At 28.4% G+C, this 115,343-nt stretch carries 109 protein-coding genes, 4 tRNA genes, 2 rRNA genes, 3 pseudogenes and 1 riboswitch (1 of these 119 running past the window's edge); of the genes and pseudogenes, 54 read left to right on the top strand and 64 right to left on the bottom strand.

Annotated elements, in window-relative coordinates; all coding sequences use genetic code 11:
* Window positions 1–40 carry the start of a hypothetical protein gene (locus AMN99_RS01120; RefSeq protein ID WP_075506017.1) on the bottom strand. The gene continues 383 nt to the left of window position 1, outside the view, so the window shows 40 of its 423 coding nt (coding positions 1–40); the start codon lies at window positions 38–40; its stop codon lies beyond the left edge, outside the window.
* A 76-nt stretch (window positions 41–116) separates the two neighbouring features.
* Here AMN99_RS01120 and AMN99_RS01115 point away from each other — a divergent pair, with 76 nt between their 5' ends.
* Window positions 117–911 carry an FkbM family methyltransferase gene (locus AMN99_RS01115; RefSeq protein WP_075506016.1) on the top strand — a complete coding sequence of 265 codons (795 nt, stop codon included), beginning with the start codon at window positions 117–119 and terminating at the stop codon, window positions 909–911.
* Here AMN99_RS01115 and AMN99_RS01110 read toward each other — a convergent pair.
* From AMN99_RS01110 to AMN99_RS01095, 4 genes are read right to left on the bottom strand one after another with little or no spacing between them, the layout of a single operon-like run.
* The gene (locus tag AMN99_RS01110) at window positions 901–1,752 is read right to left on the bottom strand and encodes a hypothetical protein (protein ID WP_075506015.1); all 852 of its coding nucleotides are present in this window, start codon (window positions 1,750–1,752) and stop codon (window positions 901–903) included. The genes AMN99_RS01115 and AMN99_RS01110 overlap by 11 nt on opposite strands.
* On the bottom strand, window positions 1,752–3,473 hold the full coding sequence (locus tag AMN99_RS01105) for an ABC transporter ATP-binding protein (RefSeq protein ID WP_075506014.1): 1,722 nt from the start codon (window positions 3,471–3,473) through the stop codon (window positions 1,752–1,754). Before AMN99_RS01105 ends, AMN99_RS01110 begins: the two co-directional genes overlap by 1 nt.
* Window positions 3,466–4,425, bottom strand: coding sequence for an NAD-dependent epimerase/dehydratase family protein (locus AMN99_RS01100; protein WP_075506013.1), 960 nt, complete (start codon window positions 4,423–4,425; stop codon window positions 3,466–3,468). The genes AMN99_RS01105 and AMN99_RS01100 overlap by 8 nt, the downstream gene beginning before the upstream one ends.
* On the bottom strand, window positions 4,422–5,414 hold the full coding sequence (locus AMN99_RS01095) for an MraY family glycosyltransferase (RefSeq protein WP_075506012.1): 993 nt from the start codon (window positions 5,412–5,414) through the stop codon (window positions 4,422–4,424). Before AMN99_RS01095 ends, AMN99_RS01100 begins: the two co-directional genes overlap by 4 nt.
* A gap of 97 nt (window positions 5,415–5,511) precedes the next feature.
* Between AMN99_RS01095 and AMN99_RS01090 the strand changes: the two genes are divergently transcribed.
* The 10 genes and pseudogenes from AMN99_RS01090 to AMN99_RS01045 all read left to right on the top strand — a co-directional run bounded on the left by AMN99_RS01090 (window position 5,512) and on the right by AMN99_RS01045 (window position 17,948).
* Window positions 5,512–6,474 carry an NAD-dependent epimerase/dehydratase family protein gene (locus AMN99_RS01090; protein WP_075506011.1) on the top strand — a complete coding sequence of 321 codons (963 nt, stop codon included), beginning with the start codon at window positions 5,512–5,514 and terminating at the stop codon, window positions 6,472–6,474.
* 5 nt (window positions 6,475–6,479) lie between these two features.
* Complete coding sequence (locus tag AMN99_RS01085; RefSeq protein ID WP_075506010.1) at window positions 6,480–7,637, top strand: glycosyltransferase family 4 protein; 1,158 nt, start codon at window positions 6,480–6,482, stop codon at window positions 7,635–7,637.
* An 11-nt stretch (window positions 7,638–7,648) separates the two neighbouring features.
* On the top strand, window positions 7,649–8,788 hold the full coding sequence (locus tag AMN99_RS01080; RefSeq protein ID WP_075506009.1) for a glycosyltransferase: 1,140 nt from the start codon (window positions 7,649–7,651) through the stop codon (window positions 8,786–8,788).
* Complete coding sequence (locus tag AMN99_RS01075; RefSeq protein ID WP_075506008.1) at window positions 8,785–9,558, top strand: glycosyltransferase family 2 protein; 774 nt, start codon at window positions 8,785–8,787, stop codon at window positions 9,556–9,558. Before AMN99_RS01080 ends, AMN99_RS01075 begins: the two co-directional genes overlap by 4 nt.
* Window positions 9,559–11,649, top strand: a complete 2,091-nt coding sequence (locus AMN99_RS01070) for a bi-domain-containing oxidoreductase (RefSeq protein ID WP_075506007.1) — start codon at window positions 9,559–9,561, stop codon at window positions 11,647–11,649. It begins immediately after the preceding gene.
* Window positions 11,636–13,210, top strand: a complete 1,575-nt coding sequence (locus AMN99_RS01065) for a heparinase II/III family protein (protein WP_143323901.1) — start codon at window positions 11,636–11,638, stop codon at window positions 13,208–13,210. The genes AMN99_RS01070 and AMN99_RS01065 overlap by 14 nt, the downstream gene beginning before the upstream one ends.
* An 89-nt stretch (window positions 13,211–13,299) precedes the next feature.
* A pseudogene (gene wecB, locus AMN99_RS05860) lies at window positions 13,300–14,308 on the top strand (non-hydrolyzing UDP-N-acetylglucosamine 2-epimerase).
* Window positions 14,298–15,503: a nucleotide sugar dehydrogenase gene (locus AMN99_RS01055; RefSeq protein ID WP_075506005.1), complete on the top strand. Its 1,206-nt coding sequence runs from the start codon at window positions 14,298–14,300 to the stop codon at window positions 15,501–15,503. The pseudogene wecB and the gene AMN99_RS01055 overlap by 11 nt, the downstream one beginning before the upstream one ends.
* Window positions 15,503–16,687, top strand: a complete 1,185-nt coding sequence (locus AMN99_RS01050; protein ID WP_075506004.1) for a glycosyltransferase family 4 protein — start codon at window positions 15,503–15,505, stop codon at window positions 16,685–16,687. The genes AMN99_RS01055 and AMN99_RS01050 overlap by 1 nt, the downstream gene beginning before the upstream one ends.
* A 346-nt stretch (window positions 16,688–17,033) precedes the next feature.
* Complete coding sequence (locus tag AMN99_RS01045; protein WP_179850419.1) at window positions 17,034–17,948, top strand: O-antigen ligase family protein; 915 nt, start codon at window positions 17,034–17,036, stop codon at window positions 17,946–17,948.
* Here AMN99_RS01045 and AMN99_RS01040 read toward each other — a convergent pair.
* Complete coding sequence (locus tag AMN99_RS01040; protein ID WP_075506002.1) at window positions 17,945–19,102, bottom strand: SGNH/GDSL hydrolase family protein; 1,158 nt, start codon at window positions 19,100–19,102, stop codon at window positions 17,945–17,947. The two genes, AMN99_RS01045 and AMN99_RS01040, sit on opposite strands and share 4 nt — an antisense overlap.
* A gap of 61 nt (window positions 19,103–19,163) precedes the next feature.
* Between AMN99_RS01040 and AMN99_RS05730 the strand changes: the two genes are divergently transcribed.
* The 5 genes from AMN99_RS05730 (at window position 19,164) to AMN99_RS01020 (ending at window position 23,106) form a co-directional block, all read left to right on the top strand.
* On the top strand, window positions 19,164–20,366 hold the full coding sequence (locus tag AMN99_RS05730) for an SGNH/GDSL hydrolase family protein (RefSeq protein WP_075506001.1): 1,203 nt from the start codon (window positions 19,164–19,166) through the stop codon (window positions 20,364–20,366).
* Window positions 20,366–20,746, top strand: a complete 381-nt coding sequence (locus AMN99_RS01030; protein WP_075506000.1) for a hypothetical protein — start codon at window positions 20,366–20,368, stop codon at window positions 20,744–20,746. Before AMN99_RS05730 ends, AMN99_RS01030 begins: the two co-directional genes overlap by 1 nt.
* A complete protein-coding gene (locus tag AMN99_RS05855; protein WP_256998083.1) occupies window positions 20,746–20,895 on the top strand; it encodes a DUF5989 family protein in 150 nt (49 codons plus the stop codon). Before AMN99_RS01030 ends, AMN99_RS05855 begins: the two co-directional genes overlap by 1 nt.
* A 2-nt stretch (window positions 20,896–20,897) precedes the next feature.
* Complete coding sequence (locus AMN99_RS01025; protein ID WP_075505999.1) at window positions 20,898–22,733, top strand: carbamoyltransferase family protein; 1,836 nt, start codon at window positions 20,898–20,900, stop codon at window positions 22,731–22,733.
* Window positions 22,734–22,887: 154 nt separating this feature from the next.
* The gene (locus AMN99_RS01020) at window positions 22,888–23,106 is read left to right on the top strand and encodes a hypothetical protein (RefSeq protein WP_075505998.1); all 219 of its coding nucleotides are present in this window, start codon (window positions 22,888–22,890) and stop codon (window positions 23,104–23,106) included.
* A 77-nt stretch (window positions 23,107–23,183) separates the two neighbouring features.
* Here AMN99_RS01020 and AMN99_RS01015 read toward each other — a convergent pair.
* The 4 genes from AMN99_RS01015 to AMN99_RS01000 form a co-directional block, all read right to left on the bottom strand.
* Window positions 23,184–25,936: ribosomal RNA gene (locus tag AMN99_RS01015) — 23S ribosomal RNA — on the bottom strand.
* Between the two features lie 132 nt (window positions 25,937–26,068).
* Window positions 26,069–26,144, bottom strand: a tRNA-Ala gene (locus AMN99_RS01010).
* 12 nt (window positions 26,145–26,156) lie between these two features.
* Window positions 26,157–26,233: transfer RNA gene (locus AMN99_RS01005), tRNA-Ile, on the bottom strand.
* Between the two features lie 98 nt (window positions 26,234–26,331).
* A 16S ribosomal RNA gene (locus tag AMN99_RS01000) occupies window positions 26,332–27,806 on the bottom strand.
* Together the 16S and 23S rRNA genes with 2 tRNA genes alongside form the textbook arrangement of a ribosomal RNA operon.
* Before the next feature lie 337 nt (window positions 27,807–28,143).
* On the opposite strand from AMN99_RS01000, the gene AMN99_RS00995 reads away from it, so the two are divergent.
* Complete coding sequence (locus AMN99_RS00995; protein WP_075505997.1) at window positions 28,144–29,436, top strand: M23 family metallopeptidase; 1,293 nt, start codon at window positions 28,144–28,146, stop codon at window positions 29,434–29,436.
* Here the strand turns inward: AMN99_RS00995 and AMN99_RS00990 are convergent.
* From AMN99_RS00990 to AMN99_RS00970, 5 genes are read right to left on the bottom strand one after another with little or no spacing between them, the layout of a single operon-like run.
* On the bottom strand, window positions 29,433–29,873 hold the full coding sequence (locus tag AMN99_RS00990; protein ID WP_075505996.1) for a DUF4167 domain-containing protein: 441 nt from the start codon (window positions 29,871–29,873) through the stop codon (window positions 29,433–29,435). The two genes, AMN99_RS00995 and AMN99_RS00990, sit on opposite strands and share 4 nt — an antisense overlap.
* 11 nt (window positions 29,874–29,884) lie before the next feature.
* On the bottom strand, window positions 29,885–30,727 hold the full coding sequence (gene prmC, locus AMN99_RS00985) for a peptide chain release factor N(5)-glutamine methyltransferase (protein ID WP_075505995.1): 843 nt from the start codon (window positions 30,725–30,727) through the stop codon (window positions 29,885–29,887).
* Window positions 30,728–31,801 (bottom strand): peptide chain release factor 1, encoded by a 1,074-nt coding sequence (prfA, locus tag AMN99_RS00980; protein ID WP_075505994.1) that lies wholly within the window; start codon window positions 31,799–31,801, stop codon window positions 30,728–30,730.
* The gene (ispG, locus tag AMN99_RS00975) at window positions 31,798–32,898 is read right to left on the bottom strand and encodes a flavodoxin-dependent (E)-4-hydroxy-3-methylbut-2-enyl-diphosphate synthase (protein ID WP_075505993.1); all 1,101 of its coding nucleotides are present in this window, start codon (window positions 32,896–32,898) and stop codon (window positions 31,798–31,800) included. Before ispG ends, prfA begins: the two co-directional genes overlap by 4 nt.
* Before the next feature lie 4 nt (window positions 32,899–32,902).
* Window positions 32,903–34,114 carry an aspartate kinase gene (locus tag AMN99_RS00970; protein ID WP_075505992.1) on the bottom strand — a complete coding sequence of 404 codons (1,212 nt, stop codon included), beginning with the start codon at window positions 34,112–34,114 and terminating at the stop codon, window positions 32,903–32,905.
* A 76-nt stretch (window positions 34,115–34,190) separates the two neighbouring features.
* Here AMN99_RS00970 and ubiG point away from each other — a divergent pair, with 76 nt between their 5' ends.
* On the top strand, window positions 34,191–34,913 hold the full coding sequence (gene ubiG, locus AMN99_RS00965; RefSeq protein WP_075505991.1) for a bifunctional 2-polyprenyl-6-hydroxyphenol methylase/3-demethylubiquinol 3-O-methyltransferase UbiG: 723 nt from the start codon (window positions 34,191–34,193) through the stop codon (window positions 34,911–34,913).
* Here the strand turns inward: ubiG and AMN99_RS00960 are convergent.
* The gene (locus AMN99_RS00960) at window positions 34,910–35,338 is read right to left on the bottom strand and encodes a DUF1178 family protein (RefSeq protein WP_075505990.1); all 429 of its coding nucleotides are present in this window, start codon (window positions 35,336–35,338) and stop codon (window positions 34,910–34,912) included. The two genes, ubiG and AMN99_RS00960, sit on opposite strands and share 4 nt — an antisense overlap.
* Before the next feature lie 39 nt (window positions 35,339–35,377).
* Window positions 35,378–36,680, bottom strand: a pseudogene (gene argJ, locus AMN99_RS00955) (bifunctional glutamate N-acetyltransferase/amino-acid acetyltransferase ArgJ).
* A 65-nt stretch (window positions 36,681–36,745) separates the two neighbouring features.
* On the opposite strand from argJ, the gene secA reads away from it, so the two are divergent.
* Window positions 36,746–39,280: a preprotein translocase subunit SecA gene (secA, locus tag AMN99_RS00950; protein WP_075505989.1), complete on the top strand. Its 2,535-nt coding sequence runs from the start codon at window positions 36,746–36,748 to the stop codon at window positions 39,278–39,280.
* Between the two features lie 3 nt (window positions 39,281–39,283).
* Here the strand turns inward: secA and AMN99_RS00945 are convergent, their stop codons facing one another.
* On the bottom strand, window positions 39,284–40,378 hold the full coding sequence (locus AMN99_RS00945; RefSeq protein ID WP_075505988.1) for an acetyl-CoA carboxylase carboxyltransferase subunit alpha: 1,095 nt from the start codon (window positions 40,376–40,378) through the stop codon (window positions 39,284–39,286).
* A 104-nt stretch (window positions 40,379–40,482) separates the two neighbouring features.
* A riboswitch (glycine riboswitch) is annotated at window positions 40,483–40,570 on the top strand.
* Window positions 40,571–40,649: 79 nt separating this feature from the next.
* Here AMN99_RS00945 and AMN99_RS00940 point away from each other — a divergent pair.
* Window positions 40,650–42,812 carry a malate synthase G gene (locus tag AMN99_RS00940; RefSeq protein WP_075505987.1) on the top strand — a complete coding sequence of 721 codons (2,163 nt, stop codon included), beginning with the start codon at window positions 40,650–40,652 and terminating at the stop codon, window positions 42,810–42,812.
* Here AMN99_RS00940 and recR read toward each other — a convergent pair.
* From recR to kdsB, 5 genes are all read right to left on the bottom strand, one after another.
* Entirely contained in the window at window positions 42,799–43,410 is a 612-nt protein-coding gene (recR, locus tag AMN99_RS00935; RefSeq protein ID WP_075505986.1) for a recombination mediator RecR, read from the bottom strand. The two genes, AMN99_RS00940 and recR, sit on opposite strands and share 14 nt — an antisense overlap.
* Window positions 43,411–43,413: 3 nt before the next feature.
* Window positions 43,414–43,731: a YbaB/EbfC family nucleoid-associated protein gene (locus AMN99_RS00930; protein WP_075505985.1), complete on the bottom strand. Its 318-nt coding sequence runs from the start codon at window positions 43,729–43,731 to the stop codon at window positions 43,414–43,416.
* Window positions 43,724–45,373, bottom strand: a complete 1,650-nt coding sequence (dnaX, locus tag AMN99_RS00925) for a DNA polymerase III subunit gamma/tau (RefSeq protein ID WP_075505984.1) — start codon at window positions 45,371–45,373, stop codon at window positions 43,724–43,726. The genes AMN99_RS00930 and dnaX overlap by 8 nt, the downstream gene beginning before the upstream one ends.
* Window positions 45,374–45,511: 138 nt before the next feature.
* Complete coding sequence (locus AMN99_RS00920; RefSeq protein WP_075505983.1) at window positions 45,512–46,348, bottom strand: prephenate dehydratase domain-containing protein; 837 nt, start codon at window positions 46,346–46,348, stop codon at window positions 45,512–45,514.
* A complete protein-coding gene (gene kdsB, locus AMN99_RS00915; RefSeq protein ID WP_075505982.1) occupies window positions 46,348–47,079 on the bottom strand; it encodes a 3-deoxy-manno-octulosonate cytidylyltransferase in 732 nt (243 codons plus the stop codon). The genes AMN99_RS00920 and kdsB overlap by 1 nt, the downstream gene beginning before the upstream one ends.
* Before the next feature lie 93 nt (window positions 47,080–47,172).
* Here kdsB and AMN99_RS00910 point away from each other — a divergent pair, with 93 nt between their 5' ends.
* A complete protein-coding gene (locus AMN99_RS00910) occupies window positions 47,173–47,712 on the top strand; it encodes a c-type cytochrome (RefSeq protein WP_075505981.1) in 540 nt (179 codons plus the stop codon).
* Here AMN99_RS00910 and argF read toward each other — a convergent pair.
* Both argF and AMN99_RS00900 read right to left on the bottom strand, forming a co-directional pair.
* On the bottom strand, window positions 47,704–48,633 hold the full coding sequence (gene argF / locus AMN99_RS00905; RefSeq protein WP_075505980.1) for an ornithine carbamoyltransferase: 930 nt from the start codon (window positions 48,631–48,633) through the stop codon (window positions 47,704–47,706). The two genes, AMN99_RS00910 and argF, sit on opposite strands and share 9 nt — an antisense overlap.
* 2 nt (window positions 48,634–48,635) lie before the next feature.
* Entirely contained in the window at window positions 48,636–49,802 is a 1,167-nt protein-coding gene (locus tag AMN99_RS00900; protein WP_075505979.1) for an aspartate aminotransferase family protein, read from the bottom strand.
* 170 nt (window positions 49,803–49,972) lie between these two features.
* Between AMN99_RS00900 and AMN99_RS00895 the strand changes: the two genes are divergently transcribed.
* Window positions 49,973–50,467 carry a GcrA family cell cycle regulator gene (locus AMN99_RS00895; protein ID WP_075505978.1) on the top strand — a complete coding sequence of 165 codons (495 nt, stop codon included), beginning with the start codon at window positions 49,973–49,975 and terminating at the stop codon, window positions 50,465–50,467.
* A 4-nt stretch (window positions 50,468–50,471) separates the two neighbouring features.
* Here AMN99_RS00895 and AMN99_RS00890 read toward each other — a convergent pair whose 3' ends face one another.
* Complete coding sequence (locus AMN99_RS00890; protein WP_075505977.1) at window positions 50,472–51,455, bottom strand: complex I NDUFA9 subunit family protein; 984 nt, start codon at window positions 51,453–51,455, stop codon at window positions 50,472–50,474.
* Between the two features lie 16 nt (window positions 51,456–51,471).
* On the opposite strand from AMN99_RS00890, the gene AMN99_RS00885 reads away from it, so the two are divergent.
* The 14 genes from AMN99_RS00885 to AMN99_RS00820 are packed head-to-tail and all read left to right on the top strand — an operon-like array spanning window position 51,472 to window position 63,869.
* Window positions 51,472–52,083 (top strand): ribonuclease D, encoded by a 612-nt coding sequence (locus tag AMN99_RS00885; protein WP_075505976.1) that lies wholly within the window; start codon window positions 51,472–51,474, stop codon window positions 52,081–52,083.
* On the top strand, window positions 52,083–53,051 hold the full coding sequence (locus tag AMN99_RS00880) for a KpsF/GutQ family sugar-phosphate isomerase (protein ID WP_075505975.1): 969 nt from the start codon (window positions 52,083–52,085) through the stop codon (window positions 53,049–53,051). Before AMN99_RS00885 ends, AMN99_RS00880 begins: the two co-directional genes overlap by 1 nt.
* Window positions 53,052–53,618: an LPS export ABC transporter periplasmic protein LptC gene (gene lptC / locus AMN99_RS00875; RefSeq protein WP_075505974.1), complete on the top strand. Its 567-nt coding sequence runs from the start codon at window positions 53,052–53,054 to the stop codon at window positions 53,616–53,618.
* Entirely contained in the window at window positions 53,605–54,381 is a 777-nt protein-coding gene (locus AMN99_RS00870) for an ATP-binding cassette domain-containing protein (protein ID WP_075505973.1), read from the top strand. The genes lptC and AMN99_RS00870 overlap by 14 nt, the downstream gene beginning before the upstream one ends.
* A gap of 9 nt (window positions 54,382–54,390) precedes the next feature.
* Complete coding sequence (gene aroA, locus AMN99_RS00865) at window positions 54,391–55,710, top strand: 3-phosphoshikimate 1-carboxyvinyltransferase (RefSeq protein ID WP_075505972.1); 1,320 nt, start codon at window positions 54,391–54,393, stop codon at window positions 55,708–55,710.
* A complete protein-coding gene (locus AMN99_RS00860; RefSeq protein WP_075505971.1) occupies window positions 55,707–56,363 on the top strand; it encodes a (d)CMP kinase in 657 nt (218 codons plus the stop codon). Before aroA ends, AMN99_RS00860 begins: the two co-directional genes overlap by 4 nt.
* On the top strand, window positions 56,363–58,090 hold the full coding sequence (locus AMN99_RS00855) for a S1 RNA-binding domain-containing protein (RefSeq protein WP_075505970.1): 1,728 nt from the start codon (window positions 56,363–56,365) through the stop codon (window positions 58,088–58,090). Before AMN99_RS00860 ends, AMN99_RS00855 begins: the two co-directional genes overlap by 1 nt.
* A 16-nt stretch (window positions 58,091–58,106) precedes the next feature.
* A complete protein-coding gene (locus tag AMN99_RS00850) occupies window positions 58,107–58,397 on the top strand; it encodes an HU family DNA-binding protein (protein ID WP_082255128.1) in 291 nt (96 codons plus the stop codon).
* The gene (gene pyrF / locus AMN99_RS00845; protein WP_075505969.1) at window positions 58,387–59,076 is read left to right on the top strand and encodes an orotidine-5'-phosphate decarboxylase; all 690 of its coding nucleotides are present in this window, start codon (window positions 58,387–58,389) and stop codon (window positions 59,074–59,076) included. The genes AMN99_RS00850 and pyrF overlap by 11 nt, the downstream gene beginning before the upstream one ends.
* Complete coding sequence (locus AMN99_RS00840) at window positions 59,076–59,705, top strand: phosphoribosylanthranilate isomerase (RefSeq protein ID WP_075505968.1); 630 nt, start codon at window positions 59,076–59,078, stop codon at window positions 59,703–59,705. Before pyrF ends, AMN99_RS00840 begins: the two co-directional genes overlap by 1 nt.
* Window positions 59,695–60,924 carry a tryptophan synthase subunit beta gene (gene trpB, locus AMN99_RS00835; protein WP_075506063.1) on the top strand — a complete coding sequence of 410 codons (1,230 nt, stop codon included), beginning with the start codon at window positions 59,695–59,697 and terminating at the stop codon, window positions 60,922–60,924. The genes AMN99_RS00840 and trpB overlap by 11 nt, the downstream gene beginning before the upstream one ends.
* Complete coding sequence (gene trpA, locus AMN99_RS00830) at window positions 60,924–61,724, top strand: tryptophan synthase subunit alpha (protein WP_075505967.1); 801 nt, start codon at window positions 60,924–60,926, stop codon at window positions 61,722–61,724. The genes trpB and trpA overlap by 1 nt, the downstream gene beginning before the upstream one ends.
* Window positions 61,721–62,650 (top strand): acetyl-CoA carboxylase carboxyltransferase subunit beta, encoded by a 930-nt coding sequence (locus AMN99_RS00825; RefSeq protein ID WP_075505966.1) that lies wholly within the window; start codon window positions 61,721–61,723, stop codon window positions 62,648–62,650. Before trpA ends, AMN99_RS00825 begins: the two co-directional genes overlap by 4 nt.
* Entirely contained in the window at window positions 62,604–63,869 is a 1,266-nt protein-coding gene (locus AMN99_RS00820) for a bifunctional folylpolyglutamate synthase/dihydrofolate synthase (RefSeq protein WP_075505965.1), read from the top strand. The genes AMN99_RS00825 and AMN99_RS00820 overlap by 47 nt, the downstream gene beginning before the upstream one ends.
* Here AMN99_RS00820 and AMN99_RS00815 read toward each other — a convergent pair.
* Genes AMN99_RS00815 through AMN99_RS00800 form a run of 4 tightly spaced genes read right to left on the bottom strand, consistent with a single transcriptional unit; the run spans window position 63,866 to window position 67,491 of the window.
* Window positions 63,866–64,183: a thioredoxin family protein gene (locus AMN99_RS00815; RefSeq protein WP_075505964.1), complete on the bottom strand. Its 318-nt coding sequence runs from the start codon at window positions 64,181–64,183 to the stop codon at window positions 63,866–63,868. The genes AMN99_RS00820 and AMN99_RS00815 overlap by 4 nt on opposite strands.
* A 34-nt stretch (window positions 64,184–64,217) precedes the next feature.
* Window positions 64,218–65,654 carry an exonuclease domain-containing protein gene (locus AMN99_RS00810; protein WP_075505963.1) on the bottom strand — a complete coding sequence of 479 codons (1,437 nt, stop codon included), beginning with the start codon at window positions 65,652–65,654 and terminating at the stop codon, window positions 64,218–64,220.
* A gap of 15 nt (window positions 65,655–65,669) precedes the next feature.
* A complete protein-coding gene (locus tag AMN99_RS00805; RefSeq protein WP_075506062.1) occupies window positions 65,670–66,356 on the bottom strand; it encodes a hypothetical protein in 687 nt (228 codons plus the stop codon).
* 37 nt (window positions 66,357–66,393) lie between these two features.
* Complete coding sequence (locus tag AMN99_RS00800) at window positions 66,394–67,491, bottom strand: DNA recombination protein RmuC (protein WP_075505962.1); 1,098 nt, start codon at window positions 67,489–67,491, stop codon at window positions 66,394–66,396.
* A gap of 31 nt (window positions 67,492–67,522) precedes the next feature.
* Between AMN99_RS00800 and AMN99_RS05845 the strand changes: the two genes are divergently transcribed.
* Window positions 67,523–67,654 carry a hypothetical protein gene (locus AMN99_RS05845; RefSeq protein ID WP_256998081.1) on the top strand — a complete coding sequence of 44 codons (132 nt, stop codon included), beginning with the start codon at window positions 67,523–67,525 and terminating at the stop codon, window positions 67,652–67,654.
* On the opposite strand, the gene hisG is transcribed toward AMN99_RS05845, so the two are convergent.
* The 13 genes from hisG to AMN99_RS00735 form a co-directional block, all read right to left on the bottom strand.
* Window positions 67,637–68,329, bottom strand: a complete 693-nt coding sequence (gene hisG / locus AMN99_RS00795; protein ID WP_082255127.1) for an ATP phosphoribosyltransferase — start codon at window positions 68,327–68,329, stop codon at window positions 67,637–67,639. The two genes, AMN99_RS05845 and hisG, sit on opposite strands and share 18 nt — an antisense overlap.
* Window positions 68,316–69,164 (bottom strand): sulfotransferase domain-containing protein, encoded by an 849-nt coding sequence (locus AMN99_RS00790; protein WP_075505960.1) that lies wholly within the window; start codon window positions 69,162–69,164, stop codon window positions 68,316–68,318. The genes hisG and AMN99_RS00790 overlap by 14 nt, the downstream gene beginning before the upstream one ends.
* A 1-nt stretch (window position 69,165) precedes the next feature.
* A complete protein-coding gene (locus AMN99_RS00785; RefSeq protein ID WP_075505959.1) occupies window positions 69,166–70,215 on the bottom strand; it encodes an ATP phosphoribosyltransferase regulatory subunit in 1,050 nt (349 codons plus the stop codon).
* Window positions 70,193–71,587, bottom strand: coding sequence for a histidine--tRNA ligase (hisS, locus tag AMN99_RS00780; RefSeq protein WP_075505958.1), 1,395 nt, complete (start codon window positions 71,585–71,587; stop codon window positions 70,193–70,195). Before hisS ends, AMN99_RS00785 begins: the two co-directional genes overlap by 23 nt.
* Before the next feature lie 312 nt (window positions 71,588–71,899).
* Window positions 71,900–72,112, bottom strand: coding sequence for a cold-shock protein (locus AMN99_RS00775; protein ID WP_075505957.1), 213 nt, complete (start codon window positions 72,110–72,112; stop codon window positions 71,900–71,902).
* Between the two features lie 81 nt (window positions 72,113–72,193).
* Window positions 72,194–72,268: transfer RNA gene (locus AMN99_RS00770), tRNA-Phe, on the bottom strand.
* A gap of 4 nt (window positions 72,269–72,272) precedes the next feature.
* Complete coding sequence (infA, locus tag AMN99_RS00765) at window positions 72,273–72,488, bottom strand: translation initiation factor IF-1 (protein ID WP_023854397.1); 216 nt, start codon at window positions 72,486–72,488, stop codon at window positions 72,273–72,275.
* A 2-nt stretch (window positions 72,489–72,490) separates the two neighbouring features.
* Window positions 72,491–73,774 (bottom strand): histidinol dehydrogenase, encoded by a 1,284-nt coding sequence (gene hisD / locus AMN99_RS00760; RefSeq protein WP_075505956.1) that lies wholly within the window; start codon window positions 73,772–73,774, stop codon window positions 72,491–72,493.
* A gap of 7 nt (window positions 73,775–73,781) precedes the next feature.
* Window positions 73,782–74,174, bottom strand: a complete 393-nt coding sequence (locus tag AMN99_RS00755) for a DUF2948 family protein (RefSeq protein WP_075505955.1) — start codon at window positions 74,172–74,174, stop codon at window positions 73,782–73,784.
* Complete coding sequence (murA, locus tag AMN99_RS00750) at window positions 74,171–75,433, bottom strand: UDP-N-acetylglucosamine 1-carboxyvinyltransferase (RefSeq protein WP_075505954.1); 1,263 nt, start codon at window positions 75,431–75,433, stop codon at window positions 74,171–74,173. The genes AMN99_RS00755 and murA overlap by 4 nt, the downstream gene beginning before the upstream one ends.
* Before the next feature lie 3 nt (window positions 75,434–75,436).
* Window positions 75,437–75,997 carry a dCTP deaminase gene (gene dcd, locus AMN99_RS00745; RefSeq protein ID WP_075505953.1) on the bottom strand — a complete coding sequence of 187 codons (561 nt, stop codon included), beginning with the start codon at window positions 75,995–75,997 and terminating at the stop codon, window positions 75,437–75,439.
* A gap of 97 nt (window positions 75,998–76,094) precedes the next feature.
* Entirely contained in the window at window positions 76,095–76,295 is a 201-nt protein-coding gene (locus AMN99_RS00740; RefSeq protein ID WP_075505952.1) for a hypothetical protein, read from the bottom strand.
* A gap of 173 nt (window positions 76,296–76,468) precedes the next feature.
* The gene (locus tag AMN99_RS00735) at window positions 76,469–77,191 is read right to left on the bottom strand and encodes a TVP38/TMEM64 family protein (protein WP_075505951.1); all 723 of its coding nucleotides are present in this window, start codon (window positions 77,189–77,191) and stop codon (window positions 76,469–76,471) included.
* A gap of 94 nt (window positions 77,192–77,285) precedes the next feature.
* Between AMN99_RS00735 and rpmH the strand changes: the two genes are divergently transcribed.
* From rpmH to AMN99_RS00685, 10 genes are read left to right on the top strand one after another with little or no spacing between them, the layout of a single operon-like run.
* Window positions 77,286–77,426 (top strand): 50S ribosomal protein L34, encoded by a 141-nt coding sequence (gene rpmH, locus AMN99_RS00730; RefSeq protein WP_023854404.1) that lies wholly within the window; start codon window positions 77,286–77,288, stop codon window positions 77,424–77,426.
* 4 nt (window positions 77,427–77,430) lie between these two features.
* Window positions 77,431–77,772: a ribonuclease P protein component gene (gene rnpA / locus AMN99_RS00725; RefSeq protein WP_075505950.1), complete on the top strand. Its 342-nt coding sequence runs from the start codon at window positions 77,431–77,433 to the stop codon at window positions 77,770–77,772.
* Window positions 77,772–78,020, top strand: coding sequence for a membrane protein insertion efficiency factor YidD (yidD, locus tag AMN99_RS00720; RefSeq protein ID WP_075505949.1), 249 nt, complete (start codon window positions 77,772–77,774; stop codon window positions 78,018–78,020). Before rnpA ends, yidD begins: the two co-directional genes overlap by 1 nt.
* 1 nt (window position 78,021) lies before the next feature.
* Window positions 78,022–79,698 (top strand): membrane protein insertase YidC, encoded by a 1,677-nt coding sequence (gene yidC / locus AMN99_RS00715; RefSeq protein WP_075505948.1) that lies wholly within the window; start codon window positions 78,022–78,024, stop codon window positions 79,696–79,698.
* On the top strand, window positions 79,698–80,564 hold the full coding sequence (gene argB, locus AMN99_RS00710; protein WP_075505947.1) for an acetylglutamate kinase: 867 nt from the start codon (window positions 79,698–79,700) through the stop codon (window positions 80,562–80,564). The genes yidC and argB overlap by 1 nt, the downstream gene beginning before the upstream one ends.
* A complete protein-coding gene (locus AMN99_RS00705) occupies window positions 80,561–81,232 on the top strand; it encodes a pyrimidine 5'-nucleotidase (RefSeq protein WP_075505946.1) in 672 nt (223 codons plus the stop codon). Before argB ends, AMN99_RS00705 begins: the two co-directional genes overlap by 4 nt.
* 4 nt (window positions 81,233–81,236) lie before the next feature.
* On the top strand, window positions 81,237–82,064 hold the full coding sequence (dapD, locus tag AMN99_RS00700; protein WP_075505945.1) for a 2,3,4,5-tetrahydropyridine-2,6-dicarboxylate N-succinyltransferase: 828 nt from the start codon (window positions 81,237–81,239) through the stop codon (window positions 82,062–82,064).
* A gap of 1 nt (window position 82,065) precedes the next feature.
* Entirely contained in the window at window positions 82,066–83,223 is a 1,158-nt protein-coding gene (gene dapE, locus AMN99_RS00695) for a succinyl-diaminopimelate desuccinylase (protein ID WP_075505944.1), read from the top strand.
* Window positions 83,220–84,149 (top strand): histone deacetylase family protein, encoded by a 930-nt coding sequence (locus AMN99_RS00690; protein WP_075505943.1) that lies wholly within the window; start codon window positions 83,220–83,222, stop codon window positions 84,147–84,149. The genes dapE and AMN99_RS00690 overlap by 4 nt, the downstream gene beginning before the upstream one ends.
* A gap of 31 nt (window positions 84,150–84,180) precedes the next feature.
* Window positions 84,181–84,672: an SET domain-containing protein gene (locus AMN99_RS00685; RefSeq protein WP_075505942.1), complete on the top strand. Its 492-nt coding sequence runs from the start codon at window positions 84,181–84,183 to the stop codon at window positions 84,670–84,672.
* On the opposite strand, the gene truA is transcribed toward AMN99_RS00685, so the two are convergent.
* The 5 genes from truA to AMN99_RS00660 are packed head-to-tail and all read right to left on the bottom strand — an operon-like array spanning window position 84,652 to window position 88,774.
* On the bottom strand, window positions 84,652–85,392 hold the full coding sequence (gene truA / locus AMN99_RS00680; protein ID WP_075505941.1) for a tRNA pseudouridine(38-40) synthase TruA: 741 nt from the start codon (window positions 85,390–85,392) through the stop codon (window positions 84,652–84,654). The genes AMN99_RS00685 and truA overlap by 21 nt on opposite strands.
* Window positions 85,393–86,313 (bottom strand): methionyl-tRNA formyltransferase, encoded by a 921-nt coding sequence (fmt, locus tag AMN99_RS00675; protein WP_075505940.1) that lies wholly within the window; start codon window positions 86,311–86,313, stop codon window positions 85,393–85,395.
* Between the two features lie 3 nt (window positions 86,314–86,316).
* Window positions 86,317–86,835, bottom strand: a complete 519-nt coding sequence (gene def / locus AMN99_RS00670) for a peptide deformylase (RefSeq protein ID WP_075505939.1) — start codon at window positions 86,833–86,835, stop codon at window positions 86,317–86,319.
* A 24-nt stretch (window positions 86,836–86,859) separates the two neighbouring features.
* Entirely contained in the window at window positions 86,860–88,617 is a 1,758-nt protein-coding gene (locus tag AMN99_RS00665; RefSeq protein ID WP_075505938.1) for a hypothetical protein, read from the bottom strand.
* Window positions 88,592–88,774 carry a hypothetical protein gene (locus tag AMN99_RS00660; protein ID WP_075505937.1) on the bottom strand — a complete coding sequence of 61 codons (183 nt, stop codon included), beginning with the start codon at window positions 88,772–88,774 and terminating at the stop codon, window positions 88,592–88,594. Before AMN99_RS00660 ends, AMN99_RS00665 begins: the two co-directional genes overlap by 26 nt.
* A 57-nt stretch (window positions 88,775–88,831) precedes the next feature.
* Between AMN99_RS00660 and AMN99_RS00655 the strand changes: the two genes are divergently transcribed.
* Together AMN99_RS00655 and aroB are read left to right on the top strand one after the other, a co-directional pair.
* On the top strand, window positions 88,832–89,344 hold the full coding sequence (locus tag AMN99_RS00655) for a shikimate kinase (protein WP_075505936.1): 513 nt from the start codon (window positions 88,832–88,834) through the stop codon (window positions 89,342–89,344).
* The gene (gene aroB / locus AMN99_RS00650) at window positions 89,331–90,434 is read left to right on the top strand and encodes a 3-dehydroquinate synthase (protein ID WP_075505935.1); all 1,104 of its coding nucleotides are present in this window, start codon (window positions 89,331–89,333) and stop codon (window positions 90,432–90,434) included. The genes AMN99_RS00655 and aroB overlap by 14 nt, the downstream gene beginning before the upstream one ends.
* On the opposite strand, the gene AMN99_RS00645 is transcribed toward aroB, so the two are convergent.
* Entirely contained in the window at window positions 90,426–90,686 is a 261-nt protein-coding gene (locus AMN99_RS00645) for a BolA family protein (RefSeq protein WP_075505934.1), read from the bottom strand. The two genes, aroB and AMN99_RS00645, sit on opposite strands and share 9 nt — an antisense overlap.
* Window positions 90,687–90,703: 17 nt before the next feature.
* Here AMN99_RS00645 and AMN99_RS00640 point away from each other — a divergent pair, with 17 nt between their 5' ends.
* Genes AMN99_RS00640 through AMN99_RS00630 form a run of 3 tightly spaced genes read left to right on the top strand, consistent with a single transcriptional unit; the run spans window position 90,704 to window position 93,995 of the window.
* The gene (locus AMN99_RS00640; RefSeq protein WP_075505933.1) at window positions 90,704–91,237 is read left to right on the top strand and encodes a J domain-containing protein; all 534 of its coding nucleotides are present in this window, start codon (window positions 90,704–90,706) and stop codon (window positions 91,235–91,237) included.
* A complete protein-coding gene (cobS, locus tag AMN99_RS00635; protein ID WP_075505932.1) occupies window positions 91,221–92,195 on the top strand; it encodes a cobaltochelatase subunit CobS in 975 nt (324 codons plus the stop codon). Before AMN99_RS00640 ends, cobS begins: the two co-directional genes overlap by 17 nt.
* Complete coding sequence (locus AMN99_RS00630; RefSeq protein ID WP_075505931.1) at window positions 92,196–93,995, top strand: cobaltochelatase CobT-related protein; 1,800 nt, start codon at window positions 92,196–92,198, stop codon at window positions 93,993–93,995. It abuts the gene before it with no gap.
* Here the strand turns inward: AMN99_RS00630 and AMN99_RS00625 are convergent.
* The 12 genes and pseudogenes from AMN99_RS00625 to AMN99_RS00575 form a co-directional block, all read right to left on the bottom strand.
* Complete coding sequence (locus AMN99_RS00625; RefSeq protein ID WP_075505930.1) at window positions 93,992–95,272, bottom strand: ActS/PrrB/RegB family redox-sensitive histidine kinase; 1,281 nt, start codon at window positions 95,270–95,272, stop codon at window positions 93,992–93,994. The genes AMN99_RS00630 and AMN99_RS00625 overlap by 4 nt on opposite strands.
* A gap of 2 nt (window positions 95,273–95,274) precedes the next feature.
* The gene (locus tag AMN99_RS00620) at window positions 95,275–97,338 is read right to left on the bottom strand and encodes a DNA gyrase subunit B (RefSeq protein WP_075505929.1); all 2,064 of its coding nucleotides are present in this window, start codon (window positions 97,336–97,338) and stop codon (window positions 95,275–95,277) included.
* Between the two features lie 114 nt (window positions 97,339–97,452).
* A tRNA-Ser gene (locus AMN99_RS00615) sits at window positions 97,453–97,542 on the bottom strand.
* 2 nt (window positions 97,543–97,544) lie between these two features.
* Window positions 97,545–99,353, bottom strand: coding sequence for a translation elongation factor 4 (gene lepA / locus AMN99_RS00610; RefSeq protein WP_075505928.1), 1,809 nt, complete (start codon window positions 99,351–99,353; stop codon window positions 97,545–97,547).
* A gap of 5 nt (window positions 99,354–99,358) precedes the next feature.
* Window positions 99,359–101,767 (bottom strand): phenylalanine--tRNA ligase subunit beta, encoded by a 2,409-nt coding sequence (gene pheT, locus AMN99_RS00605; protein ID WP_075505927.1) that lies wholly within the window; start codon window positions 101,765–101,767, stop codon window positions 99,359–99,361.
* Window positions 101,764–102,831, bottom strand: a complete 1,068-nt coding sequence (gene pheS / locus AMN99_RS00600) for a phenylalanine--tRNA ligase subunit alpha (protein WP_075505926.1) — start codon at window positions 102,829–102,831, stop codon at window positions 101,764–101,766. The genes pheT and pheS overlap by 4 nt, the downstream gene beginning before the upstream one ends.
* Before the next feature lie 40 nt (window positions 102,832–102,871).
* Window positions 102,872–103,229, bottom strand: a pseudogene (gene rplT / locus AMN99_RS00595) (50S ribosomal protein L20).
* 2 nt (window positions 103,230–103,231) lie between these two features.
* Window positions 103,232–103,438, bottom strand: a complete 207-nt coding sequence (gene rpmI / locus AMN99_RS00590; protein ID WP_023854436.1) for a 50S ribosomal protein L35 — start codon at window positions 103,436–103,438, stop codon at window positions 103,232–103,234.
* A 53-nt stretch (window positions 103,439–103,491) separates the two neighbouring features.
* The gene (infC, locus tag AMN99_RS00585; protein ID WP_075505925.1) at window positions 103,492–104,037 is read right to left on the bottom strand and encodes a translation initiation factor IF-3; all 546 of its coding nucleotides are present in this window, start codon (window positions 104,035–104,037) and stop codon (window positions 103,492–103,494) included.
* A complete protein-coding gene (gene thrS / locus AMN99_RS00580; RefSeq protein ID WP_075505924.1) occupies window positions 104,038–105,954 on the bottom strand; it encodes a threonine--tRNA ligase in 1,917 nt (638 codons plus the stop codon).
* Entirely contained in the window at window positions 105,955–106,332 is a 378-nt protein-coding gene (locus tag AMN99_RS05840) for a glycosyltransferase (protein WP_256998080.1), read from the bottom strand.
* A 1-nt stretch (window position 106,333) separates the two neighbouring features.
* Window positions 106,334–107,110: a glycosyltransferase gene (locus AMN99_RS00575; RefSeq protein ID WP_256998079.1), complete on the bottom strand. Its 777-nt coding sequence runs from the start codon at window positions 107,108–107,110 to the stop codon at window positions 106,334–106,336.
* Window positions 107,111–107,152: 42 nt separating this feature from the next.
* Here AMN99_RS00575 and AMN99_RS00570 point away from each other — a divergent pair, with 42 nt between their 5' ends.
* Complete coding sequence (locus AMN99_RS00570; protein WP_075505923.1) at window positions 107,153–107,899, top strand: alpha/beta hydrolase; 747 nt, start codon at window positions 107,153–107,155, stop codon at window positions 107,897–107,899.
* Here the strand turns inward: AMN99_RS00570 and gltB are convergent.
* Together gltB and AMN99_RS00560 are read right to left on the bottom strand one after the other, a co-directional pair.
* Window positions 107,892–112,397: a glutamate synthase large subunit gene (gene gltB / locus AMN99_RS00565; RefSeq protein ID WP_075505922.1), complete on the bottom strand. Its 4,506-nt coding sequence runs from the start codon at window positions 112,395–112,397 to the stop codon at window positions 107,892–107,894. The two genes, AMN99_RS00570 and gltB, sit on opposite strands and share 8 nt — an antisense overlap.
* Window positions 112,397–113,836 (bottom strand): NAD(P)-dependent oxidoreductase, encoded by a 1,440-nt coding sequence (locus AMN99_RS00560; protein ID WP_075506061.1) that lies wholly within the window; start codon window positions 113,834–113,836, stop codon window positions 112,397–112,399. Before AMN99_RS00560 ends, gltB begins: the two co-directional genes overlap by 1 nt.
* A gap of 182 nt (window positions 113,837–114,018) precedes the next feature.
* Between AMN99_RS00560 and AMN99_RS00555 the strand changes: the two genes are divergently transcribed.
* Entirely contained in the window at window positions 114,019–114,783 is a 765-nt protein-coding gene (locus AMN99_RS00555) for an undecaprenyl-diphosphate phosphatase (RefSeq protein ID WP_075505921.1), read from the top strand.
* Here the strand turns inward: AMN99_RS00555 and AMN99_RS00550 are convergent.
* A partial coding sequence (locus tag AMN99_RS00550) for a DMT family transporter (RefSeq protein WP_082255126.1) occupies window positions 114,780–115,343 on the bottom strand: 564 nt, incomplete at its 5' end. The two genes, AMN99_RS00555 and AMN99_RS00550, sit on opposite strands and share 4 nt — an antisense overlap.

Genomic DNA, 115,343 nt, shown 5'->3' with positions numbered 1-115,343 from the left:
CATCTTTTTTAATAATGATAGGAGATTTTAATCTGGACATATATTTTTAATTAGCATAGTTCTAAATAATTACTAGATATAATATATTAAATATTAATAACTATTAATTTTTTAAAATGATCTCTCGGGTTTTACATTTTTTAAAAAATCTAACAAATTGTATTAATTCGGTTGGATTAAAAAACACAATTAAAATTTTTTTTAAAGTAAAAAATTCTCGAAGAGGCATAACTCAAATCACTCTGAATGATTATGAATTTTTAATACGCAATAAGATAGACATAGGAGCAAGTTATAATTTTTACAAAAAACAATTTATTATTAAAAATGAACTTGAAAACCCTGTAGAATATATAATAGATGCTGGAGCAAACATAGGTCAACAAACAATAAGGTTTATCAATTCTTATAAAAGTCTAAAAAAAATTATAGCAGTGGAATTGGATTCTAAAACATTTGAATATTTAAAAAAGAATACAAAAAACTTAAAAAAAATAAGCTTAGTAAATAAAGCACTATCAAATTCAAACATGGAAAGATTTTATTTACCATCCAATAATAGTGAGATGAGTAAAATCACTAATGAAAAAAATGGGCAAAAAATTGAATCCATCACCATAAATGAAATTATTAAAAAATATGATCTTCCAAGAATAGATCTTCTTAAACTAAATATAGAGGGAGAAGAGCCCAAGCTTTTTGACGATGATATTAGCTGGTTATCTATTACTAATTGTATTGCATTTAATAATGCTAACTTAAGTTGCTTTAGTCAAGAAATGCTAAAAAAGATTTTTGCATATGGAAATTATAAAGTTTTTAATTTGGGTCAGTTCATTGTACTGATTAAATCAGATTTAAGTTGGACGGCAAAATACGAATATTCAGATTTTAAATCGTTTAGGTATTAAAATTAAAAATACTTACAATAAGTTTATTTAAAAAAGGCATATTTTTTTCCCACTTATTGTCATACTTTATTTTGTCATTTCTAAATTTCATCTCATTACCACTTATGGCATGATTAAATTTTGATCTAAAGTTTTTAATTTCATGAGAGTTTATTTTTTTTAATTCTAAGTTTTTTAAAATATTATTAACTACTTTAGTTGGTGTCTTAGCTAATTCTTCATATGAAATTTCAATAAATTTTTTAGAATAAATTTTACATACTGATCTAATTATATAATTTTCGATTAGATATTTTATTGATAGTCTTATTATTTTATAAAGATTATTCTGATTTTTCTTTGACATACTATAAACAAATGCTTGTGGTTTTTTTTTTATATGAATTGGATAAACTTCAAATTTGTTTGAACATAAGAAATAATAAAGCCTATACGGATCTTTTGACGAATCAACAATCATTTTTTTTGAAGGCGATATATTTGAATAAATTTTCCTAAATAATATTAAGTTCTGATTAATATAAAAATTTGTATTAATTTTTTTTTTAAAAAAAATTTTATAAAGAAAAAAAAATCTTAAAACTTTTCCACTTCCTGATTTTTTTCTAAAATAATTTACTTCACTTAAATTAATCCTCCCACTTTTCAAAACTTTTTGCCAAAACTTGCACAATGAAATTTTTCTTTTACATCCACAAATACCATTTTTTTTTAGTTCATTTGGTAATTCTTGCAACTCCCCTACCGTAAATATATTTTTGTGAAGATTTAGCAACATCTGAAGTAATGTAGAACCAGACCTTCCATTGGAAGCAATATAAATTACTTTTAATTTACTCATTAACCATTATTTACTTTAATTAAATTTTTATTTTCAATTTTAAAAATCTGATTACAAAGTTTGAGGTTTTGCTCTCTGTGCGAAATTATAATAATTGTAATTCCTTTGTTGCTCATTTTTTCAATTGACTTGAAAAGTTTTGACTCGGTTTCATAGTCTAATGCACTTGTTGCTTCATCAAAAACTAAAAAATTTCTATTATGATAAATTGCTCTTGCTATAATCAATCTTTGTTTCTGACCTCCTGAAACCTTTGATCCTCTCTCACCAATTACACTGTATATTTTTTCCGGAAGTTGATTTACAAAATCTAAGGATTCGGATAGCCTTAAACTTTCATTTAATCTTTTTTTATCATGATCTGAATAATCATATTTTCCAAGTGTTATATTATTCAGGATAGTATCATCTAATATATCTAGGTTTTGTGACACGTAACAAAAATTTTTTAAAACACTCTCATTTTCATTAAGCTTAATACCATCAACATAAATATTTCCTTTTTGAGGATATTTAAAACCCATGACAATGTCTGCTAATGTACTTTTGCCAGTCCCAGTTTTGCCAATGATTCCAATACAATCTGATTTTTTAATTTTTAAATTCACATTTTCTAAAATAAAGTTTTTAGAATTTTTATATTTGTAAAATAAATTTTTAAATTCTATAGAGTAATTAATTTCTAAATATTTTTTTTTCTCTTCTTTGCCAAGATTAATTTGATTATAAACTACATCACAGACTGGTGAGTTATAACGAATTTGCATAAAGCTTGTTATTACTTTGTTAAAAGATGGTATCAACCTAAATGTTGCAACAGCATAAAGTGAGGAAATTGAAATTATTTCCATTGTTGACTTATTTTTTATAGTTAAGATAACTAAAAAAATTGATAAACCTAGAACTGCTAAAAACTCTATCCAAATTCTTGGGGACCTGCCGATAAGCATTTCTTTAAAAGCTACAGTTGTAAATTTTTTTACCTGTTTAGAGTAGAGTTCAACAAAAAATTTTTGAATGAATAATAGTTTTATTTCTTTAAATAGCATAAATCCATGATTTAAATTCTTCAATCTTTTAGACTCAGCCTCTTGTCGTTTTTTTCCTAAATGGAAAACATATTTTCTCGATAAGATAAATAACAATGAGCTGGTTGATCCCAAGAAAATAAAAATACTTAAAAATCCTGCTGGTTCATATACAAAAAGAACTATGCATATTCCTACTATTATCATTAAATCAATTAAAAATTCTAATGAGTGGTTAATAAAACCTATAGAAAATCTTTCAGTTTCACTCGTAACATTTCTTATCAATTCTGAACTATTATTTTGATAAAAAAAATTAATATTTTGATTTAAATAAATATCAAAAATTTTAGATGAAAGGTTAGATATTAAATCATATATAAATCTACCTTTAAACCAATAAAAAAATTGAACAAACAAGCTTTTAAATAAAAATATTAATGAAAAAACTGAAACAGCATACAATATTAATTGTTCTGATTTAATTAATTCTATTTCAAAATATTTTTTAATAATTGAAAAAAAATAATTATCTGAATTTGTTTCTGTTATGAAGTTTATTAATGGAATTATCATAGATAAACTCAATACCTCTAAGCATAAATTTAAAATTGTTAAAAAAAATAATATAATTAACAAATTTCTTTCATTTGAATTTAATATGCTTAAAGCCTTCTTAAATCTATTAATCATTGATTTTATAGTAATCTTTGAACCAAATTAAAAAAGATTTCATACCATTGTTCAAATTAATTTTTGGTTTGAATGAAATAATTTTTTGGGTTTTTTTACTATCATTTAATGTGAGTTTATTATCTGCTTTAACTTTAGGTTTTTTTAACACTTTAAATTTTGATGTGTAATTTTTACTTATAATATTTATCAATTCAGAAATTTTATAATTTTCATCAATACCTACATTAAATACTTCATTGAACTTTTTTTTAGTTTTAAAATTATTAAAAAGTCTATAAATTATTGATATTGCATCATCAATATATGTAAAAGATCTTTTTATATTTCCATTACCATTTAAAAATATTTTTTTATTTTTTAAAATATCAAGACAAAATCTATAATATGCCATGTCTTCTCTTCCATAGGGACCATAAATAGAAAAAAATCTCAAACCAATTGAATTAATTCCATATTCTCTATAATATAAATTTGCAGTTTTTTCATTTAATTGTTTTGATAGTGCATAATTTGAATTTAGGTTATCTGCTGAATATTTTTCATTAAATCCTTTTTTTAACTCTCCGTAGACAGAACTTGAAGACGCATAATATAAATTTTTTATGTTATTATATCTCAAGAACTCTAAAATGTTGTTAAATGAAATTATATTACTCTTTATACACTGATTTACATGCGTCATTGACTTTCTTACACCAGGTTGAGCTGCTAAATGAAAAACATAGTTAATATTTGAAATTTTTTTTTTACAAATATTTTTTTTTGAAAGGTCTAGGTTTAAAAATTTGTATGTTTTAGATTTTTTTAAAATTTTATTTCTATTAATTTGAATTTTTTTACTTTTTGAATTTAAAAAATCTATTCCTATAACATTATAACCTTTATTTAAAAAGAATTTAGATAAATGAAATCCAATAAAACCTGCAGAACCTGTAATTAAAATTTTCATTTTTTTACCAAATAATTACAAAAGAAAAATAAAAAGATAGTTAATATAATACACAAAAAATAATTTATTGAAAAAAACTTTATAATTAAAACTGGAAAAAAACAAATTGATAAATAAAAAAAGTTTGCATTAAAAGTTCCAAATTTTTTATATAAATTATGATGAAAATGATTTTTATCCTTCAGTAGGATTTTTCCATGAGTATATAGTCGAATAATAAAAAGCCTCAACATATCGATAGTCGGTATAAGAAAGATAATAATGTAATTTTCAAACGGAAAATTCCCATCAAATTCAACGTTATAATTTAAGCATATATATAAACACAAAATTGTAACCAAACTATTTCCCGAGCTTCCTAAGAAAAAATAGTTTTTAGAATTAAAAATAATCATAATAACTAGCGGAAGAATAATCAGTAGTAAGTAATTATCTAATATATATTTATTCGATAATAATATTAAAGATATAAATACAAATATTGAAAAAAGTTTCAATAAACAATTTATTCCATCAACTAAATTTAATGCATTCTGCAGTAGAATGATTATTAAAGACATTAAAATTAAAAATAGAAATCCAAGATTTATTTTTTTATCTAAAGAAATTAAGTAAATTTCTTCGAAAAAGAAGGTTGGATGAGTAATTAAAAAAAAAATAATTACTGAAAATAACAATAAGAATATTCGAGTAATTGCAAATAAATTATTTCTATCGTCAAAAAAACCAATTAAAAAAAAAATATTAGAAATAAATACTAGTCCTACAAATTCTCTTAGGTAAAGGTTATTTGCTAAATACTCAAAATAAAAAAAAGATAATACAGGAAAAATTAGAATTATGCCACCAGTTAAAGGAACAGTCTTTTTATGCACAGAAGTTTTTTTGGGTTTGTCATTTATCAAAAAAAAATTTGCAATTTTTTTTGAATTTATGATTAAATAAAAAACAATAACTATGTTTATAAAAGATAAAAATATAATATTCATTCAGATAAAGTTTCCAAAATTGTTTATTAATTAATATATATATAAAAAAAATATTAAATAAGTAATTTAACATAATTAAAAATATATTAACAATTTTATGAAAAAAATTTTAATTACCGGTATATCTGGTTATATTGGTCAATGTTTAAATTTATATTTAAGTAAAAAGTATAAAATAGTTGGAATTGATAAAAAAAAAATAAAATTAAAAAATTTTTATCTTTGCGATCTCTTAAATAAGAAAAAATTAAAAAAAATTTTTGAAAAAGAAAAGCCTGATATTGTAATACATTTGGCTGCTTTAGCTGTTATTGACGAAACAAAAAAATATTCAGACTTTTATAATAATAATTTCCTCGTTACAAAAAATATAATTGAGATGATGAAAATTACTAAAACTAAAAAAATTATTTTTGCAAGTACAGCTGCTATTTTTAAAAAAAAAAAGGGCAATATAAGAGAAAATGATATTAAAAAACCAATCTCAAATTATGCAAAAACGAAATTTTTGTGTGAAAAAATTTTAAATAAAAGTGGACTTGATGTACTTTCATTTAGATTTTTTAATGTTTGCTCAAGTATGTATAAGTTTGGTTGTGGAGAAATACACAAACCTGAAACACATTTAATACCAAGCGTAGTATATAAAGCTTTAAATAATCAAGATGTTCATATTTTTGGGCAAGATTTTAATACAAAAGATGGAACAGCAGTTAGAGATTATTTTCATGTTTTAGATTTATGTGAAGCATTAAAAAAAGGAGTATCTTATATATATGGAATTAAAGGTTTTCATACATTTAATATAGGGTCAGGAAGAAGTACAACTGTATTAGAAATAATTAGTTTTATAAAAAAAAATTATAATAAAAATCTTAAAATTATTAAAATTAAAAGAAGATCTGGTGATGTTGATAGATTGGTTTGTAATATTAATAATGCAAAGAAAAAATTGAAATGGAAACCAAAATTTTCTCATATGAAAAAAATTATATCTGATGAAGTAAATTGGGTTAAATTTTTAAATAAAAAAGGAATCAAAAGAATTTTTAAAAAATAAACTTAATGAAATTTATTATAGCATCTTCTGGTAAATATCACCATTTCAGCTTAGCAAAAAGTTTATTTAAGACAAATAATCTAAAAAAGATATTTACAGGTTATCCATGGTTTAAAGTTAAAAAAGAAAAACTACCCAAGGAATATGTTTTTTGTATTGGTTTTTTCGAAATAATTATTTTTATTATTAAAAAAATTTCATTTAATAAAGCAGGATTTTTATACAAAAAATTTATTAAATTAAAAAAAATAGTATCTGATAAAATTTTTTTAAGTAGAATAAAAAAAATTAAAAATTTTGATTATTTTCTATGTTTGTCTGGTGATGGATTAAGTTCGGCTAAATATATTAAAAGTTTAAATAAAACTTACATATGTGAGAGAAGCTCATCTCATATTTTATACCAAGAAAAAATTTTAAATGATGAATATAAAAAACTTGGTTTTGAGAGAAAAACCAATAACTGGATTATAGAAAGAGAACTTAAAGAATATGAGTTGGCAGATTTAATTTTAGTTCCATCCAATTTTGTAAAAAAAACATTTGAAGATTATGGCTTAGACAATAAGGTTTGTGTTATTAATTTTGGAGCAAATACTGACGAATTTCAAAAATTGAATATTAAAAAAAATGATGATGATGAGTTTAATATTCTCTTTGTAGGGCAACTTTCAATAAGAAAAGGTCTTCATTATTTAACAAAATCATTTAAAGATTTCGACCACTCCAAAAAGAAATTACATATAGTTGGATCAAGAACTCCTGAAACAAATCTAATTGAAAAATTTTTATACAAAGAAAACACAATATTTTATGGTAATCGTCCAAAAAATGAGATTTGCCAAATCATGAATAAAGTTGATGTGTTTGTGCTACCAAGCTTAGAGGAAGGAATGGCAAATGTAATTCTTGAGGCAACAGCTTGTGGTTTGCCAATTATTTTAACTGAAAATTCTGGTGGCGCAGAGTTAATCGAGAAACTAAACAATGGATTTGTTGTTCCAATTAAAAATTCTCAAGCAATTCTTGAAAAACTTAATCTATTAAAAAACAAAGACATCTTAAAGAAACTTTCTAACAATTCGAAAAAATTTGTTAATTTTTATAATTGGGATAGATATTCAAATGAGTTGAAAAAAAATTTACAATTAAGAAATTTATAAAAAAATAAAAATTGAAAACTTTATTTATTATAGGAAGCTTTTTTCCATCTCAGAAAGGGGGGCCAGATAGCTCTATTTATTGGCTAGTAAAATCTTTAAATGAAAAATCTTATTCTCAAAATTTAGTTTTATCTTTTTTTGATGGTCTAAGTTCTCATGATATAAAAAAATTTAAAATTAAAAAAAATAAAATTTGTAAAATAAAAGGAGTAAATGTAATTTTTTTTAGTTATTTTATTTTTAAAATATTTAGTTTTAACTATTGGTTTTATTTAATTAAAAATTTAAAAAAATATAATTTAATAAATATCAACTCTTATTTTTTTAGTATTTCAATTCTGAGTGCTATAATATTTAAAATTTTTAAAGCAAATTATTATCTATCATTAAGAGGTGAAATTTTTAAAGAAACACTTAATTATAATAAATATTTAAAAATTACATTAATGCCAATATTAAATCGTATCTACAAAAATTCAAAATTTTTACATTGTACTACACATCAAGAAAAAATATCAGCAAAAAAATATCTTCCAAAATTTAATTATGAAATATTTCCAAATATTATAAATGAAGAGAATAAATTTTTTAAAGTTAACTACAAGATCAGAAAAGATTATCTATACTTAGGAAGACTACATAATAAAAAAAATATAGATAAAATTATAACAGCTTTCTTTTTGGCTGAAAAAAAAATTGATAAAAAAATTAAGTTATTAATTGCAGGTAAAGGTGATGAGAAATACACAAATTATCTCAAAAATCTTACAAAAAATAAAAATTTAAAAAACAAAGTAATTTTTCTTGGGCATAAAAATTATACAGAAAAAATGCAATTGATGCTTAAATCAAAATACTTAATTTTTTTTTCAAAAAGTGAAAATTTTGGAAATGTAATTTTAGAGGCTATGCTAAATAGATTGCCTGTCATAGTATCGAAGAACCTACCATGGAAAATACTAAATAACATAAAAGCAGGATATTTAATAGATTATAGTATCGATGCTTTAAAAAAACATATAATTAAATCATCAAAAATAAATAAAAATGAGTACTTTCGACAAATTCATAATTGTAAAATCTTGCTCAGTAAATACTCATCTAAGAAAAATTTACCTATCATAATAAAAATTTTAAAGAAATACGCATGAAACTAGTTTTAGCCGTGATTACTAAAAATGAAGAAATTCATCTTGAAAGATTATTAAAAAATGTAAAAAAAATTGTAAGTGCTATTTATATTGTTGACTCTTATTCAACTGATAATACAGCTAAAATTGCAAAAAAATATAATTCTAAATTCTTTAGAAGAAAATTTGATAATTTTTCTAATCAAAGAAATTATTGTATTTCAAAAATCCCAAAAAAGTTTGACTGGATATTGTTTCTTGATGCTGATGAGTATCTCTCTACAAATTTAAAAAAGGAAATTGTTGATGTAATAAATTCAAATAAATTTGATGCATATAAAATGAAGAGAAGATTTATTTTTGAAAAAACATGGATTAAAAGAGGATATTATCCAAAATGGTTTATCAGAATTGGAAGGAATGGTTTTTTAAAATGCGACAAAAACAAAATCAATGAACATTTAATATGTAAATCTAAAAAAGTAGGAAAGTTAAAGAATGATTTTTATGATCAAAACCTAAATACAAGAGAATATTGGATCAAGAAACATGATCAATACAGTGAATTTGAATCTGAGAGATATTTTAAAAAAGAGACAAGTATTAAGAGAATAATATGGAATTTTTTACCATTAATTTTAAGACCACTAATATTATTTTTTTTTAGAATAATCATAAAGATGTCATTTTTAGATGGGATTAGTGCTATCAAGTATCATTTTCTTCATGACGTTTATTATAGGTTATTGATTGATGTTAAAATTGTAAAAAAAATAATTATGTATAAATAAATGAAATTTCTCATACAAAATATTAGTAATGGAAAAATTGAAATAAGCGAAGGGCCTAAGCCAAAACTATCGAAAAATGAAGTTTTAATTAAAACAAAAAAAAGTCTTATTTCATCTGGCACAGAAAGATATTTGTTAGAGTTTGGAAAATCAAATATAATTAAAAAAATTGTTAACAATAGAGACAAAGTAGAACTAGTTTTAAACAAATTTAAAAATGATGGACTTAGAGATACATTCGAAGCGATCAACAATAAACTAAATACACCAATCCAAATTGGATATTGTAACTTAGGTATAGTTGAAGAGTCTCTTAGTGAAGAATTTAAGCCTGGTGACAAAGTACTATCTAATGGGTATCATGCAGAATACGTAACTGTGAATCAAAATTTATGTGTTAAAGTACCAAACGATATTAATGAGAATGATGCCTTATTTGGTATTCTTGGGGCTATAGCATTAAATGGTATAAGAATAATAAATCCACAAATAAATGAAAATATTGCAGTCTATGGCTTTGGCCTGATAGGTAATATTGTCTCAAAGATTTTGAAAATTTCTGGTTGTAATGTTATTGCCTTAGACAATTCTAACAAATTTAAGGATGCAGAAAAAATCGGTGTAAAATTTATAAACTCTAGTAGTGAAAATATTAATGAGATAATTAACAATCTCACAAATAACAAAGGTGTAGATGCTACAATAGTTTGTTCTAACTCAAATTCAGAAATTCCTTTAAATAATTCAATTTCTATAACAAGAAAATTAGGAAGAGTGGTTTTGATAGGTAATGAAAAAATTAATCTTTTAAGAAAAGAAATGTATGATAAAGAAATTAAATTTGAAGTTTCAAAATCTTATGGCCCAGGAAGATACGATTATAATTACGAAAAACTAGGGCATGATTACCCATTCGAGTATGTTAGATGGACTGAAAAAAGAAATATCGAAACAATAATTGATCTATTAAATAAAAAATTAATAGAATTTAATGAATTAATAGAAAAAAAATATAATTTCGAAAATTATGAAGATGCTTATAAAAATTTAGAAACTACTTCAAATGCAATTATATTTGATTACAATTTTGAAAAAGAAAAAGCTGAAAAACCCAAGTATGATATTTTAAATCTTGAAACAAGAACTCCAAAAAAATTACAATCAGAAATATCCTTAATTGGTTCAGGTAATCATGCATCGAAAATCTTACTGCCTATTTTCAAAAAAGAAGGTTTCCAGTTCAATAACTTATGTGGCGGTTCTGCAAGTTCGTCTTTTGTAATAAAAAAAAAATATAATTTTTTTTCAAATATTGAAAACGAAGATAAAATTTTTAGTGATGTGAACACAAAAAATATTTTAATTTGTACTCCTCATTATTTACATGCTGATCAATTAATTAAAGCAATTCATAATGACAAAAATGTTTTTATTGAAAAGCCAATAGCAATAAATACTTCACAACTGAAAAAAATTAAAAATTGTTTAGTTGGTAAAAAAATAAACTCATTTTTTCATGTAAATTTTAATAGGAGATATTCAATTTTTTCTAAAATTTTAAAAAATAGAATTTGCAATAAAGATATACCTAAAACAATTCAAATAAATGTAAATACCTCACCCTATGAAAAGTTAGATGGTTGGTTATCAGATAAAAATAAAAGTGGCGGTATAATTAATGGAGAAGCATGTCATTTTATTGATCTTGCAAAATTTTTTATAGATTCAAAAATTGTCAATTACGATATTAAAAAAAATGGAAAAAATGAGGATTTTCAAATTTATCTCGGATTTGCTGACCATTCAACTTGTACAATAAATTATTTTTTTTCAGGATCAAAAAATTTTCCCAAAGAAGAAGTTAAAATTTTTTCTAATGGTAATGTTGGTGTAATTAGTAATTTTAAAAAAATTAAAATAGTAGGTAACAAAAATTATTCAAAAAATTCATTATTTTCACAAATGAAAGGTCACAAAGAATCCATAAAAGCATTTAAGAGTAAGATAAAAGAAAGATATTCTGATAATAATTATTTTAATGATATTTTAGATACTACTGAAATTTGTTTGGAACTAAGTGGTGAAATTTAATAAGATAAAACTTTATTACTATACTTTAAGAGATTTAAAACTATCCCAATTTTTCTTCTTTTTAAAATTTTTTTTTATTAAATATAAATTTTTCGAAGAAAAACATACAGATATAAAAAAATTTTGTAAAAAAAAGAAAAAAATAAATTTTATAGAAGATGTCAACGATTATAAAAAAATTATTTTTCACAAAAAATTTAGTAATTTAAAGAAATTTGAAAGACAGAATAATGATCTTCAGAAATTTAATCTTTTTTATCTCAATCATATCTTAAATAAAAATCTCAGTATAAAAAAAAAACAAGCCAATATAAAAAAATTTTATGAATATTCTCTAATTAATAGAAATTCTATAGCTTGGCATCCTTATCCAACAAGTCTAAGATTAATGAATCTTATTAAATTCAAATATGTTTACAATATAAATTCAAAATTTATAGATAATTTCATTTACTCGCATTTTTCTCATTTAAAAAAAAATCTTGAGTATAATTTGGGTGCCAATCATTTATTAACTAATGTAATAGCTTTAAATAAATTTTTTACAATTTGCTTACATAAAACAAAAAAAATAAAAGAAGAAGAAGAAAAATATAGAAATGAACTTGATGAAATTTTGAATTATCAATTTAATTTAAATTTTCATTATGAAAACTCTCCAAAGTATCATCTATTTTTAATAAAACTTATATTAGATCTTGAAATTTTAAAAAAAGTAGTGGGGAAAAAAAATGATAAAAAAAACATAATGTTAATTAAATATGGAATTACTTTTATTAATAATATCAGTCATCCTGATAATATATTACCTTTTTTTAATGATACTAATAAAAATCATTTGAACTTAAAAGAAGTAAAAAAAAGTTTTAAAGATAATTTTGGCAATCTAGAAAAAATAAAAATAAAAAATTTTATCTTTCCAGTAATTTATAATAAAAAATTTAAATTAATTACAAAATGTTCGGAACCAAACCCAAAATATAACCCTGGTCATACCAATGGTGACAATTTAAGTTTTGAGTTATCAATATTAAATAAAAGAATTTTAACCGGAAGAGGTATATCTACTTACGAAAACAATAATGATCGTAAAAATCAAAGATCTTCAAGTAATCATAACACTATTGAAATAGATAATTTAAGCGCTAATGAAGTTTGGAAATCATTCAGAGTAGCTCGAAAATCAAAAATATTAAATCTTAAAATTTCAAACAACTCAATAAATGCCCAGTGTCTAGGGTATTTTTCGGGTTCAAACTTTAGTACTCACAAAAGAAAATGGATTTTAAACAACAAAAGTTTAGAAATAATTGATAATGTTAAAAATAAAGATTTTAAAATTCACTTTAATTTCTCACCAGAGACTAAAGTAAAATATATAAAAAAATTTAACTATTATTCTATTAAAAATGGAAATGTTGATGCAAAAATAAGCTTTGAATCAAGAAAACATAGTTTAAAAGAAATAAATTATTATGAAGACTTTGAAAATATTAAGAAAAGTTTCTGTATAGAGATAATTTCTAAAGATAATTGTAAAACTTTAATTAACTTAATTTGAAAAATATATTAGTCATTATTGGAACAAGACCAGAAGCAATTAAATTTTATCCTTTAATTAAAACTTTAAAGAAAATAAATAAATTTAATGTGAAAATTTGTATTACTTCTCAACACAAAGATTTGCTTACACAAATGTTAAATATTTTTAAAATAAAAATAAATTATGATTTAAAAATGATGAAAAATAATCAATCATTAATTGATATTTTTTCTAAAATGCCAGCTAAACTTAAAAAGGTATATAAAGCTAGTAAGCCAGATATAGTCTTGGTACAGGGTGACACTATGAGTGCAATGATAGCAGCTCAAGTGGCAGATTTTATGAAAATACCTGTTGGTCATATCGAAGCAGGATTGAGAACTCATGACAAGCACTCACCTTGGCCTGAAGAATTATGTCGACAAATTATCGCAAAACATTCATCAATTAATTTTTGCCCAACAACAATAAATGTAAGAAATCTTGAAAAGGAGAAAATTAAAAATAATTTTTTTGACTGGCAATACATTAATAGATTCAATCCAAATTATAAAAAAAAATATTTTTAAAAAAAATTTTCAAAAAAAAGTATTTTTAAAGTTTGAAAAATTTTTATCGTATAAAAATAAAATTTATTTTACACTTCATAGGAGAGAAAATTTTGGAAAACCTTCTGAAAAAATTTTTGATACAATAAAAAAATTCAATCAAGAAGATACCGCAATTATTTATCCTGTACATCCAAATCCAAACATTAAATCAAGTGCATACAAAAATTTAAAAAAATTTAAAAATATTTTTTTAACCAAGCCACTGGATTATTTTGAAAATCTTTACTTAATAAGTAAATCTAATTTGATATTAAGTGACTCTGGTGGAGTTCAAGAAGAAAGCTCAGCATTGTCAAAACCTATTCTTGTTCTTAGAGAAAAAACTGAAAGAGTTGAGATTATTGGTAAAAATGCATATTTGGTAGGAAGCAACCAAAAAAAAATAATCAAATGGTCCAGATTTTTTCTTAAAAAAAAAAAAATTAAGTTTTTTTGTCCTTATGGTGATGGAAATGCAGCTAAAAAAATTACAAATATTTTATTAAAATTCCTAAATGAAAAATAAAAAAATAACTGTTGTAGGTCTTGGATATGTTGGTTTACCCACAGCTTTAAGTTATTGTAAGAAAGGTTTTGAAGTTAATGGTTTTGATATAGATAAAAAGTTAATACTTAATTTGAATAAAGGTATTACAAAAATAGATGAAAAAAATGTTAAAATTTTACTTAAAAAATATATAAAAAAAAAATTTTTTCCAAAATCTTGTTTAGAACCCTCAGATATTTTTATAATTACAGTCCCATCAAATAGAATAGGTACAAGACAAAATTTGAAACCACTATTATCAACCATAAATCTCATTGCAAAAATATTGAAAAAAAATAATCTTATTATTATTGAAACTACTTGTGAGGTAGGGACTACTCAAAAAATAAAAAAAATAATCAACAAAAAAAGACCTGATTTATTTCATAATAAAAAAGAGAATTATTATTTGAGCTATAGTCCTGAAAGAGTTTTTCCTGGAAACTCTTTGTTTGAAATTGAGAATAATGCTAAAATTATTGGAGGCATAAATCATTCAAGTAATCATTACTCAAAAAAAATTATCTCATCAATAAATAATAATTTAAACCTTACTTCTGATAGAGTTGCCGAAACAGTTAAATTAGTTGAAAATTCGTATAGAAATATTCAACTGGGTTTTGTAAATGAATTGTCGATTTTTTCTGAAAAAAACAATTTAGATGTCAATGAAATAATTAAACTATCAAATATGCATCCAAGAATTAATTTGCTTAAACCTGGAATTGGTGTTGGTGGACATTGTATTCCGATAGACCCATATTTTTTAATTAACAGAAAACAAAATGATTTTAAATCAATTAATACAAGTATAAAATCAAATAGTTTTAAAACACTGTGGGTATCAAAAAAAATCCTTAAAATTGTAAAAGAAAAAAAGTTAAATAAAATTCTTATTTTAGGATTAAGCTATAAAGAAAATATAGGTGATTTAAGAGAAAGTCCTGCAATAAGAATTTTAAAAATTATTTCAAAAGCAAACAAAAACTTAAAATTATTTATTTATGATCCATATGTAAAGAAAAGTGATATAAAATTTGAAAAGTATAAAAATATAATTGCAATTAAAAAATCTAGTTTAATAAATTATAAAAAAATCACTACATTTAAATTAGTTAATCACAAAATTTTTGAAAAAAATAAAAATCTAAATAAAAGTTTAATTAAATTTTAATGAATTTAATATTTATCTCAGATAATTATCCTCCTGAGCAAAATGCACTTGCGCAGAGAGCATCATCACACATAGAAATATGGAAAAAAAAAATAAATATTGACTTAATTACATGTTTTCCAAATTATCCTTATGGAAAAATTTTTAGTGGATATAAAAAAAAATTTTTTCAAAAAAAAATCGAAAAAAATTTAACTATCCATAGAATTTGGTCATTTATTGCAAAAAAGGATAATTCATTTTTGAATTTTTTTGATTATGCATCATTTGGAATTTCTTCCTTCTTTTATTGTTTAAATAAAAAATCAGATATAATTTTGTGTTCAAGCCCGCCAATGCCAGTTGCTTTTTTTGCAATATTACTTTCAAAAATAAAAAAAACAAAAATAGTAATAGAAATAAGAGATCTTTGGGTAGATTCTATAGTTGATTTAAAATTAACAAAAAATTTTTTTATAATTTCAATATTAAAAAAGATGGAAAATTTTGTGATTAAAAACTCAAATTTAATTATTTGTGTAACTGAAAATATGAAATTAAAAATAAAAAAATCTTTTCCTAAAAAGAGGGTATTGTTAAGAACTAATGGTTATCAAGAAAAGAAATTAAAAACAAAAACATTTAATCATATATTTAAACATTTTAAAAAAAACAAATCAAAGATTAACTTTACTTATTTAGGCACTATAGGTCTTTCTCAAGATTTTGACAAAATATTTAATTTTTGTAAAAAGCTTGATAAATCAAAATTTTTTTTTAACTTCATTGGCACAGGGTCAGAAATAAATAGTCTAAAAAAAAAGATTCGAGAAGAAAAATTACCAAATTTTTATATTTTTGAGTTAGAAAATCCAATAATTGATAAGAGGATTTATGATTATGTTGATTATGGATTATCTAGTTTGAAAAATATTAAAACATTCAAAAAAGTTGTTCCTTCAAAAATTTATGAATATATTTTTTACAAAAAAAAAATTATTTTTTTTGGTCCAAATGGAGAGACATCTAAACTCATTCAAAAATTAAATATTGGTCATGTTTTTACGCCAAGAAGAAAAATAAATAGAATTCAATTTAATAAAAAACCAAAATTTAAATTAAATAATCAAATTATAAAAAGTTTTTCTCGTAAATTAATTGCAAAAAAAATATTAAACGACTTACAAAAACTGAAAGATGAATAGAATAGAGCAAATAAACCAAAAATATATTAATTATATTATTTTGATATTCCCCTTATCTCTTTTGACGGGTCCATTTATAACTGATATTTTAGTATTAATAAGTGCCTTGTTAGTTTTAACTCTTATAATTAATAAAAAAATTTGGATTAAGAACTTAAATTTAAAAATTTTTTTATATTTTTTTTTATCAATAATAATTTCGTCAATAATTAATTTTTTTCTAAACAATCAGATCATATTTAGTGAGAAAATAATCAGTTTATTCAAATCTTTTGCATACTTAAGATATTTTTTATTCTTTATAATTTTGTATCTCTTCATCAGCACAAGAAAACATTTTTTTAAATTGTATATAGTTTCATCAATAATAATTTGTTTTCTATGTTTTGATACTATTTATCAATATTTATTTAATGAAAATTTATTTGGGTATCACAGTAAATCTAATGGAAGATTAACTAGTATTTTTAATGAAGAGGCAATAATTGGTGGAGTGATTTTAAAATTTTTTTTTATACAATCAATTTGTTTTTTTGTAATAAAAAATTTTTCACAAAATAAATTTATTAACGTTTCATATTTGCTATCAATTATGATAATTTTGCCAACAATCATATTTACTTTGGAAAGAACAAGTGTGCTCTTGTTTACATTTGCAATCTTAATGATAATTTTATTTCAGGAAAATAAAAAATTAAAATTTTATATTTTTTTATTGTTTTCAATTTTAGTTATTTTTTTCTATTCTATGTTTCCAAACGTTTTAGATAGATGGAAAGAAACTAGAAATGATTTAAATAGAAGTATTTATAATTTTGGTTATGTTTCTCATTTTTATAGTGCAGGAAATATGTTTTTAGATAATCCTTTTTTTGGAGTAGGATTAAAAAATTTTAGAAATAATTGTGAGTACTACAAATCAGAAAGTTTTAATATTAAAGATAAAAAATTTTTTAAAAAACTTAGTGAAAAACAAAAGAAAAATTTTTTAAGAAATCTTTGTAGCACTCATCCACATAATACTTATTTTGAGATTATCTCAGAACTTGGGCTTTATGGACTGATCACTTTTTTAATTTTAATATTCAATTTTTATCTTAAAATTTATAAATCTAATACAAAACTTTTGATTATACCTATATTCATTTTATTATTCCCTTTTTTACCCTCAGGAAGTTTTTTTAATAATTATAACTCCGCTTTCTTTTGGTTTATAATTGGACTTACTTTTGCTGCTAAAAAAAATTTAGAAAAAATTTAGAAATTATATTTACGCTTAAAAATTGAACATATTTTTTTTGCTATTATTTCATTTCCCCTATCATTATAATGTACACTATCATAATAAAGTGTCTCATTGTATTCTTTAAATATATCGGAAATATCATAAATAAAATTTTTGTTTTTAGAATGCTTAAGTGCCTCTTTATAGAAATCAAAAATTTGAGCCCAATATAGATTATTCACTTTCATTTCAAAAATTTTCTTTTTACTTTTTTCAAATTCAGTCAAGTGCTTCAAATTTTCATCTAATGCTGGTTGTATGAAAGAAAAATACTCGATTCCTTTATTGGCTAAAAAAAAATTTGTTAATACTAAATTTTCAATAAAGTTCTTTGCAGCAAGAGAAATATTTTTATCAGACATTAAAAAATTATTTTTTATTTTGGTTTCGCCATCTAGTTTCGAATAATTTTGATAATTTTGAACATATCTTTCAATAAAATAATTGAATGAATAATATAATAAAGAAATTCGCAATAATTTTTGATTTATTGCACAAAGAATACAATCTTCTTTTAGATTATTAATTTTATAATTCATTCTCTTAAAATATAAATTGTCGTTTTCTCTCCAAGTATCGTTCAATATATAAGAATTGTGAGCATCATTTCTTCCTGAAAGAGATATTACAGCGTAAGTTTTATAATCTGGCACTATACTTGTTGATAATCTCAAAAACTCTTGAAAAGCTGTATCCCCACTAAATCCTGCATTAATAACTTGAAAATCTTCATCTATTTTTTGCAAACACCTTTCTAAATTAGCTGGTATTGTATTTTTATTTGATGAAGCTCCCCTTCCTTCAACAGTAGAACCGCCAACAAAAAAGATATTTTTTTTTGTTAAATTTTTAAGATCATGTTGAGTATTGTTATTTGAAATAAAACCATATTGATTTGTTGACAAATTATCAGGATAACCAGGCATATGTGCATTAATATTTGGTTTAAATTTCTGTCCCGATCTAAAATCTGTAAAAGTAAATGTTTTATTTTTGTCTAAGTGATAACTATAAAAAGATTTTTTTTTAACAAAAAAATAAACAGTTTGACCCATTAATTCTATAATAAAAAAAAGTATTACTGTTGATAAAATAACTTTATTAAAGCTATTTAGTTTGAATAGTTTCATTTTTAATTAATTTTAAATAAATTTATTTATCAAATTGAGGTATAAATAGATAGTTTTAATAATGTCAATAAAAAATAAAAAAAAAATTTTTAAAATTATCTCAGTATCAACATCAATAATAATAAGTTTTTTCATAGTAGAATTAATATTAACTTTTTCAAATTTTAATTACTACAGAGGTATAGAATACGACAGAGCTATAAGTAAAATTGATGGATTTGATAAAAGAAGAAGGTATGATTATTATCAAGAAAAAATTTTAACTGATCCCAAAACAGTAGTTACTATTGCACCATATTGGCATCTAAATAAAAAGAAGAAAATTTTACCATTATCTGGAATATCAAATCAAAACACAATTTATTGCAACGAACTAGGTTTTTTTTCAGAATATATTAGTGATAGGTATGGATTAAATAATCCAGATAACGTTTGGAACAAAAACCCAAATATAATAATCCTTGGAGATTCTTATGCTCATGGTGCCTGTTTAAATGAGCCCGACACAATTGTTGGCAATATGAGAAAACATGATCTGGATATTGGAAATATTTCTTATGGTGGAAATGGCCCTTTATTAGAACTTGCAACTTTAAAAGAAATTTTAAATGTTTCAAATCCAGAAACAGTTATATGGTTTTTTGCTGAGGCTAATGATCTATCTCAACTAGAATTTACAAAAAAAGATCCTATTCTTATAAAATATCTCAATTTAGATAAGTTTAATCAAAAAATATTTCTTAAACAAAACCAAACTGATAAATTTTTATATTCAATACTTGAAGATCAACTTATTTTAGAAGAAAAACAAAAAAATCAATATAAAAAAAAAATAAAAAAAAGAAAAAATTTAAAAAAAAAAAATTTAAAAAATTTCTTAACTTTAACAAGAGTTAGAGGTCTTCTGATTAAGATAGTATGGAAACCGCGAAACAAATATATGAAGTATGATTTAAAGCTGTTTAGCAATATCTCTAAAAAAATAAAATCAATTACTGATCAAAATAATATTGAGTTAATTTTTGTTTATTTGCCTCAATTCGCAAGATATAGTTATCTGCAAAATAATAAAGAGACTTTCAAAAACTATAAAGACGTTATTAAAATTATTGAAAATCTAAATATTAAAATTGTTGATATAAAAATACTATTTGATAAATACGATGATCCAAAAACTTTTTTTCCATTGAATATAGGTGGTCATTATAATAAAAAAGGTGCAGAAGTCGTAGCTAAAGAAATACTAAAAAATATTATTAAATAATGAATAAAACTCCTTCAAATAAAAGTTTTGGTTATGTTTTTTCAATTTTTTTTTTAATACTAGCAATACTTTTCTTTGAAAATATATTTGACCTAAAAACTTTACTATTATTAGTTTTATCTTTAATCTTTTTTATACTTGGTTTTTTTAATGCAAAATTTCTTCAACCTTTTAATAATTTATGGACAAAATTAGGAATTTTACTAGGTAGAATTATTTCTCCAATTGTTATGTTTATAGTTTATTTTGGAACTATATTTCCAATAAAAATATTAATAATTTTATTTGGTAAAGATTTATTAAGTTTAAAATATAGTAGAAATAAAGACACATATTGGGTATTAAGAAAAGATAAAACAAACTTAAAAGATCAGTTTTGATGTCATTTATTATTGAATTTTACAGATTTCTGAAAGCTAGAAAAAAATACTGGCTTTATCCAATACTTCTAGTTTTAATAATTTTTGGTGTTTTAATAGTTTTAACACAGGGCACTGCTGTAGCTCCATTCATCTACACAATTTTTTAGAAATGTCATATTTGCTGGGATTGTCTGCATTTTACCATGACAGTTCTGCAGTTTTATTTAAAAAGGACAAAGTTTTATCTGCTGTGCAAGAGGAGAGATTTACAAGAGTCAAGCATGATTCTAGCTTCCCAGTAAATTGTATAAAATTTATATTAAAAGAAAACAGCTTGCAGCTTAATGATTTAGACAAAATAATATTTTACGAAAAACCTTTTCTAAAGTTTGAAAGACTTTTAGAAACACATTTGGCATTTGCGCCTAGGGGATTTAAATCATTTTGCGCTTCTATGCCTATATGGTTAAGAGAAAAATTATTTCAAAAAAAACTTATTGGTGATCATTTAAAGAGTATAGATAAAAAATTTAACATAAATGATAAGTTGTTATTTTCAGAACATCACTTAAGTCATGCGGCTAGTGCCTTTTACCCGAGCCCCTTTGAAAATGCTGTAATTCTAACACTTGATGGTGTTGGCGAATGGGCAACAACAACGGTCGCTTTAGGTCAAAAGAACAAAATTGACATAATAAAAGAAATAAATTTCCCTCACTCAATTGGGTTACTTTATTCTGCTTTCACATACTATTTGGGTTTTAAAGTAAATAGTGGAGAATACAAAGTAATGGGTCTAGCTCCTTATGGAACTCCAAAATATAAAGATAAAATTTTAAATAATCTTTTAGATTTAAAAGAAGATGGATCTTTTAGAATAAATATGAAATATTTTAATTATGCAACGGGTTTAACGATGATTAATAATAAATTTGTTGATTTATTCGGTCAGAAAATTAGATCACCAGAAAAAGACAAATTAACTCAATTCCATATGGATATTGCAGCTTCTATACAGTCTGTGATTGAATACATAATACTTAAAATTGTTAAAAATTTAAGTTTAATTTATAAATTTGAAAACCTCTGTTTGGCAGGAGGTGTTGCTCTTAATTGTGTGGCAAATGGAAAAATTCTTAAGGAAAAATTCTTTAAAAATATTTGGATACAACCAGCTGCTGGTGATGCAGGAGGATCTTTAGGGGCACCTCTTTATTATTGGTACGATGTACTTGGTAATAAACGAGAATATGGGAAAGATATGATGTCTGGATCATACTTGGGTCCAAGTTATAATTCTGATGAAATTAAGAAAAAACTAAATAATTTAGGTGCTAATTACGAGGAATTCTCAGAAAGCGATCTTTTAAAATTAGTTGCAAAAGAATTAAGTAATGAAAAAGCTATTGGGTGGTTCCAGGGCAAAATGGAATTTGGTCCTAGATCGTTGGGTTCAAGATCAATTATTGCAGATCCAAGATCTAATAAAATGCAAAAAAATTTGAATCTAAAAGTGAAATTTAGAGAAAGTTTTAGACCCTTTGCTCCAGCAGTCTTGAAAGAAAAAGTTAAGGAGTATTTTGATATTGATTGTGACAGCCCATATATGCTTTTAGTAGCACAAATCCAAAATAATAAAAAAAAAGAAATGTCAGAAGAGGCACAAAATTTATTTGGAATTGAAAAGCTAAATGTTGTCAGATCAGAAATTCCTGCGGTAACACATGTTGATTATTCAGCAAGAATTCAGACTGTAGATATTAAGACAAATAAAAAATTTCATGATTTAATATCTGAATTTGAGAAGATCACAAATGTACCAGTCTTAGTTAATACTTCGTTCAATATTAGAGGAGAGCCAATAGTTTGTAATATTGAAGATGCTTATAATTGTTTTATGGGAACAGATTTAGACATTTTAGTATTAGAGAATTTTGTTTTATACAAAAATAAGCAAGCAAAAAGTAAAAAAATAGATTACAAAAATAAATTCAAATTAGACTAATCTAGATAAATGTAATAAAAAAAACAAAATATATCTTATTTTATTTTCTTTTTTTTCTATTTTTATTTTAATATTAGAATTATCAATAAGACTATTTACACCTTTTCCAATTACGCCGTCTTCAAATCAAAAATATCATCCCGAACTAGGATATGTGCTCAAAAAAAATATTGCAGATGTTGATAATTTTGGTTTTAGGTCTATGATAAAATATGAGGATGCTGACCTAGTTGTAATTGGTGACAGTCACACTTATGGTTATGATGCACATACAAAAGATAGTTTTGTCAGTTTTTTAGATAATGCTTATAATGCTGGTATTCCAAGTTATGGAATATTTAATTATATAGATAATTTTTTGAGAAAACTTTAGCATTTAATTTTTATTGGAAATAATAATCTTAGTGTTTTAGAGCCTATATCATTACATAAAAAATTTTTTTCAGTGCATAAATCAAGCCAATTGAGCTATTAGTACTGGTCAGCTGCACGCATTACTGCGCTTCCACATCCAGCCTATCAACGTGGTGGTCTACCACGGCTCTATAGGAAGAACTAGTTTCGAGGTGAGTTTCCCGCTTAGATGCTTTCAGCAGTTATCTCGTCCATACTTAGCTACCCGGCACTGCAGCTGGCGCTACAACCGGTCCACCAGTGGTATGTTCAACCCGGTCCTCTCGTACTAGGGTCAACTCCTCTCAATTCTTCTACACGCATAGCAGATAGGGACCGAACTGTCTCACGACGTTCTGAACCCAGCTCACGTACCACTTTAATTGGCGAACAGCCAAACCCTTGGGACCTGCTCCAGCCCCAGGATGTGATGAGCCGACATCGAGGTGCCAAACACTGCCGTCGATATGAGCTCTTGGGCAGTATCAGCCTGTTATCCCCGGCGTACCTTTTATCCGTTGAGCGATGGCCCTTCCACTCAGAACCACCGGATCACTATGACCGACTTTCGTCTCTGCTCGACTTGTCAGTCTCACAGTCAGGCAGGCTTATGCCATTGCACTCTACGAACGATTTCTGACCGTTCTGAGCCTACCTTCGCACGCCTCCGTTACTATTTGGGAGGCGACCGCCCCAGTCAAACTACCCACCATACAATGTCTTGATGCCGGATAACGGCAATCAGTTAGATACCAAGAAAAACAAAAGAGGTATTTCACTGGTGACTCCACAATAACTGACGCCATTGCTTCAATGTCTCCCTCCTATACTAAATATGTTTTTCCTAATACCAATGTAAAGTTGCAGTAAAGGTGCACGGGGTCTTTCCGTCTAACTACGCGAACTCCGCATCTTCACGGAGAATTCAATTTCACTGAGTTGATGTTGGAGACAGCGGAGAAATCGTTACGCCATTCATGCAGGTCGGAACTTACCCGACAAGGAATTTCGCTACCTTAGGACCGTTATAGTTACGGCCGCCGTTTACTGGGGCTTCAGAAGTTAGCTTGCACCAACCGCATTAACCTTCCAGCACCGGGCAGGCGTCAGACCCTATACATCCACTTACGTGTTAGCAGAGCCCTGTGTTTTTGATAAACAGTCGCTTCTCCCTGGCTTGTGCCACCCATCTTTAGTTGCCTAAAAACAGGTCTTCCTTATCCCGAAGTTACGGAAGCATTTTGCCGAGTTCCTTCAACATCATTCTCTCAAGCGCCTAAATATACTCTATTAATCCACCTGTGTCGGTTTAGGGTACGGTCTAATGATGGAGCTATTTCTTGGAACCTTTTCGCGGCAAGTTCAATCCATTAAGAACTCACAACTTACAAGATCCGTCACTACCATCTGGTTAAGGAATATTAACCTTATTTCCATCGACTACGGCTTTCGCCCTCGCCTTAGGTGCCGACTAACTCTGCGCGGATTAACCTTGCGCAGAAACCCTTGGATTTTCGGCGAAGAAGTTTTTCACTTCTTTTATCGTTACTTATGTCAGCATTCGCACTTCTGATACCTCCAGGATTTCTCACGAATATCCCTTCGCAGGCTTACAGAACGTTCCGCTACCAGTTATAATTTCCGAAGAAATTACAAATCCACAGATTCGGTATATGATTTTAGCCCCGTTACATCTTCGGCGCAGAAACTCTATTAGACCGGTGAGCTGTTACGCTATCTTTAAAGGATGGCTGCTTCTAAGCCAACCTCCCGGCTGTTAAGGAATTTCCACATCCTTTCACACTTAATCATAATTTGGGGACCTTATCTGGTGGTCTGGGCTCTTTCCCTCTCGACCATGGACCTTAGCACCCACAGTCTGTCTGCTGAAGAACAACATTTAGCATTCGGAGTTTTATTAGGTTTGGTAAGAATCTCTTCCCCCTAGCCCATTTAGTGCTCTACCTCTAAACGTCTATTTATTCAACGCACTACCTAAATAGTTTTCGCGGAAAACCAGCTATCTACGAATTTGGTTGGCCTTTCACCCCTTACCACAAGTCATCCAAAGACTTTTCAACGTCAACTGGTTCGGTCCTCCGGTTGGTGTTACCCAACTTTCAACCTGCTCATGGTAAGCTCATTCGTTTTCGGGTCTAATTCATAAAACTAATCGCCCTATTAAGACTTGCTTTCGCTGCGCCTACACCTAGATGGCTTAAGCTTGCTTTATAAATTAAGTCACTGACCCATTATACAAAAGGTACGCCGTCACTCTAAAAAGAGCTTCGACTGATTGTAGGCATGCGGTTTCAGGTTCTATTTCACTCCCCTAATAGGGGTTCTTTTCACCTTTCCCTCACGGTACTAGTTCACTATCGGTCACTGAAGAGTATTTAGGCTTAGAGGGTGGTCCCCCTATATTCGAGCAGGATTTCACGTGTCCCGCTTTACTCAAGAATTTTGTTAAACATTACTCATACGGGACTATCACCCTCTATGGTTAGCATTTCCATACTATTCAAATTTTTTCAACAAAACTACTGGCCTAGTCCGCGTTCGCTCGCCACTACTAACGGAATCTCAATTGATTTCTTTTCCTCTGGTTACTTAGATGTTTCAGTTCTCCAGGTTGTCTCTTTAAACCTATGTATTCAGTTTAAAGTACCACATAAAGTGGTGGGTTTCCCCATTCGGAAATTTTCGGATCAAAACTTACATACAGCTCCCCGAAACTTATCGCAGTATATCACGTCCTTCATCGGCTTTCAGTGCCAAGGCATCCACTACACGCCCTTAAACGCTTGATTTATGCACAGAAAAAAATTCTGTGTTGAATCAAATTTTTATTTTGAACATTAGCTAATAACATTACTAATGTTCGGATATAGATATTGATATTAATTATTAATTTTTTTACGATTTTTTATAGCTAAGTGTTTTGGTGGAGGATAGCGGGATCGAACCGCTGACCTCCTGAATGCAAATCAGGCGCTCTCCCAGCTGAGCTAATCCCCCATGATCTTAAATTGGTGGGCCGAGAAAGACTCGAACTTTCGACCCCACCCTTATCAAGGGTGTGCTCTAACCAACTGAGCTACCGGCCCCTATGCAAAGAGAAACACTACTTTAAGAAGAGAAATGAGGACGGTCAACATTACCTGTATATTATTTAGAATGAAATTTTACTTTCATTCATCCTTAGAAAGGAGGTAATCCAGCCGCAGGTTCCCCTACGGCTACCTTGTTACGACTTCACCCCAGTCGCTGACTATACCGTGGTCAAGGGTTTTAAACCTTGCCTTAAGGTAGAACCAACTCCCATGGTGTGACGGGCGGTGTGTACAAGACCCGGGAACGCATTCACCGTGGCACGCTGATCCACGATTACTAGTAATTCCAGCTTCATGCACTCGAGTTGCAGAGTGCAATCCGAACTGAGGTATCTTTTAAGGATTTGCTTGACCTCGCAGTCTTGCTTCCTGTTGTAGATACCATTGTAGCACGTGTGTAGCCCAACACGTAAGGGCCATGAGGACTTGACGTCATCCCCACCTTCCTCCAGCTTATCACTGGCAGTTCTTTCAGAGTGCCCAACTAAATGATGGCAACTAAAAGTGAGGGTTGCGCTCGTTGCGGGACTTAACCCAACATCTCACGACACGAGCTGACGACAGCCATGCAGCACCTGTGTTTCGTCCGGCCGAACCGAAAACTCTAATCTCTTAGAGTCGCGACGAACATGTCAAGTGTTGGTAAGGTTCTGCGCGTATCTTCGAATTAAACCACATGCTCCACTACTTGTGCGGGTCCCCGTCAATTCATTTGAGTTTTAACCTTGCGGTCGTACTCCCCAGGCGGTGTGTTTATCGCTTTCGCTGCGACACTGAAAATAAATTTCCAACGTCTAACACACATCGTTTACGGCATGGACTACGAGGGTATCTAATCCTCTTCGCTACCCATGCTTTCGTTCCTCAGTGTCAGTAATGATCCAGAAAGCTGCCTTCGCAATTGGTATTCTTTCTAATATCTACGAATTTCACCTCTACACTAGAAATTCTGCTTTCCTCTATCATACTCTAGCTGAAAAGTTTTAATGGCAGTTCCAGAGTTAAGCTCTGGGATTTCACCACTAACTTTTTCAACCACCTACGAACTCTTTAAGCCCAGTAATTCCGAACTACGCTAGGTCCCTTCGTATTACCGCGGCTGCTGGCACGAAGTTAGCCGGACCTTCTTATTCGGGTACAGTCATTTTCTTCCCCGACGAAAGAGCTTTACAACCCAAGGGCCTTCTTCACTCACGCGGCATCGCTGCATCAGAGTTTCCTCCATTGTGCAAGATTCCCCACTGCTGCCTCCCGTAGGAGTTTGGGCCGTGTCTCAGTCCCAATGTGGCTGATCATCCTCTCAAATCAGCTATTGATCACAGTCTTGGTAGGCCATTACCCCACCAACAAACTAATCAAGTGCAGGCTCATCCAATGGTGCATAAAGCTTTCTCCGTAAAGACTTATCCGGTATTAGCACAAGTTTCCTCGTGTTATTCCAGGCCAAAGGGTAGATACCTACATGTTACTCACCCGTCTGCCACTAAGTATTGCTACTTCGTTCGACTTGCATGTGTTAGGCGTGCCGCCAGCGTACGTTCTGAGCCATGATCAAACTCTCAAGTTTAAAAACGGCGCACACTAGCTTCCATATAAATTCTAAGAATAAAATTTATATGTGATTGAAGTGTGTACGACAAATTTTTGGTAACCTTAACCGTCCACACTTCTCTTCTTAAATTTTAACTTTTAAAATAGCTAATTGAGCAAAAAAAGCTCAATAATCCTCACTAATTTATTGTGTTAACAATAATTTCACTGAGAAAGTTCAGTGCTTATAGGCTAAAAATAACGGAAATCAAGCTTTTAAGAATAAATTTTTAAATAAAAACATCGCATTTTAAGGGCTTTTTTTTGATTTTTTACACTCTCTAAACTAATAATTGTGTTCACTTAAATATAAAATGTTTAAAGATCTATTTAGTAAGATTAAAAAAAATATTGAAATTTTTAGTTTAGTTTTATTGATTATTCTTACTGCTATCTCCACTAGTTATTTTAATTCTACAAAAAAAGAGGGTTTAGAAATCTATAATAATTTTATTGATAACATCTATTTTAAAAAAACTCTTACACACATAGTTGAAAACCTTGAACCAAAATACAAAAAAATAAAACATAAAATAAGATCTGGTGAAACATTTGATAAAATTTTAGAGAATTATCTAATACAAAAAAAAGAAATATTAGAAATAAAAAATGCTCTAGAAAAAAAAATTAACCTTAATAAATTGAATACAAAACAAATTATTGAGTTCAGCTTAGATAAAACTACTAATCAAATTAATGAATTTACTTTTCAAATATCAAATAAACAAAAAATATTTTTAATTAGAGATAATTCTAAAAATACTTTTAACGATGAAATTATATCAATTAAATTGGATAAAAAAATAATCTACAAAGAAAACATAATTTTACAAAGTTTATATAAAGCTGCAACAGATGAAAAAATACCAGCAAATATAATAATTGAATTTGCTAGGATATATGGTTTTCAAGTAGACTTTCAAAGAGATATAAGAAAACAAGATAAGTTTCAAATAATGTATGAAGTTCTACTCAATGACAAAAATGAAATCATTGAAACAGGAGAAATACTTTTCGCTAATTTAAAATTAAGTGGTCAAGATAATGGGCTTTATTATTTTGATAAAGAAGGAAGCGAAGGTCATTATGATAAAAATGGTAAGAGTGTTAAAAAAGCTTTAATGAAAACTCCAATTAATGGAGCAAGACTTTCGTCTCCTTTTGGTATGAGAAAACATCCTATAGATGGATACAATAAAATGCATAGAGGTACCGATTTTGCTGCACCCACAGGAACGCCTATTATGGCATCTGGTGACGGTGTTGTAAAAAAAGCTGGATGGTGTGGTGGAGGTGGTAACTGTGTAAAAATAAGACATAACTCAACTTATCAAACAGTGTATGCTCACATGTCAAAGTTTGCTCGTGGCATTAAAGCAGGAGTAAGAGTAAAACAAGGTCAAACAATTGGCTACGTTGGTTCAACAGGTAAGTCTACTGGACCTCATTTACATTACGAAGTAATTGTAAATGGAAAAAAAGTTAATTCTCAAAAACTAAAACTTCCTTCAGGTAAAATATTAAAAGGTAAAGAGAGAAAATTATTTGAAACTAATAAAATCAAATTGGATGTTCTTAAATCAGAAAAAATTATAGGTTTGAATTAATTAGCCTCTGCTGGTGTTTCAGTTTGAATATCTAAGTTAGAATTATCTTTTAAATTTTTTTCAGAAACATCAATATTTTCTGATGGCTTATTTGTTTCTTTTTCATTTTCATCAGATTTCTCTTCTAAATTTCTCTCTTTTTTGAAGCTTTCTCTTTCATTTAGTATTCTTGTAAAATGATCAGCATGCTGAAGATAATTTTCAGAAAGAATTTTATCACCATTTGACAAAGCCTCTCTAGCTAAATCATTGTACTTTTCGATTAATTTTGGTGCATTGTGATTGTTTCTGCCTGGAGACTTTCTTTTGAAATTATCACCATTAGAAAAATTTGAACTAAATTTCTGCCTGTCACCATTAGATTTAAAATTTCTGTCGTTTCTTCTAAAATTATTTCTTCTATTGTTGTTATTACTGTTGTTCCTAAATGTTACCATGATTTAAATAATTATATTTTTGTGCAAATTATGCATCGATCATTATAAGCAAGATCTTTTAGAGCACTATTTATATAAAAACCCTCTTTATTTAATAATTTAATTACTTTATTTTTTTGATCAAAACCAATCTCTAAAATAAATTTACCATTTTTTTTAATCAGCTCAGATGATTTTTTAATAACTTTTCTGATTTCTGATAAACCATCTAATCCACCATCTAGTGCTATTTTTGGTTCAAACCTAGCAACTCCTTTATCCAAATATTTTATAATATGCTTTTTAATATAAGGAGGATTAGAAACTATCAAATCATATTTGCCTAAACTAAATTTGTCAACATTTGATTTATATAATTTAAGTCTATTATGTACTTTTAAACTAGTTGCATTCATATTAGCTATTTTTAAACAATTTTTGCTTATATCTATTCCCGTTCCATAAAAATTTTTTCTCTCTTTTAATATAGACAAAAGTATACATCCAGATCCTATGCCAATATCTAAAATACTAAGTTTACTTTTATTTTTTGTTAAATTTAAAATATTTTCTACAATTAGCTCAGTATCAGGACGAGGTATTAAAGTATCCTCTGTTACAAAAAATTCTGAATTCCAAAATAACTTTTTATTTGTCAAATGCGATACTGGCTTACCTTTGGACCTTTCATTAATTAGTTTTTGAAACAAATTTAAATTTATTTCTTCTATTTTTTCTTGAGAATTCAGTATTAAGTATTTTTTATCCTTATTAATTGCTTTTGACATTAAAATTTCTGAATCTAAATAAGGATTTAAAAAAAATTTATCTTTTAAAATTTGAGCACCTTGAGTTATTGCTGATTGAATATTCATTTATTTTAAATTATTTAAACTTTCTTCTTGTGCTTGCAGTGTAAGTGACTCTATCATTTCATCAAAAGCTTCACCTTCAAGAAATTCTTCTAATTTGTGCAAAGTTAAATTTATTCTATGATCTGTAACTCTACCTTGTGGGAAATTATAAGTTCTAATTCTTTCTGATCTATCTCCAGTACCAATTTTAGTTTTTCTATCTTGTGATCTTTCTTGATCAATTCTTGATCTTTCAAGTTCATATAATCTTGCTCTTAAGATTTTCATTCCTTTTGCTTTATTTTTGTGCTGTGATTTTTCATCTTGTTGAGAAACTGACAAACCAGTGGGTATATGAGTTATTCTAACAGCGCTATCTGTTGTGTTAACTGATTGTCCACCTGGGCCACCCGCTCGAAAAACGTCAATTCTTAAATCAGAGTCGTTTATTTTTAAATCTACTTCTTCAACTTCAGGTAAGACAGCAACTGTGGCTGCAGATGTATGCACTCTTCCTTGCGTTTCGGTATCTGGAACTCTTTGAACTCTATGCACACCACTCTCATATTTTAATGTAGAATATATATTTGTACCTTTAATAGATGCAATTACCTCTTTTAAACCCCCAGCATCACTTCTTGAAATAGAAATAAGTTCTAATGACCACTTTTTTTTATGACTTACTTTTTCATACATTTTGAAAAGGTCTGAAGCAAATAAACTTGCTTCTAGTCCACCAGTTCCAGCCCTTATTTCTATTATTGCATTTTTTTTATCTGCTTCATCTTTTGGCAGTAGAAATAATTTTAATTTTTTTTCATTGATCTCATGTTGAGATTTCAAATCAACAAGTTCTAACTCAGCCATATTTTTTAATTCTTTATCTGATGAGTTGTCCTCTAATATTTTCTCTAATTCTTGTTTTTCATTTTCGAAAGATAAATATTTCTTAGCATTTAAAATTATTTCATTAACATCTGAATATTCTTTTGATTTTTCAGCAAATACTTTATTATCTAAACTTCCTGATGACAGATCTTTCTCTAGTGTAGAATGTTTTATAATTAATTCTTCAATAGTCTTTGTTGGTATCATTGTAAATTTTCTAATTCAGAGGCCTTTTTTTCAACTTCTGCTACGACTTTATTAACTATATCATTAGTTAATACTTTTTCACTTTGTACCCCAGATAAATAAAGCATATTGTTACCTTTTCCACCTCCAGTTATTCCAATATCAGTTAAAGCAGCCTCACCAGGTCCGTTCACAACACAGCCGATTATAGATAGGGTAATTGGAGTTTTTATATGAGATAATTTTTCCTCTAAAATTTTAACTGTATCAATTACTTGAAACGCTTGCCTTGCACAAGATGGGCAAGAAATTATTTTAACTCCTCTGTTTCGTAATCCTAAAGATTTAAGGATTTCATTTCCAATCTTAACCTCTTTAACAGGATCATCTGACAAAGAAACTCTTAAGGTATCACCTATTCCGTCTAACAGCAATGAACCTAGTCCTATTGAAGACTTAACACTTCCTGATACAAAACTTCCGGCCTCAGTTATTCCAAGATGAAGAGGATAATCAGTAGCATCCGAAAGCTGTCTATAAGCTGCAATCGACAAAAATACATCAGAGGACTTAACACTTATCTTGAAGTTAAAAAAATCTTGATCCTCTAATATTTTAACGTTTCTTTTTGCGCTCTCTACTAATGCTTCAGGGCATGGCTCCTTATACTTTTCTAAAATATCTTTTTCAAGAGAACCTGCATTAACTCCTATCCGAATTGAACAATCGTTATTTTTTGCTGCACTTAAGACTTCATGGATTTTATTTTTATCACCAATATTTCCAGGATTTATTCTTAAACACTTCGCTCCATTTTCTGCAGCCTCTATGGCTCTTTTATAATGAAAATGAATATCTGCAATTACAGGTATTTGAACATTTTTTGTAATTTCTTTTAAGGCTTTTGCGGAGTCTTCATCTGGACAGGAAACTCTAACTAAGTCAGCACCCTCTTCATGAATCTTATTTATTTGTTCTATAGTAGCTGAAATATCTGTGGTCAAAGTATTAGTCATTGATTGAACTGATATTGGATTGTCGCCACCAACTTTAATACCACCAACGTTAATTACTTTAGTTTTTTTTCGATTTATATTTCTAAATGGTCTTACATTCATAAGTTTAATCTAGTTTAAATTCTTTATGAAGAGCGGCTATTGCTTTTTTTACATTTTTTGATGAAACTAATACTGAAATTTTAATTTCAGATGTTGATATAACTAAAATATTTATTTGTTTTGAAGCTAAAGCTTGAAACATCCTGTAAGTAATTCCAGGTGTAGTAATCATCCCAACTCCAATTATAGAAACTTTGGAAAGATTTTTATCAAAAGAAAGTTTTTTATAAGATATCGATTTATTTTGCTTAATTAATTTCTCAGTTTTTTTCAGATCATCAGATTTAATTGTAAAAGTTAAGTCAGTATCTTTTCCATTTTGAGAAATATTTTGTACAACCATATCAACGTTAATTAAATTTCTTGATAGTGGTCTAAAAACTGAAGCAGCAACACCAGGTCTATCTTTAACTCCTACAATTGTGATCTTAGCATCATTTTTAGTTGAAGATATCCCGGTAATTATTTGATCGCTAAACGCTTTTTTAGAGCCTGTTATTAATGTACCTGGTTTACTAACAAATGAAGACTTAACTTTAATATCAATATTATTTAGCTTTGCATCTTGAACCGACGTTGGTTGCATCACTTTCGATCCCAATGATGCCATTTCCAACATTTCGTCATAAAATATTTTTTTAATTTTCTTTGCTTTTTTATGTTGTCTTGGATCAGTAGTATAAACACCATCGACATCTGTATAAATAATACATTCATCAGCTTTAATAAATTTTGCTAACATTATTGCAGTTGCATCCGAACCACTTCTTCCTATTGTGGTAATTCTATTTTCATTATTAATTCCTTGAAAACCAGTAACAATTGGGATCCCACCTTGTTTCACATAATTATTTAATTCTTTTGTAATTATCTTATTTATTCTTGCTCCAGAATAAGGTCCATCAGTAATTATTGGTAATTGCCAAGAAACCCATGACCTAGACTTAAAACCATCATGAGTAAGTCTTCCAGCAATTAAAGCACATGAAACTTGTTCTCCAGTGGATACAAGTGCATCATATTCAGATCTGCTAAAATTATTACTAATTTGCTTCGATTTTTTTACAAGCTCATTGGTTACTCCGCTCATTGCAGATGAAATCACCAAAACTCTATTTTTTTTCTTTTTATAAGCAGCTATAATTTTGCATACTTTTTTTATCCTATCGATACTACCAACAGAAGTTCCGCCAAATTTTAGTACAACAGTTTTCATGATCAGTTGAATTAATATAATTTAATTATAAATTGATAAAGTACATCTTAATTGTTATGTCAACTAATTATATATTATGAACAGTATTAATAAAAAAGAAATAGAAAAATTTTCAAATATGGCGGCCGAATGGTGGGATCCAGAAGGAAAATTTAAACCTCTTCATAAATTTAATCCTATAAGAATAAAATATATTAAAGAAAATATAGTTAAGGAATTTCAACTTAAAAATAAAAAATATCCTCTTTCTGGAATAAATGTCCTTGATATTGGATGTGGAGGTGGATTGTTATCTGAGCCCATGTGTAGATTAGGAGCTAATGTTACAGCAATCGATGCTTCAAATAAAAATATTGCCATAGCAAACCTACATGCAAAAAAAAACAATCTTAAAATAAACTATATATGTTCATCGCCTGAAAAACTAAAAACTACAAAAAAATTTGATGTAATTTTGAACATGGAGATTGTTGAACATGTTGAGGATGTTGATTTTTTTTTAAAATCATGTGCTAACCTTTTAAAAAAAAATGGATTAATGTTTGTTGCAACTATAAATAAAACCTTAAAATCTTATATATTTGCAATTGTTGGTGCGGAATATGTTTTGAGATGGCTTCCTATCGGCACCCATGAATGGGAAAAGTTTGTTAAACCTGAGGAATTAAAAAGTATTCTAATCAAGAACAATTTAAATCTGAAAAAAATTGATGGAATGAATTTTAACATTCTAAAGGATGAATGGAATGTTTCTAAAGATTTATCAGTAAATTATATTGCCGAATTTAAGAAAAACTAATTTTCTTTTTCATTAACCCAAGGAATTAATTGTGTATCTATGCCCTCTTCTTTGAGCTCTTTAATGTCTTTCTGAGAGGCTTTACCATATATCCCTTTTATAGGTTTTTTGCTATTGTAGTGAATAGATCTAGCTTCATATGCAAAATTATCCCCAACATACTTAAAATTATCTTTTATAAACTTTTGGTAATTTTTAATTGTTTTCTTAATTTTTTTATACTTCTGAGTATCAAATTTTTCTTCATTTTTAGCTTTTCTACTTATTAGCTGAGGAGCCATTAATGTTTTTTCAACTTTTTCAGAATTACAGTTGTGACAGATCAAAAGTTTTTTCTTTTTTAATTTTTCATATTCTGATGAAGTAGAGAACCAACTATCAAACTTTAATTCACAGTCATTACACAAAAGTTTGTATTTTATCATAGTATAGAATTAGTTATCAAAATTTATATTTCAATATGTTCAACTTCTATAATCAGCATTAATCTCAATATAATTTTTTGTAAAATCCATAGTAAAAGCAGTAAAGCTTTTAGTACCAGTAAACAAATCTACAGTGACATCTATATTTTCACCTTTCATATATTCCGCTACTAATTTTTCATCGTAATTCTTATATAATTTTCCATCCTGAATTATTTGATAATTTCCAAATCTCAAACCTAATTTATTTAAATTTATTTTTGGTCCTGCTTTTCCTATTGCCATCACTATTCGTCCCCAGTTTGGATCTTCTCCCGCAATAGCTGTTTTTACCAAAGCTGAATTTGCTATTGAAAAAGCAATTGTCTTTGCATCTTGTTCACTTTTGCTTTTACTAATATTTATAGTGACAAATTTTGATGCTCCTTCTCCATCAGAAACTACTCTCTTAGCTAAATTTAACAAAACATTGTTTAATGCTTTGTCGAATTTTTTTAGTTTTATATCATTAATACTTTTAATATTTGAATTGTTTGCTTTATTTGTTGAAAAAATACTAACCATATCATTTGTGCTAGTGTCCCCATCACACGAGATAGCATTAAATGTATTTGTAATATTTTTTTTTAATAATTTACTTAAAATATCATTCGATAAGTTGGCATCAGTAAATATGTATGCCAAGGTGGTTCCCATATTTGGAAATATCATACCTGAACCTTTGGCAACACCATAAATTTTTACCTCTTTATCTCCAATTTTACATTGTTCCATCGCAAGTTTTGGTTTTGTATCAGTGGTCATTATTCCTAAAGCTGCTTTCATCCAAAGAAATTTGTTTTGTGTATAGTTAATTTTTTTAATCAAGTTTGGAATTTGATCTATTATCTTCTCACATGGAAATGTTTCACCTATTGTACCTGTGCATCCAAAAATAATTTCCTTTGAAGTAATTTTTTTTGGATAATCTTCATCTTCAACTTGTTTTTTTGATAATTGCTCAGAAGTTAAATCAGCAATTTTTGCAAGACTTTCGTAGCCTTGTTTGCCTGTGAAAGCATTTGCATTTCTAGTATTTACAATAAGAGAATAAATTTTTTTTTGATTTTTGATTTATATTCCATTTAATATTTTCTGAGACAATTTTTGACTTTGTATAAACAGAGGCATGATTTGCACCATCTCTAAAGTAAAACATTACTAAATCATCTCTTTTAGTTTTGTATAAATCTGCGCTTAGAGCTGAAATAGATAACCCATCTATATGATCGAGGTCCTGGAAATCCATCATTCTGGTATTTTTTGATTTCGAGGTTAAAAAATTTGTTAAATTAATACCCATGATATTTAAAATAATTGTTTAATACATATATTAAACAATATATTTAAAGAATAAATCAAATAGTCATGTTTAACCCGCTTAACCTAATTACAAAATTTATCAAATCTAGTAATCAAAAAGAACTAGATAGAATTGGAAAAATTGTAGAAAAAATAAATTCACACGAGGAACAATTCATAAAATTAAGCGATACAGACTTTCCAAAAAAAACAGTTGAATTTAAAAATCAATTAAAAAATGGAAAAAGTTTAGACGAAATTCTACCTGAAGCATTTGCACTAGTAAGAGAAGCTGCAAAAAGAACAAGAGAAGAAAGACACTTTGATGTTCAACTTGTTGGGGGGGTAGTTCTTCACGAAGGTAAAATTGCTGAAATGAGAACGGGTGAAGGAAAAACGCTCACTATTGCTTTAGCAGCCTATTTAAATGCACTTTCTGAAAATGGGGTTCATATAGTAACGGTTAATGATTACTTAGCAAAAAGAGATTCGATGGAAATGGGTCTCATATATAATTTTCTAGGTCTTACATCTGGATTTATTAATAATGACCAAGATGATCCAGAAAGAAAGAAAAACTATGATTGTGATATTACTTATGCAACTAACAGTGAATTAGGATTTGATTATCTAAGAGATAACATGAAGTTTTCTCAAAAAGAGATGGTTCAAAGATCTCATGCATTTTCAATTGTAGATGAAATAGATTCTTGTTTAATTGATGAAGCAAGAACTCCACTTGTAATTTCTGGAGCTGCAGAAGATAAAACTGCTCAATACCTAGCAATAGATAAACTTGTTAAAATTTTAAATAACAAAGATTTTGAAATAGATGAGAAAGAAAAAAATATACTTTTAACAAATGAGGGTATTAACAATGTTGAAAAGCTTTTTTCTAATGCAGGTATCCTAAAAAATGATAATTTTTATGACCCAGAAAATCTTCATTTAGTTCACCACGTAAATCAAGCACTTCGTGCAAATCATTTATTTGAAAAAGGAAAAGATTACATTGTAAAAGATGGAGTTCTTAAAATTATAGATGAATTGACTGGTAGAATTTTAGAAGGAAGAAGATTTGGAGATGGACTTCATCAGGCTCTTGAAGCTAAAGAAAAAATTCAGATACAGGCTGAAAATCAAACCTTAGCGTCTATTACCTATCAAAATTATTTTAAACTATATAGGAAAATATCAGGTTGCACTGGAACTGCTGTAACAGAGTCTGAAGAATTTTTTGAGATATATAATCTTTCGGTCGTTGTAATACCAACAAATAAAGAAATGATCCGAAAGGACTATAATGATTTGATCTTTAGAACTGAAAAAGAAAAAAATGATGCAATAATTAATAAGATCATTGAAAAACATGAAGTTGGTCAACCAATTTTGGTTTTCACATCTAGTATCAACAAATCTGAAGTTTATTCTAAATTATTAAATGAAAAAAATATTAAACACGTAGTTTTAAATGCAAAGAACCATGAAAATGAAGCCGAAATTATTGCAAATGCTGGAAAAGAAAAATCTTTGATAATTACAACCAGTATTTCTGGTAGAGGTGTTGACATCCAGCTTGGTGGAAAAAAAGGATCAATTCCTGATGATCAGTTAAAAATAGATAAAGAAAAAATTAAATCTCTAGGTGGCTTATTTGTAATTGGTACAGAAAGAATGGAGTCTAGGAGAGTGGACAATCAAGCAAGAGGAAGAGCTGGACGACAAGGAGATGAAGGTAGTTCTGTATTTTATGTAAGTTTAGAAGATGATTTGATGAGAATTTTTGGCTCAGAATCTATGAATAATATGCTTGAAAAACTTGGTTTAAAAGATGGTGAAAGTATTGATCACCCTTGGATCAATAAAGCATTAGAAAGAGCTCAGCAAAAAGTTGAAGCCAGAAATTTTGATATCAGAAAAACACTTATCAAATTTGATAATGTTTTGAATGACCAAAGACATGTTGTGTTTTCCCAAAGAAAGAACGCAATGAATAGTGAAAATATTTTTGATTATTCTGACGAATTTTTAAGAGAAATATCAGAAGACTTGATAAAATTAAAAATTCAAAATCTATCTAATCCAAAAAGTAATGAATTTAACAATAAAGTTAGGCAAATTGTTGGAAAAAGTTTTAATGATACTGAACTTGAAAGTTTGATTTCTGCAAAAGATAATGAACTGAAAGAGCGAATATCCTCAAAATTTAATGAGACACGTAATGAAAGAATTAAAGTGCTAAACGAGCAGCATGCAAAAGAAATCGAAAAAAGAATATTTTTGCAAACAATAGATTTAAATTGGAAATCTCATATACAATATTTAGAACAACTTAGACAAGTGATTGGATTAAGATCTTACGGTCAAAGAGATCCTTTAGTTGAATATAAAAAAGAAGCTTTTGATTTATTTTCAAATTTATTAGAAAAACTAAAATTAGACTACGTTACAATTTTAATGAATTTAAAAGTTATAACAGAAGAAAGATCTTCCAATGAGGAGAGAGTAAATCCAAAACCACAAGCCAAAAAAATGGGAAGAAATGAACCTTGCTTCTGTGGATCGGGCAAGAAGTTTAAACATTGCCATGGAGCTTTGTAATTCTTAAAAAAGAAAAAATAAAGAAGCTAAAAATAATAAACCTACACCAATACCAAATAATAATTTTTTTGATTTGAAAATGTTATCAAAATTATTTTTCTTAATGGTCAAATTACTTAAATCTTCTACATTGCTCATAAAACCATCATTTCTTCCAATTTTTAAAAATTTATTTTTTCTTTCATTAATTATATCTTCTGACATCATTTCTTTGTATTGATCTAAATTTGTAGAAATAGATTTTCTAACGTTATCAAGCATCAGGTCTCTATCCCTGTGAGCACCACCTAAAGGTTCTGGGATTATTTCATCAATAACTTTTAATTTTAATAAATCTTTTGCGGAAAGCTTCATTGCTTTTGCTGCATCAAGCATTTTTTTTGGATCTCTCCATAATATAGTTGCACAGCCTTCAGGAGATATAACTGAATAAATAGCATTTTCTAGCATGATAACTTTGTTAGACGATGCTAATGCAATCGCACCACCTGATCCACCCTCACCTATAATTATTGCGATAGTTGGAACCTTAAGTTCCATGCAACATTCAATTGATTTTGCTATTGCCTCAGCTTGACCTCTTTCCTCTGCACCAACACCAGGATAAGCGCCTGGCGTGTCTATAAAAGAGATAATTGGAATTTTGAATTTATTTGCTAAATTCATTAAACGAATAGTTTTTCTATAGCCCTCAGGTCGCATCATCCCAAAATTTCTTTGAATTCTGCTATCCAAATCTTCACCCTTTTCTTGACCGATAACTAAAACTGACTGACCATTAAATTTTGCAAAACCAGTAAGTACAGATTTATCTTCACCATAATAACGATCTCCAGATAGAGAAATAAAATCTTCGAATAAATTATCTATGAAAAATTTAGACTTTGGTCTGTCTTCATGTCTTGCAACCATGGTGGTTTGCCATGGATCTAGGTTCGAATATATATCATTTAATTTTTGATCTAACTCAACTTGTGTTTTTGAAATTTTTTGGGTATCCACTTCTGATAATCCCTCTTGATTGTAGGGATCTTTTAATTTTTCCAATTCTGTCTCTAAATCTTTAATCTCAGTTTCAAAATTAAGATAATTTTTCATAATAAGGTTATAGCGGATGGTTAATTCATAAAAAAGGCAATAAAATGATATTTAATTTAAAGTGTAATTGTTATTAATTGACTCTTTTCTAGAAGAAGATACATATTTTATTGTCGGGAGAGACTATTAAATTTAGCACCGAAGGAGCAACCACCCCGGAAACTCTCAGGTAAAAAGGACCGATAGTTGCATAACACTCTGGAAAGAGAATTAATTCCGCCGAAGGAGCAAAACTCTCAGGCAAAAATACAGATGGGGTAATTTAAGTGATATGCAAGAAAAATATATAAATATTAAAACTTTAAAAGTATCTGAAAAACTTTCTCAATTTATTAGCGACGAGCTATTAAAAGAAACAGATCTATCTGTTGATAATTTTTGGTCAGGTTTTGAGAAAACAGTCAATGAATTAGCACCTAAAAATAAAGAATTAATTAAATTTAGAGAAGAATTACAGAAGCAAATAGACAATTGGCACATAAAAAATAAGGGAAATGAATTTAATTTATCAGAATATAAAAAATTTTTAACAGAAATTGGTTATTTGAGAGAAGAAGGTGATGATTTTGAAATATCAACTCAAAATGTTGATGAGGAAATAACAAGTATTGCTGGGCCTCAACTTGTTGTACCAGTCATGAATGCGAGATACGCATTAAATGCAGCTAATGCTAGATGGATGAGCTTATACGATAGTCTGTATGGAACAGATGTAATTGAACAATCAGAAGATAGCGTATCTGAAAGATACGATCCGTTAAGAGGTGAGATGGTAATAAAATATGGAAGAGATTTTTTAGATAAATATTTTCCATTAGCAGGATTGAGTTGGCAAAAAATTACAAGTTTTGCGGTTAAGTATGGAAAATTTAAAGCTTTAAAAGGTGCTGATATTTATGATTTGGTAGATGAGAATAAGTTTATTGGACATAGGGGTGAAGCTGACAACCCTTCTGCTATAATTTTAAAAAATAACAATTTACATATAGAAATTTTAAAAAACTCTAGAGCTTTTGCGGCTCAACAAGATCATGCTGGGATTAGTGACATTATTTTAGAATCTGCGGTGTCAACTATATGCGATAACGAAGATAGTGTTGCTGCTGTAGACGCAGAAGATAAAATTGTTTGTTACAGAAATTGGCTAGGTCTGATGAAGGGTGATCTAAAATCAAAATTTGAAAAAGAAGGAAAATTATTTGAAAGAAAACTTAACCCTAACAGAAGCTATATTTCAAAAGATGGAAAAGGTTTAAAGCTTCATGGAAGAAGTTTACTACTAGTTAGAAATGTTGGTCACTTAATGACTAATCCATCAATAATTTTAAAAGATGGCAGTGAAGTTCCAGAAGGAATAATGGATGCATTCATTACTACAGCTGCAGCCCTTCATGATATTAAGAAAAAAACTAATTCAAGAACTGGTTCTATTTATATTGTGAAACCAAAAATGCATGGACCAGATGAAACTGCATTTACTGATTTGCTTTTCTCAAAAGTTGAAGAAGTTTTAGGTTTACCAAAATATACCTGCAAGATTGGAATAATGGATGAAGAAAGAAGAACTTCAGCTAATTTAAAAGAGTGCATTAGATCCTTAAAAAATAGAGTTTTCTTTATAAATACAGGTTTTCTAGACAGAACTGGTGATGAAATGCACACCTCTATGGAAGCTGGTCCAATGATTAAAAAAGGTGACATGAAAACTTCAAAATGGATTACAGCATATGAAAACAACAATGTTGATATTGGTTTAAAATGTGGATTTTCTGGAAAAGCTCAAATTGGAAAAGGAATGTGGGCAATGCCTGATAAAATGAAAGATATGATGGAGCAAAAAACTGGGCATTTAAAAGCAGGTGCAAATTGTGCATGGGTTCCATCTCCAACTGCTGCAGCTTTGCATTCACTACATTATCATGAAATCAATATTTTTGATGAACAACAAAAAATTAAAAATAGAGAACAAGCAAAACTTGATGATCTTTTAACAATACCTACTGCTGATAGACCAAATTGGTCTGTAGATGAAATTAATAAAGAAATTTCTAACTCAGCTCAAACTTTATTAGGTTATGTGGTCAGATGGATCGATCAAGGAGTTGGATGCTCTAAAGTACCGGATATAAATAACGTAGGTTTGATGGAAGATAGAGCCACACTTAGAATTTCATCTCAACATATTGCAAATTGGATACATCACGGAATTACAACAAAAATTCAAGTTGTAGAAATTCTTAAAGACATGGCTAAAATTGTAGATGATCAAAATAAAAATGACTCTAATTATGTAAGAATGAGTGATAACTTTGAAAATTCAATTGCATTTCAAACCGCTTGTGATTTGGTGTTTAAAGGAAAAGAACAACCATCTGGTTATACTGAACCTTTACTGCATTTAAATAGACTTACTAAAAAGTCTAATCTGAATTAGAAACTAAATTAGACCGATTTTTAAAAGCAGAAAATAAAGTCCCGTCATCTAAACTTTCAATTTCACCACCTACAGGTAGCCCCTGTGCAAGTTTTGTAATTTTTACATTGGAATTTTTCAGGCTATCTTGAATGTAGTAAGCAGTAGTTTGACCTTCAACAGTTGCACTTGTGGCTAATATAACTTCTTCAATTTTATCTCGATTAACTCTCTCAACCAACGAGTTTACAAGTAAATCTTCTTTTCTTTGACCTACTGATGAAATGGTGCCTCCCAGAATGTGAAAATACCCTTGATAAATATTTGAATTTTCAATCGACCATTGATCAGCAATGTCTTCTACAACACAAATCTTTGAATATTTATTTTTTGTATTTTCACAATTTATACATCCAGTTGAAATTGATTTAAGTGAACCACAAGAATTACATCTAGTTACATTTTTATAAACTTGAGCCAATGTATTTGCCATTGGTTTTACTAATTCATCACGGTTATTAATGAGTTTTAAAACAATCCTTTTTGCAGATTTTGGCCCCAAACCTGGAAGCTTTGAAATTAATTTTATTAATTCCTCAATCTCGTTAATATTTTGCATCTGCTATAGTGGCCACTTAAAACCAGGTGTTCCAAAACCACCTGTGGCTTTTGATATCTCTTCTGATGTTTTCGACTTTAATTGTGATTTGGCGTTATTATGTGCAGCTACAATTAAATCTTCTATTATTGATTTGTCTTCTTTCATTATTTCATCTGATAGTTTAATTGATTGCATTTCACCTTCTCCATCCAAGACGATTTTTGCTGAATTTGAGCCAGAAATACCCTCTACTCTAATCTCCTTAATTTTTTGCTGACTCTCTTTCATTTTTGCTTCAAGTTCTTTTGCTTTGTCTAATATTTTATTAAAATCAGTCATTATTTTTATCCTCCTTAATTATCGATTTAACATCTACCAGTTCTGCATCAGGAAAATTTTCCATAAAGTTTTTATAAATTTCAGTTTGTTTAGCTTTTTCAATTAATATTTTTTTTTCATTTTCTTTCTTTTCTCTAATTGAAAGATCTCCTTTTGATTTACTAAGTGTGATAATCCATCTTTCTTTTGTCCATTCAAAAAGCTTTGTGGAAAGATCTTTTACAAAATCTTTATCAAGGCTGTCATTAAATGAAATCTCAATCCTATTTTTTTCAAATTTAACCAAATTGACATTTTTCTCTAATTCAAATTTAAGTTTTAATTCTCTTTTACTTGTGCAAGTATTAATTAATTCATCAAAAGAATTAATTTGAGTTTTAATCTCTGCTTTAACTTCTGTTTGTATTTCAGGATTCTTTTTTTCTTCTTGAGAAATATTTTTTATTTGGTCAATAATTTTAGTCTCTCTTTTTATTTCAATTTCGCTAGTTGAATTTTCTTCTGTAGGTCTAGTGTCTATTTGTTTGACTTGTTTTACAGAATTTAAGTGCATTAATCTAATCAAAAACATCTCAATTGATAAATGTTGATTTGATACAATATCTAATTCTTCTAACGACTTGATAGAAAATTGCCAAAATAAAATTAATACATATGGTTGGATTTGATTAGAAATATTTTTTATTTTGTTAAATTCTTCATCATTGAGAGAAAAATTTGTACTTTCTAAAGTTAAAGAATTTATATTTTTAAAGTAATACAACAATTCTAAAAAATCATTTAAAAATATTTTTGGTTCAACTCCCTGATCGTATATTTTTCTATAAATTTTTATTACCTTTTCTTCTTCTCCTCTTAATATCAATTCAAATAAATCAATTAATTGTGATTTATCAAAATAACCAAAAATCTTTTGAGCAGAATTTAAATCTAGTTCTTTATCATTATCTAAACTCAATAACGCTCTATCTAACAGTGATAATGCATCTCTTACTGAGCCCTCTGATATTTTTACAATTAATTTTAGAGCGTCATCCGTAACTTTTCCGTTTTCTTTATCTTTAATTTTTTTTATAAAATCTAACAATTCAGAAGATTTAATCCTTGAAAGGTCAAAACGCTGACACCTTGAAACGACTGTTATAGGAATCTTTTTTATTTCTGTTGTGGCAAAAATAAATTTTAAATATGAAGGTGGTTCTTCCAATGTTTTTAGTAAAGCATTAAAAGCTTGTTTACTTAACATGTGAACTTCATCGATTATAAAAATTTTGTACTTTGCTGAAGTAGGTCCGTATCTAGAAAACTCAATTAGATCTCTAACATCATCAACTCCTGTCTTGCTGGCCGCATCCATTTCAAGTACATCAATGTGACTTGAGTTTGCAATCGACTGACAATTTTCACACAAATTATCAATGCACATTTTTTCAATACCATTTAAACAATTCAAGGCTTTTGCTACTATTCTTGCAGTTGTAGTTTTTCCAATCCCTCTAATACCAGTAAACAAATATGCATTAGGTACTTTGTCAGCTTTTATTGAGTTTATAATTGTTTCAGCAACAACTTCTTGACCAATAAGATCATCAAATATTTGAGGTCTATATTTAAGAGCTAGTACTTTTGAATTGTTATTCATATATTTTTCAAGGAGACTAGAACCTGAATAACTGTCTCTACGACTGCTTCCGTTAAGATCTGGTCGGGTTCAAGCAGCATCCACCTCTAGCCTCCAAATCTATTATAGCAGTTAAAATTTCTAATCTACAAGAAAAGATTATTGTTTTTTTTGTCTCAAACTATCGGCTTCAAAAACACCTAGGACGTGAAAATCCTCACAATGTAAGCCTAGCTCTTCAAGAGATTTTTGAACTTTTGGATCTTCAATATGTCCATCTAAATCACATAAGAAAAAATATGAGTCGAAAGAATTTTTTTCAGGGTAACTTTGAAGCTTAGTAAGATTTACTCCATTGATAGCAAATCCTCCAAGCGATTGATAAAGAGCTGCAGGTTTACTTTTAAGTTTAAATAAAAATGAAGTTATATATTTTTTATTTCCAAAATCAGGTTGAGATATATTTTTTCCCATAACAAGAAACCGTGTTAAATTTCCACTCTCGTTTTCTATATTTTTTTTAATTACATCAAGATTATAAATTTCAGCACTTAGAGATGATGCTATTGCTGCCTGTTTTTTGTCTTTTGTTTTAGAAATCATTTCGGCTGATCCAGCTGTATCTGCTCTTATATGTTCAGCAATATTATTTTCTTTTATGAAATTTGAACATTGCGATAAACCCTGTGCATGAGAATAAACTTCTTTTATATCAGACAGTTTAGCTCCCTGTTGACCTAATAAATTATGTTCGATTTTTTGAAAGTGTTCTCGGTAAATATTCAACCTATGCTTAAAGATTAAATATTCAATTCCTATATTTCCTGTAATTCTATTAGACTCTGGAATTATTATTCTACAATCAGGTTCTTCCGAAGCTTTATTAAAACAATCATCAAAAGTTTTACAAGGTAAAATCTCAGCATCAGGGTCAATTGATAACGCTGCTAAATGAGAATAAGCTCCAAATGTTCCTTGAAAATATATTTTACCCATCAGGACTTATATTCCATTATTTTTTTTAAAGCCAGATAATCTTCCTCTGTATCAACTCCTATAGGGGCTTTACTTGCTAGAGCAACATTTATTTTGATATTATTGTCTAGAGCTCGAAGTTGTTCTAATTTATTTTCAATTTCATTTTTTGATTGTGGTAATTCAACAAAGTTTTTAAGAATTTCAGATGAATAACAGTAAATTCCAATATGGTGATAAATATTTGAGGTATCTTCAGATTTCCTTAAAAATATTTTTGCTTTAGAAAACGGGTCATCTTCAAAATTATTTTCAGTAATAACTTTAACTATATTCTCATTTGCTAAATCTGATTTATTCTCAATTTTAGCAGCAAGGGTTCCTATTTTTGCTTTATGATCTATCATCATTTGGTTTAGGTTTACAATATCCTCTATATTTATTGCTGGCTCGTCACCCTGTAGGTTCATTATAAAATCAACATTATCTAAGTTGAGTTTTTGATAAGCTTCATATATTCGGTCTGTACCAGTTTTATGCTTATCACTTGTTAAAATAGCATTTCCTCCATTATTTTTAACATCATTGACAATCTCTTGATCCTCTGCAGCAACAAATACCTCTCCAATATTTGCTTCTTTTGCCTTATTAAATACATGTGAAATAATTGAAATATCATTGATTTTTAATAATGGTTTTCCTGGAAGTCTAGCTGCGGATAATCTAGAGGGTATAATTATAAGAGTTTTCATTAATCACTAATTAAAATAGAGGCAAATTTGTACATTAAATTTTAGTCAAATTTTAATTTATCATGTTATACGTTCAAAATTAAATTTATAAAAATGGATTCTTTTGAAATTAACAAAATTGTAGCTGCAGTTCTAATGGTAGCACTTCTTGTTATTGGTATAGGAAAATTATCTGATGTAATTTTTCATGTAGAAAAACCAGAAACTCCAGGTTACACGGTGGAAGTTGAACAAGTGTCTACTGCGTCATCTTCTACAACAACTACTGCAGAAGAAAAAGTCGACATTGCTGCATTAATGGCTATGGGAGATATAGCAAGTGGAGAAAAAATATTTAAAAAGTGTGCAGCCTGTCACTCAATAATAAAAGGTGGAAAAAATGCTATAGGTCCAGCTTTATATAATGTCGTTGGAAGAAAAGTTGGAGCAGTTGAAGATTATAAATATTCAAAAGCATTAGCTGCTTATGAAAAAGAATGGACATTTGAAGAGCTAAATGGATTTCTAAAAAAACCCGCAAAATATATTAAAGGTACAAAAATGGCTTATGCAGGGTTAAGAAAAGAAGCAGATAGAGCTTCGGTAATTAAGTATCTAAATGAAAATTCAGATAGCCCAGTTCCACTACCTTAATTTTCCAAAACAATACAACAGTATACTTTTTTGAACATGAACTCTGTTAAGAGCCTGTACCCATACATGAGATTTTTTTCCTAAGAAAATATCTTCAGATACTTCATTCCCTCTAGGGAGACAATGCAAAAAAATACAATTCTTATTTGCAAAACTCATTAATTTTTTATCAATTTTAAATTTTTTAAATGCCTGAATTTTTTTCTTTTTATTTACTTTGTCATTTAACGAAATAACTTTGTCAGAAAAAATTACATCAGCTCCACTAGCAGCTTTTTTTGGATTATTATAAATATAAATTTTTCTTTTATTTTTTTTTACCCAACTTCTTACTTCTTTTCCTGGTTCGAAGTTTTTTGGACAACCAATGCTTAATTTAAAAGAAAATTTAACTGAAGCAGCGATTAAACTATCCAATACATTATTTGAGTCTCCAATCCAGCAAATATTTAATTTAGAAATGGGTTTTTTTGTAATCTCCTCAACTGTAAAAATATCTGAAAGCACTTGAGTTGGATGCGAAGATGGGCTCAAACCATTAATAACTGGAATAGATAAATATTTTTTAAAATCTTCAATTTTTTTATCGCTATCTGTTCTCAACATAAATCCATCACCATAAGTTGATAAAACTTTCGCTGTATCTGATATACTTTCACCACCTTGTCCTAAATGAAGTTCATTAGATCTAAGTGTTACAGTACCTCCTCCAAGCTGTTTTATTGCTAAATAAAAGCTCATTCTTGTTCTTAAGCTTGGTTTTTCAAACATCTGGATCAAAATTTTACCTTTTAATGGAGCACCTTTGTCTGTCTCTAATGTATTAAGTTTTTTTCTTGAACTTTTTCTTTTTTTTGCATCAGTAATTATTTTTCTTAAATCTTTCCCAGGAATATCTTTTAAATTTATAAAATGTTTCATAATTATTTAAATTGACCGCAAACTTTATTTATAATTTTTAAAGCTTCATCAAGCTCACTTTTTTTAACATTAAGAGGTGGTAGAACTCTGACGACATTTTCTGCTGCACGAATAGTTAATAATTTATTTTCCATTAATTTTTTAATGAAACTTGTCTGATCTTGATGCAGCTGTATTCCGATTAAAAAACCTCTTCCCCTTATTTGTTTAATAATGCGAGGATATTTTTCCTTAATTTTGTTTAAGTTTGATAAGAAATATTTAGATAATTTTTTTACATTATTTAAAAACTTTTTATTTGAAACTATATCCATTACTTTATTTCCAACTGACATAGCTAATGGATTACCTCCAAATGTAGATCCATGAGTGCCGGGTACCATGCCTGCAGCTACTTTTTTATTCATCAGAACTGCTCCTATTGGAAACCCACCTCCAATTCCTTTGGCTATTGGGACTATGTCTGGTTTTACTTTAGATTTTTCAAATGCAAAAAAATCTCCTGATCTGCCTATTCCACATTGAACCTCATCTAAGATTAAAAGAATTTTTTTCTTATCACATAATTTTCTGAGCTCTCTTAAACAAAAATCTGGAATAACTTTAATTCCTCCCTCTCCCATTATAGTTTCAACCATTATAGCTGCAGTGTCTTTTGTTATTTTCTTTTCTAATGCCTTGTGGTCTCCAAAGATAAAATGATCAAAGCCTTTTACTTTAGGGCCAAATCCTTCTGTCATTTTCTTTGACCCACTAGCATAAATTGCAGCTAGTGTTCTTCCATGAAATGAATTTTTAATGCATAAAATTCTATTTTTATTTGGTTTACCTATTGAAAAAAAATATCTTCTAGCAACTTTAATTGCTGCCTCTGTTGCTTCTGCTCCACTATTTTGAAACATTACATAATCAGCGAATGTTTTTTTACATAGTTTTTTTGCTAGAATTTCTCCTTCTGGAATTTGAAAAGCGTTTGAAACATGCCAAAGCTTTTTTGATTGGTTATTTATAGTTTTTACTAAACTTGGATGAGCGTGGCCTAAGGAATTAACTGCAATACCCATGACAAAATCAAGATATTTTTTTCCATCATTTGAATAAAGATAGCTTCCCTTTCCATAATTAAATGAAATTTTTTTTCTATTATAATTTTTTGCTAAATTACTCATAAATTAAATTCGTTTTTATAAATTTTATTTCATAGATACAAGTTATGATTGAAAAACTAATTTTATTTGAGATTAGCTTTTATTGTTGATAACTCTAATTTATTGATTGTTTAACTTAAATTAATAACAGTATATTGTCATTTTATAAATAAATAATACAACATGTAGATATGAGTTGGACTGAAGAAAAAGTTTCAAAATTAAAAGAATTGTGGGGCAAAGGTAATACAGCTAGTCAAATAGCTGAGATTATTGGAGGTATAAGTCGTAATGCTGTGATTGGTAAAGCTCATAGATTAAATCTTTCAGCGAAAATCAAAACTAGAACTGCTACTTCTAATAAAAATTTTGAAAACCCAAGAGAGCAAAATTACATTCAATCAAAAAGAGGTCGTAAAAGTAAATTTAAATCATTAATCATTGAAAAAGATTTTGAACCAGAAAATCCTAAACAGTTAGAGGAGCTGGATGAAAATTCATGTAAGTGGCCAATAGGTGATCCAGATGAAAAAGAATTTTATTTTTGTGGCAGATCCTCTTTAAAAGACTTCTCTTATTGTAAACTTCATTTACTTTATGCTTATCAACCAAAAGGTAAAAAAGAAGAAGTTACAGAAAAAGAGGAAGTTCCAGAATTTCTTGAAAAGAAAATTAAATCTGCTTAGAATCTTAGCTCGTTTTAATATCTATATTATCTGAATTATATTTTTCTGTAGAAAATTGACCACCTTCCCTCCACATATAGCAATATTTTTTAACTTCTTCGTCGAAGTATCTCAAACTAGGCACTCCTATATCTGAATTAGATTTATAGTTTCCAGATAAAACATTGTCATATTTTAGAAGTTTTAATTGATCTCTGGTCAAAAGTGGTTTGGGCATTACTTCAAAAAATCTCGCTGACATTTGAGCTATAGGTAAAGGTATTGGTATTAACAATCTTTTTTTTCCAATTAAATTTAATAATTTTTCTATTATTTCTTTAAATGAAATTATTTCTGGGCCAACGCATTCAATGATTTTGGAATTAATATTATTAGAAATAACATTAAAAATAACGTCTGTTAGGTCAGAACAGTGAATTGGTGCAAATTTCGTTTTGCCTTTATAATAAAGTGGAAATATTGGCAATCTGCTTAAAAGTGTCATAAAATTTGTCGTAAAGTTATCATCTACTGAATAAACAATTGAAGGTCTGATAATTGTACCTAAAGGAAAATTTTTTAGAATTCTTTCCTCACCCTCTAATTTACTTTTAGCATAATCAGAGTCTATAGCCTCGTTTATCCCAAGTGCTGATAGATGAATAAAATGTTTTAGTTTGTATTGTTTTGAAAGCTTAGATAACAAAGAAGGAAAAATTGTGTGAATATTTTTAAAAGTATTTCCTTTTTTTGACTCAAACAAAATACCAACTAAGTTTACACATATATCTGCTTTTTCAAAAAGATTTCTAAGTTTTTTTTCCTCAAAAATATTTGACTCTACAATATCTATATAGCCAGCATTTGCTTGGGTTTTAATAATATAACTTTTTTGATGAATGTTTCTTGTTACAACAGTTACTTGATAATTTTTCTTTGTAAGCTTCCTAATTAAATTTCGACCAATTTGACCACTTCCACCAAAAATTAGACAATTTTTTGCTTTCATATATATATGTTTAATAATGAGTAATAATATTCAACTTCATAAAAATGATCTACCAGATGATTTAAATTTAGGCAATATAATTGCCGTAGATGGTGAGTTTATGGGTCTAAATGTTAGGCGTGACCCATTGTGTTTAATTCAAATATCTTCGGGAAAATCAGATGCACATATAGTCCAATTTGATAGAAAAAATTATAATGCACCAAATTTAGTGAAATTATTAAGTGATAAAAATATAACTAAAATTTTTCATTATGGGCGTGCTGATATAGCCCATATTAAGTATTATTTAGAAACAGATACTAATAATATTTTAGATACAAAAATTGCATCTAAACTTGCAAGATCTTATTCAGATAATCACTCTTTAAAAACATTAATAAAAGAATTTGTAAATATAGATATTAGCAAACAATTTCAAAGCTCAGATTTTGGTGGAGAACTATCTTCAGCCCAACTCAAATACTGTGCGAATGATGTAATTTATTTACACCAAATACACAAAGAATTAAAAAAAATATTAGAAAGAGAGAATAGAATAAAACTTTATGAAAATTGCTTAAAGTTTTTAAAAACAAGAGTTGAACTTGATCTCGCTCTATTTAAAGATGATATCTGGTCTCATTAATGAATAAAAAAAAATTTATTTCTATTTCAAAGGATGTAATTAATCTTGAAATTAAAGCTCTTCAAAGTTTAAAAAAAAGTATCAACCAATCATTTACTAAAGCTGTATACGAAGTAGCAAATTGTCAATCAAAAGTAATATTGTGTGGAGTAGGGAAAAGTGGACTTATAGCATCTAAAATTGCTGCAACCCTAGCTTCTGTGGGAACGCCCTCTTTCAGTCTATCTGCAAGTGAAGCATCTCACGGAGATTTAGGGATGATATCTAAAAAAGATATTTTAATACTTATTAGTAACTCAGGAGAAACTAGTGAACTAAAAAATATAATACAATTTGCGAAAAGAAATAAAATTTTAATAATTGGCATTGTATCAAAAAAAGATTCTATTCTACACAAAAGTTCAGACATAAAACTGCTTATTCCAAAAGTTGAAGAAGCTGAAGGTATAGTTCCCACATCAAGTACTACTACACAGCTTGCATTGGGTGATTCAATTGCAATAGCTGCAATGAAATATAAAAAATTTGGTAAAATGGAATTCAAAAAACTTCATCCTGCTGGAAGTCTGGGAGCTCAATTAAAAACCGTAGATGATATTATGATAACAGGTAAAGATCTTCCTCTTGTGAATGAAGCTTTGCAAATGAGAAATGCAATAAAAATTTTAACTAAAAAAAAATTAGGAGTGTTGATTGTTGTTAATAAAAATAAAAAACTAGTTGGCATTATTACAGATGGACAACTAAGAAGATTTAGTCAAAAAGAAAAAACTCTACACTCTTTTTTAGTTAAGGATGTTATGACTAAAAACCCACTATATATTGATAAAAATGAACTTGCTGCCAAAGCACTTTCTATAATGAATAATAAAAAAATAACATCTTTGATTGTTGTTAATAACAAAGAACCTGCAAAAGTTATAGGATTAATACACATACATACAATTTTACAATCAAATATTTCTTAAATGAGAAAGATAATAATTCTAGCAATTATTTTATCATCCATTACCATTTCTTATAAACTCATAGAGCAACACTTTGACAAAAAAAACCTTCCGATTGATTTAGATGAAAATTACATTCAAAATATAATAGAAAATGTTGAATACAAGTCTCAAGACTCTAAAGGAAACAAATTTATTATAAGAGCTGAAACAGGAGAAATAGACTACAACAAAGATAATATCATATATTTAACAAATGTGAGTGCAAAAATTATTTTGACTAATTCGCAGGATATAACTATTACCTCAGATTTTGGAAAGTATGATAATTTAAACTATGATACAATTTTTTCAAAAAATGTAATAATAAAATATTTAGAAAATAATATTAAGAGTGACTATATGGATTTTTCAATTAATAGAAATACAATGATTATTTCTAAAAATGTGGTTTATAGTAATCTAGAAAATGTAATTAAAGCAGACGTATTGGAGATTAAAATTGACTCTAAAGATGCAAAAATTTTCATGTATAAAAATAAAGATAAAGTAAAGATGAAAAGTAAAAATTATAATGGCAATAATTAAAAAATTCAGGATAAAATCATTCAAACAACAAGACTCAGCAATAGAGTTTGAAAACGTTTCATTATCTTATGGAAACAGATTAATCTTAGACAATATTAATTTTAAAATAAACAAAAACTCAATTCATGGAATGTTGGGCCCTAACGGTGCTGGAAAAAGTACAATATTTAATTTAATAACTGGTCTAATTAAACCAAAAAGTGGAAAAATCAAAATTTATGGAGAAGATGTTACTAATTATCCTGTTTATATAAGATCAAAGAAATTTAAGACTTCTTATTGTCCGCAGTATGGAGGATATTTTAGTGATTTAACACTTTACGAAAATTTAAAAGCAATAAGTGAGATAGTTATTGACCAAAAAAACTATAGGACAGAAAAAATTAATTATCTAATATCAAAATTTGAATTTGACAACTTAAGGGATGTGAAAGCTAAGTTTTTATCTGGGGGACAAAAAAAAAGGCTTGTTATTGCATTAGCTCTTTTAAGTGATCCTAAAGTGCTGTTATTAGATGAAGTTTATGCTGCTCTAGATGTATTAACAATTAAAATGTTACAAGAAACAATTGTAAACTTGCAACAAGAGCACAATATAACTACTTGCATTTGCGATCATCAAGCAAGAGATCTCCTTGCCACATGTGATATTGCAATGATACTAAATAATGGAAAAATTATTGCCCAAGATACACCTTCAAATTTAGTAAAAAATATAAAAGCTAAAAATGCTTATTTTGGAGATAGTTTCAAAATAAGTTAAATATTTTTTATGTCTAATGAACTGATAATCACCAAAAAAATCAATAGCTTTGACAAAAAGATTAGTGTTAGTGGAGATAAAAGCATAAGTATTAGATGGATATTATTTTCATCTTTGGCAAACGGAGTTTCCACTTCAAGAAATCTCTTGAAATCTGAAGATGTTTTAGCAGCTCTTAAAGCAGTCAAAAAATTAGGTATTGAGTCAAAAATAAAAAAGAATTTATGTAAAATTTATGGAAGAGGACTTGAAGGTTATAAATATAAAAAAAATATTACAATTAATGCACAAAACTCAGGCACCTTGGGAAGATTAATTTTAGGTTTATTAATAGATACACCATATCCCATAAAAATAATTGGAGACAAAAGTTTATCTAAAAGAGATTTTAGAAGGATTGCAGAACCTTTAAGTAAATTTGGAGCCAAATTTAAGTTGAATAAAAATAAAGGTCTTCCTTTAAAAATTTATGGCTCAGATAACTTGAGACCGATTGAATATTTTGAAAATAAAGGTTCAGCCCAATGCAAAAGTTCGGTTATCTTTGCGGGTCTTAAAACAAATGGAAAAACTTTAATTAAAGCAAAGAAATCAAGAAATCATACAGAAATACTTTGCAAACACTTACGCTTACCAATCACAGTAAAAAAAGAGAGAAATTATGATAAGATAAAAATTGAAAAAGTAAAAAAAATAAAACCTTTAAATTATACAATTCCCTCAGATATTAGTTCGAGTGCTTTTTTTTTAGTTTTAACTGCGTTGTCAGAAAATTCAAAATTAACAATTAAAAATGTAAATATTAATTCTTCTAGAACTGGCATAATCACTATACTTAAAAAAATGGGTATTAAAATAAATTTTAAAAATAAGAGAAATTATAAAGGAGAAAAAATAGCTGATATAAAAATAACAAGCCCTAAAAATATAAAATCAATTAATTGCCCACCTAAATATAATAGTGGAGCTATAGATGAGTTTTTAATTATATTTTTATTAGCAGCAAAAGCTAATGGAATTTCTTATTTTAAAAATCTCTCAGAATTAAATCAAAAAGAAAGTCCTAGATTATTTTGGGGCAATTACATTCTTAATAAAATTGGTATAAAAACTTTAATGACAGAAAATTCAATTAAAATATACGGAAATCCAAATTTAAAAATCAAAAAAAAAATAATTATTAAAAACTATCTAAAAGATCACAGGGTATTTATGACAAGTGTAATAGCTGCTTTATCATTTGGAGGATCATGGAAAATTTATGACAAAGATTCAATCAAGACTTCCTTTCCAAATTTTTTGAAAATTATAAATGATTTAAAAAAATGATAAAAAAAAAAAATATTTTAAAGATCGCCATTGACTCGCCTGCAGCAGCAGGTGCAGGAACTTTATCTAAAGCTATTTCTAAACATTATAATCTATTTTATCTTGATACTGGAAAAATTTATAGATTTATCGCCTATCTAAAAATTAATTTTCCAAAAAAATTTAACAATAAATTTGTAAAATCAAAAATTAAATTATTGAAAATAAAAGACCTGGCAAATAAAGATTTATTATCAGATGAAATTGGAACTGAAGCTTCTATAATTTCTAAAATCAAATCTATAAGAAAATTAGTCCACTCTTTTCAAATCAATTGTGCATACAACCCACCAAAAAAATATAAAGGTTCTTGTTTGGATGGGAGGGATATTACGTACAATATTATTCCTGACGCTGACTTTAAATTTTATATAACTGCAAATGTAAGAACTAGAGCATTAAGGAGATATAAAGAATTAAAAATTCTTAAAAAAAATATAACTTATAAAGAAGTCCTAAAAAGCATTAAAAAACGCGATAAAAGTGATTTATGTAGAAAAATATCTCCATTAAAGAAAACAAAAGATTCACTATTGATTAATACGACAAACCTTAATAAAAGGGCATGTTTTTTAAAAATAAAAAAAATAATAGACAGGAAAATAAATAATTAATGGAAATTTATAAAGATTTATCAAATCCAGCATCTCAAGAATTTGAAAAATTACTAAGCAGTCAGCTTTCAAAAGTACAAATAGAAGAAGGTAAAATTATTGAAGGTAAAATAAATAAAATTACAGAGAAATTTGTATTTTTATTTGTTGAAGGCCTTAAATCAGAACCAGTTCTGGATATTAATGAATTAAAGAGCATGGGTCTTTCAGAAAAGATTAAAGTTGGAGAAACTATTCCTGTTCTACTGGAAAAAATTGAAGATAAACATGGCGAAGTTTTAGTTTCCGCAAGTAAAGCTCAAAAAATTAAAGGTTGGGACAAACTAGTAGAAGCATATGAAAAAAATGAACCTATCATGGGAAAAATCACATCTAAGTGTAAAGGTGGATGTATAGTCGAACATATAGACACGGGTTCACTAATGTTTTTACCTGGATCGCAGATTAGTGACAAGCCTTTAAAAGATATTAGTCATCTAATGAACGAGCCGCAGAAATTTGCTTTAATTAAATTAGATAAAGTTAGAGGTAATGCCTGTGTATCAAGAAGAGAAATAATTTCATCATTCAAGAAAGAAGATAAAGCAAAAATAGTTGAGAAATATAAAGTCGGAGACATTATTAAAGGTGCCGAAGTAAAAGGATACAGTTCATTTGGATGCTTCTTTAATGTAAATGGCGAATTAGATGTATTGGTACATTTACAAGAAATTTCTTATTCAAGAGTAAATCATCCAGATGAAGTGTTTAATATAGGTGAAAAACACGACCTAAAAGTTATCAGTGTTGATAAAGAAAAATTACAAGTTGGATGTTCGGTAAAACAATTATCTCCAGATCCTTTTGAGCATATTGAAAATTACGAATTAAATAAAATCTACAAAGTTAAAGTAGTAAAATTAATGGACTTTGGAGCTTTTTGTGAGCTAGAGCCAGGTTTAACAACCTTGCTACATTCAAGCGAACTAAGCTGGACTAAAAAAAATATTTCAGCAAAAAAAATGTTTAAAGTTGGAGATGAAATAAATTGTGTAATTACCGAAATCGACAAAGACAAGAGGCGTGTTGCAATATCACATAGATTAACTCAGGATAATCCTTTTGAAACATTTGAGAAAAAATATCCTGTTGGTACAATTGTTGAAGGAGAAGTTGTAAATAAAAATGAATATTCTTTATTTGTTAAAATTGAAGATTTAGATATTGATGCTTTTTTACATTGCAATGATTTAACTTATTTAAATAATGGTGAAGAAGAACTGTCTAAGTATAAAAAAGGCGATAAACTTAAAGTTAAAGTATTAGAAATAAAATCTTCAGAACAAAAGATTAGAGTTGGTTTAAGACAAACTCAAGCAGATCCATTTGACTGGTTTAAAGATAAGTCAAAAAATCAAACAATAACTGTTAAGGTTGTTTCAACTGATAACAAAGGACTTATAGTAAGACCAGAAGGTTGTGAAATGGACTTCCAGATTAAAAAATCTGCAATAGCGATTAATGCTGCTGATGCTAGACCAAGCAGGTGGACAGGTGGTGAAAAATTAGACTGTGCAATCGCAGATTTGGACATGAATAAGAGAAAAGTAACATTAAGTATTAGATTACTTGAAGAAATTGAGAAAAAAGAAGCTCTTGAAAAATATGGATCTGAAGGTTCTGGTAAAAACCTACCTTTTTCATCATTATCTGAAGATTTAAAGAAAAAAGAAGAAGAGAAAGAATAATTGAAGAAGTTATAAATTGGCTATTGTAAAATCAAAGCTTTTAAAACAACTCTCTCAAAACTACCCAAATTTCTTAAAAAAAGATTTAGAGAAATTTACTGATATAATTTTAAATGAAATAAAAAGATCACTTCGTAGAGGAGATGGAGTCGAATTAAGAAATTTTGGAACATTTAGAGTTAAGACTCAAAAAGCCTCAATTAGAAGAAATCCAAAAACTGGCGAAAAAGTTGCAGTTCCTAAAAAGAAAGTAATATCATGGAAAATGAGTAAGGAAATGTTTAAAAAGATCAATAATGAAGAATAAAATTATATTCATTGCATGTGATACTTCAAATTTAGATCAAATAAAGAAAATTCTTAAAAATATTAATTCAAAAAAGCTAAAAATTATTCCAAAATTTGGATTACAGTTTTTTTACTCAAAAAATGGAAGAAAATTTTTAGAAAAATATAAATCAGATTTTTGGTTGGATTTAAAAATAAATGATATTCCACAAACAGCTCTTTCTGCAGTTGATAGTTTGAAAGATTTAAAAAAATGTAAATACATTACTGTGCATGTAAATGGTGGACTTAATATGCTTAAAGCTATCAAGGAAAAGACTAAACAAATTAATAAAAATTTAAAAGTACTTGGGGTTACTGTGTTAACTAGTCTCAACAATAAGTCGTTAAAAGAAATTGGTCATACTAAAACAGTTGACCAACTAGTTTTAAAGCAAGCTGGTATTGTTAAAAAATCAGGATGTGATGGGATAGTTTGTTCTGCAAAAGAAGCAAATATGATTAGAAAAAAATACAAAAATTTATTAATCATCACACCTGGTATAAGATTGCCAGGTGACAATACAAATGATCAAGCTAGAATAATGACACCAAAAGATGCTTTCAAAAATAAAGTTTCAGGGGTGGTAATTGGAAGATCTCTTACAAAAGGTAATATTAAGAATAATATTAAAAAATTAATTAATCATTTATACTAATGATAAAGGGTTGTAAAATTTGTGGGATTTCTGATCCTGATACTTTAAATTTTTTAATTAATCACCGTCACCCACCGACATTTATAGGATTTATTTGCAACTATCCAAAAAGTTCTAGATATGTTGAATATGAAAATTTAAAAAAACTTTTAATCAATAATCCAAAAAAAAGTTACTATGTTGCTGTTCTGGTAAAACCAAATATAAATATTTTAGAGAAAATTAAAAATTTACCTTTTGATTATTATCAATTATATGATTGTACACCAGAGGAAATAAAAGAGATAAAAGAAAAATATCAAAAGAAAATTATTACAGCTTTCACAATAAAATCAAAGTCTGATTTGAGTAATTATAAATTATATTCTGATCATACTGATATTTATTTATTTGATAGTAAGGGCTACGAGAAAAGTCAGTCTTTTGATCATGACTTGATTAAAAATATCAAATTAAATAAGGAATTAATGATTGCTGGAAATATTCAATACAATGAAGAGCTTAAAAATTTCAAAAATTTGGCAAATTTTATAGATTTATCTGGTGGTGTAGAAACATCTGGATTAAAAGACCTATCCAAAATAGAATTTTTTTTAAATAAAGTTAATGAAATTAAAAATGAAGCTTAAAAAAGGTATTCCATTAATTGATCAACACGATCAACAAGGGTTTTGGGGAGGAAAATTTGGAGGTAGTTTTATACCTGAAACTTTGAAAAAACCAGTAGAGGATTTAACAAAAGAATTTAAGAAACTTAGAAATAATAAAGCCTTTTTAAAAAAAAGAGATTATTATTTTAAAAATTATATTGGATCTCCAACCTCTTTTGTGAAATTAGAAAATTTGTCCAATCATTTAGGTGGAGCTCAAATTTGGGCAAAAGTAGTTTCTGAAGCAAATGGAGGTGCACATAAAATCTATAATGCCACTGTTCATGCACTAATTTGTAAAGCTATGGGTAAAAAATATATCGTTGGTGATACTGGCGCTGGATATGCAGGAAAAATGTTAAGTATGGCAGCAAAAAAATTTGGGCTTAAATGTAAAATTTTTATGGGTGCTAAAGACATTAAAAGACAAAAACCAAATTGTGACGCTATGAGAAAAAATGGTGCAGAAATTGTACCAGTTTATTCTGGAAGTCAGACTTTAGTTGATGCAGTGAGTGAATGCATGCGATATTGGGTGTCTAATTGTGATAATACACATATGTGTGTTGGTAGTACTGTTGGACCGAATATCTTTGTAAAAATATGTGGTTGGTCAACTGCACAAATTTCTAGAGAATTAAGAACACAGCTTAAAAAAGAATTTAAAAAAATTCCAAATAAAATTAAATTAATAAATTGTGTTGGGGGTGGAAGCTCTGCATATGGATTTTGGAGCGAGTTTATTGACTTTGATAAAAAACAAATAGAATTGATTGGTGTAGAAGCGGGAGGCCCAAAAAAATCAAAACTTCACGCAGCACCATTAAGTAGAAATGCAAAAGTTGGTATTTTGCATGGGGCAGCTTCATATGTTTGCCAAAATAATGAAGGACAAATTAATGATACAGAATCTATAAGTGCTGGTTTAGATTATCCTGGTGTTAGTCCTATTCATTGCTTTTTAAAAGATACTAAAAGAGCAAGATATACTTACGCAACAGATGAGGATGCACTTAATGCACATGTAATGGTAACTAAATTTGAGAAACTTAATCCAAGTTTAGAACCAAGTCATGCTTTTGCTGAGGCAATAAAAATTGCTCCAAAATTAAGCAAAGATACAATTATAATTGTTAACTCTTGTGGTGATGCAAAAAAAGATAGAGATATTTTAAGAGAAAGATTGGGAAAACATTAATGAGCTCTTTACTTAATAAAGCTTTTTTAAATGCCAAAAAAGAAAATAGACCTGCCTTACTGACCTATACAGTTGCAGGTGATAATACTAAAAAAAAATCTTTAGAAATTCTTAATTCTATTTCTGACTATGCTGATATTTGTGAATTGGGTTTTCCTCACAACACTCCCATAGCTGATGGAGGTCAAATCCAAACTAGCGCCTATAGGGCAATTAAAAATGGTATTAAAATTAACGATGTATTTTCAATTGCAAAAAATTTTAAAAAATCAAAAAAAAATACACCAATTATACTAATGGGTTATTACAATATGATATTTCAGTACAATGAAAATAAATTTTTAGATAGATGTAAAAAATCAAAAGTAGATGGACTGATTGTTGTAGATTTACCTTATCCAGAAAACAAAAGTTTTGCATCAAAATGTAAAAAAAAAGGAGTAAATTTTATTCAGCTGGTTTCACCTACTACATCTCAAATCAGATTAAAAAAAATAATAAAAGATTCACATGATATGGTTTACTATATAAGTATGTTATCAACTACAGGAGGAAAACTGAAAGTATCTCCTAAGAAAATCTTGGAAAGATACAAAAAAATTAAAAATCAAAATAAATCGAAAAATGTTGTGATTGGCTTTGGTATTACAGAAAAGACGATTAAATCACTTAAAAAAGCTGATGGTCTAGTAGTTGGTAGTGCGATATGTAAGGAAATATCTAAATCAATTGAAAGAAGACAAAATACTGTCACAAATGTTACTAATATCGTTAAAAGATTAAGAAATAAAATTCAATGAACTGGATAACCAAAATTATTAAAGCAGGTGAAAAGATAAAAACTGCTATACGTGAACGAGCTACTAAAGAAGATATCGCAAAAAGTGAATGGACAAGTTGTTGTCGTGGACCAATTCTAAAGAAAGATTTAGAAGCAAACCTTTGGGTATGTCCAGATTGTAATAAACATCATAGAATTAAACCAAAACAAAGATTTGATATTTTGTTTGGAAAAAACAACTATGAAGTTTTTAAAACACCAATTCCAAAAGATGATCCTTTAAATTGGACAGACTCTAAATCATACAAAGATAGATTAAAAAGTGCTCGTAAGAAAACTGGATTAGATTGTGGAATGATGGTTGCATCTGGGACAATCAATAATATTAAAATAACAGCTGTTGCATCTGACTTTGATTTTTTAGGAGCTTCAATGGCTGCTGCAGAAGGTGAAGCATTTTTATATGGAATTCAACATGCAATAGAAAATCAAACGCCATTTATATGTATTAGTGCTGGTGGAGGAATGAGAATGATGGAAAGTTTAATTTCATTATCTCAAATGACAAGAACAACACTTGCAATTAATGAATTAAAGAAAAATGGTTTGCCCTACCTAGTTTGTATTACAGATCCAACTGCAGGAGGAATAACTGCTTCCTATGCAATGTTAGGAGATATTCATATTGCAGAGCCAGGCGCATTAATTGCATTTGCAGGTGCAAGAGTTATTCAAGGAACAGTAAAAGAAGAATTGCCTGAAGGTTTTCAAAAAAGTGAGTATGTTGAGAAAACTGGGTTTGTAGATTTAATCGTTGAGAGAAGAGATCTAGCATCTAAAATAGGAACGTTATTATCAATATTGTTAAAACAAAATTCTGCTATAAGTTCTGAGCAAAATGAAACTTCAGAAGATACTCAGCAATTTTCAAAAGTTGCATCCTAAAGAAATAGATTTATCTTTAGATAGAATTCAAAATCTCTGTAAAAAATTAGGAAATCCCCAAGATAAAATTAAGGCCATATCAGTTGTTGGAACTAATGGAAAGAATTCTACCATCCAAGCTATTTATGCGATTCTTAAGGAAGCAAATTTAAAATGTAATGTTTATACGAGCCCGCATATACAAAAAATTAATGAAAGATTTGTATTTAATAATCAGGAATTAAATGACGAGGAACTAGCTGATTTATTAGAACAGGTTGAAAAAGTTAATAATAACGAACCAATAACTGTTTTTGAAATGTTATCAGCTTGTTTTTTTTATAAAGCTGCTCAATATCCTGACAATATCAACTTAATAGAAAGTGGTTTATTCCACCGTTTTGATGCTACTAATATTTTAAAGAGTAATCTTGCAAGTATAGTAACCTCTATAAGTAAAGATCATCTCGACTGGCTTCCAAAAGAAAATCAAACAATCGAGCAAATTGTTTTTGAAAAAACATCAGCCTTACTTAATTCAAATATTATTATCGCTAAACAAAATAAAGAACAAACGATGGAATGTATTAAAAAAACTCTAAAAAATAACTCTTCAAATAAGCTATTTTTTAATGAAGACTATAGTTATTCAAATCAAGAAAATGGTTCTTTTTACTATGAGGATAAATTTGGAGGTTTAAAACTTCCTCCACCAAATGTTCTTGGTCAGTTTCAATTAGAAAATATATCAACTGCCATTGCAACTATAAGAACTTTAAATCTTGGAATTGAAGATACTAAAATAGAAAGTGGTATTCAAAAAATACATAATCTTGCAAGATTACAAGAAATTAAATCTGGAAAACTAAAAGAACTTGTAAAAAATAATACATTATTAGTTTCTGGGGATCATAACCCTGATGGAGCTAGAGCGGTAAATGAATATCTCCAAACTTTAGATTGTAATAAACACATAATCTTAGGTATGATGTCCAATAAAGATCATAATGAGTATATTAGTTATTTTAAAAATATCTCAACCTTGACCACTATTGATATTCCAAACCAACCTAATTCAATTGGCGGAAAAGACTTAAAAAACAAACTAAATTCATTCAAAAATGTTCAGTACAAAGAAGATATATTTGATGCAATCATGTCCATTTCGGTCAAGAAAAACGATATAATCTTAATTACAGGTTCTCTTTATCTAGCTGGAGAAATACTTAATTTGAATTAGATATTTTTTTCTAAAAATTCTTTCATGTGGCTTTCAGGTACCCCACCAACTTTTCTATCTACTTCAACACCTTTTTTGTAAATAATAACAGTTGGTACGCCTCTTATGCCAGCAGCACTTCCAGTGTTTATTCCACCATCTTCTACATCAGCATAATAAAAACCAGCTTTACCTTTGTATTCATCAGCTAATTTATCCATCACTGGTTTTAAAGCTTTGCATGGTCCACACCAAGCAGCTGAAAACTGAATTACTGAAACATCTTCATTTTTGATTTTACTATCAAAATCTTCATCTTTAAAATCTATAAGCATAAATCCTTTTTATAAATTAAAGTTTTAAAGTCAACTATGCAATTTCATATTTTTTTTCAATAGACATAATAAATTCATTTATTTCATCCAATTTTTTTAGTTCTTCTTCATCATCTCTATTAGATGCTTGGTCTCTTAAGGTGTCTATTTCAGTGTAAGCCATTGCTATAGTTTGCCACTTTTCTCTATTTTTACTTAAAATTCTTCTAGCTATCTCGCTTTTAATATTTTTATATAAATCAGGAGGTAATACGTGAGGTGCTTCTTGGTAAATAATTTTTTGTCCAAACCATGCACATCTCTTATCTTGAAATTTATCTAGTAATCTTAATTTTTCTTCCCACGACGAGCTGTGCCATGTTTTAAATAAAGCAGTATCTTTGTTTGGAACAAATTTCTCATACAATGTTTCCTCAGGAAGTAAATCTTCTTGATTTTGAGTTTGAGCCTTTTCTTCTGCAGCTTCCCTATTAATGATTTGAATATTCTTGCATAGGTTTTCGCTAGATCTAACTAATTTGGCTCTTTTTTGAATTGTTTCTAAATCTAGATCTGCATAGGCTTTTTCTTTTAAAGCAAATTTTTTATCTAATACTACAGGCGCTTTATTTGTTTTAATAACTCTTAAAGCTTTAGGACTTATTTTTTTAAGATTAGCTTTAAGCTCATTAACAGACATGTTTAAAAAAGGTTCTGGATCTCTTCTTAAGTCCCAAAGATATCCCCAGGAAGCATAAGATGGATGAAAACAATGCTCTGGATGTAATGTTGATACTAAATACATCATATTTCTTCCTTTAACATTTTCAAAAATTGAATAAATACCCTCTCCTTTTAAAATAGATTCCACGCTACTCTTTGTGGAAGTGGTTAAAAATTTTTCCCAATTGTCATTATGCTTTTTTTTTATAATTCTTAAAATTTTCAAACTAGTAAATGCATCATGATACGCAGTATGTTGTTGGGAAGTATCAAATCCTTGTTGTCTTGCTAAACCTTCAAGAGCAAGACTTTCATTTCCAGCATCTGTTAATTCAGTTTTTAAAGTTTCGGAATTAATTGTTTGTGCAGCTCTTGCAACATGAAGACCATCGTGTTCTTTATTTGGAGACGAATGAGTAATGTAAGGATATCTGTTACCTTTAAAAAAATTAAAATGAAACATACGTCTATCAAAATTTAAGTTACTCCAGCCCATAAATAATGCTGGCGCAGCTTTTGAGAAGAAGTTTTCAACTGCTCCTAAGAATTCATAATGAGAATAGTTTCCTTTGGTAAGTAAATCTATACTTGTTGAGTTTACCAATAGAGCTTTAGCACTTGGCACTTCTCCTTCTGGCATTCTGCCTCTGATATTTAACTTACCAATTTCATTTAAATTTTTATCAACAACAACAGCCCCAACCTCAATAATTGATCCCCAAATAGTGCTATTAGTTGTTTCAGTGTCGTAGATTACAAATTTGTCCATATTTTCTTATATATTTTAAGTTAAATTAGATAGTTCATGAAATTTTTTTAATCTTCCTAAAAACAAATTTTGATAGATGACTAAATCATGTCCTTGAATTTTAAATTCTTGGAATAATTTATCTACAGTGCAGACCAAAATAACACAAGAAGTGATATTGGAGTTATACACAACATTATGAGCTAAAGAATACGCGCTGGTTTGTAATAACCATGAATCGATATACTCAGCTTTCTTTGGTTTATTGCTTTGTTTAAAATCTATAATTGTTTCTCTTCCTTCATAAACTCCAACACAATCAGCAGTGCCAGCATACTTATCTGGATAGTACAGTGTGCACTCAACACCCCATATTTCTTCTAATCTATTTTTTAAACCATGATCTATTATTTCTTTTGCCATCAATTTATATTGTTCATTATCATCAAAAAAACTTAAATTTTCTCTCCCAAGCAAATATGATTCTAAGTAGTTATGCATCTGTGAACCTCTGCTGCTTGCAGCTTTCGTGATAGCTTCTGCTTCTTTATATCCTGTTCTTTCTCTCCAATTTGCTAATGCTGCTTTATCTTCATCAGATTTAGTAACATCTAAAATTGAAGTAACACTTGGTAATTTTTCTTCTCCCAAAAGGTATCTTCTAATACCATCAACAGTAGCTCTTGAAGATTTTGGATAATCATATTTACGATTCCATTGCATGAGATTTCTTATAAATGGTATTATCAAAAAAAAGAAATTAATTTTTAATTTGTCTTTGTTTATCAACAAATTTTTCAACGTTGTCTGTTTGTACAGCTTTCTCAACCTGCTCTGGATCTTTTATACTTTCCAAAGTTCTATTTATTGATCTTGCATCTGTTCCAAATTTATCAACCACACCCATAGCATCTTCTAATTTTTTTCTAAGAACTACTATGTTATCAAAGTGTTTTGAAAATCTTGTGCTTATTGTTTTTAAATGATTATAGATTTCAGTTGCTCCCTTTTGAACTTTCAAGGATTGAAAGCCCATGTGTAAAGATTGCAAATATGCAGACAAAGTATTAGGGCCACAAATTACAACTTTATATTTTTTCATTAATTCTTGAATTAATAATTCTTTTGTACTTGGGTCTTGGTATTCAGTTAACTCTTTGTATAAACTTTCTGTAGGAGCATATACAATTGCAAAGTCAGTAGTTTTTGGTGGTACAATATATTTTTCATTTACACTTTTAGCTTTTGCTTTAAATGCAGTAGCTAATTTTGCTCTAGCATCAGCAACTAATCTTTTGTCTTCCGCGTCATGACCATCGGTAATTGCTTTAAATTTCTCCACTGGAAAATGACTATCAACTGGAACTAAAACATCGCCTTGAAGCTTGATTGCAAATTCTACATTCTCACTTGTATTTTCCTTCATTTTCACATTTGTCATGAATTGAGAAGCTGGTAGTAAATCTTTAATTAGTGCATCCAAACTAAACTCTGCAAGAGTTCCATATTTTTTAACCCCAGCCAAAATTTTAGTTATACTCTCCTGGCTTTGGTTTAATAGTTGAACTTGTTGATTAAAATTTCCAACTTTTTCATCTACTTTGGTTAAAGCTTCTGTCATGTCTTTTGTTACTCCGGTAGACAGATTGTTAAATGAAGTGGACATTGCTCCAAGTGAGCTATTGATTGTTGTATTTAAGGTATCCTTTAAACTTGAGATTTCGGATTTTAAATTAGCTATTTCTTCAGCTTCTTTATTTTCCTTTTGATCTTCAGGCTTAGATCTTAAATTTAAGTAAAGAATTGCCGAAACTACTCCAAGCAGCAGAATTAAAATAACTAAAAATATAACTTCCATGAATCACTTTATATCATATATAAAATATGTAATGGAATTATTATTAATATTTAAAATTATTATTGGTTTAGGAATACTAGTAGGTGTTTATGCAATTCTTCGAAACCTAGATATTATTAAAATTATTCTTATTTATTGGAAAGATTTAATTCTTAGAAAGTAATCTAGCAAAATTTTGAAGAGATTTATTTTTAGACGATGATTTAGATATCATCATGCAAGCCTCTGATTTTAATATTTCACCATCTTTTAAAACTCTTAGATTATTAGCTTTTAAAGTTTCTCCTGTTGAAGTGATGTCAGTAATTATTTCTGATGAACCAGTAAAAGGATATGCCTCTGTAGCACCTAAACTATCTACTAATTTAAATTGAGTAACCCCTTTGGAAAATAAAAATTCTCTTGTTAAATTTGGATATTTGGTTGCAACTCTTAATCTTTTCTTTTTCTTATCTCTAAACTCAAATGCTATTTCCTCTAAATCGGCAATAGTTTGAACATCAATCCAAGGATCTGGAATTGCAACTACTAACGTGGCCTTCCCAAAATCATATTTTTTAATAACATTAATTTTCTTTTGAATATTTATTTCACTCTCCTTCAACAAATCAAATCCAGAAAATCCTAGATCTAATGAACCATCTCCAAGTCTTTCTATAATTTCTCTTGCATGAAGGTATAAAATTTTAACATTTTTCTTTTGTTTAATTGTACCTAATAAATCTCTTTCTCCTCTTTCTGAAATTAAATTTAATTTATTTTTTTTAAATATATTTAATACATCTTTTCTGAGTCTACCTTTACTAGGAATACCTATTTTAAAATTATATTTCATAATTAAATTTTTCCAGATACTCTCTATAATTTGTATTAATTTGTTTGGTTAAATTAGGATTTAAAATTTTTTTATAATTATTTTCTCCTCCAAGATTAAAAAATTTAACTCTTCCTGATTTATCTTTTTTTATCATAGCTTCGTTAAAACCATTTTTTTTTTCTAAATTTTTTAATTTTTCAAAGTTACATGACTCTACTGCAATTTTTGCTTTCTGACGGTTAAACGAAGTTTTAGATTTGGATATTTTTGTAATAAATTCAATTACTTTTTTTAATATTGCATATGTTGAAGATTCTAAATCCTCATACTTAATAGTTAGAACTGGAAACAAACTACAATTATTCCAACTATCTACATGAAATTTCCAAGAAAATAATGTTACAAATCCTAAAAATCTATTTTCTTTTTTTTCAATTAAAGCTTTTTTTTCATCATCCATAAATCTTAAAGCTTCTTCTTTTTTTATCTCATAATGATGTGCTAATGATGAAACTATATTTCTTGGGTCTCTAATTATATATATTGCACCCAAAGTATTTTTTTCATCTGTAAATCCGTTACCATTAATTTTGCAAAGAGCATTGTGAGTTTTAAAAAATTTTAATTTATTATCCGAATTTATTAATTTTTGTTTTTCAATCCATTTTGCAGAGGTATCTTCAGGTCTTAGATAAAAATCTTTATCATTTTTAAAAAAATTAACACTCGGAAACTGATCTATATTATTTAATAAAGTGAAATCAAACTCACCTCGTTTTGAAAAATAATAACTTGCTAATAATGAACGCAACCAAGTATTTCCACTTTTTGGATATGAGGCTAACCAAATTATCATTCTAGTTTAAATTCAACGCAGCCCCAACTGCTGGTATTTGTTTTTTTGACCCAAGATCAGAAATTAATCGATCATAACGACCACCATTAATAATATTTTTTAATTTATTTTTTGATTTAACATCAATTTTAAAAACCATCCCTGTGTAATATTCCAATTGTCTTCCAAAAGAAGTTGAAAATACTACATTTAGTTTTGAAACTTTGTTGTTAGAGACAGGAAAATATCTTTGATCAACCACCAAATTAATTCTATTTTTTTTAAAAAATTTATTTAACTCAGATGCAGCCTCATTGATTGGGCATTTGATTTTTAAAAAGTCTTTAATAATTTTTGAAACACCTTTACCTTTACTAGCTCTTCTTGGGTCTTTAATTTTGTTATCAAACCTATTTAATATCTCATTAATAGTTCTACCTGCTATTACTTTTGATAGATCTTCTTTTAGCATTTTTAAATAACGCTTTTTATCAATTTCAACAATAGTTGGGTCTACATCAGAGTTTGTCTCTAATCTTTTTAAAAGATCATTAAAGTAATCTTCTCTCCAAAAATGTCTTGATAATCTTAACTTCCATCTTTTCGGGATATCTAGTTTTGAAATTAACAAATTGAATATCTCAACATTTCCTATTGTTAATTTACCTGAAGAATACTTAATATTTTGAAGAGATTTTAGTGAGGTATTGATAATTTCTTTATCATCATTTTTTTCATCTTTAGAACCTAAAATTTCAAATCCAATTTGATCTCGGATAATAGAATCACTTTTATTTTCAGATTTTCTGTATGCTTGACCACTATAAAAAATTTTTTCTTTTCCTTTTAAACTATTCTCTAAGTATCTCAAACAAGATGCAATTGTTAAATCTGGTCTAAGACATAACTCACTTCCATTTTGATCAGTAAATGAAAAAATAAATTTTCTAAAGTTTTCACCTGACCTTTGAACGATATGATTAGCCTCAATAACTGAGGGTAAATCTATGTATTTGTAACCCTTAGATTTTACTGATCTAAGAATGTTTTCAGATAAGTTTTTTGATTTCATCTATTAAATTTGATTTTGGAAATGTTTTGTTATTTTCACCTTTAACACCTTTAAGATTTTTTATCGTTACTGTGCCTTCATTAAATTCATTGTCACCACATATAACTGCTACATTTAATTCACGTTTATTTGCTAAGGTTAATTGCTTACCTAAATTTTTCTTTGTGTCTAAAAAAATTTCTGCATTAATGTTATTTTCTCTTAATTGATCTAGAATTTCGTAATAATTTTTTAGATATTTTTCATCCATCACACATACTAAAACAGGCTTTTGATCATCCACCTTAATCTGATCCAATTGTAAAAGTGCAAATAACAATCTGTCTACACCGAAACTAATCCCTGTACCTGGAATATCTACCCCTTTAAATCTTGAGATAAGCTTAGCATAAGACCCTCCCGAACAAATGCTGCCAATATCAACTTCTTTTCCTTTATTATTTGTAACTTTAAAATTTAAGTTAGTTTCAACAATAAAATCAGAATAATAAGCTAAACCTCTAACAATAGTAAAATTAGTTTGTACTTGTTCTAAATTAGAACCAAATCCTAAAATTTTAAAAACTTCCTCAAGCTCTTTAATTCCCTCTTGAGACAATGGATTTTTTAAATTTTCTTTTAATTGTTTTAAATCTTTTATTTTTAAAAAATTTAATATTTGTAATGCTTGTTCCTCTGTTAGATCGGCACCTTTTGTAACTGCACCACTTGCATCTTTTCTCTCTTTTTTAAGAAGATCTTCAACACCTTTTAAACCAAATCCAGGTTTATCTAATTTGTCAATAGCTCTAATTACTTTTAATTGCTTATCTTCAGATATTTTTAAATCATCAATTAAACCTTGTACTATTTTTCTGTTACTAATATTGATTGTGAATTGATCTTTATTCAAACCACAATCTAAGAGTGTACTTGAGATTAAATTACAAAGTTCTGCATTAGCTTGAGCTGAATTAACATTTCCAACAATATCAAAGTCAGCCTGCATGAACTCTCTGTATCTTCCATTTCCTGCTTTTTCATTTCTAAAAACATTCTGAATTGCGTATCTTTTGTAAATTGATGGAAGCTCTTGGTTGTTTTGAGCAACAAACCTAGCTAAAGGACTGGATAGGTCGTATCTAAGAGTAATATTTTTATCTCCATCTTTAAATGAGAATACATCAGACATAGGGTTATCCTCGTCCTCTGCTAAAAACGAACCAATATTTTCGCTGATCTCAAAAGAAGGTGTTTCTAATGGTTCAGCTCCAAATTTTAAAAAATTTTTTTCAATCACTTTTAAAAGTTGTTTTTTTAAAACTAACTTTTTATTCCAACGATCTTCAAATCCAGATGGTAAGGAAGGATTGAGTTTTTTATCTTTTTCCATTTTAGTGGTACTTTGGGTAGGTTACGCTCCTACGACTTCGGATCCACAAACCGACGTGATACTATTTCACCACCAAAGCTTATCCTTTATTTTTTATCTTATTTTATGTGGAATGAAAATTATAATATAAATAAATAGCCTAATGGCTATGGAAACAGTTTCTGTGAGTACTTCTATAAGTAATTCTGTATGTAATATTTATATTCATGAACAGCCTTTTAGACAAAAATTATTAATATTCAAGGCTTAAATAAAAAAAGGACGTTAATCTTCTAAATGTAGAAATAACGTCCTTTAGAAATTTTACGAAAATTAGTCTATTTTTTTTAAATTTACTGCAGAAGGACCTTTAGGACCGTCTTCTAATGTGAATTCAAGTTTATCACCTTCATTAAGAAATCTCATTCCAGCAGCTTTTACAGCTGAAGCATGTACAAAGGCATCTTTCTCTTTGTCGTCTCTCTCTATAAAGCCATATCCCTTTTTACCATTATACCATTTTATTTTACCTTGTAGTGTACTCATCTTATTTCTTCGTCCTTTTGTTATTTATTATATTAATTAAGTTAATTTCTTTTACAGGTATTTCAAGATCAAACTTTGTGGTGGTGGCTGAGGAAGGATTCGCACCTCCGACACAAGCCTTTTCAGGGCTCTGCTCTACTCCTGAGCTACTCAGCCTTATTTATCCTCTAAAGATAATTCTTCCTTTAGTAAGATCGTAAGGTGTCATCTCCACAGTTACATTGTCACCTTGAAGAACTCTAATTCTGTTTTTTCTCAACTTACCTGCTGTGTGAGCTGTAACCGTATGACCATTCTCTAGCTTAACTCTAAACATTGCATTCGGGAGTAGGTCTATTACAGTCCCCTTGAATTCAAGTAAGTCTTGTTTTGACAAATTTATTTTCTCCTTATTCTTTTTAATACTGATTGAGCATGCCCAACCAGGCCTTCATAATTTGCAAGTGTTATAACTGATGGTCCAAGACTTTCAATACCCTTTTTTGATAGGTTTATGTATGAAATTCTTTTGTAGAATTCGTTTACACTTATACCACTTGAATATTTTGCTGATCCATTAGTTGGTAAAACGTGATTTGAACCTACATTATAATCCGTCATAGCCATAACGGCATATTTTCCTAAACAAATTGATCCTGAATTTTTTATTTTTGAAACAATAGATTTATAATTTTTAACATTTAACTCTAAATGCTCTGGAGCTATTTTGTTAACAATATCTATAATTTTTTTATCCGAATTTATATGCATTAAAATTCCATTATTTTGCAAACTTCTCTTTGCAATAGATTCTCTTGGAATTTTTTTTAATTGTTTAATTATTTCAGTTTTAACTTTATTTAATAAGTTTTTATCTTTTGAAATTAATATGCACTGTGCAAGATCATCATGTTCTGCTTGTCCTATTAAATCACTTGCAATCCATTCTGGATTAGAATGCTTGTCACAAACTATTGTAACTTCAGAGGGACCAGCAGTCATGCCCTCAATTCCAACATCACCAAAAACTTCTTTTTTTGCAGCTGCAACGTAAGCATTTCCAGGCCCTACTATTTTATCAACCTTTTTAATTTTTTTTGTTCCATAAGAAACTGCAGCAATAGCAGATGGTCCACCAATTGAATAAATTTCCTTAATTTTACATTTTTTGGCAGCATACAATACTGCAGGATTTTGTTTTCCTTTATAACCTGGGTTGATCATAACTATTCTTTTTACACCAGCAACAATAGCTGGAATTGCATTCATCAATACACTAGATGGATAGGATGCAGTTGAACCAGGTACATAAATTGCAACCGAATCTAGCGGCAAATATTTATACTCAAGTTTATTTTTAAACTTGTCAGTGTAAGAAATATTTTTAAATTTTTGTAATGAATGAAATTTATAAATTCTGTTGTAAGCAGTATCGATAGATTTTTTTACTATAGAATTTAATGATTTAATTGATTTTTGGATTTGATTTGAGCTAGGCTTGATTACTGAATTTTTATTAAATTTTTTCTCATATTTTAATAAAGCTTTATCACCATTTTTTTTAACATCTTTAATAATGTTAGTGACTGAAACAGAACTTGATTGAACTTTTCTCTTTCTTTTAATTAACAAATTATCCAACAATTTGGAAAAATTTTTATTACTGTTGTCTAAAACTTTCATTTCTACTTTATTTTATTTCGCTTTGATCCTCTAATATTGCTTCAATGGTTTCAGCGGTCAAAGCAATATGAGCATTGTTACTAAAAAAGAGATTTATTTCATAAACATCGTTATTTTTCAAATAATCTATTCCTACTAATTCTAAAACCAATCCTTGATTTGATTGATCAATATTTTTTGACTTTACCTTATCAACAAAATCAAATCTGCAGATACTATTGACTTTTTTGTCCTCATTTTCATTTTCTACTTTAATACGCTCAATTGATAATAAAAATACTTTATTAGATTCTAGATACTTAATATCTGAAACTTTTACTTTGGCTCCTGAACTACAAGCTGAAATCATCTGTAATCCCTCTTTATCTGTAGCAATAATTTTAGCTAAATATTTGTTCATCTTTTTAATCTTTTTATTTTAACACCAATATTTTTTAATTTATTTTCAATTTTTTCATAACCACGATCTAAATGATAAATCCTATTAATTACAGATTTCCCTTGTGCAACTGAAGCTGCTAAGACAAGTGCCACTGATGCTCTTAAATCACTAGACATTACTTCTGCACCAATAAATTTCGTATTACCCTCAATATAAGCTTTATTATTTTTGGTCTTAATATTTGCACCTAGTCTCTGTAATTCAGCAACATGCATAAATCTATTTTCAAAAATATTCTCTGTAATTGAACTTTTTCCTTTTGCTTTACACATCAAGACCATTAATTGCGCCTGTAGATCTGTTGGAATTCCAGGAAACACTTTTGTTTTAATATTTTTAATAGATTTAATTTTTTCTGGTCCATTAATATGAATTTTATTTTTGCTTACTTTTATTTTGGCTCCTGTTTTTTTTAATAAATTAAGTTCTGTATTTATTATTTTTGGGTCTAAATTATTTATTTCTAAATTCCCTTTAGCTAAAGTTGCAGCTACGCAAAAAGTACCAGCTTCAATTCTATCAGCCATCACAGAATAATTTGTTGATTTTAATGAACTCACTCCGTCAATACTACAAGTTCTTCCTTTCCAATTAATTTTTGCACCAGCTAAATTAAGAAAGTTAGTAAGGTCTTTTATTTCTGGCTCAACAGCACAGTTTCTTAATACTGTTTTTCCTTTTGCCAAGCATGCAGCAATTATAGAGTTTTCAGTTGCTCCAACAGTAATTTTAGGAAATCTGATTGTTCTACCTTTAAGTTTGCCATTAGATTTTGCTAAAATGTAACCGTCCTTAATTTCATAATTCATCCCAAGTTTTTCTAAAGCTGACAAATGATAATTAACTGGTCTTGCTCCAATTAAGCAACCACCTGGTAATGATGTTTTTGACTTATGATATTTTGCAATTAATGGTCCTAATACTAAAATTGAACCTCTCATTGTTTTAACTAATGAATAACTAGCAAAAGTTTTCATATTTTTATTGTTTGAAATTTTTGCAGTTTTTTTATCTTTAGAAAGTTTGATTTTTGATCCAAGAGACTTAAGTAAATTTAGCATAGTGCTAATATCTTTTACTCTTGGTAGGTTTTTAATAGTTACCTGTAAATCAAAAAGTAGTGTAGCTGCTAATATTGGTAATGACGCATTTTTAGAACCTGATATTGAAACTTTGCCCTTTATTTTGCTAGGACCATCAATCAGAAATTTGTCCATAACTTACTTTTTAATTTTAGCAACCTGAATAGTAGTTTGTCCCTGATATTTACCGTTCTTAGATTTATAAGTTGTCTCTGGTTGAGTTTCTGATTTAAAAAATAAAAATTGGGCTATACCTTCATTAGAATAAATTTTTGCTGGATTAGGTGTAGTATTGCTTAACTCTATAACTATATTTCCTTCAAATTCGTTTTCAATAGGAGTTACATTACAAATTATACCTGTTCTTGCATAAGTGCTTTTGCCAACACATATACAAAGTACATCTTTTGGAATTCTAAAATATTCTACTGTTTTAGCCAAAACAAATGAGTTTGGAGGAATAATGCAATGTGGTCCCTTTTTCTCAATAAAGTTGTCATCTGAAAAATTTTTTGGATCGACTAAGGAATTATTTACATTAGTGAATATTCTATATTCATCAGAGATTCTCACATCATAACCCATGCTACTTAATCCATATGATATTTTTCCCTCAGCAACTTGATGATCTAAAAATGGTTCGATCATATTGTGCTCTTTGCACATCTTCTTAATCCACGAGTCAGGCTGAATAGACATTACTTAGATTTTTTTTTATTTTTTTTTTGAAATAATTTTCTTTTTTTTAAATTTTTTCTTAAAGCTAAGCTCAAACGCTCATTTTTATCTTTAGAGCTCATTCTTTGTTGGGATTAGTCAAAAAATCTAACGATATTGGTTTATTAGGATCTAATGGTTTTGATGTGGGCTCTTCTTTTTTGGGGCCTTCTTTAGCTAAACGTTTAGCTTTTTTTTCAGCAAGCTTTCTTTCTCTTTTAGCTTGCTTCTCCATAAGCTTGTTGCCTTTTGTAGATTTATAATCGTAGTGAATTCCCATAACATTTTTTTTAGTAGATATAGATCATTATAATCAAAAAATTAAGGCAATAATTTGAAAAAAATGCTTTATTATCAAGAAATTACTAAATGTATTTTAGCTCCTGTAGTTAAATGGCATAACAAGTCATTGGTAATGACTAGTTCCCTGGTCAGTACAGGGTGGGAGCACCATTAATTTCTGTAAAATTTTTTTCTAAAAATAATTAAAAACACAATTAGTACAAAAAACGCTAAAAGAGGAACATAAATATCTGGGAAAAAGATAATATCCATTATTCCTGGAACTTCTGAATTTTGGTCGATTACTTTTTCAATCCCACTTCCAATTGAAACTGCCAAAAAAATCTGAGGTATTATTCCTAAAAAAGTTGCAGATAGAAAATTTTTTACTCTTACATTAAATAATGTTGGCAATAGACAACTTATTTGCCAAGGAACTCCTCCAATAAATCTGTAAACGAGTAAATAAAAAAATTCAGATTTTTTAAATTTAATTTCAAGATTTTGAAATTTATTAAGAAATTTTTCTCTAATTAAATCTCTTAAAAAATAATTTCCAAATATATATAAAAAAGTGGCACCTACACTTAAACCAGTCACCACAACTAGTGTTCCAATCCATTTGCCAAAGATAAAGCCACCCATTAAAGCTACAGGAGATCCAAAGCCTAGAAAAGGAAATACCCAAAGCACTGTTAGAAACAAGAAAGAAATTGAAACTAAAAATAAATTAGAATTCTTCAACTCAATTAAATAAGATCTGTTATTTCTCAAAAAATCATAAGATGTAATCTCCTGAAGACTGAATTTTGAAAAGAAAAAATATAAAAATAAACTAACAATTAATAAGTAAGATAAACCTATAAATAGTTTAATTTTTTTTGTTTTTTCCATGAATATTGTTATTTTATTCCTAAATCTTCTATTTGCTATTTTTATTATTGCTAATATAAAGGGGCAAAATTTATAAAATTTAATCAATTTATTTATGAAAAGAACATACCAACCTTCAAATAAAAAAAGAGCACGAAAACATGGCTTTAGATCAAAAATGAAGACTAAAGGTGGAAAAAAACTTTTAGCTAGAAGAAGAGCCAGAGGAAGAAAATCTTTAACTGTATCAGTGTAAATTAATGAAAAGCAAAATTGTTGCTCTTTCAAAAAACGAAGAATTTAAAAATTTACTTAAACAAAAAAAGTTCTCGAATAAGTATGTAACTATTTTCTTCGGTAAATTAATGAATAAAAATAATAATAAACTCAATATTAGCTTTGTAACAAAAAAAAAATTAGGAAACGCAGTTAAGAGAAATAAGATTAAAAGAAGATTAAGGAATATTTTAAACGAAGCAGTTAAAAAAATATCAATAAATTTTAACTATTCATTCCTTGTTATCGCTAAGTCATCTATGCTAAATAATGAATACAAATTAATAAAAGAAACTCTATTTCAGGATTTTGAAAAAATAAAATAATGAATATTTTTACAAATATATTAATTAAAATTATCAAAGGTTATAAATATCTGATTAGCCCTCTATTTGGACATTCTTGTAGATATTTACCTACTTGCTCAGAATACAGTATTGATGCACTTAAAGAATTTGGCCTGTTAAAAGGATCATTTTTAAGTATTAAAAGAATCTTATCTTGTCACCCAATCAAATTTTTAGGTGGTGGTGAAGGTTTTGATCCTGTTAAAAAAAACACAAAATTAAAATAATATGGATACTAAAAATATAGTAGCGGCAATTTCATTATCAGCAGCAGTTATAGTTTTGTATTCACTATTTTTTGCTCCTCCACCAATTACTAAAGAAAATATGGCTGAAGGAAATAAAGTTGAACAAAACAGCGATACACCTTCACTAGATCAAAAAGAAAATGTTGCTGAAATTTCTAGAGAAGAAGCTTTAAATCAAAGTGAAAGAATTAATTTTGAAAATGAGAGTATTGTTGGTTCTATTTCACTTAAAGGTGGTGTTATTGATGATCTAACATTTAAGCAATATAATGTCAGTCTAGACTCTCAAGAAAAAGTTACACTGCTTTCACCAAGAAATTCAAAAGATGGTTATTTAATTGAAAGTGGTTTTATTACATCTGATAAAAATGTTGAAATTCCAAATTCAAATTCTATTTGGAAAGTTTCAGGAAATAATAAGTTAACAGATCAATCACCTATAAAAATATCTTGGACAAATGATCAAGGTATAACATTTGAAAAAGAGATCGCCTTAGATGACAAATATTTATTTTCAATTAAACAAAGTGTAATCAATCCTACAGATAAAAAATATGATTTTTATACTTATGGTCAAATCATTAGAAATGAAATGCCCGATATATCTAACTTCTATATCCTTCATGAAGGATTGGTGGCAACACTTGATGATGAACTTATTGAGGAAGACTACGATGACATACAAGAGAAGAAATTTTCAAGAACAGCTCAAAAAGGATGGCTAGGTATTGGAGATAAATATTGGGTAACTTCGCTAATTCCACCAAGAGAAAAAGAATTTAAAACAACATTTGATTATAAAGATAAGTTCAGAGCAAATTTTGTATCAACAGAACCATTGGAACTTAATGAAAATTCATTGATTGAAGAAACCTTGCAAATCATTGTTGCTGCAAAAAGAGTTGATGTAATTGACGGATATGCTGAATCTTTAAACATTGACAAATTTGACTTAACAATTGATTGGGGATTTTTATACTTTATTACCAAACCGTTATTTTTTGGAATAGATTATTTCTTTAAATTACTTGGAAATTATGGCCTAGCGATTATAGCAATTACAATTTGTATAAGATTAGCATTTTTTCCACTTGCAAACTTTTCCTTTAGAAGCATGGCAAAAATGAAAGCCTTACAGCCTGAAATGGCAAGACTTAAAGAGCTACACAAGGACGATAAAATGAAATTGCAACAAGCGATGATGGCTCTATATAAAAAAGAAAAAGTAAACCCAATGTCTGGCTGTTTGCCAATACTTGTCCAAATTCCAGTTTTCTTTGCTTTATATAAGGTTTTATTTGTAACAATTGAAATGAGACAAATGCCTTTTTATGGCTGGATACAAGATTTATCTGAGAGAGACCCTACCTCTTTGTTTAATCTATTCGGATTATTGCCTTATGATGTGCCATCATTTTTAGTCATTGGAGCATGGCCTGTTGCAATGGGTGTTTCTATGTGGGTTCAACAAAAATTAAATCCTGCACCAACAGATCCGATGCAAGCAAAAATATTTATGTTCTTTCCATTATTCCTAACAATAATTTTAGCACCTTTCCCAGCAGGATTGGTAATATATTGGACAGTAAATAATATTTTAACTATGGCACAACAAGTTTTCATAATGAAACGAACCACTGTTAAAACAACAACTTAATGTTGGATATTAAAGAAGAAGAATTAAAAACAATTCTACCATTAGATGGTCCTTCAACAGAAGAAGTACAAAAATATTTAGAGAAATATAATGATGAATATATTGTTATTAAATGTGGTGGTAGTGTTTTAATTGATCAAAATCTTTTTGATATTTTTATTAAAGATATTTCAACACTAAATAAACTAGGATTTACTCCTATTATTGTTCATGGAGGTGGAAAAAGAATAAGTAATAAACTTAATGAGATAGGTTTAGAAAGTAAATTTATAAAAGGATTAAGGGTAACTGATAAAGAAACTATTAAAGTTGTAGAGGAAGTATTAATCGATTTTAATAAAGAAATTATCAATGCTCTAGATAAGCAAAATTGCGAAAGTCAGAGTGTTAATTCCAAAGAAAATAATATTTTAACAGTTGTACAAGAAAATGAAGAGCTTGGTTTTGTGGGCTCTCCTACAAATGTGGATCAATCAATAATAGATAAAATTATATCAGATAAAAAAGTGCCTATTATTGCACCCTTAGGTTTAGATAAAAATGATCAAACTTATAACGTCAATGCAGATACTGCAGCTGGCTATATTGCTAAAAAAATTAACGCAAGAAGGTTAATTATATTAAGTGACGTAGAAGGTGTTTTGGATAACAATAAAAATTTAATTCCAGAAATTAATTCAGAGTCTATAAAAAACTTAATCAATAATGAAACAATCACGGGTGGCATGATCCCAAAAATAAATAATTGCTTAGATGTTGCTAGTAACGGAGTAAAAGGAGTTGTTATAATAGATGGAAGAAAAAATCATTCTGTTCTATTTGAACTTTTATCAGATGAGGGATCTGGAACTTTAATTAGACAATGAAAAATTTAAGCCATATTAAAAATATTCTATTTGATTGTGATGGTGTACTTTATAGTGACCTAGAGGCGGTATTTGGCCAAGTAAGTCGAAAAATGACTGAATATATCTCAAGTAAACTTAATGTAGATTTAAAAAAAGCCAAAGAACTTCAGACAAATTACTTTCACAAGTATAACACAAGCTTAAATGGTCTAATGATACATCATGAAATTGATCCTAAAGAATTTTTAGATTTTGTTCATGATATTGATTTATCTTTTTTAGAAAAAGATACGGCATTAAGATATGAGTTAGAGAATATAAATTTAAGAAAATTTGTCTTCACTAATGGTAGTTACAATCATGTAAAGCACATCACTACAACACTAGGAATTGATGACCAATTTGAAGGCATATTTGATATCGTAGATGCAGAATATCACCCAAAACCAGAAGCTAAAGCTTTTGATTTAATGGTAGAAAAATTCAAAATTGATCCAAAAGAAACTTTGTACATTGAAGATATAGCAAAAAACTTATCGATAGGTAAAGAGCGAGGAACAATTACTGCTTGGTTAATTAATGATGAGGAATGGGGCAAAAAAGAATCTAATAAAGAATATATTGATTATAAAATTGAAAATCTTACTTTATTTTTAAAAGAAATAAGGTTATTAAAAAACCAATAAAACTATGAGTATAGAAAACATTATAAATGAAGCTTGGGAAAACAAAGATCAAGTTAATCAAAATTCAGATCAAAAATTAAAAAATACTATTAATCAAGTAATAGAAGATCTAGATAGTGGTAAATCTAGAGTTGCTGAAAAAATTGATGGTGAATGGGCAACTCATCAACACCTAAAAAAAGCAATTATGCTAAGTTTTAGAATTCATGGAATGGAAACTTTAGATGGTCCCTACTCAGCCTGGAGAGATAAAGCTCATTTGTTAAAAGGAAAAACAGCCGGATGGTCAAACGCTGATTTTGAAAAAGCAGGTTTTAGAATGGTACCAAATACTGCAATGAGAAAAGGATCATATGTTGCTAAAAATGTTGTTCTAATGCCAAGTTATGTAAATATTGGTGCTTACATAGATGAAGGAACAATGATGGATACATTTAGTCGTGCAGGTAGTTGCTGTCAGATTGGAAAAAATTGTCATATTTCAGCAGGAACTGGTATTGGTGGAGTTTTAGAACCAGCACAAGCGCTTCCAACTATTATTGAAGATAATGTTTTTGTAGGTGCTATGTCAGAAGTTGTGGAAGGGGTAATAGTTGGTGAAGGTTCAGTATTAAGTATGGGTATGTATATTGGCCAATCAACTAAAATCGTTAATAGAAAAACTGGTGAAGTAACTCACGGTAAAATACCTCCTTACTCAGTCGTTGTTCCTGGATCATTACCAGACAAAAATAATCCTGCTGCACCCTCGTTATATTGTGCAGTAATCATCAAACAAGTTGATGAAAAAACAAGATCAAAAACATCAGTAAACGATCTTTTAAGAGATTAAAATGCAAACCATTAATGAATTACAATTAGCCAAAGAGCTAATTCGTTACCCATCTATAACACCAATAGATGCTGGAGTAATGAAATTCTTAGAAAAACAATTAAGAAAACTTGGTTTTAAAACTAAAATATTAGAGTTTAAAGAAAAAAACACTAAACCAGTAAAAAATCTTTATGCAAGACTTGGAACCAAAGGTCCAAATTTTTGCTACGCTGGTCACTTAGATGTTGTACCTGCTGGAAACTTAAAAGATTGGACAGTAAATCCTTTCAGACCCTCAATTAAAAAAGGACATTTAATTGGAAGAGGAGCAAATGACATGAAAAGCTCTATTGCAGCTTTTGTTTCTGCTGTCAGCATTTTTGTTAAAAATAACAAAGAATTTAATGGCTCTATAAGCTTACTAATTACAGGTGATGAAGAAGGAATTGCTATTAACGGTACAAAAAAAGTTGTCGAATACTTAAAAAAAAGAAAAGAGAAAATTAATTTTTGTTTAGTTGGAGAACCAACTAATCCAAATAAATTGGGAGAAATGATTAAAATTGGTCGAAGGGGAAGTATGACTGGCAGACTTTCAATTATAGGTATTCAGGGCCATGTTGCTTATCCTCATAGGGCTAACAATCCATCAACTGCTCTTGTTCAAATATTAAAAGAATTGAAGGAAATTAAATTTGATAAAGGAACAAAAGACTTTCAGCCAACAAACCTAGAAGTTACAAAAATAAATATTGATAATACAGCCGATAACGTAATTCCAGGTTTGGCTAATGCGACTTTTAATATTAGATTTAATAACAAACATTCATCGAATTCAATTAAGACAAAAATAAATAAAATATTGAAGAAAATTTGTCATAAAAATAAGTCAAATTACAAAATTGAATATAGTGTATCTGGTGAAGCTTTTTTAACTAAACCAAACCAAACTACATATATGATCCAAGATATAGTTAAAAAGATTACTAAGATTAAACCTGAACTCTCAACGACAGGAGGCACATCTGATGCAAGATTTATTAGAAAGATTGCTCCCTGTTTAGAATTTGGTTTGGTTGGAAAAACAATGCATAAAGTAGATGAGGCTGTTTCTTTAGGTGATTTAAAAAAATTAACTTTAATTTATTCAAATATTTTAAAGAATTATTTTAAGTGAAAACAGCTTTAATTACTTCTGATACATACAAAAATCATAATACGGGAGATGGACATCCTGAAAAAATAGATAGAGTTACAGCTGTTATTGATAACTTTAAAAAATTAGATAACAAAAATTTAATTTGGAAAAAGCCTTCAAAATTTGAAAAATCAATATTAATAAAAACTCATTCTTCTGAATATATTGATCATGTCGATCAATCATACCCACAAAATGGATTTAATTTCTTAGATGGAGATACAGTTGTCTCCCCTGGTAGTAAAGAAGCAACAATGGACGCTGTTGGATCAATTATTGCAGCGATTGATGGTGTGGAGGAAAAAGAATTTAAAAATGCTTTTTGTGCAGTAAGACCTCCAGGTCATCACGCAGAAAAAGAGAAAGCCATGGGCTTTTGTATTTACAACAATGTTGCAGTTGGAGCTAATTATTTAATTGAAAAATATGGTTATAAAAAAATTGCTATAATTGATTTTGACGTCCATCATGGAAATGGGACGCAAGATATTTTTTTCAATAATGAAAAAGTTTTATATATTTCCACTCATCAATTTCCATATTATCCAGGCTCAGGTTCGGAAAAAGAGATTGGAAAATTTAATAATATTTTAAATATTCCACTTGTAGCTGGTACAAGTGCTGGAGAATATTTAAATGCATATGAACTGGTATTAAAGAAATTAAAAGAATTTAAACCAGAATTTCTTTTATTTTCTGCAGGTTTTGATGGTCATATTGATGACCCTTTGGCACAATTAAAACTTAATGCTGAAAATTATTATACAATTACAAAAAGAACTTTGGAAATTTCAAAATCATTTTGTAAAGGTAATGTAGTGTCTATACTAGAAGGTGGATATGATTTAAAAGCACTACAAGATAGTACACAAAGACATGTTGATGCTTTAATAGAATTTAATTGATAATTCTCAATAAAAAACTAAATAAAACTCAATGAAATTATATAAAATTAAAAAATCTGATATTGATAAAAAAGGTAGAGGACTTTATGCTACTAAAGATATCAAAGAAGGTACAAAGATAATCGATTACGTTGGTAAACTAATTACAAAAAAACAAACTGAAGAGTCTGATAAATATGACAATAGTAAACCAATCTATTTATTTACTATCAACAAAAGATATGACCTTGATGGAGATTTTCCATGGAATACTGCAGGATTAATTAATCATTCTTGTGACAATAATTGTGATTATGATGGTAAGGGTCTAAAAATTTGGGTTAAAGCAATAAGAGATATCAAAAAAGGTGAAGAATTTACCTGCGATTACGGGTTTGGTTATGATGAAAATTACAAACAATTTCCATGTAAGTGTAAGTCAAAAAATTGTTGTGGGTACATTGTAAGAGCAGAATCTAGATGGCGAATAAATAAAAAATTTGCCATGAGTAATAAAAAAAATCTAATAAAAAACTCTAGATAAAAATAATCCTGTAGGTGGTGCTGGGGGAGCGCACAGTGACCTTTTTTTAGACTTTAGAGCTTTGTCAAATTTTTTTAAATCCCATTTCTTTTCACCCAAATATTTTAAACAACCGACCATAGATCGTACTTGCTGTTGAAGAAAAGATTGAGATTTAAAATGAATTTCTATTTTATCATTTAAAGATTTTAATTTTACAAAATCCATAGTTCTAATTGGACTCTTAGCATTGCAACTTGAAGCCCTAAATGTTGAGAAATCTTTAGTACCAACTAATTTTTTTGCACCTAATTTCATCAAATCTAAATCTAATTTTTTTCTTACATGCCAAACTTGATTTTTTTTAATTACAGGTGAACTTGTTCTATTTAAAATGACATATTTATAAACTCTCTTTTTTGCAGAAAATCTTGAGTGAAAGTTATTAGTTCTTTTTCTTATTTTAAGAATTGTAATATTTTCATTTTTTAAAAAGTGATTAATTGAGTTAATAAATTTATCTAAGTTCAATAATTTATTTTTTAAATCAAAATGTGCTGACTGCTCGATAGCATGAACACCAGCATCTGTTCTACCTGATCCAACTATGGTAATATTTTCTTTTAATAACTTTCTAATTTTGTCTTGAAGTATTCCTTGAATAGTTTTATTTTTTTTTTGAATTTGCCAACCTTTATAATTTGTTCCTAAATACTCTATCAAAAGCTGATATCTAAACATTTATATTTTTGAGCCTTTTTTTATCTGCGAACCTTGAATAAATTCACCAATATTTTGAGGTCTTTTCCCTTGCCTCTGAATTTCCTTAATAATTATCGATTGATTATTACCACAAGCAATTTCAAGATTATCACTCAATACTAACCCTGGATTTCCTTGAGCTCCTCCAACTTGAGCTTTTAGAATTTTATATCTTTCTCCATTAAACATAAAAAAAGCTCCTGGTGATGGATATAAACCGTTTATCTTACCAATAATTTTTTCAGCATTTTCATTCCAGTTAATTTGACCTTCAGTTTTTTGAATTTTAGATGCATAGGTTGCATTCGAATGATCCTGCTCAATAAAATTTGCTTTACCATCTAAAATATCATCTACGTTATCTAAAATTTTTTCTGCTGCTAAGCTAGAAAGCTTTTCACTAATTTCTAACGCATTCAAATTTTCATTAAGTTGGATTTTATAATTATTACAAACTGGTCCTGTATCTAATTTTTCGGCAATTCTCATTATACTTATTCCAGTCTCCTGATCTAAATTCATAATTGACCTTTGAATTGGTGCGGCACCTCTCCATTTAGGCAGTAAAGATGCATGTATATTTATAAAACCTTTTTTAGTTAGGTTTAGAAATTTTTTAGGTATAATTTGTCCGTAAGCAACAACTATTGCTAAATCAGCATCTAAAGAATTAAAAAAATTATACTCCTCTTCATTATTTATAACTGTCGGCGTTCTATATTCTAAATTTAAAGTTTCAGAAATACCTTGTATTGGAGACTTATTAATTTTTTGTCCTCTTTTTGATTTTTGAGGTGGCTGTGTATAAACATAAGAAATATTATATCCATTTTGATATAAAGATTTTAAAATTGGTACAGCAAACATGGGCGTACCCATAAAAACTAACTTTTTTGACATTTTTTAAACTTCAGCTGTATTTGATTTTAATTTTGAAAGTTTCTTTATGATCATTGATTTTTTTAGTTTTGAGAGATAATCGATGAATAATATCCCTTCCAAATGATCCATTTCATGCTGTATGCATGTTGCAAGTAATCCATCTGCCTTTAGCAACTGTTTCTTTCCATTGTAATCTAAATACTCTACTTCACATTTGCTTGGTCGATCAATTTCAGCAAATTGATTTGGCACAGATAAACACCCTTCTTCATAAGTTGCCTTAAGTGGATCTTTATTTTTTATTACTGGATTTACAAAGTATCTAGGCTCTTTTTTGTTTTCATCCTTGCTTATATCCATCACTATAATTCTTTTTGGTATACCAATCTGAATTGCTGCAAGACCAATACCATTAGCATCATACATTGTATCGAGCATATCATTCATTAATTTTTGCTCTTCACTTCCAACGGCTTCTACAGGTTTTGATACTTGTCGAAGTAATTTGTTTGGTTCTGTAATAATCGTTCTTATCGCCATAAAATTTGTATGTTATTATAATTTTTATACTTTTAAAGGAAGAACTTTTAGCAATAGCTTATTTCTAATTAGGTCAGCATTTATTTGATTTAAGGTATTCGAAATAAAATAAAGTCTTTTTTCATCAATATTTTCTATTTTGTCATTACCTATTATCTCAATTAAAGATAATAAAACTGTTCCAACTTCATTTGCTTCTATCAACTCAGCTAAATTTTCATCTAATTCAAAAGGTTTTTGTGAATACAAACTTTCATACTCGCTTGGTATTTCTACTCCGTCTGATTTCAGACTTTCTATAAAAATTATATCTTTAATCGACAAAGTTTCATTACTAAAAATTATTCTATCAAGAAATTTTTTTAAATCTTCTTGTATTTCAGATTTTGAATAATCTCCTCTAAAATAATTTACCCACTTAGATTGATGTAAAATATTATTGTTGTATTGAATTTTTTTGAACTCTGAATTCTGATTTTTTGAATATTTATTGTAAAAACTTAAATAATCTGAAGGAACATTATTTACTTCAATTTCCTTCAAAAAGTTATTGAGCTCTTTATCAAAAGCTAATCCAATGTTGTTGTCCTCAAATAGCTGCTTCAACAACTGTAAAAATTTCAATTTCAATTCTGGTTCACTCGTTAAAAGTGCTCTTTGATAAATTAATGCTCTGGCTTCTAACGGAGACAGTAACTTGTAAGTATCAGTTGCACTTAACAATTGATCAATATTAAATTGAAATTTTTTATAATATTCAAATAGATCTTTTTCTGAGAAAATTTTATAATTTGCAGCTTTCTCAATAATTAAGATTTTATCTTGATCATTTATGTCAACATTACTTAGATCTGGTAGTAAATTTGAATTTGATAGATATTTCCAAATTAATTTAGGCGTATTTTCATTGGGTTCAAATGAAAATTCTGGATTTGTTCTATGAGCTAAATGAAACTCAAATACTGAACTTTCAGAGACTTCTTTAGATGCTTCTTCAATATAACCAAACAGGTAATTCATTTTATTTTCAAAATACTCATCTTGAAAACCTAACTCTTTTTTAAGATCTAGAATTAATTGGGCTTCTTCATTTTTTCCATAATTTACTAAACAATATAAATTCAATTTAGATAAATATTCATCTTCAACTGGTTCTTTAATTTTTGTAAAAAATTCACAGGTCTTCTTTATATTTTTATCTGATAAATAGTTATCTAATAAATGTCTGGTTAGTTTGGGATGAGAGTTTACAATTTGATTATTAACCAAAAATTCTTCAATGAGTTCTAAATTAGAATTTTTAATTAACCAATCAGATTTAAATTTTAAAAATTCATTTTCAGTAATATTTTGATTAGGATAATGAGCGTTAGTTAATAATGAGACTTCCATAATTTCTAATGCATCATTAGAAAGATTAATTTTCTCTAAACTGTTAAATAAATTTTTTAACTTTTGACCATCAGAATTCGTCCACATATCAATAGTCAAACCGTGTTCTGCAGGATCGTATAATCCTACTATTTTGACTTCTTTTGATATTAAATTTTCATCTAATTCTATCGAGCCAGTATTTTTATCTGACTGCATATCAAAAACACTTATTTGATCATTATTATTTTCACCTTCTGTAATAACTGCTTCCTCAACAGTTTCATTTTCTTTTTTTTCAAGATTCCATATATCAATTGGATTATCTTCTGCATGAATAGGATTTAAAATAATTAGATAGCTTAAAAAAATAAAAAAGAAATTTTTATTTAACAATTTTAAAATTTTCATTTGGAATAATTTTTTCAATTTCCTTTTTAGGAGCAGGAAAATCAATTGAATTGAGAATTAAAACAACGCCAAGAACAATTACTAGTCCGAAAATAGATTTAACAACTAGTCCGATTATACTTTTTTTACCTGAACTTGTATTTTTGTTGAATTGCATATAACTTTAGTTAATTTCAAATTAAGACATATTTGTGTTTTTTCAATATTTAAACTTATGAAATCAAAAAAAAATCTGGTTTTTCTAGGTATGATGGGATCTGGTAAGAGTTCTATTGGCTCTTTAGTAGCAAAAAAATTTAAATTAAATTTTGTAGATATAGATAAAGAAATAGAGAAAAATTTAAATACGACAATTCGAAAAATATTCGAAACAAAAGGAGAAGAATATTTTAGAAAAATTGAGGAAAAAACTACACTTAAAAAATTAAAACTTAGTTCTACAGTTGTCTCTCTTGGGGGAGGTGCTTTTGCAAATAAAAATATTAGAAATGAAGTTTTAAAAAATCATTATTCATTTTGGTTAAATTGGAATGAAAAAATTTTAGTTGATAGAATTAAAAATAGCAAAAAAAGACCTCTTACAATTAATGCTACAGATAATGATTTAATTGATTTAATTAAAAAACGAACTAACATTTATTCTAAAGCCTTATATGAAATCAAATGTGATAATCTTACAAAAAATGAAATAGTAAGCAAAATTAAAAAAATTTATGAAACCAATTAAATTAAAAATTGAAACAAAAACACAAAAATATCCAATAATAATTGGATCAAATTTAATTACTAACCTATCAAAAATAATTAAGAATAATTCCTTAACATTCAATCAATGTCTTCTTGTAGTTGATAAAAATGTACCAAAAAAATTTATCACTAAAATAAAAAATTCATTCAATAAAAAGAAAATACATATATGTTTTTTTATTGCCAGCGAGGCCAATAAAAACTTTAATATTATTAATAAGATCCTAGAAATTTTATTAAATAAAAACTTTTCTAGAGATGACTGTATAATATCAATAGGTGGGGGTATTACAGGTGATGTAAGTGGTTTTGCATCTAGTATCTTTAAAAGAGGTATGAAATTTATAAATATACCAACAACACTTTTATCCCAAGTTGACTCTTCGATTGGTGGCAAAACTGGCATTAATTCACATTACGGAAAAAACCTAATTGGTAGTTTTTATCAACCAAACTTGGTTATATCAGATGTTGATTTTCTTAAATCGTTGCCAAAAAGAGAGATTATTTGTGGATATGGTGAAATTTTAAAACATTCTCTGATAAGAGATAAAAATTTCTTTAAATTTTTAAATAAGAATGTGAATAAAATTACTAAACTGAGTTCTCCATTTATTGAAAAAGCAATTTATGAAAGCTGTAAAATTAAAAAAAATGTGGTTGAAAAAGATGAGAAAGAAAAAAATTTAAGAAAAGTTTTAAATTTTGGACATACATTTGGCCATGCTTATGAAGCAAGCTTAAATTACAATAAGAAATTAAATCATGGCGAAGCAGTAATCCTAGGTATAAAGACAGCTTTAAGTTTTAGTTTAAATTTAAAAATACTTAAAAAAAGTGATTACAATCTAATATTAAATCATATCAATAATTTAAATCTAGAAATGTCTGTTAATAAATTTTTTACAAAAAAAGATATAAATAAAATATTATTTTTCATGACAAAGGATAAAAAAAATAAATCCCAAAAGATTAATTTAGTGCTTTTAAAAAAAATTGGATCTCCACAAATTAATATTGAATATCCAAAAAAAAGATTGAAAAAATTTTTTAATGATTACTTAAGATAGTTGAATTTGAATTGAGTGAATAGTTTCTTTCAATTCTTTATCTAATACTTTATAAATTCTTTTATTACTTTCAATTCTGTTCATACTTTTTAACTCATCAGAAACTATATTTAACTTTAAATGATATTTGCCTTCTTGATTACCTTTGTGATTTTTGTGAAGAAAAGATTTATCTTCTATATCTATAGTTTGAATATTTATTTGATCTGATAATTTTTTTTTTATAATTGCAATTAATTCATTTATATCCATATAGTAATTATTATATCATGAAAAATATTTGTGACTGGAATAATTGTAATGAAATTGGTGAATACAGAGCACCAATTGAGAAGGATAATAGCAGGAAATATAGAATGCTTTGTCTAGAACATGTTAAAGAATTTAACAAAAACTGGAATTATTTTTCTGGGATGAGTGATAACCAAGTAATCAATTTTTTAAAGTCAGATATGACTTGGCACAAACCTACTCAAGATTTTAGTTCTTCAGATAATTTTTTTAAAGTCCTATGGAACACAACATTAAAAGATGAATTTGATAAAGATAAATTCAATGGAGACTATAATCATATGCGTCAATTTAAATTCGATCATAAAGATATTAAAGCATTTGGAATATTGGGAATATCTGTGGGTTTAAAATGGCAAAAAATACAAGAAAAATTCAAAGTGCTTGTTAAAAAATTTCACCCTGATATGAATGCCGGAAATAAAAAATACGAGGAAAAATTAAAACTGATCACTTTAGCTTACACACAGCTAAAAAACACTTATAGGGAAAAAATTGACTCCAAATCTTAAAATTCAACCTGACATAAAAGTTTCTTTAAAACAATCTTTTGGAATAGATTCTGAAATGGAAGTAGATGCATTTTCAAAAAAAAGTGAATATGTGCCTGAAATAGATAAAAACTATAAATTTGATAGAGATACTACACTTGCAATCATTTCAGGATTTGCGTTCAATAAAAGAGTATTAGTACAAGGATATCATGGTACTGGAAAATCAACACACATAGAGCAAATAGCTGCAAGACTAAACTGGCCGTGTATTCGAGTAAATTTAGACAGTCATGTTAGTCGAATAGATTTAATAGGTAAGGATGCAATTGTCCTAAAAGATGGAAAACAAGTCACACAGTTTAATGAGGGTATTCTACCATGGTCAATTCAAAATCCAGTTGCTTTAGTATTTGATGAGTATGACGCTGGAAGGCCTGATGTTATGTTCGTTATTCAAAGAGTTTTAGAGGCTGAAGGAAATTTCACGCTACTAGATAAAAACAAAGTAATAAGTCAAAATAAGTATTTCAGATTGTTTGCTACATCTAATACAGTTGGGCTTGGTGATACTACTGGACTTTATCACGGAACACAGCAAATCAACCAAGGTCAAATGGATAGATGGAATATTGTAACAACATTAAACTATCTAAGCCTAGATAGAGAAATGGATATAGTTTTATCAAAGAATAAAAATTTAAATAATGCTAAGGGAAAAGAAAAAGTTGCTAATATGATTAAAGTAGCATCCTTAACTAGAAAAGGTTTTATTGCTGGAGATATATCTACTGTAATGAGTCCAAGAACAGTCCTTCATTGGGCTGAAAATTCTGAAATTTTTAAGGATACCGGATATGCATTTAGAGTAACCTTTTTAAATAAGTGCGATGATATTGAGAAAAATACAATCGCGGAATATTATCAAAGATGTTTTGGTGAAGAATTGCCTGAGTCTTTGATCAATATTCAAATTTAAATGAGCAATAAAGAAACAAATTTAAAAGAAAAATTTAGAATTGCTTTATCTTCAACAGCAAAAGTAATCGCAGACGATATTGATATAAACAATAAATCTTCTGAAGATAAAAAAACGAAAGATATTTCATCTTTTGAAATAAATGATCTAACCAGTCCAAGTGATTTTATAAAATTAAGGGCTGAAACAGACTCTACAGCACTTAAAAAAAGGTTTTCTAATGAAAAAATTTACAAAAAAAATTTACCTTCAAACACTTCATCTAGATCTTTATATAATATAGCTGAAAAGATTAGATATGAAGCCCTAGGAGGCAAAATGTTAAAAGGAATTCAAAAAAATTTTTCTGAAAACTATTCACAAATAATTAATCGTAAAAGAAAAGATCAGCTTAAAACAAAAGAAGACGTTCCTGTTGCTGAAGCATTTGAGCTATATATGCTTAAAAATTTTCATAATATAGACCTAAATCCTTTAACGTCTAGAATGCTTAATTTCTGGGAAAAAGATTTTGAGCAATCAATTAAGAAGCATAAAGAGTTTTTATTAAATAATTTAGAAAATCAAAATACATACAGTTCTAAATTTTCTGAAATACTTGAAGAAATGGATATTTTTCAAAGCGATGAGGAAGACCAAGAAGAGGAAGAAAATCAAGATCAAGGTCAAGATAATCCATCAAATGATGACCAAAATAAAGATAATGAAGATAGCAAAGATGAAAATGATGAACAGCAAACAGAGGCATCTGTTGATGCTGATTATAGTATAGACGAGTTTAATTTGGATGAGCAATTATCTGATGTTGAGTCTGACGAACAAAACTCTGAGCAAGTAATTCAAAAAAAAATTGATAATGTAAATATAGATTATAAAATATTTACTACACAATACGACGAAGTGGTTAAAGCTGAAAATCTAGAAAATGCAGATGAAGCTACTAAACTTAGGAAAAATTTAGATCAGCAGTTAATTGGTTTCCAAGATGTAATTACCAAGTTAGCTAATAAACTTCAAAGACAATTACTAGCAAAACAAAATAGAGCTTGGGAATTTGATTTAGAGGAAGGCTTACTTGATAGTTCAAAGTTACCAAGAATAATAATGGATCCATATAACTCTTTGTCATTTAAAAAAGAAAAGGATTTAGATTTTAAAGATACAGTTGTAACTTTACTTATTGATAATTCTGGTTCTATGAGAGGAAGACCAATAACGATTGCTGCTATTTGTGCAGATATTTTGTCAAGGACACTCGAAAGATGTTCGGTCAAAGTAGAGATTTTAGGATTTACTACAAAAAACTGGAAAGGTGGACAGAGTAGAGAATTTTGGACTAAAAATTCAAAACCAAAAACACCTGGAAGACTTAACGATCTAAGACATATAATTTATAAAGGTGCGGATACACATTGGAGACAAGCAAAAAATAATTTAGGCCTGATGTTAAAAGAGGGTTTGTTAAAAGAAAATATTGATGGCGAAGCTATATCTTGGGCATACAACCGTATTAAAAAAAGAAAAGAAGAAAGAAAAATTTTAATGGTAATTTCTGATGGAGCTCCAGTTGATGACTCAACACTTTCAGTAAATTCAGGAGACTTTTTAGAAAAACATTTGAAGAAGATGGTCAAATTTATTGAGAATAAATCTGATATTGAAATTTTAGCGATTGGTATTGGACATGATGTTTCAAGATATTACAACAGAGCTATAAAAATAACTGATGTAAATGAGTTAGGAGATGTAATGATATCTCAACTTAGCTCTTTGTTCGAAACAAAGAAAAAATTTCATTAAATATTAAATAAATCTGTATTTCTCCATTTAATTATTACTTCTGCGCCAGATCTTGTTTTAGAGTTTCTACATATTACAGAAGCAAAATTTTTTTCTAACAGTGTTTTTCCTATAAACAAACCTAAACCTAGTCCTGTTTTTGATTTATCTTGAGGATTATTTGATTTTAAATATGGCTCTCCTATTTTTGATAAAATATCTTTTGGATAACCTGGACCATCATCTTCAATACTTATTTCAGTAAATTCACTATCACTCTTTAAATTTATGAAAATATTTTCATCAGAAAATTTATTAGCATTACCTATAAAATTTCTTAGTCCATAAACAATTTCTATTGATTTAACTATTTTTTTCGAATTAGAGTCTTGATCAAAATTAAAAATAAACTTCTTTGTACTTATCTCTTTAAATGAATTTAAAATTTCATTTAGGTAATCTCTAATTGTAATATCTACATCAATAAACTCATCCTCTTCGTCTGGATTTAAAGTTAATTTTTTTAGTATTTCATTACATCTTTCAACCTGACTAGATAATAAATTAATATCTTTTTCTACGTCTTTATTACCTTCAAATTGTTTTAGTAATTCTTGAGTAATTATTTTTATGGTTGAAAGAGGTGTTCCTAATGAATGAGCAGCTGCTGCTGCTTGACCGCCCAAGGACAATAGTTCATGTTCTTTGGCCATTACTTCTTCCATTTTCGTAAGAGCTTCTTTTCTTAACCTAGATTGAGTTCCAAATGTCATTGCAAAATAATTTAAAAAAACAAGAGCAATAATCAAAGCAATCGGGATAGAGTAATAATAATAAGGGCTTACATGAAAATGATCTCCAAGTGGAGAAGGTAATTCTGTTGAATAAAAAGTTAAAAATATAATTGATAAAGCTGTTAACAACACAAGCATAGTATTTGTTCTAAAACTTAAATTAGATGATGAAAATACACTTGGAATAATTATAAAAATAATAAATGGATTAAGAATTCCACCTGACAAGTAAAGTAAAATAGCTAATTGCATAATATCAATAACTAAAAAAATGAAAGCTGATCTGTCGGATAATTGAGTTTTTTTATAAATAAAAATTAAGTAAAAATTACTTATGATGCCAATGATTATAATTAGATTAGAAGTTATAAAGTCAAATTTAAAATCTAATACAAAGTATACAAAATTAACTGCAATTAACTGTCCAATTATACCAATCCATCTTAAGGTAATATAAGTAGATTTTTTGAATGAGTGGTGTTTTGAAGTTTCAAAAAACTTCATTTTTAAATATCAAGATTTTTTACATTGATAGCATTTGAGACTATGAAATCTTTTCTTAACGCAACATCACTTCCCATTAGTGTATGGATAAGACTTTGATCTTTTTTAAGATCTTTAGAGTACTGAACTTGAAGCAAATTTCTAGTTTCAGGATCTAAAGTTGTATTCCACAACTCTTCTGGATTCATTTCACCAAGACCCTTAAACCTTTGTATATTCATTTTTGATTTTTCTAAATCTAATGCATTTGAATAGTCTTTTGATCCTCTTTTCAATTTCTTTAATTCCTTGTTATTATTTACGATATAATCCTCTAATTCTTTTTCATCTTTAATATAAATCCCTTTTGAACCTTTATTAATTTTAAACAATGGTGGTTGGGCTAAATAAACATGTCCATTTTCAATCAATTTATTAAATGGCTTGTTATTAAAAAAAGTTAACAACAATGCTCTTATGTGAGAACCATCAACATCGGCATCAGTCATTATAATTATTTTACCGTATCTTAAATCTTTTAAATCTATTTCCTGAGATTTAGGATCAAGTCCCAGTGCATTAATTAATGTTACTATCTCATTTGAAGATATCATTTTTGCAAGAGCTTTTGTTCTTAGATCTGAACCATTACCATTGCCATTGCCATTTTTTTTTAAATTTATGTCCTCTACATAAGTATTTAAAATTTTACCTCTTAAAGGCAAAACCGCTTGATTTGCTCTATTTCTTCCTTGTTTAGCGGAACCACCTGCTGAGTCTCCCTCAACTATAAACAATTCCGTACCTTCTTGTTTTCCTATCTGACAATCAGCTAATTTTCCTGGTAATCCACTTAACTCAAGGGCTCCTTTTCTTCTTACATTTTCTCTCGCTTTTCTTGCAACATCTCTAGCCATAGCTGCTTGAATAACTTTAGCCAAAACTATTTTGGCAATTGATGGATTTTGATCAAACCAAATTGATAATTTTTCATTTACCAAAGTTTCAACAATCATTCTTACCTCAGACGAAACTAGCTTATCTTTGGTTTGTGAAGAAAACTTAGGATCAGGGATTTTAGTTGAAAGCACACACGTTAGGCCCTCTTTAATATCATCTCCTGAAATAGCTAATTTATTCTTTTTTAATAAATTATTTTCATTGGCATATTTATTTACGACTCTTGTAAGAGCACTTCTAAAACCTAATAAATGTGTTCCACCATCTTTTTGATAAATATTATTTGTGTATGGAAATATATCTTCTGTATAACCAGCATTCCATTTTAATGAACACTCTATTTCAATGTTATTCTTTTTGCCTTCAATGTAAATTGGTTTTCGAAATAAATCATTACCATTTTTATTTTGTAGTTTTTCTCTTTTCTCATCTAAAAAATCTACAAACTCTAAAACACCACCATCATATTTAAATTCAGATATTTTTTCTTTTTTTTGACTAGCATCAGTAAAAATTATTTTAATACCTTTGTTTAAGAAAGCTAACTCTCTCATTCTTTTAATTAAAATATTTGCACTAAATTTAATTGATGAGAATATATCTTTTGAAGGTAAGAATGTTATTTGAGTACCTGTATTTTTAGATTTACCAACTACCTTTAGAGGTGATTTTGCTTCACCATTTTTAAACTCTATAAAATGTTTTTTTCCATCTCTATTAATTTCTAATTCTAATTTTTCTGACAATGCATTAACAACTGAAACACCAACTCCATGTAGTCCACCAGAAACTTTATATGAGTCATGATCAAACTTACCACCAGCATGAAGTTGAGTCATAATTACCTCAGCTGCAGATTTTTTTTCCCCTTTATGCATGTCGACAGGGATACCTCTTCCATCATCATTTACAGTAACTGTTCCATCAGAATTAATTTTTACATTAATATTTTTACAATGTCCTGCTAACGCCTCGTCTATCGAGTTATCTACAACCTCATAAACCATATGATGTAAACCTGTGCCATCATCAGTATCTCCTATATACATCCCTGGTCTTTTTCTGACTGCTTCAAGACCTTTTAAAACTTTAATTGAATCTGCTTGATATGTATTTTTGCTTGTCATTTTTTAAATTTTGGAAAGAAAAAATTATAACATTTTTTTGAAAAATTGCTGATTTATCTTAATAATTTAACAGTTTAATACTCAAATTACTGTTGAAAAACGTGGCATATTTAATGGCGGAGAGAATGGGATTCGAACCCATGAAAGAATTGCTCCTTTACACGCTTTCCAAGCGTGCGCCTTCAACCACTCGGCCACCTCTCCAGTTATTTTTCTTTCGAAATTTTAAGAACACCAATAAATGCCTCTTGAGGTATTTCCACTCTTCCAAATTGTTTTGATCTAGCCTTACCCTTTTTTTGTTTTTCTAATAATTTTCTTTTTCTATCTGTAGCTCCACCTCCATGAATTTTTGTTAAAACATCTTTTTTAAATCCTTTGATAGTTTCTCTAGCAATAATTTTTCCTCCAATTGCAGCTTGTACAGGAATCATAAAATTATGTCTTGGAATTAAATCTTTTAATTTTTCACAAACTTCTCTTCCTGTTTTTTGAGCAAAATCTTTATGTATCATCATAGCTAAAGCATCAACAGGTTCGCCATTCACTAAAATACCAAGTTTTACTAGGTCACCTTCTCTATGCTCAATTATTTCATAATCAAAACTTGCATATCCACTTGTCATTGACTTAAGTCTATCGTTGAAATCAAACACAACTTCGTTTAAGGGAAGTTCATAATTTACTACCGCTCTACTTCCAGAATAACTAAGATTGGTTTGTACTCCTCTTTTGTCTTGACACATTTTAATTATTGAACCTAGGTACTGATCTGGAGTAATAATGGTTGCCTTAATCCAAGGTTCTTCAATATATTTTATTAATGTAGGATCAGGTAAGCTTGATGGATTTTGTAAATCCATCATATCACCATTGTTCAAATGAACTTTATAAACTACCCCAGGGGTTGTTGTTAATAAATTAACATCAAATTCTCTTTCAAGTCGCTCTGTTACAATTTCTAAATGAAGCAAACCTAAAAACCCACATCTAAAACCTAACCCTAAAGCTGAAGATGACTCCGGTTCAAAAGAAAAGCTCGCATCATTTAATTGTAACTTTGCCAAACCATCTTTTAATTTTTGAAACTCTGAGCTATCTACAGGAAATAGTCCACAAAATACTACGGGTTTACTTGGTTTAAAACCTGGTAAAGCTTCTTTTAATGGTTTTGTTGCATCACAAATTGTATCTCCAACCTTTGTTTCTGATAACACTTTTATTCCTGTTGTTATAAATCCTATTTCTCCTGTTTTTAATTCAGTGATATCAACTGGCTTTGGTGTAAAAACACCAACTTTTTCAACGATATATTCTTGATTTGTAGACATCATTTTGATCTTCATGTGTTTAGAAAGTTTCCCATCTATAACTCTAACTAATATTACGACACCTAAATAAGTATCGTACCAACTATCGACCAGTAGACATTTTAAATCCGATGAACTTTCTCCTTTTGGTGCTGGTAATGTGGTTATAATTTGCTCTAAAATATCTCCTATCCCTTCGCCAGTTTTTCCAGAGCAAGGAATAGCATTCTCAGTATCTATCCCAATAACCTCCTCAATTTGCTTTTTTGTTCTCTCTAAATCAGAAGCTGGTAAATCTACTTTATTTAATACTGGGACAATTTCATGATTTGTATCTAATGCTTGATAAACGTTTGCTAAAGTTTGGGCCTCAACTCCTTGTGTACTATCCACAATCAAAATTGAACCTTCACACGCATACAATGATCTACTAACCTCATAGCTAAAGTCTACATGTCCTGGTGTATCTATAATGTTTAAAATATATTCTTTTCCATCTTTAGCTTTATAATTTAGCTTTACTGTTTGAGCTTTAATAGTGATACCTCTCTCTCGTTCAATATCCATTGAATCTAAAACTTGAGCTTTCATTTCTCTTTCAGTCAGACCACCACAACTATGAATTATTCTGTCTGCAATAGTAGATTTTCCATGATCAATGTGTGCAATGATTGCAAAATTTCTTATATTATCGATTGAACTCATTGGCTTTAGGATCGAATTTTTGCGCCAATTTTATTTTCGACTGTTTCTATAATTGACTTATTTATTTGATCTAAATCCACTTCTTTAAGAGTTTTTTCTTGAGATTGAATTGTAACACTGATCGCAATTGATTTTTGGTTGTCAGGAATATTATCACCCTCATAAACATCAAAAACTTTAATGTTAGAAATCAAATTTTTATCAACATTTGATACAGCATTTACTAAATCTTGAACTTTAATTTTCTTATCAACTATAAAAGCAAAATCCCTCTCTGACTTTTGATAATCTGAAACAGAATATTTTGTTTTTTGATCTTTTAATGATTTTTTTGGTAATTTTAAATTATCAAGAAATATTTCAAAACCTACTAAAGACTCGGTTTTCATATCTATTTGCTTAATGATATTTGGATGAATTTCACCAAAGTATGCAGCCACACTTTCTTTACCTCTGTTCAAAAATAATCTTCCTGATTTACCTGGATGATAATAATCAGGAGTTTCGTCATCAATAAAAAATTTTTCTGCATCGTAACCTGCTTCAACTAAAGTTTGAACTACATCTTTTTTAATATCAAAAACATCGACACTTCTCTCTTTTTCTAACCAAGAAAGACGAGATTTTTTTCCAGCAGATAAACCACAGACTACTATATTTTGTTCACCAGGTTGTTTTCCAAAAAATGTTGGTCCTATTTCGAAAATAGATAAATCTTTAAAACCTCTATCTATATTTTTGCTCATATACATAATTAAATTTGAAAATATTGAATTTCTTAAAACTCCTAATTCTGAACTTATAGGGTTCACAATTTTTAATTCATCATTTTGTCCTTTGAAATGATCATTATATTTTGCATCTGTGAAAGACCAAGTAATTGCCTCCAAATAACCTTTTGAAGCAACAGATCTTTGAAGGAAATGAAACAATTTTTGAGTTTGTGTTAAAGTAGATTTTTTTCTCTCTTTGATAGGTTCTTCTATCTTTATTTTATCATACCCTACTATTCTTACCAATTCCTCAACAACATCTATTTCCTGAGTAATATCTGGTCTCCAGGATGGGATACTTAGTTTAAAAACTTTTTTATCTTTTTTACACGTAAAGCCTAGGTTATCTAAAATTTTTAACATATCTTTCGTTAAAATTTTAAAACCTGTTACTTTTTCAAATGAATTTGGATCAAATTTAATTATTGGATTTTTAAATGTACTAATTTTTTGGATATCTATTTTACTAATTTCACCACCACAAATTTCTTTAATTAAAAAAGCTGCTTTGTTTAAACCTTCTTCAATTGATAATTGGTCTATTCCTCTTTCAAATCTAAATTTTGCATCTGTATCAATATTTAATCTTTTTGCTGTTCTTCTAATTGATCTTGGGTCAAAATAAGCTGACTCGATTAAAACGTTTTGTGTATCCATTTCTGTTCCAGATCTTGTGCCTCCGATGATACCACCAAGTCCTAACACACCCTTATCATCACTAATTACACACATATCATCTTCAAGTTTATAGGTTTTGTTATCTAAAGCTGTGAACTCTTCACCAGATTTTGAGTTTCTAACAATTATACCTTTTTCAATTTTATCAGCATCATATGCGTGTAATGGGCGATTAATATCAATCATTACATAATTTGTAATATCAACAATTGCTGAAATAGGTTTTTGACCTATAGAAATTAATTTATCCTTTAACCACTTTGGACTTTCAGTATTTTTTACATTTGTTACCAAACAGCTTCCAAAAGAAAAACATCCTTGGTTTTTTTCATTTGTAATTTTTACTTTAATTGTTTGAGATTTTTTAGATTTTATTTTTTTTTCTTTAATCTGTTTTAATTTACCAAAGCCTGAAGCTGCTAAATCTCTAGCTATTCCTCTAACACCAAGACAGTCCGGTCTGTTGGGTGTAATTGATAAATCAATCAAATTAGAACTAGATTGAATAAAAAAACTTTTTCCAATACTATTGTTGTATTTCGAGGATGAAAGCTCAGTAATTCCATCACTTTCCTCAGACAAATTAAGTTCAGATTCAGAACAAAGCATACCATAAGATGTAACATCTCTAATTTTTGCTATAACTAATTTAGTTTTATTTTTTGGAATAACCGCACCAGGAGGTGCATAAACAGTGATCAAACCTTCTCTAGCATTTGGTGCACCACATACTACTTTCTTAATCTCTTTTTCACCTACATCAACATCACAAACTTTTAAACGGTCTGCATTAGGATGTTTTTCAGTTTTTAAAATTTTTGCTACTTTAAATAAGTCTAAACCTTCAGATAAATTTTCAACACTTTCAACTTCAAGTCCAATATCAGTTAATTTCTCAAGTAACTTCTCTTCTTTAACACTTACAGATAAGTGATCTTTTAACCAATCAAATGTTATCTTCATCGACTTAGACCTCTATAATTTGTGGGTACATCAAGTGGATCAAATCCAAAGTGATTTAACCATCTATAATCACAGTCAAAGAAAGCTCTTAAATCATTAATACCGTATTTTAGCATTGCCAACCTGTCTATACCTATGCCAAATGCATATCCTTGGTATTTAGCAGGATCAACTTTAACATTTTTTAAAACGTTTGGATGAACCATTCCACATCCTAAAATTTCAAGCCACTGATCTCCTTCTCCTATAACAATTTTACCATCTTTAATTTCGTAACCAATATCTACTTCTGCAGATGGTTCTGTAAAAGGGAAATGACTTGGTCTAAATCTCATTTTGATTTTTTCCACTTCAAAGAACTCTTTAATAAAATAATTTAAACATCCCTTTAAATGACCCATATTAATATCTTTATCTATATGAAGGCCCTCAACCTGATGGAACATTGGTGCATGTGTTTGATCACTATCTGATCTATATGTTCTACCTGGAGCAATAATTTTAAAAGGTGGTTTATCCTTTAACATAGTTCTAATTTGAACTGGTGAAGTATGCGTTCTTAACAAAACTTCCTTATTTTCGTCTAAATAAAAAGTATCGTGCATATCACGAGCTGGGTGGTTATCTGGAGTATTTAGTGCAGTAAAATTATTATATTCATTTTCTACATCTGGTCCTTCTTCAACACTAAAACCTATTTCTGAAAAGATAGATGAAATCTCGTCTATCGTTTGAGATACAGGATGGATTTTACCTCTAACAAAAGATCTCCCTGGTAAAGTTATATCAACTCTTTCTTTTTCAAGTTTTTGATTAATTTCTTTTGTCTCAATTTCTTTAATCTGTTCTGAAATTAAAGATTGAAGTTCATCCTTTATTTTATTTAAATCAGCTGCAAAAGTTTTTCTATCAGACTCTGGAATTGATCCTACTGTTTTGAATAAAGATGAAATTTGACCATTTTTACCAAATAACTCTGTTTTGATTGTATTGATTTCATCTAAGCTTAATTCATTTTTAAGCTTTGATAAAAATTGATCTCTAATATTTTTTATGTCTGACATATTAGTAGATTATTTCGTTAAGAAATAAAAACAATAGAGATTAATTTAAAGCGGATTGAGCTTTTTGTACAATTGTTTTAAATGCTTCTGGACTATCGTAAGCAATTTCAGCTAAAATTTTTCTATCTATTGCAACACCACATTTACTTAAACCATTAATGAATTTTGAATAAGTCATACCCTCTGCTCTTACACCAGCATTAATTCTTTGTATCCATAATGATTTGAAATCTCTTTTTTTGTTTCTTCTATCTCTGTAAGCATACTGCATGGATTTCTCCATAGCTTGTTTAGCAACTCTGATAGTATTTTTTTCTTCTGCCCCACTGACCTTTTACGGCTTTCAAAACTTTTTTATGTTTTGCTTTACTTGTTACGCCTCTTTTAACTCTTGCCATTATTACCCTCTTAAACTGTAAGGCATGTATGATTTAACAATTTTGCCATCTTGTTTAGACAAAGTCGTGGTGCCTCTTAATTTTCTAATTTGCGAATTCGTTCGTTTAATCATACCGTGTCTTTTACCTGCTTGAGCAGATATAACTTTGCCCTTAGCTGATATCTTAAATCTTTTTTTTGCTGAGCTTTTTGTTTTTAATTTTGGCATAATTCTGCGGACTTATACAAAGAATGTTGAAATTTTACAACCTCTATTAAGGCTTATAAAGGTTGAATTACCATAATCATTTGCTTCCCATCAAATTTAGGTTGCAACTCTACTCTACCAATATCCTTCATATCCTCTTTAATTTTACCCATCAGTTCATTGCCTAAATGAGAGTGTTGAAGCTCTCGCCCTTTAAATCTGATAGTAAATTTAACTTTATCTCCTTTGGAGATAAATTTTTTTGCATTTTTGACCTTAAATTCGTAATCATGAGTTTCTGTTACAGGTCTCATTTTAATTTCTTTTAATGAAATTATTTTTTGTTTCTTTTTTGCAAGATTTGCTTTTTTTTGAGCATCATATTTATACTTACCCATATCCATGATTTTACATACAGGTGGGTTAGCATTAGGTGCAATTTCAATTAAATCTAATCCTTGGTTTTTTGCCATTGATATAGCTTCATTAGTACTAATCACTCCAAGATTTTCACCATCACTTGCAATTACTTGAACGTCAGGTGAAGATATTCGGTTATTAGATCTTGGACCTCTATCCTTTGTTCTTCTTTGAAAGTAATTTTGTTTGAAATCTGCCACTTAGTTTGATGATGCTTTATTTAAAGCAGAGAAAGTTTTTAAAAATGAATCTATATCCATATTTTCTTGTTTATTAGAGTCTAACCTTCTAATAGTTACTGAATTGGAGTCAACTTCTTTTTTACCACAAATTAATAAAAGAGGTATTTTCGCCAAAGAATGATCTCTAATTTTATAGTTTAAATTATTATTTTTAATATCAACTGCAGAACTTATGCCTGCATCTTTAATTTTTTTAGATACTTTTATTGCGTAATCATTAAATTCTTCTGAAATTGGAATTACCATTGTTTGTAAAGGTGAAATCCAAAAAGGAAATTTACCAGCATAATTTTCAATCAATATTCCTATAAATCTTTCTAGAGAACCAAACAACGCTCTATGAAGCATAACAGGAACTTTTTTTGTTCCGTCTTTATCAACATATGATGCATCTAATCTTCCAGGTAAATTTAAATCAACTTGCAAGGTTCCACATTGCCAATCTCTTCCAATAGCATCTCTTAAAACAAATTCAATTTTTGGGCCATAAAAGGCACCTTCGCCTTTATTGATACTATATTCTAACTTAGAAGCTTTAACTGCTTCAAGAAGTGAAGCTTCTGCCTTATCCCAAACTTCATCATCTCCAACTCTAACCTCTGGTCGATCAGCATATTTTAAAATCACATTTTCAAACCCAAGATCTTTATAAATATCTAGTATTAAATTTGTTACATTTAAACACTCGCTCGTAATTTGATCTTCCGCACAAAAAATATGCGCATCATCTTGTGTAAAAGCTCTTACTCTAAGCAAACCATGTAAAGCACCCGATGGTTCATAACGATGAACCTTACCAAATTCTGTGATACGTAATGGAAGATCTCTATAACTTTTCAATCCTTGATTAAATACTTGAATATGACCAGGACAATTCATTGGTTTTATTGCAAACACTTTCTCATCAGGAGTTTCTGATGTGTACATATTTTCTCCATATTTTTCCCAGTGACCAGATTTTTCCCACAATTGTCGGTCTAAAATTTCAGGCGTATTTACCTCTTTGTATCCAGCAGCATCCTGTCTGCTTCTCATATAATTAATTAATTTTTGAAATAATGCCCACCCTCTCTCATGCCAAAAAACTGAGCCTGGACTTTCTTCTCTAAAATGAAACAAGTCCATTTCTTTTCCTAATTTTCTATGATCTCTTTTTTCTGCTTCTTCTATTCTTTTTAAATGCTCATCTAAATCTTTTTGAGAAGCCCAACTTGTACCATAAATTCTTTGGAGCATTTCATTCTTTGAATCACCTCTCCAATAAGCTCCTGAAACTTTCATTAATTTAAAGTATTTTCCAATTTTACCTGTTGAAGAAAGATGTGGTCCTCTACAAAGATCGTGCCAATCTCCATGAAAATAAATTGAAACATCTTCATTCTCCGGTATTGCTTCAATTAACTCAGCTTTATAGATTTCACCTTTTTTTTTAAAATGATCTATGGCTTTATTTCTATCCCAAACTTCCCTTTTGGTAATCTCATCTCGATCAACGATTTCTTTCATTTTATTTTCAATCTTTGTTAAATCATCTTCTGTAAACGGATCTTTTCTAGCAAAATCATAATAAAATCCGTTTTCAATTACAGGGCCAATCGTAACTTGTGTTCCTGGAAACAATTCTTGCACTGCCATTGCTAATATGTGAGCAGTATCGTGTCTAATGGTTTCTAGACCCTCAGGATTTTTAGATGTAAAAATTTTTACCGAACAGTCTTTCTCAATTAAATGTTCTAAGTCTTTTAACTCACCATCTACACTTATTACCATTGCTTGTTTAGCCAATGATTTACTAATTTTTTCTGCTACTTCTAATCCAGTAACTTTATTTGGGAAATCAGTATTATTTCCGTCAGGTAATGTAATTATAGGCATTTAATTTATTAATCTTTTATACTCTGAATAAGTAGAAAAGCACATTTTTTCAACATTAAATTTTTGAACTATATTTTTTCTTCCTTCAACACCAATTAATTTTAATTGAGTTTCGTCAATTGTCAGAGTTTTTAAAATTTTCTGACTTAAAGACTTTGCATCACCCGCTTTAAATAAATAGCCTGTTTTTTCATCAACGACAGTCTCATTGGAGCCACCAATATTACTCGCGATAATTGGTTTCTCCATAGATTGGGCCTCTACAGAAACTCTACCAAAAGCTTCCGGTTCAATAGAAGATGAAACAATTATATCAGAAACTTTGTAAGCTAATGCCATATCTTTACAGTGATCGATAAATCTTAGCTGTTTAGTCAACCTATATTGTTCTGAAAGCCTTATTAGTTTTTTTTTTATACAAATCTCTTCCTTGATCACTTCCAAGGATAACAGCATAAAATGCCTCATAACCTAATTCAATATTTACCAGATTGATTGCTTCAATAAATACCTCTTGTCCCTTCCAAGTAGTTAGTCTACCGGGCAAAAGTATAATCTTTTTATCTTTTTCTATTTCCCATTGTTTTAATAATTTTTTCTCTTCAGTTTCAAGTTTTGTGGTAGGATCAAAATAATCAACATTAATTCCTCTAAATATTACTAATAATTTTTTTTTTTGATTTAAGTAATTTGAATAATTTTCTTTGATGTGTGAAAAAATAAAGTTTGATCCTGCAATAATTAAGTCAGATCGAACCATTACTGAATTATATAATTTTTTCAAATTACTTTTAAAATTATAAGTTCCATGAAATGTAGTTACAAACTTTCTGCTTGTTATCTTAGAGGCGATTAAACAAGACCATGCAGGCGCTCTACTTCTTGCGTGTATGATCGAAATATTATTAAATAAAATAATAAAGGTTAAAATTATCGCATTAATTAAAATTAATATTGGATTTTTACTTTGAACTGGAAGTCTAAAAACTTTTACTTTATTTTTGTCTACAAATTTAAGTAACTCACCACCACTAGTAACTATAAATGACTTACAACCGTTTTCTGGTAAATAGTGAGCAATATCATAACAGCCAGTCTCTGCGCCGCCATATCCAAGTTTTGGAATTACTTGCAAAACTTTTAAATTAGATGACATTTGATATGATTATATATTAATTAGCAATTCTTATAAACGATTATGGCAAATTTCAGATTCCACACAATTTCAAAGTCTAAGAAAATTAGACATATTTGTAAAATTTATAAAAATTCTCCATTCATAGTTTTCTTACATGGATTTATGTCAGATCTTGAAGGAAAAAAGCCAGATGCTTTTTTAAAATTTGCAAGAAAAAATAAGATAAGTTTTCTTGCTTTAGAATATTCGGGTCATGGAAAATCTACAGGTAAATTCACAAATGGAAATATTTCAAAATGGAGTAAAGAAACTTCTACGTTAATAAATAAATATATAAAAAATAATAATTTTTATGTTATTGGCTCAAGTATGGGTGCTTGGATTGCTTTAAGACAATTCAAAGTATTTAAAAAACAAATTATAGGATTTTTAGGTATTGGGTCGGCACCTGAGTTTTTAGAAAATTTGATGTGGAAAAAATTCTCTAAAAAAATAAAGCAAGAAACAATCCAAAAAGGTATATATCACCTAAAACATGGGAATTATGAGTATCCAATAACATATCAGCTTATAAAAGATGGAAGAAAAAATAGAGTTTTAAATAAAAAAATAAATTCAAAAATTAATGTTACCATGGTGCATGGTGAATATGATGAAGCTGTTCCGGTAAGTTTTTCCAGAAAAGTTTTAAAAATATTTCCAAAAGCAAAAAAGAAATTGATAATTGTAAAAAAAGGTGACCATAGCTTATCAAATAAGAAATGGCTTAATATAATCTTAAAAGAATTAAAATTTTTAATTAACTAACTTCTTTTATAACTTTTTTTAAGCTGATAGGGTTTTTAAGTTTATCTAACATTTCTTTAGGACAAACCTGAATGAAATTATTAATTTCATTACCATAATTTTCAATTATTTCTTTAGATAACAAAGATCCTGTCTCTTCATGGTGTTCTTTAATTAAATTTTTTAAATTTTCTTTCCAATAATCTGTTTCAACATTCTGCCAGACAACTGACTCTGGGTTTACTTTTTTTTCAAATTCTTGCGATTTATCATAGATAAATGCCATACCACCTGTCATGCCAGCAGCAAAATTATCTCCAACATCTCCAAGAATTACTACAGTTCCACCTGTCATATATTCACATCCATTAGAGTCACATCCCTCAATAACCGTAATTGCACCTGAATTTCTTACAGAGAATCTTTCACCAGCTTGACCAGCTGCAAAAAGTTTTCCAGATGTTGCTCCGTATAGAACTGTATTTCCCAATATAGTATTTTCATTTGAAACTAAGTTACTTTCCTCTGGTAGTCTTATAGAAATTGTAGCTCCTGAAAGACCTTTGCCGACATAATCATTTGCATCCCCTTTTAATACCAACTTCAAACCTTTGGATGAAAAGGCTCCAAAAGATTGACCAGCTGATCCTTTAAAGTTTAATACTAAAAAATTATCATCAAGTTTTTCATAACCATATTTTTTATATAAATGATAAGAAATTCTTGTTCCAACTGCTCTATGTGTATTTTTAATTAAATATTCTTTTTCAATTTTTTCAGAATTATCTAAAGCCTTTTCAATCTCCGGCCATATTTCTTGGTCTAGAGTATCTGGCACTGAATTAATTTCTTGGTTTTCACAATATCTAGTATTGTTCCCAGTATCTGCTTGAACAAATAAAGGATTTAAATCTAAATCATCTAAATTATCTGAACCCTTGCTAACTTGTCTAAGTAAATCAGTTCTACCAATAATATCGTTTAATGATTTAAAACCTAATTTAGCTAAAATTTCTCTAACCTCAGTTGCTATAAACGTAAATAGATTAACAACCTTATCTGGTGTTCCAGTAAATTTTTCTCTTAATTTTTCATCTTGAGTACAGACACCAACGGGACATGTATTCGAATGACATTGTCTTACCATTATGCATCCCATTGCAACTAGAGCAGTTGTTGCAACTCCATACTCTTCTGCTCCCATCATGGCTGCTATAACAACATCTCTACCTGTTTTAATTCCCCCATCAGTTCTAAGTGTAACCGTATGTCTAAGATTATTTAATGTTAAAACCTGATTAGCCTCTGTTAATCCCATCTCCCATGGAATACCTACGTATTTTACACTTGTTTGCGGGGTAGCTCCAGTTCCACCGTTATGTCCTGAAATTAATATTATGTCTGCTTTTGCTTTAGCAACTCCTGCAGCAATAGTCCCAACTCCTGAAGATGCAACTAGTTTTACTCCAATTCTTGCTTTTGGATTAATCTGTTTTAAATCGTAAATAAGCTGCGCAAGATCTTCAATTGAATAAATATCGTGGTGTGGTGGAGGAGAAATTAGTGTTACTCCAGGCGTTGAGTGTCTTAACTTTGCTATTTCATCAGTAACTTTGAAACCTGGAAGTTGTCCACCTTCTCCTGGCTTTGCACCTTGTGCAATTTTTATTTCAATCTCATTACAATTATTTAAATAATTAACTGTTACACCAAACCTTGCTGAAGCTATTTGCTTTACTCTTGAGTTTGCACTATCTCCGTTATCTAACACTTTAAATCTTTTCTCATCTTCACCACCTTCACCGCTGCAAGAAGCTCCTTTAATTCTATTCATACCTGTAGCCAAAGTTTCATGTGCCTCTTTAGATAAAGCACCATGAGACATGCTTCCGCTTCCAAATCTTTTTAAAATATTTTCTATTGGTTCTACTTCTGAAATATCTATAGCTCCCTTTAATTTTTTTTCTCTAAAATCAATTAAGTCCCTTAAATTTATTGGTGGTAAATTGTAAATACCTTCTGCATATCTCTTATAGGCGTCATAAGAATTAGAACCAACTGCACTTTGAAGTAAATGTATAAGTTTCCCTTGATATTGGTGTGTTTCTCCATTTTTTCTATATCTATAAATCCCTCCAATAGGAAGAATTGTATCTGTGCTTTCAAATGCTTCTTTATGAATTGCTCTTATTTTTTTTTCAATTCCAGTAAGTCCAATACCAGAAATTTTAGACACAACTCCTGGAAAATAATCTGAAACAATAGTTCTGCTCAATCCAACAGTCTCAAAATTGCATCCACCTCTGTAAGAACTTAAAACAGAGATACCCATCTTAGACATGATTTTTAATAAACCTGCATTGACAGATTTAATGTATCTTTCAACACATTCTTCAAAGCTAAACTTTCCAAATAATTTTTTTTCAAATCTTTGATATAAACTATCGAACGCCAAGTAAGGATTGACTGTTGTTGCTCCAACACCGATTAAAGTTGCAAAAGAGTGTGTATCTAATGCTTCTCCAGATTGGACATTGATTGATACATATCCTCTTAATTTTTTCTCAATTAAAAACGAGTTGATTGCACCTACTGCAAGCAGCATTGGAATTGGAAGTTTTGAAATTGATATATCTTTATCGCTAAGAATTAATTGTGTAACACCCTGTCTAACAGCAATTTCTGCATCTTTTTGAATTTTTTTAATAGCTTCGTACAAACTATTACTTTCTTCAAAGGTGCAATCAATTATTGTTGAATTATTTCCAAAAAAATTGATAAATTTTTCAAACTGAGAATTAGATAATATTGGGCTATTAAGAACGTAAATATTCTGTTTTGTTAAATTATCAAAATCTAGAATATTGCCCAGATTTCCAAATCTTGTTTTTAAACTCATCACTTTGTTTTCTCTCAAAGAGTCTATTGGTGGATTTGTAACTTGGCTAAAATTTTGTCTAAAAAAATGATACAGAGGTCTATATTTATCTGATAGCACAGCTAAAGGGGTGTCATCACCCATAGACCCTGTGGCCTCTTTTGCATCCTCAGCCATAGGGTGTAAAATTAATTCAAGATCCTCTAAGCTAATTCCAAAAGTATACTGTCTTCTTCTTAGATCATCCCCTGAAAAAGAATTTTTTTCATCCTCAATCGTTAGTTTGTCATCTAAATCAATAATTTGTGAATTAAAATGTTTGTACTCTTTTGCTAAGTAATCCTTAATTTGTTTATTAGTAAATACTTTACCTTTTTCAATTCTTACTCCTATAATTTCTCCAGGACCTAATCTTCCTTTTGATAAAATTCTTTTTTCATTTAGCTCGATCATCCCAGTTTCTGAGCCTGCAAACAATAACTTATCCTTTGTGATTGCATATCTTAGAGGTCTTAATCCATTTCTATCGTTTGCTGCAATAACCCACTCATTGTCAGTTCCAGCTATAGCGGCAGGTCCATCCCAAGGTTCCATTGTGCTATTTAAAAAATTGAATAATTGCTGATGATCTTTTGGTAAAGTCTTATTCTTTTTAGACCATGCATCAGGAACTAACATTAATTTAGCTAATGGTGCAGGTTGACCTGAAATGTTTAATAATTCGAAAACATTATCTAAAGCTGCAGAATCTGAGGCTCCTTGTTGAATAACTGGCTTAAGATTTTCTATATTATCAAATAATGGACTATTCATTTCTTGCTCATGAACTTTCATCCAATTTTTATTTCCTCTATAAGTGTTAATTTCTCCATTATGTGCAATTGCTCTAAATGGTTGGGCAAGATTCCAACTTGGAGCTGTGTTGGTTGAAAACCGCTGATGAAATATTGCATATCTTGATACAAATCTTTCATCATTTAAGTCTAGATAAAATTCTGAAATTGCTTCGGCTAAGAACATTCCTTTGTAAATAATTGACTTTGAGCTTAACGAGCAAATATAAAAATTATTTAATGATTTTTTGAAAGCTTCGTTTTCGATTTTTCTCCTTGTCTCATAAATTCTTCTCTCCAAATCTTTATTGGTAAGTTCTTTATTATGAGGTTTGAAAAGTACTTGAATAATTTCAGGCATAGTTTGAAAAGCTTTTTCACCTAAAACCTTTGGATTAACAGGAACTTGTCTCCATCCATAAATATTAAAATCATTTTTCGTTAATTCGCTTTCAACAATTGTTTTGCAGCTCTCTTGTGCTGCATAGTCATTACGTGGAAGAAAAATCATTCCTACGCAGATTTCAGAATTATCGTGCGTGTGTCCTGTAACTTCAATTTTCTCAATAAAAAAATCTTTTGGAATTTCTACGTGAATTCCAGCTCCATCTCCTGTTTTCCCATCAGCATCTACCGCACCTCTATGCCAAACAGCTTTTAAAGCTTCAATTCCATATTCAACTACATTCCTGGATTTTTTTCCCTCAGTGGAAGCTATTAAACCTACTCCACACGCATCATGCTCCATATCCTCAGAATAGACATTGTTTTTCTTAAGTAGATCAAAATTTTTTTTATAAGTTTTCATTAAGCAACTTTTTTCTCATTTTTAGATTTTGTTTCTAAATAATTTTTTATGGAATCTGCTGCGTCTCTACCATCTTTAATTGCCCAAACAACTAATGAAGCTCCTCTAACTATATCCCCAGCAGCAAAAACGCCACTTAGATTAGTTTCCATAGTATCAAAATCAGTTTTTATTGTTCCCCATTTTGTAACTTGAAGTTCATTGCTATCGAATAAATTAGGTAAATCCTCTGGATCAAATCCAAGAGCTTTAATAACCATATCTGCTTTTATTTCATAACTTGATCCTTCTTGTACTTCGGGTTTTCTTCTACCAGTTTCATCTGGTTCACCTAACTTTATTTGATCTACAAGTAAATTTTCTACCTTATTAGTTCCTTTAAATTCTTTAGGACTAGATAGCCATACAAATTCAACACCTTCCTCTTCAGCATTTGCAACTTCTCTTGCTGAACCGGGCATATTTTCTTTATCTCTTCTGTATAAGCATTTTACTGATTTTGCTTTTTGTCTTACTGAAGTTCTCACACAATCCATTGCGGTATCACCTCCACCAATTACAACAACATCTTTTCCCTCTGCATTTAGAATTCCCTTATCAAATAATTCAACCTCATCACCCAATCCTTTTTTATTTGATGCTGTAAGAAAATCCATTGCTGGAAAAATATTGTCTAAATCATTACCTGGTAAATTAACTTCTCTAGCTTTGTAAACTCCCGTTGCAATTAATACTGCATCATGTTTTTTTCTTAATTGCTCTAAGCTTGCATCCTTGCCAACTTCGAAATTTTGTATGAATTCTATTCCACCATCTCTTAAAAGCTTTGTTCGTCTTTCAACTATTTCTTTTTCTAATTTAAAATTTGGAATTCCATATATTAATAATCCTCCAGCTCTATCATAACGATCGTAAACTGTAATTTTATACCCATTTTTTCTTAACTGTTCTGCCGCTGCTAATCCCGCAGGACCAGCTCCTATAATTCCGACACTTTGATTTTTTTCATTTGTAACTTCGATTGGTTTAACCCAACCTTGTTCCCAAGCATTATCTGTTATATATTTTTCAACGGAACCAATTGTAACTGTTCCGTGACCAGACTGTTCAATTACACAATTTCCCTCACACAATCTATCTTGCGGACAGATTCTTCCACAAACCTCGGGCATATTATTAGTGCTTTGTGAAAGCTCGTATGCTTCTTTTAATCTTCCCTCGGCAGTTAACTTTAGCCAGTCAGGAATATTGTTACTTAAAGGACAATGAACCTGACAGAAAGGAACTCCGCACTGAGAACATCTACTTGATTGTTCTTTAGCTTTTTCGTTGATATATTCGTCATATATCTCGTTAAAATCCTTTTTTCTTTGATCAACTTCCCTTTTAGGTGGAGTTTGCTGACCTATTTTTACAAATTTTAACATTTTATCAGTCATAAAAAATATAATTTTCGGCAAATTATATAATGATTTTATAAAATAAAGCATTTAATAGGTCATATTTATTGACCTTTAATCTTTCATTTTTGTTATAAACAAACGGGTTTCTAATAAATGCATAGCTACTATGATCAAATCGTATTGTTTGAAATATAAGCTTTATAAGCTACGAAGAAATTATGTTTCAGAATATTATAGAAGTTTTAATTCTTTCAGCAATTCAAGGAGTTTCAGAATTTCTTCCGATAAGTTCTTCTGCACATTTAATTTTAGTTTCAAGTTTGTATGAATTTAAATCTAGCTCATTACTAATTGATATTAGCCTTCATCTAGGATCTCTTTTTGCAATAGTTTATTATTTCAAAGAAGAGTTATTAAACATTAATAAAAATAAAAGACTAATAAGTTTAATTATTATTGGATCTATTCCATTAATAATCTTTGGATATATTTTATACACTACAGGGCTAATTTATAGTTTACGAAACATTGAAACTATTGCATGGACAACTTTAATATTTGCAATTGTTTTATACATTTCTGACAAAAGTCGTTTTGATAAAAAAATTTCTACAAATTTAAATATTCAATCAATTTTATTTATAGGAGTAATGCAAATTTTATCATTGATACCTGGAGTAAGCAGAGCAGGCGTTACAATAACAGCTGCGAGGATTTTAAAGTTTAATAGAGTGGATTCGAGTAAAATATCTTTTTTACTATCTGTCCCAGCATTAGCTGGTGCAAGTGTACTTAGTTTAAAAGATATTTTTAATCAACCAACAGAATTTAATTATTTGGTAATAATTGCAATTATATCTTCTTTTATTCTTTCTTTTTTAACAGTTAAATATTTTTTAATATTTATAAATAAGTTTTCTATGAATGCATTTGTAATTTATAGAATAATAATTGCTTTAGTATTGTTTAGTTTAATTTATTAAATTTTTTTTCTTTTTATAAGTGGGAGTAATTGTGATAATAAAACTCCACACAAAATAAAAAAACATCCAAGTATATTATTTATATCTAATAATTGATTTAAAATAAACCATGCAGCTACAGTTGCAAATACACCCTCAAGGGAAAAAATAATTGCTGCTGGTGCAGGTGTAATATTTTTTTGTGCATAAATCTGTAATACAAATGCAAATCCTCCAGATAATATTCCAGCATATAATATAGAATACATTTCCATTAGAATGTTGTTCCAAACAAATTCTTCATAAAGAATTCCAATGAAAAAAGACAAAATAGCTACGATTAAAGTTTGAATTGCTCCAATTGTAAGTGGAAGATTGTATTTAGAAATAATAATTCCAGTAAATATAATATGTGTGCTCCAAAATAAAGCTCCTAGTACAACCAAGGTATCTCCCAACCTAACAGTTGCATCGTAAAAATTTGTTAATAAATATCCTCCAATTAAACATAAAATTACTGAAGGCCATACACTCCAATGTATTGATTTTTTTCCAAACAAATAAATTATGATAGGCACCAT

This window comes from Candidatus Pelagibacter communis, assembly GCF_001180225.1.
Lineage (GTDB): Bacteria > Pseudomonadota > Alphaproteobacteria > Pelagibacterales > Pelagibacteraceae > Pelagibacter > Pelagibacter ubique_D.
This window is presented reverse-complemented; position numbering and strand designations above follow the sequence as displayed.

Bases quoted from the DNA above. Each gene is read 5' to 3' on its own strand.
- AMN99_RS01115 (WP_075506016.1), top strand. From the start codon at position 117: ATGATCTCTCGGGTTTTACATTTTTTAAAAAATCTAACAAATTGTATT.
- AMN99_RS01110 (WP_075506015.1), bottom strand. From the start codon at position 1,752: ATGAGTAAATTAAAAGTAATTTATATTGCTTCCAATGGAAGGTCTGGT.
- AMN99_RS01105 (WP_075506014.1), bottom strand. From the start codon at position 3,473: ATGATTAATAGATTTAAGAAGGCTTTAAGCATATTAAATTCAAATGAA.
- AMN99_RS01100 (WP_075506013.1), bottom strand. From the start codon at position 4,425: ATGAAAATTTTAATTACAGGTTCTGCAGGTTTTATTGGATTTCATTTA.
- AMN99_RS01095 (WP_075506012.1), bottom strand. From the start codon at position 5,414: ATGAATATTATATTTTTATCTTTTATAAACATAGTTATTGTTTTTTAT.
- AMN99_RS01090 (WP_075506011.1), top strand. From the start codon at position 5,512: ATGAAAAAAATTTTAATTACCGGTATATCTGGTTATATTGGTCAATGT.
- AMN99_RS01085 (WP_075506010.1), top strand. From the start codon at position 6,480: ATGAAATTTATTATAGCATCTTCTGGTAAATATCACCATTTCAGCTTA.
- AMN99_RS01075 (WP_075506008.1), top strand. From the start codon at position 8,785: ATGAAACTAGTTTTAGCCGTGATTACTAAAAATGAAGAAATTCATCTT.
- AMN99_RS01070 (WP_075506007.1), top strand. From the start codon at position 9,559: ATGAAATTTCTCATACAAAATATTAGTAATGGAAAAATTGAAATAAGC.
- AMN99_RS01055 (WP_075506005.1), top strand. From the start codon at position 14,298: ATGAAAAATAAAAAAATAACTGTTGTAGGTCTTGGATATGTTGGTTTA.
- AMN99_RS01050 (WP_075506004.1), top strand. From the start codon at position 15,503: ATGAATTTAATATTTATCTCAGATAATTATCCTCCTGAGCAAAATGCA.
- AMN99_RS01040 (WP_075506002.1), bottom strand. From the start codon at position 19,102: ATGAAACTATTCAAACTAAATAGCTTTAATAAAGTTATTTTATCAACA.
- AMN99_RS05730 (WP_075506001.1), top strand. From the start codon at position 19,164: ATGTCAATAAAAAATAAAAAAAAAATTTTTAAAATTATCTCAGTATCA.
- AMN99_RS01030 (WP_075506000.1), top strand. From the start codon at position 20,366: ATGAATAAAACTCCTTCAAATAAAAGTTTTGGTTATGTTTTTTCAATT.
- AMN99_RS05855 (WP_256998083.1), top strand. From the start codon at position 20,746: ATGTCATTTATTATTGAATTTTACAGATTTCTGAAAGCTAGAAAAAAA.
- AMN99_RS01025 (WP_075505999.1), top strand. From the start codon at position 20,898: ATGTCATATTTGCTGGGATTGTCTGCATTTTACCATGACAGTTCTGCA.
- AMN99_RS00995 (WP_075505997.1), top strand. From the start codon at position 28,144: ATGTTTAAAGATCTATTTAGTAAGATTAAAAAAAATATTGAAATTTTT.
- AMN99_RS00990 (WP_075505996.1), bottom strand. From the start codon at position 29,873: ATGGTAACATTTAGGAACAACAGTAATAACAACAATAGAAGAAATAAT.
- prmC (WP_075505995.1), bottom strand. From the start codon at position 30,727: ATGAATATTCAATCAGCAATAACTCAAGGTGCTCAAATTTTAAAAGAT.
- prfA (WP_075505994.1), bottom strand. From the start codon at position 31,801: ATGATACCAACAAAGACTATTGAAGAATTAATTATAAAACATTCTACA.
- ispG (WP_075505993.1), bottom strand. From the start codon at position 32,898: ATGAATGTAAGACCATTTAGAAATATAAATCGAAAAAAAACTAAAGTA.
- AMN99_RS00970 (WP_075505992.1), bottom strand. From the start codon at position 34,114: ATGAAAACTGTTGTACTAAAATTTGGCGGAACTTCTGTTGGTAGTATC.
- ubiG (WP_075505991.1), top strand. From the start codon at position 34,191: ATGAACAGTATTAATAAAAAAGAAATAGAAAAATTTTCAAATATGGCG.
- AMN99_RS00960 (WP_075505990.1), bottom strand. From the start codon at position 35,338: ATGATAAAATACAAACTTTTGTGTAATGACTGTGAATTAAAGTTTGAT.
- secA (WP_075505989.1), top strand. From the start codon at position 36,746: ATGTTTAACCCGCTTAACCTAATTACAAAATTTATCAAATCTAGTAAT.
- AMN99_RS00945 (WP_075505988.1), bottom strand. From the start codon at position 40,378: ATGAAAAATTATCTTAATTTTGAAACTGAGATTAAAGATTTAGAGACA.
- AMN99_RS00940 (WP_075505987.1), top strand. From the start codon at position 40,650: ATGCAAGAAAAATATATAAATATTAAAACTTTAAAAGTATCTGAAAAA.
- recR (WP_075505986.1), bottom strand. From the start codon at position 43,410: ATGCAAAATATTAACGAGATTGAGGAATTAATAAAATTAATTTCAAAG.
- AMN99_RS00930 (WP_075505985.1), bottom strand. From the start codon at position 43,731: ATGACTGATTTTAATAAAATATTAGACAAAGCAAAAGAACTTGAAGCA.
- dnaX (WP_075505984.1), bottom strand. From the start codon at position 45,373: ATGAATAACAATTCAAAAGTACTAGCTCTTAAATATAGACCTCAAATA.
- AMN99_RS00920 (WP_075505983.1), bottom strand. From the start codon at position 46,348: ATGGGTAAAATATATTTTCAAGGAACATTTGGAGCTTATTCTCATTTA.
- kdsB (WP_075505982.1), bottom strand. From the start codon at position 47,079: ATGAAAACTCTTATAATTATACCCTCTAGATTATCCGCAGCTAGACTT.
- AMN99_RS00910 (WP_075505981.1), top strand. From the start codon at position 47,173: ATGGATTCTTTTGAAATTAACAAAATTGTAGCTGCAGTTCTAATGGTA.
- argF (WP_075505980.1), bottom strand. From the start codon at position 48,633: ATGAAACATTTTATAAATTTAAAAGATATTCCTGGGAAAGATTTAAGA.
- AMN99_RS00900 (WP_075505979.1), bottom strand. From the start codon at position 49,802: ATGAGTAATTTAGCAAAAAATTATAATAGAAAAAAAATTTCATTTAAT.
- AMN99_RS00895 (WP_075505978.1), top strand. From the start codon at position 49,973: ATGAGTTGGACTGAAGAAAAAGTTTCAAAATTAAAAGAATTGTGGGGC.
- AMN99_RS00890 (WP_075505977.1), bottom strand. From the start codon at position 51,455: ATGAAAGCAAAAAATTGTCTAATTTTTGGTGGAAGTGGTCAAATTGGT.
- AMN99_RS00885 (WP_075505976.1), top strand. From the start codon at position 51,472: ATGAGTAATAATATTCAACTTCATAAAAATGATCTACCAGATGATTTA.
- AMN99_RS00880 (WP_075505975.1), top strand. From the start codon at position 52,083: ATGAATAAAAAAAAATTTATTTCTATTTCAAAGGATGTAATTAATCTT.
- lptC (WP_075505974.1), top strand. From the start codon at position 53,052: ATGAGAAAGATAATAATTCTAGCAATTATTTTATCATCCATTACCATT.
- AMN99_RS00870 (WP_075505973.1), top strand. From the start codon at position 53,605: ATGGCAATAATTAAAAAATTCAGGATAAAATCATTCAAACAACAAGAC.
- aroA (WP_075505972.1), top strand. From the start codon at position 54,391: ATGTCTAATGAACTGATAATCACCAAAAAAATCAATAGCTTTGACAAA.
- AMN99_RS00860 (WP_075505971.1), top strand. From the start codon at position 55,707: ATGATAAAAAAAAAAAATATTTTAAAGATCGCCATTGACTCGCCTGCA.
- AMN99_RS00855 (WP_075505970.1), top strand. From the start codon at position 56,363: ATGGAAATTTATAAAGATTTATCAAATCCAGCATCTCAAGAATTTGAA.
- pyrF (WP_075505969.1), top strand. From the start codon at position 58,387: ATGAAGAATAAAATTATATTCATTGCATGTGATACTTCAAATTTAGAT.
- AMN99_RS00840 (WP_075505968.1), top strand. From the start codon at position 59,076: ATGATAAAGGGTTGTAAAATTTGTGGGATTTCTGATCCTGATACTTTA.
- trpB (WP_075506063.1), top strand. From the start codon at position 59,695: ATGAAGCTTAAAAAAGGTATTCCATTAATTGATCAACACGATCAACAA.
- trpA (WP_075505967.1), top strand. From the start codon at position 60,924: ATGAGCTCTTTACTTAATAAAGCTTTTTTAAATGCCAAAAAAGAAAAT.
- AMN99_RS00825 (WP_075505966.1), top strand. From the start codon at position 61,721: ATGAACTGGATAACCAAAATTATTAAAGCAGGTGAAAAGATAAAAACT.
- AMN99_RS00820 (WP_075505965.1), top strand. From the start codon at position 62,604: ATGAAACTTCAGAAGATACTCAGCAATTTTCAAAAGTTGCATCCTAAA.
- AMN99_RS00815 (WP_075505964.1), bottom strand. From the start codon at position 64,183: ATGCTTATAGATTTTAAAGATGAAGATTTTGATAGTAAAATCAAAAAT.
- AMN99_RS00810 (WP_075505963.1), bottom strand. From the start codon at position 65,654: ATGGACAAATTTGTAATCTACGACACTGAAACAACTAATAGCACTATT.
- AMN99_RS00805 (WP_075506062.1), bottom strand. From the start codon at position 66,356: ATGCAATGGAATCGTAAATATGATTATCCAAAATCTTCAAGAGCTACT.
- AMN99_RS00800 (WP_075505962.1), bottom strand. From the start codon at position 67,491: ATGGAAGTTATATTTTTAGTTATTTTAATTCTGCTGCTTGGAGTAGTT.
- AMN99_RS05845 (WP_256998081.1), top strand. From the start codon at position 67,523: ATGGAATTATTATTAATATTTAAAATTATTATTGGTTTAGGAATACTA.
- AMN99_RS00790 (WP_075505960.1), bottom strand. From the start codon at position 69,164: ATGATAATTTGGTTAGCCTCATATCCAAAAAGTGGAAATACTTGGTTG.
- AMN99_RS00785 (WP_075505959.1), bottom strand. From the start codon at position 70,215: ATGAAATCAAAAAACTTATCTGAAAACATTCTTAGATCAGTAAAATCT.
- hisS (WP_075505958.1), bottom strand. From the start codon at position 71,587: ATGGAAAAAGATAAAAAACTCAATCCTTCCTTACCATCTGGATTTGAA.
- AMN99_RS00775 (WP_075505957.1), bottom strand. From the start codon at position 72,112: ATGAGTACACTACAAGGTAAAATAAAATGGTATAATGGTAAAAAGGGA.
- hisD (WP_075505956.1), bottom strand. From the start codon at position 73,774: ATGAAAGTTTTAGACAACAGTAATAAAAATTTTTCCAAATTGTTGGAT.
- AMN99_RS00755 (WP_075505955.1), bottom strand. From the start codon at position 74,174: ATGAACAAATATTTAGCTAAAATTATTGCTACAGATAAAGAGGGATTA.
- murA (WP_075505954.1), bottom strand. From the start codon at position 75,433: ATGGACAAATTTCTGATTGATGGTCCTAGCAAAATAAAGGGCAAAGTT.
- dcd (WP_075505953.1), bottom strand. From the start codon at position 75,997: ATGTCTATTCAGCCTGACTCGTGGATTAAGAAGATGTGCAAAGAGCAC.
- AMN99_RS00740 (WP_075505952.1), bottom strand. From the start codon at position 76,295: ATGGGAATTCACTACGATTATAAATCTACAAAAGGCAACAAGCTTATG.
- AMN99_RS00735 (WP_075505951.1), bottom strand. From the start codon at position 77,191: ATGGAAAAAACAAAAAAAATTAAACTATTTATAGGTTTATCTTACTTA.
- rpmH (WP_023854404.1), top strand. From the start codon at position 77,286: ATGAAAAGAACATACCAACCTTCAAATAAAAAAAGAGCACGAAAACAT.
- rnpA (WP_075505950.1), top strand. From the start codon at position 77,431: ATGAAAAGCAAAATTGTTGCTCTTTCAAAAAACGAAGAATTTAAAAAT.
- yidD (WP_075505949.1), top strand. From the start codon at position 77,772: ATGAATATTTTTACAAATATATTAATTAAAATTATCAAAGGTTATAAA.
- yidC (WP_075505948.1), top strand. From the start codon at position 78,022: ATGGATACTAAAAATATAGTAGCGGCAATTTCATTATCAGCAGCAGTT.
- argB (WP_075505947.1), top strand. From the start codon at position 79,698: ATGTTGGATATTAAAGAAGAAGAATTAAAAACAATTCTACCATTAGAT.
- AMN99_RS00705 (WP_075505946.1), top strand. From the start codon at position 80,561: ATGAAAAATTTAAGCCATATTAAAAATATTCTATTTGATTGTGATGGT.
- dapD (WP_075505945.1), top strand. From the start codon at position 81,237: ATGAGTATAGAAAACATTATAAATGAAGCTTGGGAAAACAAAGATCAA.
- dapE (WP_075505944.1), top strand. From the start codon at position 82,066: ATGCAAACCATTAATGAATTACAATTAGCCAAAGAGCTAATTCGTTAC.
- AMN99_RS00685 (WP_075505942.1), top strand. From the start codon at position 84,181: ATGAAATTATATAAAATTAAAAAATCTGATATTGATAAAAAAGGTAGA.
- truA (WP_075505941.1), bottom strand. From the start codon at position 85,392: ATGTTTAGATATCAGCTTTTGATAGAGTATTTAGGAACAAATTATAAA.
- fmt (WP_075505940.1), bottom strand. From the start codon at position 86,313: ATGTCAAAAAAGTTAGTTTTTATGGGTACGCCCATGTTTGCTGTACCA.
- def (WP_075505939.1), bottom strand. From the start codon at position 86,835: ATGGCGATAAGAACGATTATTACAGAACCAAACAAATTACTTCGACAA.
- AMN99_RS00665 (WP_075505938.1), bottom strand. From the start codon at position 88,617: ATGAAAATTTTAAAATTGTTAAATAAAAATTTCTTTTTTATTTTTTTA.
- AMN99_RS00660 (WP_075505937.1), bottom strand. From the start codon at position 88,774: ATGCAATTCAACAAAAATACAAGTTCAGGTAAAAAAAGTATAATCGGA.
- AMN99_RS00655 (WP_075505936.1), top strand. From the start codon at position 88,832: ATGAAATCAAAAAAAAATCTGGTTTTTCTAGGTATGATGGGATCTGGT.
- aroB (WP_075505935.1), top strand. From the start codon at position 89,331: ATGAAACCAATTAAATTAAAAATTGAAACAAAAACACAAAAATATCCA.
- AMN99_RS00645 (WP_075505934.1), bottom strand. From the start codon at position 90,686: ATGGATATAAATGAATTAATTGCAATTATAAAAAAAAAATTATCAGAT.
- AMN99_RS00640 (WP_075505933.1), top strand. From the start codon at position 90,704: ATGAAAAATATTTGTGACTGGAATAATTGTAATGAAATTGGTGAATAC.
- AMN99_RS00630 (WP_075505931.1), top strand. From the start codon at position 92,196: ATGAGCAATAAAGAAACAAATTTAAAAGAAAAATTTAGAATTGCTTTA.
- AMN99_RS00625 (WP_075505930.1), bottom strand. From the start codon at position 95,272: ATGAAGTTTTTTGAAACTTCAAAACACCACTCATTCAAAAAATCTACT.
- AMN99_RS00620 (WP_075505929.1), bottom strand. From the start codon at position 97,338: ATGACAAGCAAAAATACATATCAAGCAGATTCAATTAAAGTTTTAAAA.
- lepA (WP_075505928.1), bottom strand. From the start codon at position 99,353: ATGAGTTCAATCGATAATATAAGAAATTTTGCAATCATTGCACACATT.
- pheT (WP_075505927.1), bottom strand. From the start codon at position 101,767: ATGAAGATAACATTTGATTGGTTAAAAGATCACTTATCTGTAAGTGTT.
- pheS (WP_075505926.1), bottom strand. From the start codon at position 102,831: ATGTCAGACATAAAAAATATTAGAGATCAATTTTTATCAAAGCTTAAA.
- rpmI (WP_023854436.1), bottom strand. From the start codon at position 103,438: ATGCCAAAATTAAAAACAAAAAGCTCAGCAAAAAAAAGATTTAAGATA.
- thrS (WP_075505924.1), bottom strand. From the start codon at position 105,954: ATGCCTATAATTACATTACCTGACGGAAATAATACTGATTTCCCAAAT.
- AMN99_RS00575 (WP_256998079.1), bottom strand. From the start codon at position 107,110: ATGTCATCTAATTTAAAAGTTTTGCAAGTAATTCCAAAACTTGGATAT.
- AMN99_RS00570 (WP_075505923.1), top strand. From the start codon at position 107,153: ATGGCAAATTTCAGATTCCACACAATTTCAAAGTCTAAGAAAATTAGA.
- gltB (WP_075505922.1), bottom strand. From the start codon at position 112,397: ATGAAAACTTATAAAAAAAATTTTGATCTACTTAAGAAAAACAATGTC.
- AMN99_RS00560 (WP_075506061.1), bottom strand. From the start codon at position 113,836: ATGACTGATAAAATGTTAAAATTTGTAAAAATAGGTCAGCAAACTCCA.
- AMN99_RS00555 (WP_075505921.1), top strand. From the start codon at position 114,019: ATGTTTCAGAATATTATAGAAGTTTTAATTCTTTCAGCAATTCAAGGA.